Source organism: Paenibacillus sp. MT124 (assembly GCF_058792755.1).
On sequence record NZ_CM179500.1, the window covers coordinates 342,501 to 456,744 of the forward strand.

The window sequence follows — 114,244 nt, forward strand, 5'->3', positions numbered from 1 at the left end:
GCCTCTAGCCAGATGAAGGTGCCCGTACCGCAAACCGACACAGGTAGGCGAGAAGAGAATTCTAAGGCGCGCGGAAGAACTCTCGTTAAGGAACTCGGCAAAATGACCCCGTAACTTCGGGAGAAGGGGTGCCCCGGTAGTGTGAATAGCACGAGGGGGCCGCAGTGAAAAGGCCCAAGCGACTGTTTAGCAAAAACACAGGTCTGTGCGAAGCCGTAAGGCGAAGTATACGGGCTGACGCCTGCCCGGTGCTGGAAGGTTAAGGGGAGCGGTTAGGGAGTAATCCCGAAGCTGTGAACCGAAGCCCCAGTAAACGGCGGCCGTAACTATAACGGTCCTAAGGTAGCGAAATTCCTTGTCAGGTAAATTCTGACCCGCACGAATGGCGTAACGACTTGGGCGCTGTCTCAACGAGAGATCCGGTGAAATTTTAATACCTGTGAAGATGCAGGTTACCCGCGACAAGACGGAAAGACCCCATGGAGCTTTACTGCAGCTTGATATTGAATTTGGGTACGATCTGTACAGGATAGGTGGGAGCCTTTGAAGCATGAGCGCCAGCTTGTGTGGAGGCACCGTTGGGATACCACCCTGATCGTATCTAGGTTCTAACCTGGTGCCCTTAGCGGGTACGGGGACAGTGTCAGGTGGGCAGTTTGACTGGGGCGGTCGCCTCCTAAAGAGTAACGGAGGCGCCCAAAGGTTCCCTCAGAATGGTTGGAAATCATTCGAAGAGTGCAAAGGCATAAGGGAGCTTGACTGCGAGACCTACAAGTCGAGCAGGGACGAAAGTCGGGCTTAGTGATCCGGTGGTACCGCATGGAAGGGCCATCGCTCAACGGATAAAAGCTACCCTGGGGATAACAGGCTTATCTCCCCCAAGAGTCCACATCGACGGGGAGGTTTGGCACCTCGATGTCGGCTCATCGCATCCTGGGGCTGAAGTAGGTCCCAAGGGTTGGGCTGTTCGCCCATTAAAGCGGTACGCGAGCTGGGTTCAGAACGTCGTGAGACAGTTCGGTCCCTATCTGTCGTGGGCGTAGGAAATTTGAGAGGAGCTGTCCTTAGTACGAGAGGACCGGGATGGACGTACCGCTGGTGTACCAGTTGTTCCGCCAGGAGCACCGCTGGGTAGCTATGTACGGACGGGATAAGCGCTGAAAGCATCTAAGCGTGAAGCCCCCCTCAAGATGAGATTTCCCAGTATGTAAGACCCCTTGAAGACGACGAGGTAGATAGGCTGGGGGTGGAAGTGCAGTAATGCATGGAGCTGACCAGTACTAATCGGTCGAGGGCTTATCCAAATTGCAGGTTCTGATCGCAAGTTTCGTTTCGGATCTAGTTTTCAGAGAATGATCTCTGAGTATAGCAGCATCGTTTGGTGGCGATGGCGGAGGGGTTCCACACGTACCCATCCCGAACACGACCGTTAAGCCCTCTAGCGCCGATGGTACTTGGACCGAAGGGTCCTGGGAGAGTAGGACGCTGCCAAGCGATTCCCTTTGGGGTATTTTTTTTGCCCCCCTCGTAGAGAAAAAGGGATTTATATACGGGCCCTTAGCTCAGTTGGTTAGAGCGCACCTCTGATAAGGGTGAGGTCGGTGGTTCGAGTCCACCAGGGCCCACCATATTGATTCACCAGATAAACATGGGGCCATAGCTCAGCTGGGAGAGCGCCTGCCTTGCAAGCAGGAGGTCAGCGGTTCGATCCCGCTTGGCTCCACCATTCCCTGATAGCTCAGTTGGTAGAGCACTCGACTGTTAATCGAGTTGTCACAGGTTCGAGTCCTGTTCGGGGAGCCATATGGAGAGGTGTCCGAGTTGGCCGAAGGAGCACGATTGGAAATCGTGTAGGCGCCACAAGCGTCTCGAGGGTTCGAATCCCTCTCTCTCCGCCAGAAGATTTTTTAGTGAGGCCCGTTGGTCAAGGGGTTAAGACACCTCCCTTTCACGGAGGTAACAGGGGTTCGAATCCCCTACGGGTCATAGCTTTACCTTTTAAAGCATCAAGGGGATGAGAATCCCAAAGGTTCGTCGGAGGATAACCATCGTTAGCAGCTGCTACGCAGTCTCAAGCGAAGTGAGAGTATCCCCTACGGGTCATAGATATGGAGGCTTAGCTCAGCTGGGAGAGCATCTGCCTTACAAGCAGAGGGTCGGGGGTTCGAGCCCCTCAGCCTCCACCATATAACTTTTATAACGACGCGGGGTGGAGCAGCCCGGTAGCTCGTCGGGCTCATAACCCGAAGGCCGCAGGTTCAAATCCTGCCCCCGCAATTATACTTTCCTAACAGAAAGTGATCTGGAACCGTGGTGTAGTTGGCCTAACATGCCTGCCTGTCACGCAGGAGATCGCGGGTTCGAATCCCGTCGGTTCCGCCATTTTAATACATTCCACACTTTACACCGTGCCGGTGTAGCTCAACTGGTAGAGCAACTGACTTGTAATCAGTAGGTTGGGGGTTCAAGTCCTCTCGCCGGCACCATTTATTACTTTCACATCTTAATCTATAGTAGAATGTATATTATAGACAAGGATGGGAATACTGAGATACTCTCAGGTTGAATTATGGCGATCGTGGCGAAGTGGTTAACGCACCGGTTTGTGGATCCGGCATTCGGGGGTTCAATTCCCCTCGATCGCCCCATGATTTTATTGGGGATTAGCCAAGCGGTAAGGCAACGGACTTTGACTCCGTCATGCATAGGTTCAAATCCTATATCCCCAGCCATTTTATTAAGAGTCATTAGCTCAGTTGGTAGAGCACCTGACTTTTAATCAGGGTGTCGAAGGTTCGAGCCCTTCATGACTCACCATTATATTTTGCGGTCGTGGCGGAATTGGCAGACGCGCACGGTTCAGGTCCGTGTGGGCTAACCCCCCGTGGAGGTTCGAGTCCTCTCGACCGCACCATATATTCTGCGGACGTGGCTCAGCGGTAGAGCATCGCCTTGCCAAGGCGAGGGTCGCGGGTTCGATTCCCGTCGTCCGCTCCAATCATATATGCGCCCTTAGCTCAGCTGGATAGAGCGTTTGACTACGAATCAAAAGGCCGGGAGTTCGAATCTCTCAGGGCGCGCCATTATTTCCATTAATATCGGGATGTAGCTCAGCTTGGTAGAGCACCTGGTTTGGGACCAGGGGGTCGCATGTTCAAATCGTGTCATCCCGATTTTTATGATTATGCGGGTGTAGTTCAATGGTAGAACTTTAGCCTTCCAAGCTAATAGCGTGGGTTCGATTCCCATCACCCGCTTACAGGAAGCCTCTTGCCTTGTGCAGGAGGTTTTTTTATTTATTAATAATCTCATGTGTACTTCATCATATATGAATTCTGACTTTAGTAACTTGCTCTTGCCGAATGATTTTGTTTAAATAGGCAGATAGAGGTATACCCTGGGTAAAAATGGTTAGGAACTAAAGAGGAGGAATCTTGTGAAAAGAGCTCTTGTTATTGGAGGACATGGAACGTTAGGAAAGGCGATTGTTGCCAAGTTGAATGAGCTGTCTGTAGAAGTGGTTACAGCAGGTAGAAGCTCAGGTGATTATCAGGTCGATATGACTTCAACGGACAGCATTAAGGCTCTTTTTGAAACTGTGCAAAACGTTGATTACGTCATTGTCGCAGCTGGGCAGACACATTATGCCAAACTGGAGGAGCTGACCCCTGAGAACAACATGATCAGTATACAGAGCAAATTGCTGGGTCAGGTCAACATCGTGTTGATTGGACAACACTATGTCAATGACAATGGGAGTTTCACACTGGTTAGTGGCATTATCAAGGATCATCCTATTGCACAAGGTGCTTCAAGTGCTATGGCCAACGGGGCAATCGATGCGTTTGCCAAAGCGGCAGCCTACGAAATGCCAAGAGGTATTCGTTTGAATTCGGTCAGCCCTAATTTGTTTGAAGAGTCGGCTGAGAAATATAGAGACTTTTTCATTGGTTTTAACCCGGTACCTGTGGAACGAGTGGCTAATACGTTTATTCAAAGTGCGCTGGGCATCGAAACGGCACAAACCTTTAAAGTATATTAAATATTCAGTGTAGGCTGATCAAATAATCGTTGAATCGTCAGAAAGTTACTGCGGGCAGCATGTAGTTGATCTCCATAAAACTAAGCTTGCTAAAATAGGATGATATAACTTAGGATACGCCCAAAGTAAAAATCACAAAGGACATTAACAGGATAAACCTGCTAATGTCCTTTTGGTTATATCTATGCTTTGTCATTTCAGACGATTAGTATCTTTCCAAAATCGTTTGAGTCTTTAAGCCATCGGCAGGTATAAGCCAGTTGTTGCTTTCCAACACTTGCAGCAGCTCGGTACGCAGGCCGGATACGGCTGCAGCATCTTCGGTTTTGAAAGAAACCTCTACAAGATTCTCGAAACCTGTACCATCTGCGTTACGAATAGGCCATACTTCAAACGACAGCTCTTGTCCATTCCATGTTCCTTCATAGCGTTGGAACGTTACAGGGCCATGAGCACGGGATTGTGAGAGCGTTTGTTTACCCCAGTTGGAAGAAGACCAGTTTTTCAGTTTGCCTGGCAGCTTGTCCAGCAGCATATCGAGCGCATCCTTCTCGGAAGGGAGCTGCACGCCTGTAGCTTTCGTATCCACCTTTTTGGTATTGGAGAAGCTCAGCGTTTGTTTGCCATAACCCCAATCGATCTCAGCCTCATAGTTATCATCTGATGCATCAAATCCCTCTTGGTTAGCCAAGGTCAGTGCAGCGTTAATGTCACCGTTAATTACGGGATAGCGCTTTTTGTAGGTCAATTCATAGTTGTTTTTGTCATCCTTCTTCCGGAAACGGACATCCCATCCCGCTTGGTTCAGATTCAGCGCATTGGTGTCAAAGTACTCAGCGCTGATGTTTCTCGGTGTAGAATCCAGGGACAACGACTGAATAACTTCACTGCGAGGTGTTCCATCCGAGTTCAATACCAGTTCCGGTTTAGCCAGAAACTTCACTTCGTAGGCAGGTACGGCATTGGCCGCCGCTGATGTCTGAGGTGCCTGGAACGCCAGACTACTCCCTAATGTGACGATACTCAGCATCAATGAGGTTGTTACCTTTTTCCACGTTTTCAAAACCAATCACTCCCTAGGCTGGATTAATGTACAGACCCACTTTAGCGCCTGAGTATATGAAAGTGATTAACGTTGGACAAGCATTGCGTTAACCCTGCATAGATTTGATGAATGGCGAATGAGAGTTTTTATGGGATCAAGCCAAGAAATGAAGGGGGGCCCGCGACTCCTTCCTGAAGAACTTCCTTGAACCGATTCATTTGAACCGAAGGGTGTCGATCCTTATTATGTACCGTGTATATATGCCTAGGAGCTTGTTCCCCGGGAATGGGTAGGACTTGAATCAAGCCATGCTGCTCCTCCCATTGTACGGCCATGCGCGACATGAATGAAATATGACCTCCGAGCAGAACCAACTGCTTGATTGCCTCGAGTGAGTCCATCTCTACCGTACTTCGGAGCCGCACGGCATGCTGTTCCAGCCAATGATTGGTCAAACGGCGAGTGCTTGATTCGTTCCCATGCAGGGCGAAGGGAATCTGAGAAATGTGGTCAGGCTCCAGCACTTCTCTACTAGCCAGAGCATGCTGAGGAGCACAAATTAAAACCAGATCATCTGCGCATAGCGGATCGGCTTGAAGGATTGGACCGACAAACGGTTCAGAAGAGATGACTCCCAGATCGATCTGGTGCCGCATTAACATCTCGCGAATGACAGGCGATGGTTTGACCGATAACACAATACGAATACCGGGAAACTCCTGTGAGAATGTATTTAACATCGGAGGCAGCAGATAGGTTGCAGGTACATAACTCGCCCCAATGTGAAGCGTGCCCCGGTAGAGACTGTCGTATTCTTTGACTACCCGGCGGGCCTCTTGGGTCAGGGCATTGATCTTAACGGAATAATGAAGCAGGGCCTGTCCAGCCTCCGTTAGGAACGTCTTTCCGCTGCGCGATTCGAATAATCGCACTCCCATCTCTTCCTCCAGTGATTTCATATGAAACGTAACCGTGGGCTGCTTGATTCCCAGAATCTCTGCGACACTGGTCATGTGATGATGCTTGTCAATCAGCTCTACAATTTGCAGTTTAATGAGGTTCAACGAACTCACACTCCTCTCCCTTATACAGGGTCTCCATAATGGAAGATGATTTAATGCTTGTTTTCATAAAGACGGAGAGTACAGGACCAATCTGAAAAAGCGAAGCTAAAAGTTTTCTGAAACAAAGCTACTTCGGAAGCATACGCTTCGCCTTGATCCCCTGATGTCTCCCTTTGAAAAGGGTCAAGGAAATTCGGGGATAAAACGAACAGCGATCGGAAGATGGTGCTGTTATCGAAATAACCAAATGAAAAATGGATTTGAATCACCTTATATAGATTTAATCTATGAACATCAATAGAATTCATCTAAAAAGTTAATTTCATTTTTACATTCCTAACATACAACTCGCGAGAGCGGGAGTTAGACTGAGTACAGTACAAGAAGACAGGCAGGGATGCTTATGAAAATGGAGATTTCAGGAGTTCAAAAATCATTCAATCGCACGCCTGCACTATTGCCCACGGATCTAACGCTTCAGCATGGTCAGTTTACAACGCTGCTTGGTCCATCAGGCTGCGGCAAAACCACTTTGCTGCGGATGCTTGCCGGACTGGAACAGCCGGATGCGGGAGAGATTGTGGCGGGTGATCAGTGCATCTTCTCAGCTGCCAAGCGGATTGATGTACCCACCCATAAGCGTAATCTGGGCATGGTGTTTCAGGATTTTGCATTATGGCCGCATATGACGGTATATGAAAATGTGGCATTTGGCTTGAGGGCCGGAAAGCAGAAAACAAATTTACGGCAGAAGGTAACCGAAGCACTTGGCATGGTTCGCCTGCAAGGCATGGAAGATCGTTATCCTCATCAGCTGTCAGGTGGACAGCAGCAGCGGGTTGCTTTTGCCAGAGCGGTAGCCGTAAGACCTGGTGTAATTCTGTTCGATGAACCGCTTAGTGCACTCGATGCAGTACTGCGGGAAGAAATGCGGATTGAGATGATGTCCCTCGTTCGGGATATGGGGCTAACCGCACTATATGTCACTCACGATCAGGTTGAGGCGATGTCGATGTCGGATGAGATTGTGGTCATGGAGAAGGGGCGGATATTGCAAAAAGGTAGTCCCGAGACGATCTACTCATCGCCAAGCGATCCGTTTGTTGCTTCATTTATCGGCAAATCCAACTGGTTGACACCGAATCAGTCCATGGTACGGCCGGAGCATGTGACCTGGAACAGGACAAGTCATGACGATCTGCGTTATCAGGCCACGGTACTGAGTGTCAGCTATGTAGGGGAGCGTTATGAAATCCGGGTTCAAATGGAAGGGCTAGGCATATGGACGACTTACCTGGATCGAAGGGTCCGCGTAGGTGAGCATGTACAGCTGTATATCTCGCCGGAGCGTATCTGCCGTATGAACGGGCAGGATAGCATGGATGCAAAGCGGGAAGTTATAGCTGCAGCGAACTAGATGCTTGAATGAGGAAATGAGAAGAAGTTTAAGTTTACTCGAAAAAACATATAACCAAGGGAGATGGAATGTGATGTTGGGAATGAAAACACGGAAAAAAAGTGCATTGCTGCTGTTAACAGCGGTGATGAGCATTAGCTTATTCGGATGCAGTACGAACTCAACCGCTGGAAACGCAGGACAATCTGCGGGAGAAGGAAGCGCTGCAGCAGCACAACCAACCGAAACAGCAGGCGGCAAACTGGTACTCTATAGTGCAGGGCCGCAAAAGCTGGCAGATAATATTGTGAGCGGGTTTACAGCCAAAACAGGGATTGAAGTAGAGATGTTTCAGGGAACAACCGGTAAAATCCTCGCCCGTATGGAGGCAGAGAAATCCAATCCTGTAGCCGATGTAGTGATACTTGCCTCTTTGCCTTCAGCACAGGCGCTCAAAGCTGACGGTTTGACACTCCCTTACCCTGAAGCAGCCAATGCCGACAAGCTGAACAAGGACTGGTCAGATGCAGAAGGTAACTATTTCAGTTCAAGTGCTTCAGCACTTGGAATTGTGTACAACACCAAGCTGGTGTCTACGCCACCGACAAGCTGGGCTGAACTCGCTACACCAGCATGGAAAGATGCTGTAAATATCCCCGATCCAACATTGTCTGGCTCTGCACTGGACTTCATTACAGGGTACCTGAGTGTGAACGGTGACCAAGGGTGGGATCTGCTGGACAGCTACAAAGCGAACGGTGTGGCCATGGCGGGTGCGAACCAGGAAGCTCTTGATCCGGTAATTACGGGAGCCAAAAGCATCGTAGCGGCAGGTGTTGATTACATGGCCTATTCCTCCAAGGATAAAGGCGAACCACTGGATATCGTATATCCAGCAGAAGGGACTGTAATCAGCCCACGACCGGCTGCCATCCTGAAATCAAGCCCGAATGTAGAAAACGCCAAGGCGTTTATCGACTATCTGTTGTCCGATGAAGCGCAGAAGCTGGTTGCCGATGCGTACCTGATTCCGGGCCGTGAAGATATTGAAGCGACCAACCGGGCCAATCTGAAAGATATCCCGCAGCTGAAAGTGGACTGGAACTGGATGAGTGAACACGGTGATGAAACAGCGGCTCGTTTCTCCGAGATTTTCAAATAAGACGGCTGAAACAAACTGAAGAACATTCGGCAACACGTGTAACGAGTGTTTGGGTGGAAGCCATGTGAGGTGAAATCAGTGAAACCTGTTGTACTGGACAACAACCGTATTTTTCGGAGAGTGGGCGTGATTCTGGCCCTCTTTCTGCTGACTATAAGTATTGGCGTACCCTTGCTGCTGATTTTCTGGCAGAGCGTGTATCCGGATGGACAATGGGACTGGATGGCTCCGATCCGGACGATTACTGGTCATCATTTGTCGGGTGTGCTGCTCAATTCTGTCTGGCTCGGCATCTGTGTTGTTGCCGTCACCACCTTGCTGGCTCTGCCACTGGCCTGGATGATGGCCAAGACCCGGATGGGACAGCACCGCTGGGTGGATGTGATCCTGATGATTCCGTTCATGACACCTCCGTATATCGGCTCCATGGGCTGGATATTGTTTATGCAAAAAGGAGGATACCTGCAGCAGTGGGTGCCATCAGCTGAGAAATGGAGCGAGCTCTTCTTCAGTTTCTGGGGCATGGTGCTGATTATGAGCCTGCATCTATTCCCCTTTCTATACTTGCTGCTGCGGGATGCACTGATTCGCATCGGCGGCAATCTCGAAGAAGCAGGATCGGTGCACGGAGCACCAGCAGGCTATCGGTTCAGACGCATTATATTACCTTTGCTGTTATCTTCCTACGGAATGGGGATCATGCTGGTTTTCGTTAAAACGATTGCGGAATTCGGAACCCCGGCCACTTTCGGCCGCCGTATCGGCTACTATGTCATGACCTCGGAGATCCATAAATATATCTCCAGTTGGCCAATTGACTTCGGCAAGGCTACTTCACTGGCATCGGTCTTGTTATCTGTATGTCTCGTAATGTGGTACATGCAGTCCGCCATGAGTCGTAAATTCACGTACCGTCTAGTGGGAGGCAAAGGACAGCGGTCCAAACGGTATTCCCTTCGCGGGGGAGCTGGCTGGCTATGCGGTCTGTATCTTGCGGTACTTCTCATTCTCTCCGTGGGGATTCCGTACTTCTCCATTATTGCGGCGTCGACGATGAAGCTGCGCGGGGCTGGATTGTCTCTGGACAATGTAACACTGGATCACTATCGGGATCTGCTCTCCTGGGGCTCGGTTAGCATGAAAGCCATCGGAAATAGCCTGGGATTATCCCTCGCCGCTTCCACCGTTGCGGTTGTGATTGGTACAGGTTTTGCGCTGGCGATTGGCAAGTCATCCTCATTCATGCAGCGTGTCATTGATCTGTTCAGCCTGCTTCCCAACACCGTACCGGGCATTGTCATGGTTGTGGGTTTGATCCTGTTCTGGAATTCACCTTGGATGCCTGTCACCCTGTATAACACGTACGGGATGGTGGTTCTGACGTATGTCGTACTTTTCCTGCCTTATACGGTGCAGTACGTGAAATCGAGCTTTACCCAGATCGATGGTACTTTGTTTCAGGCAGGGCAGGTGTTTGGCGGAAAGCCGCTGTATATCCTTCGGCGCATACTTGTGCCACTCATCATTCCCGGCATGCTGGCCGGTTGGATGATGACATTCACCATTGCTACACGCGAGCTCGTAGGCTCATTGTTGATTCTCCCGCCTTCCATGCAGACATCGGCAACGTATATCTTTGCACAGTTTGAACAAGGCCAGGTGTCGCTCGGAATGGCCATGGCGGTTGTAACGGTCGGCATGACCGTACTGATGCTGCTCGGCATTGAACTACTGAATTCAAAGAGAAAGTGGAATGCATCATGATCAAACTGAACGTATGGGGTGGGGCAGGGGAGCATGGCCGCTCTGCCTATCTCTTGAGCGGAGACAGGACTCACATTTTAATGGATTGTGGCGTGAAAAAAGAAGGAGCGGGAGCGTACCCGCTTATCCAGCCTGAACTTGTATCAACGCTGGATGCTGTTCTGCTGTCCCACGCACATGAGGATCATTCCGTTGCTATTCCCTTATTATACAAGATGGGCTACCAGGGTGAAGTATGGACGACACGTGAGACGAGGGAGCAGCTGAACACCTATTTCCGGGCGTGGCGCAGCAATCTGGAGCGTGCAGGACATGATCTTCCGTATGAGGAAACAGACGTGGAGTCCATACGTTACAGGTATCTGGAGGATCAGGCGAAGCCGGGGATCTGGTTCGAAATGATTCCGGGTCTGCACGTGTTATGGGGACGCAGTGGGCACCTTGCAGGATCGGTATGGTTTGCCCTTGAGATGGAGGGTAAACGGATCTTCTATTCTGGAGACTATACGTCCGAGTCCATGCTTTTGCAGGAAGATTGTGCGGCAGAGGCGCTGAGATTGGCAAGCCTGTTCCGGGGCAGGGAGCATAAAAGCAGCCGTATAAATCATTTGCGATTGTCTCAGGGCATGGCTGTTAGTGATGGCATACCATTTGCTGGAGAACCGCTAGTGGAACTAGCGATAGCAACTGAGAATTCTGGAGTTTCCGAGATATCCTTGGCTCCTTCGTTAACAAAGAGCGGCTTGAATCAGCCGATGGATCTGGCGATTGTGGATGCTGCCTATGGAACGGACCGGGATACGCAGGCAGACAAGCTGGAACAATTGGACCTTGCCATACGCCAGACCATTGCTCGGGGTGGTAAGGTGCTGCTACCAATGCCTTCGGTAGGCCGTGGTCAAGAGATCATACTGTGGGCACATCAGCAGTTCCCTGGCGTTCCGATGATCGTTGAACAGGGGCTAGTAGATGGCATGAAGCAGCTGCTGCGTGTCCCATACTGGCTGAGAGAACAGGGAACACATCTCAAGGGTCCGATAACGGGCACCATTGAACGATTTTTAAAGGGCCAATCCTGGCATCTGCCCAAAAGTCAGGAGGATCGGAAGCGACTGCTGAATCAATATGGTGCTTCCCTGTGGTTTATTCCCGATGGCATGATGCAATCTTCGCTTGCCCGTTGGTACTATAGCCAGCTGGCGGAGAGTGGTGAGAACCTGATCCTGCTCACCGGGCATGCGGCTGTCGGCACTTTTGCACAGCAGCTAGCACAGAATCCGGCGGAGCATGGGATCTGTGAGGTGCAGAAGATTCGTTATAAAGTGCATCAAGGCTGGCTGGATGTCGAGAGAATGCTGCAGCGGCTGCCTGCTCGGCATACCTTGCTTGTGCATGCAGATAAGGCAGAGACGGACAGATTGAGAGAGGGCTTGCTCAAAAATAGCCCATCACCGGAAGCAGAGGTACATTCATTGTCTCCCGGGGATGAGCTCTATGTCTAAACATGAAATTAGAATGAGAACAATGCATTATAATGCCATAAAGCATCAGTTGAGAGCGTCCTTGGGGACGTTCTTTGCATTCTATTATTTAAGGACTAGGGTTCACGTTGAATGGGGTGCTCAAGCTCTGAATGACCCATCAGACTATCCAGTGCTTCACCATCTACAAGCACTTCCAATTGATTTATTTCATCAAACTGAAACATCGTTGTGGTTAAAGCTTCCAAGGCCAGCAATTCTCCACTGCTGCCAAGCTTGGCTTCATCGGGGATATGCACATCCAAAGTCAACGTATCCTCGGCAGATTGGACGGAGAGCAGTTCAACCTTTTCCCATAGAGAGACCAGTTCAGTATCTTCATTGTTTTGTAAGGCTTCAAATGTTTTTTTGTATTTTTCGTCGTTCTCTACAAACTCCAGCTCAACTTCTCTTTTTTTCAGTTCCAGCACCTGTGTATCCGCGAAGTATACTTCAACTGTCTGCTTCTCTTCCTTGTTCGGCTCAACCTGGGTCCCACCATTGTTGGAAGGCTGTACGCTTCCGGAATGGTTGGGTTCATTCGTTCCGGATTCACTCACTGGCTTCTGGGCACACCCTGCGGCCATGATAAGAATGAACAAGAATAGTAGTCCGTATCCCATCTTTCGTTTCAACAAATCACATCCTCCGTTTGGTATAACGTTATATTTTATATCCCTAGATATTCCTTGATTCCATCAACTATTGCTTGTGCAGCTTTTGTCTGAACTTCTTCGGATGACATGGCCTTCTCTTCAGCAGCATTGCTCAGGAAACCAATTTCCAGGAGCACAGCAGGCATGGTGGTTTCCCGTATCACCTGCAAGTTGCCATTCTTGACACGCCTATCCTTGAATCCCAGAGCCTTCACCAAGCGTTCATGAATGATATTGGCCAGGTCCTTGCTGCTGCTGCGCTGATAATAAAAGGTTTCTGTACCTGATGCCTGAGGTGAGGATGTTGCACTGTTGCCGTGTATAGAGACAAAGACATCCGCATTTAACTCATTCGCCAGTTGAACGCGCTCGGAACGTGTGGGATAGATATCGCTGTCACGTGTCATGACCAGCTCAATATCCGGCTCATTGAGCAGAAGAGCTTGTACTTTTAGACCCAATGCCAGAACGTAATCCTTCTCCGGTTTATTGGTGATACTTATGGTCCCTGGGTCACTGCCTCCGTGACCTGGATCAATCACGACGATTTTGCGTCCTGTATCGATGACGGGAGTCACTGGCACGGGCATTACGCTGTCTCCCGAAACGTTGAGATCGATAAGCAGCTTGTCAGCAATCACGTTTTGATCGAACTGCACGTCCTTTACATTGTTTAATTCAACCACAATCCGAACTTGACCGGGATCTCGTTTAAATAGGGAATATCTCACTTCCGATACATTGGGATATCCGGCTACATCTAGCTTTCCATTAAGCCCCTTATCAAGTGGCTGTGCCAGGTCACCAAAGACCGTTCCAGGCAAATCCACAACCAGTCGATCCGGGTTCTTCAAGGTGGATATGACAGGCTGCACTTGTTCCCCATCCATGGACACGACAAGCTGATTATCGGCAAAAACAATATCTGTTACATGGGTTAACGACGTGGTGTCGCTACCTGAATCATCTCCAGATGCTTCGGTGGGCTCATTATTGCTGCCAGTTAAGTATACGATCTTCTCCTGGTTGTTCCACTTTACGCTAAGCCCCATCTGTTCACTGACAAAACGAATGGGTACCACCAGCGTTTTGTTTAAAATTTGTGGAGCTGTATTCAGGGTAACCTGTTTGTCAGCAACCATGGCTTGCTTCTGATCAACGGTGAGAGATATCACTTTTTCATTTTGCTGTATCTTCACCTGACGGGCTTGTTGATTCCAGTCGACATCAAACTTCAAATTTTCCGCAACGACTCGGATCGGGATCATGACATTTTTATTGACGATGGTCACCTGAACGTCATTCGGAAGAGACAATTGCTCTCCATTCAAGAAGATTTTAGACGTGTTTGCAGCGGCATTTCCCTGAGTAGGAAACAGAAAAAGGAAGAACAGGCTCAGAAACATAAGTACAATGATTTTCTTCATGAATACACCTCAACATTTTTAGAGCTTGTAACTCACCGACATGGAAATTCAGAGTTCCCATCGGTAAAAAACAATTCATCTCCCATAATTTTACTACAATATATAAACAACAAAATTGTAAAAATGTTTTTTTATTTATTTATTTATTTTTTATTGCTCAATCTAAATATGATAGGTGATTTCATCTCCCAACCATCAACATGGATATATAAACGAAAGAGACGGCCCTAAGGAGGGCCGTCTCTTGTACTCTATATAGACTAATTATTGCAATTTTAATGCTTTGGCTGTGCGCGTTTCTACTTCATCCATCAGAGAGGTCATATCCATACCCGCATGATTACCAAGCAGAATAATCGTTACGTCGTCTGATAGATTACGAGAGAAGGCTGTGGCAAAACCGCCTCCGCTGCCATTGTGGAAGACGGTGCGATTATCGCCGTTCTCCTTGAGAATCCAAGCGTAGCCGTAATTTTTGTCCGAATAGGGCTTGTACATCTGTTCAATCGTCTCCTGACTGAGGATCTGATCGGTGTACAGTGCACGGTCCCATTTGAGCAAATCGTCTACCGTCGAATAGATCGTCCCTGATCCCGATTGTGACACGTAATAAGGAGCAGGCACCCACTTGTTATTTTCTGCGACGAAACCACTATTAGTTTTGACCTTGCGTGATGCCTCACCCGAGTTTTTCATGCCGAGCGGCTTCAGAATCGTTTGTTGAACATAGTCGGCATAACTCATGCCGGATACCTTTTCTATCACATAGGCTAGCAGCACATAGCCGCTATTGCTGTAGAGATAGGCAGTGCCCGGTTCGAACTTCAGCGTTTTGTGCCTGATCTCCTCTACCGTTTCTGCCAGTGAGGTTCCCTCACCCCGGCCAAATGCAGACGGAAGCCCGGAAGTTTGAGATAACAGCATATGCAGAGTTATCTCATCACCCTTTGGAATACCAGAGATGTATTTGGAGATGGGATCCTCTACACTCAGCTTGCCATCTTCCGCGAGGCTGAGAATGGAAGCTGCCGTGAAGGATTTGCTCAGTGAAGCAATTCTTGTCTTCTGGTCCGGGCGGTTCAGCGTTTTTTCATCGGCCAGTCCATATCCTTGGCGAAGCAATACTTCACCATTGCGGGCTATTAGGGCCATGCCAGGGAATTGGACTTCACGTAAATAAGCATCCACGCTGGTCACTTCCTTGTCCAGCAAACTGACTTTGTCTGTTTGGATGTTCACGCTCATCTGACCCGATGAGGTGCGGCCGACTTTAATATCGGCTTTCAGGGCATTCGCTATAGGACGGACAGGTACCATAAGCGTACCGTTAACTGTACGGGATTTCACGCCTGCATCGAGGCGAACATGGTTGACCTTGATCGAGTCGCTGCCGGCCTGGTAAACCAAAGTATCTCTTCCAACGGTGATGGTAGCCGTTTTGGTACGGTTATCCCATTTCAAGGAACCTTTCACCGACTGGACGACATCCCTAAGGGGTACGTATGTTGATCCGTTATAGATCTGAGGTGTATTATTCCAGGATTGTGGTTCGCCATTCACTTCAATAAGAACTGCTTGCTTGTTCTGTGCAGCCGATATGGATGTGCTGAATTGTCCCAGCATCGGCCCTGCAACCAGAATAAACGCGAGCAGAATACGAAATAGGGATAAATAGACCTTGGAAACCGATTGAGGCTCGTGAGGCGATCTGCGTGTGATTTGAATCCTCTCCTTCCAGACTTTTCATGAATAACCAGCTTAAAATATTGTAAACGATCTCGCGAAGAGGGTCAAAATGGATGGAGAACAAGAGATATAGAAGTGCCTAACAAAAATAATAGAATTTCGATGATATTTAGTATTCATACATAATGTTTTCATGATGTTCGTCCGATAAAAAGAAAGGTGAAGATGATGATGGGGGATAGTTAATATGAAGAAAAGGTTTCAACAATGGTTTGCGCCAACCGTAAAAAAACGTCTGGTCGCGGCGCTGCTTCTATTTTTGATTGTGCCAAGCATCACCGTTGGTTGGTTATCTTACGATAAAGCCGCAGAACGGGTCAGGGAGGAACTCCTGCATTCTGCACAGGCCAAAACAGAGATGCTCAGTTTACAGATTGATCAGATGCTCAACATGGAGAAGGATAACGCCGCACAGCTTGCTGCGGGTTTTACTTCCGAGGATGTTATTAATAAATCGCCTGCACTACAAAAACAAATGGACCATATGTCTGAAAATCATAAAGAACTTGGCGTTCTGACGATCGGTGCCGAGGATGGAAGCTGGATGAAATCTCCTGATCCTGGACAACAAATCTATGATCCGCGGGAACGAAGCTGGTATACGATGGGTATGGCGGCGGATGAACCTATTATTTCGGACACATTCCAGTCGGCAACCACAGGAGAGTGGGTTGTGACCGCTTCTGCCAAGCTGGCTGACGGTAAAGGTGTATTTGGAGCCAATGTAAGCCTTAACCATCTGAAAGAAAACGTGGATCAGATCCATATTGGTGAAAAAGGAAAGCTGTACATGCTGGACAATGGTGGGAAGTTCCTGTTCCATTACAATATCGAATCGGGTGTGCAGTCAGACCAAGACTATATTAACAAAATGTACACCAGCGACACAGGGACCGTGAAGTATACGTATGAAGGGCAAGAAGTGGAAGCCGTATACTTTACCAACCCGGCAACGGGATGGAAAATCGTTGGTGAGATGCTGCCATCCGAAGCGGATGAAGCAGTTAGACCGATTATGATTCGAACCTATACGCTTGTGGGAAGCTCACTCGTCATCGGAATGATCCTGCTTATATTCATCATTAGAGGAATTGTTCGTCCACTGCAGCAGCTCACTCAGGCCGCATCCAAGGTCAGCGCCGGGGATCTTACGGTTCGTGTTGGACTGAAGCGGCGGGATGAATTTGGACAGCTTGGAGACAGCTTCGACTCCATGACTTCATCGCTGCGCAATGTTCTTGGAGAGGTGCATGATACGTCGAGCCAGCTCGCAGCATCTTCCGAGGAATTGATGGCCAGTTCGGAACAGACGTCCAAAGCCACAGAACAGGTCGCCGAGCTGATGCAGAATGCAGCAGAAGGAACGACCAAACAAAATGACAGTCTTGCAGCAACGGGTCAGCTTGTCGGAGAGATGTCCATTGGGGTCAAAGAAATCTCTTCCAGCGCTGAAGAGACAGCCCGCATTGCAGGGGAAGCTTCGAATAAGTCCGAAGCCGGAATGGTAACCGTAGAAGAGGCAGTCGCTCATATTCAGCAGGTCAACGAAGAGAGTGAGGCCATGGCGGCAGTCATTGAGGATCTCCGGGCGAAAAATGAAGAAATTATTCAGATCGTTACCGAAATTACATCCATTGCGAAACAGACCAATATTCTCGCGTTGAATGCGAGCATTGAGGCTGCCAGAGCTGGAGAGCAAGGACGCGGCTTTGCTGTAGTAGCAAATGAGGTCAAGGCTCTGGCTCACAATTCAGGCAGCTCGGCTGAGCGGATTAATGAGTTGATGCGTGAAATGCAGGAGAAAACATACGCGGTGCAGTCCACCTTTGCACGTACAGGTGAAGGTATGGTGAAAGGTTCTGAGCTGATTACCGAAGCGGGCGATGCGTTCCGTACCATTCGAGATGCGGTGCAGCTCGTTGCTGCTCAAGCCGGAGAAGTGTCTGCCGCATCCCGTCAGATTGATGGAGGAATGAATCACGTCACCAAAGCGGTCAATGACACCATTGTCTTGTCTGATCAGATCGCATCCGGTACGGAAGATGGCTCTGCTGCAGCGCAGGAGCAGCTTGCCACGATGGAAGAAGTGGCAGCTTCCTCTGCCGCATTGTCTCGAATGGCTGAAGATCTGCAGAGCATGATTGAACGTTTCAAGCTATAACCGATTAAATTGAATAAAGCGGTGCCTCTGAGTTAGAAAGGGGATAAACCGTAGAGTACCAGCGTCAGCATGACGATGACAACGAGACTGCAGGGTCAATTCCCTGTAGTCTTTTTTTATTGGAATAAGTATGCCCTGGTAACCTCACTGGAGAGCTTAACTCATTGAGAAGAGAGCAGACAGAAGATGGTCATTGACTTTAAATAAACAAAATTATAATATATCTATAAATAAACAAACTTATATCGAATTATTGAGTGGTATTAATTGTCGATTGGGATATCTAAATAAAAGCATAAAAAGGAGTTTGTCCAATGAAATCATCGGAACCATTATTGCAGACGGCCACGCTCGAAGAGATCAAGCGGGGATATCTCGCGGAAGGGCCAACCTTTACATGTATCTGCTGTGGCTATAAAACGGAAGCGGGAATTGTCTATCCCGAGGAAGGTGTTCTCTATGAGGCAGAGAGATATATGCGTGTTCATATCGAGAAGGCCCATGGATCTGTTTTTGAATATTTGCTGGAGCTGGACAAAAGTGTAACAGGCCTATCCGACGTGCAGCGGGGGTTACTTGGGCAGTTTTATGAAGGGAAGAAGGATACCGAAGTGCAGAAGGCACTGGGGATCGGTAGTGCGTCCACCATTCGGAATCACCGGTTTGTGTTGAAGGAGAAAGAACGGCAGGCCAAAATCTTTTTGGCATTAATGGAACTGCTAAAAAGCAAAGATGACTATGCTCCTGCCGAGCTCGTACTGCCTGTCACAAGACATGTGCATACGATCATCTATAAACAGTTTGATATTTCGGAACAGGACCGCGAAAAAGTGCTGACCAAGTATTTTTCAGAAGGGACAGATGGTCCACTGTCAAGTTTTCACATGCAGCAGAAGCATAAATATATCGTTCTCACTGAAATTGCCAAACGGTTCGAGCCAAAACGCCATTATACCGAGAAACAGGTTAACGAGGTCTTAAAACAAATCTATGAGGACTACGTGGAACTGAGGAGATATCTGATCGACTACGGTTTCCTGAATCGTGAAGAGGACGGCAGTCAGTACTGGCTGAACCTTCCGGCAGAGCATGAAGAGAAGACTAGGAAGCAAACCGAAACGGGACGTGTGAAAGGAGAAAATGAAGAGATGAATCGGCGCAAAGAGCTTCAGGAGCAGGCCAAGGAAGTCAAGACAGAGGCGGGCATATACCAGATTCGCAATGAGCGTAACGGCAGAGTTTTTGTGGACAGCACGTTGAATCTGAAGACGATCAATGGACAGAAATTCATGCTGCAAATGGGCAGCCATCTGAACAAGCAGCTGCAGGCGGAATGGAATGAATACGGTGATGATGCGTTTACGATTGAAGTGCTGGAAGTATTGAAAAAAGAGGATAACCCCTATTTTGACACCAAGGATGCACTCGCCAAATGTTTGAGTCGTTGGATGGATCAGCTTGAGCCATACGGCGAACAAGGATATCACGGGGACAAAAAAGGTAGTAGTGAGTAATTCCGCAACACATTCAACTTCTGGCTTACCGAGTCCATGACCTTAACAGGTTATGGGCTTTTTGCATGAGAGATTTATTGCATCTGTTCTGTAAAGGAGAAATCTGTCTCTCCCTCATTAATTCAACTTGTGGTATATTTCTAGATTATTATAAAGGAAACGTATTTACATCTCTGAAGGGATGAGAAGGAGTTGCAGCAGAATTGGATAAATCAATGCCCATGGTCACAAAATCGGAAGACATCTTAGAGACTCGGGATCATGCCACGTTTATGCAGGGGGTAAAGGATTGCATTCCAACCCTGCTTGGCTATCTGAGTATTGGGTTTGCAGCAGGCGTCATTGAAATGACAGCAGGACTCAGTATGGCAGAAATCGCCCTGCTGAGTCTGATCTTATATGCAGGCTCGGCCCAGTTTATTGCCGCAGGCATGCTCGCATCAAACGGATCGGCAGCAGCAATCATATTCACGATCTTCTTTGTCAATCTGCGACATCTATTGCTCAGTGCAGCCGTATCGCCGTATTTCAGGCACCTGACCCCACTCAAAAACATGTGGATTGGCTCCCTGCTCACGGATGAATCGTTCGGAGTGGCGATGACTCGCGCAATTGGCCGCAAAACATTAAGTGAACGGTGGATGCATGGATTAAATATTACAGCTTATCTGAATTGGTTCGCAGCCAACATGGCAGGAGCCTATTTCGGGCGCTGGATTACGAATCCGGAGCAGTTTGGACTGGATTTTGCCCTGCCGGCCATGTTTATCGGTCTAATCGTGCTTCAGTTAATCCATCGGAAAAACAGAAAGCTGCACATCAATGTAGCCATTATCGCCGTGGTGTGTGTGGTACTCGCAAGTATGGCCTCTTTGGGCAGCATGAGCATTATAGTGGCTGCAGTTGTTGCAGCAACGATGGGAGTTGTCATGGAACGATGGAAGTAAGATGGGATGTATTTTGGATTATTATCGGGTCCGCCTTGTTGACCTTTATTCCCCGGGTGCTGCCCCTAATGCTGTTTAGCAAAATACAGATTCCGGTATGGCTGCTTCGCTGGCTGGAATATGTGCCTGTGGCCGTGATGGCATCACTAATTGGCCAGGAACTGTTGATGTCTGGCAACCAGCTGGTACCGCTCACCCAAAATGCTGCACTGTGGGCCGCCCTGCCTACCTTTGTGGTAGCGATCTGGACGCGAAGCCTTCTCGGTACGGTTCTTGTGGGCATTGTAGCCATGATGATTTTGCGTTATGTGCTCGGGTAGAGGACGCAAGAGGTACAGGTAATTCCTTCAGACTAACGGTTAATAATGTTCTATAGACCTATATAGTAGAACTGAGGTATCCGTAAAGAATGAAGGGAGCGAAGGTCAATGGGTAATACGAGGAAAAAAGTACTGATCACAGGTGCTGCTGGCGTAATCGGTCGCAGTCTGCTGGACGGTCTGAGGGAAATGGACAAGTATGATATTGTTGCGGCTGATCTTCAGGAGGATTCTGGAGCAGGTATTGTCCCCATGGATGTTACGGATGCGGAAAGGCTGCAAGAGCTGATGCGAGGAGTGCATACCGTGCTGCACATTGCCTGGGCCAAGGATGGAGAGGACTTCTTGGGCAAAGTTCTCCCGATCAACGTAACGGGTGCTTACCATGTATATGAAGCAGCACGAATGAATGGTGTTCAGCGTGTCATTTTTGCAAGTTCTAACCATGCAACCGGCTTTTACCGTACAGGTGAAGAGATTGAGGTCGACGACCCCTATCGCCCTGACAGCTTCTATGGCCTCAGCAAATGTTATATTGAACTGCTTGGCCGTTATTATGTCGACAAGTATGACCTGTCTTCGTTCAATATTCGGATCGGCAACTTCTCCGGGGATGATTATCCGCATTCCGAGCGCTCTGCTCATATCTGGATATCCCCGAGGGATATGGTGCAGCTCGCTGTGTGCTGTATCGAAGCTGATTCCGGGATGAAGTATCTTAATCTATACGGAACCTCCGCGAATAGCGACAATTATTATGATATTGGTTATTTGGCTGAAAAAATTGGATACCGTCCGGAAGACGATGCTGCCGAGCTGTGGGAAGAAGCGAAGCGCAGAGGTGCGCCGGATAAGCAGGATGAGACTAAGTATCAGGGCGGAGGATATGTGGCAAAAGACCAGAAGGGCGTTTAGTTGAACTTTTGAAAACGCTATTTTCTATTGAACCGGAAAGGGATAAAATGGAGACTGTAGAATCAAGGTTTCCATTTTGCATAAGAGGAAGGAACGGTTCAAATCATGAGTACAAGTCCATCCGTAATATTGTTTCAGGGAGACTCCATTACAGACGGAGGAAGATCGCGGAACGATGATCCGAATCACTTTCTGGGACATGGCTACGCTTATTTGATCTCAAGCAGATTGGGTGCGGAGCTGGCAGAGAAGCAGCCCACCTTCTACAACAGGGGGGTTAGTGGGGATCGCGCATCCGATCTGTATGCACGCTGGAATGAAGATACCTTTAGTTTGAAGCCGGAGCTGATCAGCATTCTGATCGGTGTGAATGACGCCTGGCGTATAATGAATAATGAACGGAGCGGGGTGACGGATCGTCTTGGACGGGCATATCGTCATCTGCTTGAAGAAACGCGGGAAGTGCTCCCGAATACAGGGCTCGTGTTGATGGAACCCTTCATTCTGAAAACCGGCGCTACGGTGGACAAATGGGATGCATGGCAGGAGAAAATAGGCCAATATCAACGCCTTGTCCGGGAGCTCGCGGATGAGTTCGATGCTGTGTTCGTTCCATTGCAGGATGTGCTCAATCAAGCAACTGAAAAGGCAGAGGCATCCTATTGGTTGTGGGATGGTGTGCATCCAACGGCGGCAGGTCATGAACTGATTGCACGTCAATGGTTATCTGTCGTACAGGACAGCAAACTTAAAATCCAATAGGAAAAAAGAGCAGAGGGTCCTGTGCAATCCTCTGCTCTTTTTTTACATAGACGAACACCCGAAAATAAATTATATAAAAGTTACATATTTAGAAATCACTTGTTTTATTTCCAGAGAGGAGGGTAATTAAGAAGCGTAGCACACTATACTCAATACCCGATAAGGAGTGAATTCAAAATGGCACAGAATAACCAAAACGGAAAAATGAGCCGTGAAGAAGCAGGACGTAAGGGTGGAGAAGCAACCTCCAAGAATCATGATCATGAGTTTTATCAAGAGATCGGCAGCAAGGGCGGAGAGGCAACCTCGAAGAACCATGACAAGGATTTCTATCAGGAGATCGGCAGCAAAGGCGGGGAAGCAACATCAAAATCCCACGACCGTGAGTTCTATCAAGAGATTGGACGTGAGGGTGGACAAGCCCGGGGCAATAGTGATGGAAACGACGATCAGGATGGCAAAATGAGTCGTGAAGAAGCAGGGCGCAAGGGCGGACAAGCCCGGTCGCGTAATCGGAAAAATTAATCATTGATATAGAAGCAAGCATGAATGTATAAATGTAGTCCAAGCAAACAAGGCCAGATCTCACCTGTGGAAAAGGGTGAGTCTGGCCTTGTTTGCTACAGCTGTGCTAGAACATTCAGGCAATATGTGGTTCAATCGCTTGACGATAGCTAAGCAGGGATTCATCAATGATGGTACGCAGAAACACGGGATCCATATCCGATAACAGGGATTCTGCATAACGCCAGGCATTTTCTTCAATGCGCAGCCGAATCTCCGCCTGCTCAAGAGCTGTAAGAGGACCATCAAGGCGGTTTGATAGTTCCACTAATTCTGCATCCTCGGCATGACCCAGTTCATGGGCCAAAATAACATAAATATAGGCTTCTAATGGAGCCAGCGATCCGAACAACATCCGGCATTGCTCCATAATTTCTTTTTGATATAGATACACGGTGTGAGTTCCCATGTGATATTTGCCGCCAACGAGGCGGTTATCCGGAAAATGAGTCTCCACCTGGACAAGTGCATGGCTATCCGAGCGATGCAGCAGTTCAATTACAGCCTGATTAAATAATTCAGTCTTCAGTATCGTTCACCTGTCCTCATAATGGAATTACGTACATATACAATGAGTACCGACAACTTTATTACGAGAAAAACGTCTGAAAAGTTTCAGTTATTTTCATATTATACGTTATTTTACATACATTTAGCGGAATTCCCTTCTTTTTCACTGCATGATGGGCTAAAATGAAATCGGTTACAATTGTGGGGAGGAATTCTGATGACAGTTCACCCTGGATTACGTTGGACGGCAGATCACATCGCTGAGGCTATGAAACATGGAATATCCGATGGTTTGGAGCTTATCCATCACTGGAAAGACAGGCTTACGGACACGTGGGATGACCCCATTTACGCCGGCTTTTGGTCGGATTTAGAAGGTTATGAACAGAAGGCACTCAAGGAGAACCTGCCTGAACTATCTTTTTCCCTATTTCGTCAATTCAGGGATACGGGTGAGCGTCAAGCGTATGAGCAGGCCTATTTTGAAAGGCGCGGAAGGCTTGTATCGCTAGGGTTGCTGATGGCAGTATCGCCGTCTTCCTCTCGTTTGCAACTGGTGGAGGATCTGATCTGGAGTGTTTGTACCGAACAAACCTGGTGTCTGTCTGCCCATATACCAGAAGGGGAAGAAGCTGGCGCAAGAACACATATTGATCTATTCGCTGCAGAGACCGCACAGATGCTGGCAGAGCTAGTCGTGATGCTGGATGACATGCTGGATGAACGTGTGATCCGGATGGTCAAGGCGGAGATAGAAGACAGGATATTTACTCCATTGTACCGAGAGCAGCGGACTTATGGTTGGGAAGAGGCAAATCACAACTGGTCAGCCGTTTGCAGTGGAGGATGCGGAATTGCTGCTCTCCTTTTATTGAAGGATGAGCGTCTTAGAACCATGGCTGTGCAGCACACCATTCGATCCATGAATGCCTTTTTGAGTGGTTACGGGACGGATGGGGGATGTGCTGAAGGTGTGGGCTACTGGGTGTACGGGTTCGGATTCTATACGTATTACGCAGAGATGCTGAGATTGTTCAGTGCAGGTGAACTGGATATGTTGTCAGAACCCAAGACGGGAGCAATTGCTGCTTTCCCGGGAAATATTCATTTATCGGGCGGGGTGTATATTAACTATTCGGACAGTCGTGAGCGGGAGACGATTCCGTCCGGTTTACTGTCCCTTTTATCCGATCGGCAGCAGATTCCAATCAACTCAGGGCTCCACATCCCGCTCCTCTCCCAGGATCCCTGCCACAGGTGGGCTCATGCTCTCCGCAATGTACTCTGGACTAATCCCGCTAAGTTCGAGAGAGAGACTGAATCGGGCGAGCCCGGGATTCCAATTTACTTGAAGGATTTGTCGTGGGTGATAGCACGAGGGACGCTGACAACGGGTGAACAGCAGGAAGTGAAGGTGGCCTTTTCGGTAAAAGGGGGTCATAACGCAGAGCCTCATAATCATAATGATCTGGGACACTTCATCCTTCATGGCGGCGGTGAAAACATTCTCTGTGATCCAGGCTCAGGCGAGTATACTCAAGCCTACTTCGCACCTGGTAGGGAAAGCATCCTACAAATTGGCTCTCAGGGGCATAGCGTTCCTGTCATTGAAGGGACCCATCAGCAATCCGGAAGACAAGCCGAAGCTAAAATGCAACATATTAAACACCTGCAATCACAGGGGATAGAGGCTGAATTGGATCTGACGTCAGCTTATTCGGAGGCTCCTACACTGGCAAGATATATCCGGCGGTTACGATGGCACGGTTCAGCTGGAAATTCCGAAGCAGAGCTTCTCCTTGAAGACCACTACCAATGGAGTCCACCTTCTTCCGGTATTCAGATAGGGGAGCGCCTGATTGGAGAACCGCGAGTCGCCCAGCATTTTATCAGTCGAATCGAACCTGTCTTGCAAGAAACAGGAGTACGATGGGAAGGTAGCAAGGCTGTGGTAATCATGGAGTACGATGCTGAATGCTGGAATGCACAGATCGAAGTGATCGAGACCATGGATCATGATCACCTGCCACAGAAGTTTTACCGCACCGCATTAATCATACGGCAAACCGCAGATGAAAGCGGAGATTCTCGGGATCATTCTGTACAGGAGACAAGGTGCAGATTGAAATTCACCATTTATCCGAGGTAATTCAATTCGAAGAATCAGAATTGAGGACAACCCGGATTGAACTGTTGCAAGGAAACCACTGAAGACAAGCGTGCTGATATAGTCCATCCAAGTTGCTTATGTATATGAGTAAATAAATTAGGATACGAAAAGAGGAGGCAAAGCTCGTGAGTACATCGACATCGGTAACATGGGTTGAAGAAGCATGGCGGCAGGGCGCGGACAAAACCATTCGCAACGCACAGCGAATCAAGGATACCTTTCCACACATCTCTCCGCAGGGAACGTATGACCAGAATGATCCGGAATGGTGGACAGCCGGATTCTGGCCAGGATTGTTATGGCTCGTGTATGGTGAGTCCCCGGAAAATGTGGATGCTGCTCCATTGTCCCGTTTTGCAGATAGCTGTGAACGGCAGCTGGAGGGGTGCCTCCGCAATCCGGATTCGGTGGATCACGATCTGGGTTTCATCTGGCTGCTTAGCGGCGTAGCATCCTACCGCCAGACTGGCAGCATGGACAGCCGGCGGCGGGGAATGCTTGCTGCCAATCTATTTGCTGCTCGTTTCAATGTACGTGGTCAGTTCATTCGTGCCTGGAACTTCAACTCGCCTACAATGGACACGCGCGGCGTAGTCATCATCGACAGCATGATGAACCTGCCACTGCTCTACTGGGCATCCGAGCAGAGCGGCGATCCCCGCTTCCGCTTGCTGGCGGAAGCCCACGCGGACACCGTAGCGCGCGAGTTCGTCCGCGCAGACGGGTCCATCTGCCACGTGGTGGAGTTTGACCCACACACGGGGCAGAAGCTGCGAGAGCATGGCGGACAGGGCCATGCTCCAGGTTCCGCTTGGGCGCGGGGCACCGCCTGGGCGCTGCATGGTTTTGCGCTGTCTTACCGGTATACGGGCGAAGCCCGCTATCTGGAGACAGCGGAACGCGCGGCCGATTTCTTCCTCGCCATGCTTGGCGAAGATATCGTGCCGTTCTGGGATTTTCGCGCACCGGCGGAGCATCAGGTGGCGTGGGATTCGTCCGCCGCTGCGATTGCGGCGAGCGGTCTGCTTGAGCTGGCGAAGCTGTCGCCACGCGGAGAAGAGTATGCCGCAGCGGGCGAGCGCGTCGTTCGCGGCCTGCATGAGCGCTACAGCTCAGGCGAGTCAGCTGCGGAAGAGGGGCTGATCATGCAGGGAACCGTGCATTACCCGGAAGGAAGGGGATTGAATGTGCCGATCATCTACGGCGATTATTTCTATATGGAAGCGCTGGCGAAGCTGCGCGGACGTCCGGGTCTATTTTAACCTCAACATGTCGGAGAATTAAATCAATGAAATACAAAACCACCTGAGGCAGCCTATCTTCCACTGGGCTGTTTTGGGTGGTTTTTCGTGATATGAGTTAGATGATTTATTTGTTTTTCTTCGATGGCACGCGCCTGAGGATCACAAAGTCCGCTGAAGATTGATCGGGATATCGCTGCGGGATGATCTCTTGAACCTTGAAGTCGGGATAGTCAAATAAATAATGGAACAGGTTGCGATCCTGAATCGTGTCCACGCCTGGGTTGCCGTTTTCCTTCAACCGGGTGTAAAGTACAACCCATTCCTTCGATGAATGCAAAATATCATATAAGGTATTGCGGAAATCGGTCTCATCCGTGATGTGGTACAGCACATCCAGACACACCGTAAGGTCTGCCGTCAGAAAACCCCGGTTGATCCACAAGCCAGGTGTATACAGCATGAAGCTTTTGGAGGAGTCCGTGGCAAATTTCGAGGCACACAGGCGCACCGAAGAGGCAGCGACATCGACACCGAGGTATTCTTTATAATTCATAAATTGCAGCTGGTTGCCATCCCCACATCCAAACTCAATTACGCTGGTAATGCCCTCCTGCTGGATCAATCCGTTCACAATCTCGGCCTTGAATTCAGCCAGAACCCCGTATGATCCACGTCCAGAAGTTTCTCCGGAACGGTATGTCTGCTCCCAATATCCAATGTAATCAAAGGGCTGCCGCATGTTTTTCCTCCTATCATGTACAATTCAGTTGCTGGGCGCTTGTAACATAGCAATATAGATAGGTTATGCGGAATGCTGGCGGGTATGATTCCATAAAGAGAGATGAGACTTCGGAATTGTTTTCCAATCATTTTTCTGAAAAATCGCTGAAAGCCTAAACATCTGGAAAGAACTTGCCGACATTAAAATTAAGGAAAAAAATGATGATAATCGGGGGGAAATGATGTTAAAGCCAAGATTGACCAAGTACATGGTGATGATGCTGGTATTCGTGCTGAGTATTTCCAACGTAGGCTTGGCCGCTGCGGCAGATAAGGAACTGTCCAAAATAGTGGTTTCCAAAAATGAGATGTCTCTCGAAGTAGGGGATTCCAGTTCTGTTACGGTAACAGGTGTATATTCGGATAATACGTCAACTAACGTAACCATTAATACATCCTGGAGCAGTAGTGATACTTCGATTGCAACTGTATATAATGGTGCAATTACGGCCAAAAAGGACGGTACAGCCACGATTACGGCAGAGTACCAGAATCAGAGCCAGGCTGTTCAAGTAAAGGTTACCAAAAAGGTAAAAGCCCTCTCCAAAAACGTGCAGACACTGGATCTGCGAACAGGGGATACCAAAGATATTATCCTTACCGCTACGTACAGTGACAATGAAACCAACGAGAATGCATCTCAAATGGCGGAGTGGTCTACAAGTGATGAGAAAGTGGCAACTGTAGTAAATGGTAAAGTAACCGGGCAGAGTGCGGGTACAGCTGTTATCACAGCAAAAGTAGGCAGTCAAAGTGTAACAGTAGATGTTAACGTCGAGGTTGTTAAACGTGTAGATGTAGACAAAAAGCAGGTTAATCTGCTGTTGAATAAGAGTGAAGATGTTAAATTAACGGCTACTTATCCAGATGGGACGACCAAAGATGTCACTGACCTGGCTGAGTGGACCTCGAGTAATGAGAAAGTCGCAGATGTGTTAAAAGGAGAGATTACGGGGTATTCCGCTGGTTCCGCCACAATCACTGCTAAATATGGAACCAAATCCGTATCTGTAGATGTAGACGTAGATCTGACAAGTAAACTGAGTGTGGAGAAACAAAGTATTTTCTTCCGCTTGAGCCAGTCCAATAAAATAGCCAACGTGGTTTTAATGGCTTCCTATCCAAACAGCAGTGATGTGAATGTGACGGATCAGGCTACTTGGACTTCCAGCAACGAGAAAGTGGCAACTGTGTTTAAAGGACAGATTACAGCCGTAAGCGCAGGATCAACAACAATCAAGGCTTCCTATAGCGGCAAAACGGTAGAGATTGCCGTTGATGTTGATACAGCTAGATACCTCGATATCAAGGATGTCGATGACAAGCTCGCAATGAGTGTTACTGGTGATAATAAGACCAAGCAATTGAAAGCAAGTGCAGAATACATTGATGCAAGCACAGAAGACGTAACTTCCAAAGCTACTTGGACATCCAGTAATGCGGACGTGGTGTATGTATCGAATGGCGAGTTGATTGCTTATAAAACAGGTACTGCAACCGTTACAGTTGCTTATGGTGGCAAAACGGTTAAGTTTACAGTGAATGTAGACGTTCCGGACAAGTATGAAATGGATAAGAAAAAAGCCTCAGTAGCTGTCGGCGGTACGTTCTCTGCCAAAGTACTGGCTGTTTATGGCGACACATCCAAGGATGTTTCGGAAGATGCAGAGTGGAGCAGCAGCAGTGAAAAGATTGCGGAAGTAGACAGTAATGGTTTAGTGACAGGTATTGCAACGGGTAAGGCTACCATTACGGCAAAAATTGAAGGCAAAACACTGACTCTGCCTGTTGAAGTGGGCATGGCTAGTGGCCTGGAAGCAGATGTAAACTTCGTAGTACTGTCTGCCAAGGAAACACAACAGATCGTCTTGACAGCGACCGATGAAGATGGATTGACTGAGGATGTTTCATCCGAAGCGACTTGGAAATCCAGCAATTCGCGCGTAGCGGACGTGAAGAAGGGTGTTATCACGGGAAATAGCAGTGGTAAAGCAAACATCACGGCTGAGTATGGTTCCAAAAAAGTGACGATTCAGGTTGAAGTTGACGTCATCTCCCGCATCGAAGCTTCTGAACCGGCACTTTCCCTGAAATCAGGTGAAACAGCACAGCTGACGGTTACTGCATATTTGAGCGACGGTAGCGAACGCGATGTAACCGACAAAGCTGAATGGAAAACCAACAGCTACAAAGTAGCTCAGGTAACCAAAGGTAAAGTAAAAGCGGTTGGTTCAGGTAAAGCGAAAGTAACAGCTAAGTACGGCAGCAAATCTGTAACCGTGGCTATCGATGTAGATACACTGAAATATCTGCAAACCGATAAAGTTACTCTGACCATGAAACCAGGGGATAAGGTTACTGTGGTAGCAACGGCAACATATGCCGATGGCAGTGAAGAAAATGTCTCCAAGCCGGCACTTTGGAAGTCCTCCCGTATTGCAACAGCAACGGTGAAGGATGGTATTATTCAGGCTAATGGTAAAGGTAAAGCGACAATCACGGTGAGTTATGCTGGCGTGAAAACAAAAGTGACCATCGTTGTTGAAGCAAAATAAAACTTGCGTTGCAGGTGAGATGTAAATGGGAAAACGGTGATGCCAGCTTGGATGCTGACACCACCGTTTTTTTTTTGGTATAACAATTATATTTTTTCGATCAACGGATTACATCGTATGAGACAGAACCAAGGCACCATAAGCAAAAGCGATAACAATTAAAATAGCCGGATGCAGTTTGGTCTTGGTCATGACCCATAAGGAGATCCCTGCTATGATCAGTGTCTGCCAGATCCCGATGGAATCGGTGGATACTTGGCCGAATTCCCACGTGAGCAGAATCATAAGCACCGCAATAACTGGCTGCACAAGCAGCGTCATTCCTTTGACTTTGGGCGATGTACGATGCTTGTTAAGTAAACGAAGCAGCAGGATCAGCGCGGCAGCAGAAGGTACAATTGTGGCAAAACTGGCGATAAACGCTCCGAACCAGCCGGCCACCTGATAACCGACAAATGCGGCAATCTTGGTAGCGATTGGACCAGGGAGCGCATTCCCGATGGCGAGCACATCGCCGAATTGCTCTGTGGTCATCCACTGATAATGGTTCACCACTTCTTCCTGCATGAGCGGGATGGAAGCAGGACCGCCACCGTATCCCAAAATATTGGCTACGAAAAATCCCCAAAACAATTCCCACCATGTCTGAAGCATCGTTTAGGACACCTCCTTGTCGGAGCTGCGTTTGGACTTGTAGCGCTGAACCAGATCCAGGTGGAATACGCCATAACCCAGGAAGACTGCAATAACAATGCCTGGATGAATATTCAGCAGCTGCAATAACACAAACGCAATGACACCAAACAGGACGGCAAAGGTTTTGCCGAGTCCGGACCATGCTTTTTTGGCAAATTCATAAGCCATCATGCCCAGCATCACAAAAATCACGGGGCGCACAGCCGCCACCATACCTGCGACGATCTTCGACTCACGCAGTGCGTACATGGAGCCAAGCAGGGCGATGATGGCAATGCTCGTGGGCAAAATGTGTGCCAGCACGGAAACGATGGCGCCGAGCACGCCTTTGGTTTTGTAACCGAGGTAAGCAGCCATCTTGGTTGCAATCGGACCAGGGAGGGCATTGGCTATGGCCAAAATTTCGCCGAATTCCTCATCACTAACCCATTGATAGCGAGTGACTGCTTCATAACGAATCAACGGAATAACCGAAGGACCACCGCCATAACCCAATATCCCGGTTCGTACCATACCCGTAACGAGACCGGTGTAATCTTTCCAACTCATGCTGTTTTCCTCCTACAGTCTCATGCCCATTCGACTTTTATATCGTTTCAATAACAACTGTGATTCGACCTTCACAATGCCAGGCATCTTATAGAGCTTCTCCAGCAGAAACTGCTCCATCTCTTCCATGTCCGCAAAAATGCCGTGCATGTGCAGTGTGCTTGGGCCCGTCATATGATAGAGGCTGGTGACCGCCGGTTCCTCGTCCAGTTTCTCGGCCACTTCATCAAGGAAGGGCGGCTCCACATCTACATTAAAAAAGGCAGAGACCTGAAGCCCAACCTTACCCGGGTTAATAACAACCGTGAAACGTTCAATGATGCCTTTTTCGGATAAAGCATTGATGCGAGCCTGAACTGCTACACGTGACAGTCCAATCTGTGCGCCCAGATCGGTATAGGATATACGGCTGTTCTGATGCAGAGCGGCTATGATTTTCCGATCGATCGCGTCCAGATTGTACATTTGCGGGATTTCTCCTCCTTTAGAGGAGCGTTTATCTGACATGATTGATCATCCTTTTCCTTCTCTATATGGAATATGAAATGTAAACCTTCAAAAATGCATTTTGCATGCAGCATTCATATTTTAATGACGAATCGTAATTGGAGTCAACCTATTTATCCATTATATTGAATTTATCCGATTTTAGGCTTTCATTTTGTCATTGGTACCAAAATTGGAACGCAAAGAGGCCGCTCTTGGAATAAAACCGTGAGCAGCTCTCTTTCTTTCTATTGTAGATGTGCGTATAGCCTATCCACATATTCGCTTCGTTCTATATACCTCTGGGAAGGTGAAACGTAATGCTTGTACCCTCACCAGGCTCAGACGATAACGTCAGCGTTCCTCCTGCTCCACGAGCACGTTCTTCCATACTGAACAGTCCCACGCCCTGACCTGCCGTTTGTACATTGAATCCGGCACCTTGGTCCGAAATAGTTACGACTGTGCCCTCCTCGGAATCTTCCACCGTTACCTGTGCTTCGGCTACATCGGCATACTTTGCGACATTGGTAAGTGCCTCCTGGATAATCCGGTACATGGCGATCTCCCGATTCATCTCCAGCCGTCTGCGCAGGTTGCATTCCAGATCGACTTCGATACCGTAGTGGCGGGTATAGTTCTCAATGTAAGTCCGGATGGCCGGAACGACACCGAGATCATCCAGCACGGAAGGTCTGAGTTCCCAGGCCATGCCACGGACTTCTTCCATAATACCCGTGACTTGCTTACGCAGCGCTTCCACACCGGAATGAGGCTTGTCAGCCAGCAGCTGATCGATCTGAATCACAAGCGAGAAGAGACTCTGTCCGATTCCGTCATGCAGCTCACGCGAAATCCGGCGGCGCTCCTCCTCCTGAATGTTCATGACCTGGGTCATCATGGTCTGCAATTCAGCTTCGACCCGTTTCAGCTTCGTTACTTCGCTGCGTACTGCCAGGTATTGATATGGTTCTCCGTCATTGTCGAGAAAAGGCACAATTGTTGTATTCACCCAGTAGTGGCTGCCATCCTTCGCACGGTTACGAATCTCTCCGTTCCATACTCGCCCTGAGGAGATGGTTTCCCAAAGGGTTTTCATGAATGTTTTACCGTGGTATCCCGAATTGATAATCCGGTGGTCCTGACCAATCAATTCTTCGCGGTCATATTGTGAAATTTCGCAGAATTTATCGTTCACATACTGGATCTTCCCTTTACGATCCGTGAGGGCAACGATGGAGGATTCATCCAATGCAAACTTCAGATCGCTTAGCTGATGCAGCGAACCTTTCAGCCTGCTGCGGAATTCATCATCGGTGATATGATTATCCAGTTCATCCAGCAGCTGCAGTACAGGCTGCTCCGCCAGTCCGCTAAGTCTGTTCTCACTTGCGCTACTCAAAGTTTAGCAACCCCTTTTTCATGGCAAACTTGACGAGTTCAGGTCTGGTCCGCAGGCCCAGCTTATCCATGAGATTGCTTTTATGGGATTCGACCGTTTTGACGCTGATGACCAGGTGCTCGGCAATTTCCTTGTTGGCATAACCCTTGGCAATCCAGGACAATATCTCTTTCTCCCGTTCGGAAAGTGTGTCATACGGCCCGGCGTTTTCCTGTTTGGATTTGTCCAGGTATTCACTCATCAGCCGTTTGGTGGCACTGGGATACAGATACGCACTGCCCTCTGCTACAGAGCGAATGGCTGCCAGCAGTTCCTCATGCGGCGCACTTTTGAGAATATACCCTGAAGCACCGGCATGGATTGCACGGAACAGATACTCTTCATCATCATGCATGGTCAAAATTAAAATGGCCACGTCAGGCATCAACTTTTTCAATTCTGCGGTGGCGGTTAGCCCGTCCTTGCCTGGCGGCATGCTGAAATCCATCAATACCACATCCGGTTTCAATTCCTGTGCCTTGGCAATGGCCTCGTCACCATCTGCTGCATCCCCCACGATCCGGATATCATGCTTGCCGTCGAGCAGGGCGATCAGCCCGGAACGCACAACAACATGATCATCCACAACCAATAGTTGAATCACTATATATTCCCCCTGTCCGCTTCTTGGTCCTGTCTTCATGATACCAAAAAAAGCCACCCAGAGCTTTAATCTCTGAATAGCTTTTCTTCATGGCTTACACGGGGCCTGCTTAACTGTGAATGGCTCGCTGCAGCTGCTCTGGCCGCCAGCTCTGCTTCCCTGACTGTGTTCGGTGAGAACGTACATGGCTGCCTGCTGCCAACAAGCAGCACGGCACCGGGGATGCTGCTCTCCAGGAACACAGGGACGGCGATGGCGCATAACAGCCGCTCTGCGATCATCAACGGACAACGGCCAGGTGTACTGGCATTTGTGGTACCTTCATCCGACAGGGACGTGCGGCCTGTCCGTAGAGCAGTGCCCACAAGATCTTGTCCGGGACGCATCTCCATCCGTGTAACGCGATCATTGGTTGCGCCGGAAGTGTACCTCCAGCGCAGCATGGACCCCGAGAGATAGGCCAGTCCGCAAAAATCGGTGGATGTGTTCAGGCGCAGATTATGGATCATCTCCTGAATGCCGGAAGGGAGTTCATCGTGCATGAGAGACACTTCCTTTTTGGAATTACACCATTAGATTAGACCTGGTGACATGGATATGTTTAACCTTTGACCAAGGTGTCCTGAAATATAAGTTTATACGTTAGTTCTATTGTAGTCCCATTCGTCTGAGTTGTAATTCAGGGAATCCCCCTATTTCGGTTCTGCAGAATACTGATCTTGATTAACGTAAGGCCTCAATCCGTACACAGCAAGAACTCTACCCTATCACAACATGCGTATGACTTCATAGGATGTGACTTTTCTCACAGAAAATTCAGGGAATTTCTCAGCCAGGTTCAGGTAATCCCCCGATAACGTTCACGCCGGTTTCGCGATAAGATAGATTCATAAGGAAACACGAGGGGGACGAAAGTGATGGGTACGATATTTACAGAAAGAACAACCCAAGCGACAGAACGTAAAACGGAGGGAAGCAAAATGACACGAGAGACAGGTGGAATACTTTCGTTCGTAACAGCTGAACAGTGGGCCTGGATTGAGGAAAAAATGCAGCCCAAACGGGTGAAGTCGGGGTATAGTCTCTTTCTGGAAGGCGATGAAGCCGGATATCTGTACTACATTCGTTCGGGACGCGTGAAAATGACCAAATCGACGGAAGATGGCAAGGAAATCATTTTGTCGATTCAGCAAAAAGGGGACCTGATCGGGGAATTTGGTGGCATTGGCGGCCAGAATCACAGCTACAGTGCAGAGATGACGGAGAAAGGCGAACTCGCGATCATCTCGCTCAGTGATCTGGAAAGCGTGCTTAGCAAACATGGGGACCTTGCCTTGAAATTCCTGCAATGGATGGCACTTTCACAGCGGATTACCCAATCGCGTTTCCGGGATCTGCTGCTCTATGGCAAGGCTGGGGCTTTGGCTTCGACACTGATCCGTGCCAGCAACTCGTATGGCAAAATCACTCCTGAGGGGATCGTACTTGAGATGAAGCTGAACCATACGGAGCTTGCGGAGATGATTGGAGCTACTCGGGAGAGTGTTACACGGATGCTGGGGGCCTGGAAAGAACAAGGGACACTGGACACACTGGATGGCAAACTGATGATTCGCGATCTAGCCGCATTGCGCTGCATGTGTGGGTGTCCTACGTTTCCGAGCTGTCCAGTAGAGTTATGCCGCCTTTAGTCACACCATAGTCATGGATCACAGATCAATCTTCACTGGCGATTGGGGTCGTTACGGAGATGAAAAAAGCTGATATTGGTATTAACCGATATCAGCTTTTTGGAGTTGAGCATATTCCCTGGCGAGGATCGAATAGACCAACGAATCGTGAAATGCTCCCTTGTAAAACCAATGCTCCCGCATCAGTCCTTCGTACTCCATGCCGATCTTCTGCATAACTCGCTCCGATGCCTTGTTATTCGGCCGGCATTTGGCGTAGATCCGATGTACACCGAGGGTGTTGAAGCCCAAACCCAGCAGCGCCTGGCTTGCCTCAGCGGCATAGCCTCTTCCCTGATACTGTGGATTCATCACATAACCCATCTCCGCATTGGTGCCCTCCGTGTATATGCCAACGCTGCCAACCAGTGTTCCATCTGTTTTCAGGCAGACAGCAAGATCGAATTGAGATCTAGGCTGTTCCTGTTGCGATTGCAGAACCTGTTCGATGTACGCAGTTGTATCCTGTTCTGTGTTGGGCCCCCAAGCTGTGTACTTAGTTACTTCAGGTGAGATGGTGTACGTATGTATGCTTTCCCAGTCGTCTAAGCCGATCTCTCGTAAAATCAGTCGTTCTGTCTCTGCGAGCATGCCATTCACTCCCTTGGGCGATAATTAAGTTCATTTTACCTGTATCGATTGGATTATTAAAACAAAAAAATAACTCATGAAGCAGATTCAGATCTGAATCCCTCATGAGTTATCGAAAAGGTGTTATTGTGGTTGTTTGCATGGAACCGATGGATAAGTATAAGCCAATTTGCGGACGATTTCCTTCTGCCACTTCGTATCACCCAAGGTGATGGCCAGGTTCAGAAGATCCAGATAATCGTCAAGCTGCAGTGAAGTCTTTTGCAGTGTTGTATTCATTTGATGTTCGTTCCCCTTTAGCTATATGATCGATAATTCATGTAAAGTTCAATTGTGAATAAGAGACAACCTCAAGAATGATAATCATTATCACGTATACATGTATTATGCTACGAACACAGCGAAAAAGCAATGTTGAGAAACAGATTAATTACTATTTTTTTTCGAAAAAAGACTTATCCATAACAAAAACGGAATGTATGCGCCTAAATAGGCCGATGGATAGAGGAACCAGCCATTCAGCAGAAAATGATGAATTTCGGTTGTAAATGTGGTCATATGTGCATTGGTGGCATACACATCTCCGGCAATGACCGTGGCAGCACTATAGAAACATATAAGAGCCAGGGCATGAAAACACTTTATGACCGTTCGGGAACGAAGAGCTAGAAAGACCATCACGAGCGGGACAATGATTAGAAGCAGCAAAAATAGAAATCTCATGGTACATGTTCTCCTTTATCATGCTTTTGGTAAACAGTATGGGCAGTTGCGCAACGGAGCAAACTTTTTTCAAAAATTTTACATAAACAAAGAGGAATTCATCATGTGAAGGATTAAATTAAAGTGGACAACCCATTAAAAGGTAAATCCGAGGAGGAGAAGGAGAACATGAAGAAGGCGTTATGGCAGCACTGGATCGGAGCATTCCTAATTTTCATTCTGACGGCAACAGCACTGCTCGGGCCAGGTTCACAGGGTTCGGCACAGGCTGCGGCAGCACCGCTTACTGTATCGCAGGCTATAGCTGCTCAGAGTGGTGGAGGAACGGCGACGGTAGAGGGTTATATTGTTGGACATGCTACCGGCTCACTCACAGCCAAGTTTACATCTCCTTACGCCAATGATTTTAACTTCCTGATTGCGGATTCTCCGTCAGAGAAGGCCAACGCAAAATTGCTGGACGTACAAGTTTCCTCTTCCTTCCGCTCACAGTATGGACTTGCTTCCAATCCGAGCCTTGTAGGCAAAAAGGTCATCGTAACCGGAACACTTGGTGCATATAACAGCTATGCAGGACTCAAAAACCCAACCTCAATTACACTCTCTACCGGAACAACCAATCCTGACCCAGAACCGGGCCCAGGGACGACACTGCTTGATGGTACAGGCAAGAAGGTTTTGTTCGATAATACCCATGCCCAAACCGCTGGGGCAGCGGACTGGATCATTGATGGGGCATTTTCAGACTTCGCGAACGGGCTTAGAAACGCAGGCTTTGCCGTGGATCAGCTTGAGCGCAGCATCCCGTATACTTTTGGTGAGCAGGCCATCACCTACAATGCATTAAAAGATTATGATGTCTTCGTCATTGGCGAAGCCAACGTGCCGTTTAAAGCAACGGAGCAGGCTGCCCTGCTGCAATACGTACAGAACGGTGGCAGCGTCTTTTTCATCTCCGATCACTATAATGCAGACCGAAACAAAAACCGCTGGGATTCCTCCGAGGTGTTTAATGGATACCGCCGTGGAGCGTTCCTGAACCCGGCCAAAGGCATGTCCTCGGCAGAAGCCGAGTCTCCAGCGATGCAGGGAGTTACGAGCTCTGACTGGCTGGCAAGCAACTTCGGCATCCGTTTCCGCTACAATGCACTGGGTGACGTCAATGCCACCGATATTGTGGCTCCATCACAGTCATTCGGAATTACAAGTGGTGTAAATGCGGTGGCGATGCATGCCGGATCTACCTTGGCCATTATTGATCCGAACAAAGCCAAGGGATTGGTTTATGTCCCAAGCGGTGTATCCAAATGGGGCAACGCCGTGGATCAGGGCGTGTACAATGGCGGCGGACGTGCTGAAGGCGCATATGCAGCCATTGCCAAGGTAGGCGCAGGCAAAGCCGCATTTATCGGAGATTCCTCACCTGTGGAAGATGCGACGCCGAAATATTTGCGAGAAGAAACGGGAGCCTCCAAGAAAACCTATGACGGATTCAAGGAAGTGAACGATGGCACGTTCCTGGTCAACACCGTAAAATGGCTTGCGGTAAAAGAAAGCTATACGAGTCTGTCGCAGGTATCTGGCCTGACATTGGACACACCGACGAGCCTGCTTTCCATTGAAACCCCGGCTAACTCCACAGAACCACAGCTTGAGCCATGGGCTGTTCCGGCTGCAGGATATAAATGGTACGATCCAACGACGTTCAAGAATGGTTCTTATGGCGCCGTTACACCTTAAGGTAGAATCTTAGCGAGCTGCTTAGCTGTACTGGAGCCTGTTTGTGACGCTAACGTTGCAAACAGGCTTTTTCTATTTGCTGAAACAAGGCAAGGGTCTGATCGGTATAAATGAATCGTACCGCGGGAAACGTATAGGTTAACTATGTTGGCATCAATCCAGAAGGAGAGGCGGTAAATAATGACCCGGCAAGCAGACTGTGACAGTTCGTCCATGAGACAGAGGCTGAAGGAAGATTTGCATCGTGTAGCGGATCGCATGAATCGGACATTAACCCGTTTTGACAATGACAGTGTCTGTCTGCTCGCACAATTCGCTGAGATTCGTACCGAGATCAAGCAGATTGAGGTGCTCGCCTCTTCCTTTTATCTGGATTGTTACCTGTCTCCCTTCACCGAAAAATTCGCTGAGCTGACGGCAAGCGTACAGCATCTGTCTGATCGCAGATATGGTGCTCTTATCGTTATTGAACGTGAAATTCCTCTGGAACCTATCATTCATTCGGGTGTTGCTGTGGATGCGCGAGTGACCCATGCGCTGCTTGAATCCTTGTTTATCCCCGGTGCACCACTGCATGACGGGGCAGTTCTGATCCGCGGCAACCAGATCGTCTCCGCAGGCAATGTGCTCCCACTGTCCCAGGCTGCAGCAGGGGAGCGTAAAATGGGAACACGCCACCGTGCCGCACTGGGGCTAAGTGAATTGACAGATGCTGTTGTACTGGTTGTTTCCGAAGAAACGGGACAAGCATCTTTTGCCGTAGACGGGGATTTGCATCCCATTAATGTCGTTGAGACCATTCATTAACGATAGGCGATAGGAGGCTTCCTAGCTTCGTGTTCATCTTACATCGTAATGTGATTTTGCACATTCTGAGATGATCTAGGTACAATAGAGGATGGCAAAGATACAGAAGCCTTGTGAATTACTCGTAAAAATGGTTGGAGGAGACGGTTAAACATGAGTTGGTTTGAAGTAATGGAGCAGCATGATTATGAGGAACTTGTCCTTTGTCAGGACAAAGCTTCCGGGTTAAAGGCGATCATCGCCATTCACGATACAACACTCGGCCCTGCACTCGGCGGTACTCGGATGTGGACGTATGCTTCTGAAGATGCTGCTATTGAGGACGCACTGCGCCTTTCACGGGGGATGACATATAAAAATGCCGTATCCGGCTTGAATCTTGGCGGCGGTAAAGCTGTGATTATCGGCGACCCGCGCCACGACAAGAACGAAGCGATGTTCCGTGCATTCGGCAGGTACATTCAAGGTCTAAATGGGCGTTATGTAACTGCAGAAGACGTGGGGACTTCGGAGGAAGACATGAACCTGATCTATCAGGAGACGGATTATGTAACAGGCATATCGCCAAGCTATGGGTCGTCCGGGAACCCATCTCCTGCTACGGCCTGGGGAGTGTACCGGGGGATGAAGGCAGCGGCAAAAGAGGCCTTTGGTACGGATCTGCTGGAAGGCAAAACCGTTGCCGTTCAAGGTGTCGGCAACGTAGCCATGAGTCTGTGCAAGTATTTGTACGAAGAAGGTGCCCGCCTGATTGTGACGGATATTCACAAGGATTCCGTGAAGCAAGCAGTGGATCGCTTCGGGGCAACGGCTGTTGATCCGGGGGAAATTACCGGGGTTGAATGTGACATCTATGCACCATGTGCACTGGGCGGAACGATTAATGACGATACACTCAAAACGCTCAAAGCCAAGGTGGTTGCAGGCTGCGCCAACAACCAGCTGCTGGAACCACGTCATGGTGACATTTTGCATGAGAGAGGTATCGTTTATGCTCCGGATTATGTTATTAATGCAGGCGGAGTCATCAACATCGCAGACGAATTGAATGGTTATAACTCGGAGCGTGCGTGGAGCAAGATCGGAGAAATTTACACCAGTTTGGAGAAAATTTTCGAAACCTCCCGTACCGAAGGCATTGCAACGTATATTGCCGCAGACCGTTTGGCTGAACGCCGAATTGAGCTGATGAAGAATACACGCAGCACCTTCCTGCAGCAAGGTCATCACGCACTGAGTGCCCGCCGACTACGTGGGTAAGTCCAGAAGGAACCTATGAGATTCATACATGTGGAATGAGTTAAAAAAGATCGCCAAGGAGGCAGGTATTCCCGAAAGGAATATCTGCCTCTTTTTTTGATATGTTACCCTGTTACAGCGTATTGGTTTACTCTTGCTGCTGCAATTGATCCTTGAAGCCGCCTTTGTAGGTGGTCGTTGGTGCTTTGACTTTGTCGATTAACAGAATGCCATCATATTGTTCAGTCGGAATGAAGTTCATCGTCATCGGATGAATGACTTCATCCACCATGCCATCCTCTGCTGCAAAGACCGAGCGGGACAACCAGGCTGCAGCACCTGTAGCGTCTTTGGCTTCGGAGAGATCAATGTATGTATTACGGTAGCCGGATTTCATTAAGGTATACTCCAGACTGCCGCGAGGCATCGGAGAGATATCAAACGTTTGGCCTGTGGAAATCTCGCTCGCTTGTCCTTCATTCATATAAAGCCCGATCACATACATGTCATCCTGCAGCTTCTCATGCATCATTTCGCCCATGCTTTTGAAGCTGGATTGCCACAATCCGGAGTTCCCGTTACTTTCTCCGATTGGGGGATTAAGAATGGTCGATGTGCTCTTGGCGAGATGGTCATTGTGAGCCCAAAGAATGAATTTTTTACCTGGATACATGACGTCCATCAGCCACTCCAGATTATCGGCCATGGCACGGTCGCGGAATTCGTAACTCTCCCGAGTGTCGTAGGCAGCCATCTCGATAAATTTGCTCCGGTCCTTCAGCACACGGATCATCATGTCAGCCAGTTTCGGGTTGTCCGGGAATGACTTCACGAGCTCCTGCTTATGCTCGGTGATCCATTGAACCAATTCCTCGTACTGCGGGGCATATGCATCCTTCACTTGATGGATGGCCGCCTTGAATTCGGGATTGTTGTCGCTGTCGATACCATATTTGTTGAGGACGGCATACAAATCCGTGATGCCCTGCATCTCAAACGCATAGAACTGCTTGCCTCTGGCAGGATCCAGACTGCCAATCCAGTCACTGATAAATTGGGTTAAGTACCCGGTTGTAAACTGCATATCATATCCTGCCAGAATCAGTGGATGATCCGTCGTGCTCTGCTCCTGAATGTATTCGTAGAGGCCAAGTGTCTCCTGCGAGTGCCAGATCGGAAAAATGGACAGCTCCATCATCTGGGCAGGCGTCAGATTTGCTCCTTGTTCATAGGCAACGGCTGCATCCCCCATGCCGGATTCGAAGGCTATGACATCATAGCCGAGTTCTTCATGCAAAAATTTGATCATGCGCGTTTTGATGGCACTGTATTCAGCAACCCGGTGAAAGTTCTCTCCCAGGCTAACTACTTTCTTGTCCTGCAGCAATGGCTTCAGAAAGGCAAGGTCACTGTAGTTGTCCGAGGTCAGGGATGTGATCTCATGGGCATGCTCCTGCACCCATTGCTCCTTAGCTATAGGTGAGGCTCCTGCCGAAGCGGAGCCAGCAATCATGGCAACAGCCATGCCGAGTACGGCTGTTTTTTGAATAAAACGATGTTTCAGGTTCATGATATATATCCTCCATATGAATGTTGTGTTGAATCCATAACGCAAGGATACTGGTTAATTCTAAAGAAAGTATAACGCGGATCTTAGAATGTAATGCATTTCTGATTCAGCAGCTTTATGAATTCATCCAATGCGGTACTGACATACCGTCCCTCCCCGCGTACAAAGGTAGTTGTGGTATGGGTAAACTGCTCAGCTAGATCATGTACAGTGTACGCATCCGGTTTCTTATGGATCACGCTGCAGGGCATAATCGTGTATGCAATGCCGGATTCTACACAGCTGAGCAAGTTCTCCATCGTACTGACTTCAATCATATTGCGGGCAGATAACCCTTCTTCCTCTAAGAACATTTCCGTAATTTCACGGTAGGGGCAGCCCTGAGGGAACACTACCCAAGAGACCTGGCACAGGCTCTCAATGGGTGTCTCCGTTCGTTTAGAAATAATGTGCACAGTGTCTTGCATTTCATATTCCACTCTTAACCCTTCTTTAACACAGGCACCACTGATAAACGCGCCATCAATTTCATTCGTCTGTATTTTGTGGCGAAGCACTTTTGGAGCGGTGGCGTTCACTAGCGAGATGGATACCTTTGGATGTGCAATTTGGTATTCGTTCAGAATTTCCATGAAGCGGCTTGAAGCAGCCGTCTCCACGATACCGATTTTTAATGTACCGGATGGTTCCCCAATATCCTTCATATCCTCTTCCAGGTCGTGCAGCAGATTGTGAATACGTTCAGCATATTTAATAAACTGTTCTCCTTTGGCTGTGGGCACCACACCCTTGTGGAATCGGTTGAATAGTTGTACCTCATACTCTTGCTCCAGCTTTTTGATGCGTGTAGTGACATTAGACTGGGCATAGTTCAGTTCTTTGGCGGCTTGCGAGATTTTACCTGACCGTCCGACGGCTAGAATGATATCGATATCGGATAATTCCATGGGTTTTCCTCCTGATTGTGGAATCTCTTCAAATATAAATAAATGGACATGAGATATCTCTCGTAGTGATACTTCTATATATTTTAATCATTTTACGATATGTCTGAGCCGGCCTACAATATCCTTAATCACGATGAGAGAAGGGATGGCATGAATAATCTTTTTAATTTACTCAATCCGGTTAAGATCAATCAGTGGGAGCTAAGAAATCGTATTGTGATGGCGCCGTTAACAAGAGGATTTGCGAATGATGCGGATGGTACGGTGACAGAGGAGATGGTGGCCTATTATGAGCAACGTGCACGAGATGGTGCAGGTCTGATTATTACGGAAGGGATTAACCCCAGTCTGGCTGGAAAAGGAACGTATGGCATACCCGGTTTGTATACGGAAGAGCAAGCGATCTCATGGCAAAAGGTAACTGAGGCCGTTCACAGACAGGGCGGGACGGTCATTGCCCAACTCTGGCATGTCGGTAGATTGTCCCACTCTGACCTCATTGGAAGAACACCGCAGGCGCCTTCAAGTATTCAGGCTGAGGGGAAGGTGCATAAGTTGCACAAGCCATATCAGATTCCTGAAACGATGCGCACACAGGATATTCAGAGTACAATTCATCATTTTCAGATCGCTGCCCGTCATGCAGTGTTGGCCGGATTCGATGGAATTGAGCTGCATGCAGCTCATGGGTATTTAATTGATCAGTTCATCAATGAGAAAACGAATCAAAGAACGGACGAATATGGAGGAGGGATTCAGGGGAGATTACGTTTTTTGAGAGAAATCATCCTGGCAGTAGAAAAAGAAATCAGCGTGGATCGCATATCAATCCGATTTTCCGAGAAGAAGGATGATGACCCTTCCTATGTATGGACAGATAAGGCTGGCATGATTAATGCTTATCTTAACCTGTTCCGTGAGACCGGTATTACGATTCTTCATCCTTCAACAGATCAATATACAAGAGTCTGGGCGGGAGAGAAGACCTTTCATGAGATGATCAGGGAACAGTGGGAGCACACCATTATTGGAGTGGGAGATCTCGATATTCACATGGCAGAAGAAGGTCTGAATGATGGAGTCATTAATCTTGCTGCCTTCGGTCGGCCTTATATTGCTAATCCCGATCTTGTGCACAGATTGCGCACAGGTGAGCCGTTAGTCGAGTACGATGTGACCAAGCATTTGCCTATTTTGGTCTGAAAAAAAAGGGGGCAGCTCTAATCCGGAGATTAGGCTGCCCTCTTTCCTGTTGTCACGGGATGCAGTTATGAGTTGCTGACAATGCCGGGTTTCTTTTCAGTGAAATAGTAACCGAGGGCCAGCAGCGGCATGATCAGGCCGATCAGTGTCGTCAGACTCCAGCCACCTGATGCGTAAGACCAGCTTCCAATAGAGGAACCAATGGCACCTCCAATAAAGAAGATCGACATGAAGATTCCGTTCACCCGCCCTCTCGCTTCACCAGCAAGGGAGTAGATGACGCGCTGTCCCAGAACGAGATTGCCCGAGACTGCCATGTCGAGCGTAATGGCAACAATGACCAGCAGAACCAGCTCAGCAGTCGAATGTCCCTGAAACACGTACGCAAGGCCGAAGGATAAAACAGCAATCACCATGGCGAGACCGGTCAATATCCGGGTCAAGCCTTTGTCTGCCCATCTGCCCGCGATAGGAGCCGCAATGGCCCCGCCCACCCCGGCTAGGGCAAACCAGGCAATGCCTTGCTGGGTCATGCCAAAATCATTCGCCAGCCGCAGGGGTACAGTGGTCCAGAAGAGACTGAAGGCACCAAACAAGCTGGCCTGATACAGCGCCCGGCGGCGCAGCATGGGCAGAGTTTTAAACAGGGTACCCAGTGAAACAATGAGCTGACCATATTTCATTGCAGGCTGAGGCTTGCGTACAGGAAGAGCGCGTGATAATAGCAGAGCGAGCAGTGTAATAACGATAGCGGAGAAGATAAAGACAGCCTGCCAACCAAAAGCATCCGTAATGAAGCTTGCCACCGGGCGAGCCAGCATGATGCCAAGAAGAAGGCCGCTCATGACATTGCCTACGACCTGCCCGCGCTGTTCTTCCGAAGTAAGGTAAGTCGCGTAGGGTACGAGAATCTGGGCAACCACAGAACCTACACCGATAACCAGAGAGGATGTTAGAAATAATACAGCATGAGTGGAGAGCGCTGCTGCAGCCAAGGCAACGACCAGTAATACCAGAAAGGAAGTTACGAGCCGCCGATTCTCCATAATGTCACTGAGCGGTACGATAAACAGCAGTCCGATGACATATCCAATTTGTGTTAACGTTACGATTAATCCTGCGGCAGCTGACGACAATCCTGTCGAATCACTGATCGGCCCGATTACGGTCTGTGCGTAGTACAGATTAGCCACAATGAGTCCGCATGCCGCAGCCAAAAGGAAAACCAGCCAACGGGGAACCTGTCTTGCTTGCACATCGTTTTTCATGTTCATGATTATCATCCTCCACATGGTATTAAATGACTACTCAGTATGAGCCAATACAGCTGGAATCATCATTTTCTAAACAGTTCGTTCACTAATTACAAACATATAATAAACTAAACGTTTAGTATTGTAAATAGGCATGAAGGAATTATTTGAGATAATCAGCATTGTCGAAGGGTCAAATTGTTTATATGGAGGGCAATTTAGTATAATGAACGTATCGTTTTTAAGAAAATAGAAATGAAATGTATGGTTAGAAACAAGGAGGGGTTGGTTTAAATGACAGCCAAAAGAGGGCGTCCCCGCAACATGGAAACCCAGAATGCCATTCTGGCAGCTGCCTATGAGTTATTGCTGGATCACGGCTTTGCCGCGATTACGGTTGAAAAGATAGCTGAGCGAGCGCAAGTGAGCAAAGCAACCATATATAAATGGTGGCCCAATAAAGGGGCTGTCATCATGGATGGATACATGTCGGCCATGACAGCAAGATTACCTGTCCCGGATACAGGGTCGGTATTTGAGGATGTACGTATTCATGCGAGTAATATGATTCAGTTTTTGACCAGCCAGGACGGAAAGGCCATTACAGAGATTATCGGAGAAGGGCAGTCAGATCCAGGTCTTGCGGTAGAATACCGGACCAGATATATTCAGCCTCGTCGGCGTGAAGCTTGGGGAATTATTGAAAAGGGAGTAACGCGGGGCGAATTAAAGAGTGACCTGGATATCGGTTTGTGTATCGACATGATCTATGGGCCGGTGTTCTATCGCATGTTAGTGACGGGGGAGCCAATGGATCCTGAGTTTGTACAGCGACTATTGAATTCACTATTTGCAGGGATGAAGTCCGATTAAGCGGAGAGAAAGAGCGGAACCGAAGGGGAGCAGGGCGATTCTCATGAATCACCCTGTATGAAGGCGTATCTGGCGAGGCTGCGTCATACCTGAAACAGGGGAGAGATGGCCGAGGGCCAAGAAGCAGAAGGGCCGGAGGCAGAGGAAGGAGATTGCTGACTTAAAACGGGGGGATCGTTCCATACCACACTCGGCAATTCTCGTCGCAATAGAGGTGCTACGTCTTGGGCAAAGCGCTCCACTTGCTCCAGCTGCTCACTATGACTGAGTCCATCCACACTAATGCTCAGTACCTGATGTCCAAACGCGGCATGGTAATTCATGATTTTTTCAATGACCTGTTCCGGACTACCAATAAGTACGGGGCCACGTGCAATGTTATCTTCCAGATCTGTGAAGGATGACTGGTTATGCTGTGCGGCGGCGGTAGCATGAAAAGCATTATAGTAAGGTGTGTAGCGACGAATCGCCTCCTCACGAGTATCTGCAAGATACAGGCTGCCTGCTCCCGATCCGATCACCGCGCGGCTTGCATCATGACCATAATAATCGAGGCGTTCAAGGTAATGGTCAATCAATGCTTTGTATTTAGCCTGGGGATGAAAAGAATTCGAAGTGAAGAGCGGCTCGCCATATTTCGCTGCCAGTTCAGTAGAGAGTGTACTCGACGCGCTGCCATGCCAGATTGGTATGGATTGCTGAAGTGGTCTCGGCCAAGTGGTAACCTCATGAAGGGGAGGCCGATACGTGCCCTGCCAGGATACGTTCTCCTCCGTCCACAGGCGCTTCAGCAATTCATAACGTTCAGCAAGGGAAACCCACTGTTCCTCTTCACGAATGCCAAACAGCGGATAGTGCCGGGGGTCATTGCCTTTCCCGATGATCATCTCTAGCCGTCCACCAGATAACTGATCCAGCGTTGCATAATCCTCTGCAACCCGCACCGGATCCAGTACGCTTAGAACAGTGACTGTGGTAAGCAACCGGATACGTGAGGTAGCTGCAGCTATAGCAGTCAATACAACTGGAGGTGAAGAGGACAGAAATGGTGCCCCGTGCCGCTCACCAATCCCGTACGCATCGAAACCCAAACGCTCGGCCAGTCTGGCTTGCTCCAGAATGTTGTGGAATTTCTGCTGTGTCGTGAGTGCTTCGCCAGTGACCGCATTAGTCAGGTTCATCATGAGGCTAAACAAGGCAAATTTCATCTGAACTTCTCCTTGAACTGGATTGGCCAGTCTGTGTTGTTTAATCCTATGGAAATAGTAGGATATTATGAATTGAACTTACTGTAACATGTCCGTTTCGATTCTTCTAATGGATTTTTTCTATAAGACGAAATATATTCAATATAAATGTCTAAATGTGCAGGAAATTGCCACGATTTTTATTGACCGCTGTAAAATTTAGGATTAAAATTGTACTTATCATAGAAATTCAAATTTCTGGATTTTCATTGTGGAGGTGGGAGACATGGAACCTACAACTACGATACGCTCAAATATTGAGGATTACATCAGGAAACAGGGGTATACCCTTCAATACTTTGCTGATATATCGGGGGTTAACGCCGGAACGTTAAGTGCAATTATCAAAGGTACACGGCCGATCGCCATGGCTCAATTGGACCTCATCACCCAGGGCATGAAGCTGGAAGAGGGACACTTCTACGAAATATATGGTGCTGAATGTTTTGTGGAGTCCGCACCGCACTGGAGAAGGCTGGAGCCGTTCCTGCAACGCTGCGCTGAGTTGGATAAGCTGGACTGCATACAGAGGGTAATTCAGCAAGTGACGGATGACCGCTCCTATGTGTCTGAATTGTTCGAACTTGCGGAATATATGCTCGAACGTGATCAGAAGAAGGCTGCGCGAATGCTGTACGAATGTGTCGCCGAGTGTGAGAAGTACCAGCACTCCGAACGTCTTGCACTATGCCATTATCGCATCTTCACCTTGTCTCTGGGCCAGGACCAGCATGAGAATCTCAGGGCCGCAGTTCACTTCGAGCCGTATATTAACCGGCTGGATGAAGAGCGACAGCTGGACGCAATCAGGGAATTGGCTAATACATATAGTGGATTGCGCCACTGGGATAAGGTATTTCAATTAGCTGTTGAACTAGAGCAGCGAGTTGGATTTTTGGAACAATATCAAACGAAGAAAAAAGGTTTAGATAACCATAGAGTTTCCAAGCACCCTCTATTCACCTATAGATCTTATGCGCACTTATTGATGTCTAATGTGTGGGGCGAGCGGGGAAATTACGAAAAGGCTTTGAATCTTACAACGCTGTACTCCAATGTTGTTGTTGATGACCCTACAGCAGAGGATCTAATATTTATTAAAAGATTTAAGGATTGGGCGGAAGTTAATTCCTACCTTTATAAACTGATGTTGGGTGATTACGAAGCCTTAAATTCCTATTTGGATTTTATCGATGAAGACGAAAATGAAACACTTCTTGGGTTGGTTAAGGTTATGGAAGCTGCAAATCTATACAATTTGAATGTAGACCACGCCCTCAGGAGGTTTGATCTATATATTCATCTTTTATATGAGGAAGGCAATCACGAAACGAGCTATGTTGTTCAAGTCAAAGATGATAGGTACACCAAGTTTTGGGCAGAATTAGCGTTTTATCAGCTATCTAAGGAAAGATATGAAGAAGGATTTAGGAGTCTAATGACTTGTTTGGCATCAGCTCACAAAATCAAAGATGACTCTACAATCATTTACTGTGTAGGTTTATTCGAAGAATACAGGCATCAAGCGACTGAATCTGTGAAGCTAAATTATTCAAATCTTATCAAGGAGGTTTATGGTCGATATGCTAAAAAAAGCCACGTTAGTATTAATGCTGTTTAGTTCAATCCTTTTGATTACGGGTATGATTAACCCTATGGATTCCATGAGAAGTTCTGTATCCAGTCACGGTACAGGTGGATATTAAAAAGCCTTTGGTTCGTGTATAGATGTTGTTAAAATGTGGACGAGCGTTCTTTCCGAATTTAGGAAATGGACGCTCTTTTGTGAATGTATTCTAATATGAATCAATATAGGAATTGAGAGATGTTAATAGTTATCTTCCGGTAAGAGCCCGTTAATAGAAATCCATAAGTGAAAATAATCGTTTAATTCTATACAAGATGTAGAATGTGAATGCGGTTAAACACCTGAAGTTGGTTAGTCTTTAGTCTATATCTTGAATTGTTGCAAAATGCTTGGTAATGAATGAATACCCTCTGCAAATAAACTTTTTGATTTGCAAAGGAATAAAATATGAATTTTTTGGCAAACTATCCTAAAATGGTCTATAAAGAAGGGGGTGCATGCTATGAAAGGACCAAGTCAGGTTGTAGACCAGATTGAACGGAACAGGCAAGAATTAAGTCGTTTGGCGGAGCATCATGGCATGCAAGACAACAAAGTCCTTCAACAATCCATGGTACTGGACGAACTGATCAATGAATATAACCGTTTCAAATATAGAAAACAACAATATATGAACAGACAGCCGATTGCATAATGCAGTCGGTTTTTTAGTCTGAAAAAAGACGAAGGGCTATACCATCCACTGGACATTTAATGGAAACTGACTGCCCGTCTTATTGAGTGGATTCATTCAAAGAAATAGTCGACTGTAGAGCAATACAGTCGGCTTTTTTTTGTTTTCTTTGTAGTGAGGATTTCATCTTGAAATTCCATACCAATCCCGATGTTGGCAGGATAGTCAGCCATCGTTGAAACTGGATATGATAAACGCCAATTATATCTGGCAATTTCGAAGATGATTCTCAAATGACAGGAGTGGGAGGGATCCGTGAATGGTCAAAGTACAAGGTTGTTTAAAAAGAAACTTGAACCTGCGCACCAAGCTGCTGGTATTGTTTTTGGTTCTCACTTTGCTTCCGCTGAGTTTGCAGGGGTTGGTCAACTATTACCATTTCTCACAGACAATTGACCGCAAAACGGAGCAGTTCACCATTGATATCATCCGCCAGATTAACACGAATCTGAATCGGCTGTTAAAGGACTTCGAGCGTATATCGCTCCTGCCGCTCTATGATCAGACCGTGCTGGGTATTCTGGGGAAATACAACGCGCCAATGGGAACAGCCACCTGGGCAAGATCCGACGATTACTTGAAGATGAAGCTCTATACTTCGGGTCAAGCCTATGATCGCCCGGAGATTCGCGGCATCCACCTGATCTCGAACAGTGGCATCCTGTTCTCCAATCTGGATTCCTTGGCAGTGAAGCCGGTATGGGACAGTAGGCAGGATGAATGGTTTGCAGAACTTGGAGGCTCAGAGGGGGAATGGCGACTGCTCCCTCCGCATCATCCAAGTTATTACACAGGCAAGAATGAAGAAGCCTATATCTCCGTTGCCCGAGAGATTCGTGATCCAGGCACCCTCAAACGGCTTGGATATATTCTGATTGATATCCGGCTGGATGCCTTCCGCCAGCTGTTATCCAATCTGAATTTTGAGGAAAATGCGAGTCTCATGATTGTCGACAGCAAGCAGCGTCTTGTGTTTGAGCGAACTTCACTTGGTGGACGATCCGCGTACAATCAACTGTTACAGCATGAGCAGCTTCAAGGTTATGCCGGAAATCAAAAGGTGGTACTGGACAGGAGCCCCTATCTGTATGTACGGCATCACTCGAATTATTCCGGGCTATCGGTCATTAGTCTTACACCCATTTCTGTCATTCAAAAGGAATCAGGTGAAATGCTTACGTTCACGTTTGGGTTTGCTGTTCTGTGCATGGCGGGTGTAGCCATTCTGGCGGCTCTTATATCCTATCGTGTAACAAGGCCTTTAATCAGCCTGAAGCAAAATATGATTCGCGTGGAGCAGGGTGACTTTACCCAGCGTGTGGCAAGCTTCGGCAGTGATGAATTCGGTCAGATCAGCCGGGGGTTTAACCGGATGATGGATGAGATTCACCGCTTGTTTAACGAAGTGTTCCTACTCGGTATTCGAGAGCGGGAAGCAGAGCTGTCAGCGCTGCAAAGTCAGATCCATCCTCATTTTATATACAATACGCTGGAGTCCATTAATATGATGGCCATCCGCAGGAAGCATACAGAAGTGTCCAACATGGTGACGGCGCTGGGCAAGCTGCTGCGATACACAATTGATAAGGTGGATCGGATCGTACTCCTTCAGGAGGAGTTGGCTTTTGTAGAATCTTATGTACGCATTCAACAGGTGCGTTATAACGGAAGACTGCAGGTGATTTTTGAAGTTGAAGAAGAGGTTCAGGACTGTTTGATTCCCAAGCTGATTTTGCAGCCGCTCGTGGAAAACGCAGTATACCATGGATTGGAAGGGCAGGAGGACGGGGGAATGATTTGGATATCGGCCTTGAAGTTCGATCAAGAGTTACTGCTTACCGTTCGCGATAATGGTAAAGGTCTACGCCAAGAAGAGATTGACGATTGGAACGAGTCATTCTCCCAGCTTCCCTCAAGTGAATTCCTGCGCTGTAACGCTGATGGTCAATTAGGGCTTACCAATATAGCACAGCGACTCCACCTTATTTATGGTCAAGGCGCCAGTCTGACCGTTGACGGAAGCCCCGGGCAGGGACTAGCCGCCACGATTACTATACCGCTGCAGGGGAAAGGGGATAACGTGCATGTATAAAGTTTTGCTTGTGGAAGATGAGAGGGTCATCCTCGAAGGGCTGCGGGAGTTAATTATTCGGACAGCTCCCGAGTTTCGCGTTATGGGTGAAGCTTCTGGAGGAAGAGAGGCTCTTGAATTTTTGAGAAGTGATGTGCCTGATGTGCTGATTACAGATATTCGCATGCGGGAAATGGATGGATTGACTCTGATATCCAAAGCAAGGGAAATGTATCCCGAACTGCTGATGATCATCATTAGCGGCTATGGCGAGTTTGAGTATGCACGCAGAGCAATGGAGTATGGTGTACAGAACTACCTGCTGAAGCCGGTGGAACTCCAAGAGTGGGTGACCGCCATTCAGAAAATTCAGCTGCTGCTGGACCGGAGATACGGCGTTTCGTCAAGCCAAACCCTGGATACAACGGGGGAACCCGAGTGCAGCAGTGGAGATACGCGAAAGATCATTCGGGATGTAAAGGAATATATTAGGCTTCACCCTGATGGAGATCTGCGTCTGCAGACCATAGCGGCACTTGTCCATCTGAACCCGACCTATCTAAGCCAGCTCTTCAAAAATGAAACGGGGACAACCTATTCGGAATACATCGCTGAGGCGCGCATGGAGCGGGCCAAATGGCTATTGGTTAACACCCAACTGAAAATCTATGATGTAGCGAGGTTGTCCGGTCATCAGAGTCCCAAACACTTCATGCTGGTATTCAAACAGCAGGTGGGCTGGACGGCAGGGGAATATCGGAACCGATTCGGTACGGATGAGCAGCTGTAGCACACTTGACCTTCATCTAAATCCTTGAAAAACCGTACCATTTCTATAGCTGGCGTGATTTATGAACCATTGATTCCTTCGCTATACTTTGGTTGCACGTGAACATCACTAAGCCACGAGGGGGATTTCCATGAAAAAAGCAGGACTGATGTTTATGCTCGTATTCATCATTGTTGCATTAATTGGCTGTGCAGGCTCCAATTCCGGAAGTGATCCTGAAAATGCATCCGCAGGAGATGAAGAGATTGAACTGAAGTTCATGATGTGGGGAAATCAGGCGCACATGGACGTGTATAACAAGTTGATTGATAGCTTCACACAGGAAAATCCGGGCATCAAGGTGACAATGGAGTCCGTACCCTTTGCAGAATATCAGCAAAAAATCTCTGTGCTTGCAGCCGGCGGCTCGCTACCGGATATCGCCTGGGTCTCCGAGCGGATGATTCCGCAATTCAAATCCAATCACATTCTGGCAGACGTATCCGAATTCAAGGATGATGCAGAGTTCAAATTGGATGACTATATTCCAAGTACGCTGGATCTGTTTCGGGATGGTGATCAACTGCTTGGCTTGCCGTTCTCAACCCCTCCAGTCGTCATGTTCTACAACAAATCGCTATTCGACAAGGCTGGACTTACAGACCCCAACACGCTCGCCGCTCAAGGGCAATGGACGTGGGAACGATTTGAAGAGACAGCGAAGACGATTGCCAGCAAGGATGCGACAAACCGAATCTACGGTGCCAACTTTTTTCGCGATTGGAAGACTTGGGCTGTTCTTTCCTCCTATTCCTGGTCCAATGGCAGCGGGCCATTCAACGAGGCCATGACAGAGTTCACCTGGAATGATCCTTATGGTGTGCAAACCTTGGAATTGCTTGAACGGATGATGTTTACCGATGAGTCCCACCCGAAGGCGGGTGAGCAGGTGAGCTTCGATGCCGGGAATGTGGGTATGTTCTTCGACAACTACAGCTATGTGTCCAAAGCAAGAGAGATTATGGACTTCGAATGGAGTATTGCCCCGATGCCTTCAGGATCTCAGGGCAGTGTGCCCATGCTGGGTCAGGCTGGATATGCCATGTTTAATGACAGCAAACATCCCGAAGAAGCAAAGAAACTGCTGAAGTTTTTTGCTAGTGAGCAGGGAATTCAGGCCACGGCAACTTATTTTGTCCCTCCGCGGACCTCTGTACTGAATTCGGATGTTTTCATTAATCAGCCGAATAATCCTAGCAAGGAACATATTGTTCAGTCAGTGATTGATGAAATGCCTAAAGCACGCTTGATACCGGGCCATATTCGCTGGCAGGATATCGACAATGCAGTGCTGCAGGGTTTTGATCGATTATTCGCCCGCTCAGCCACACCTCAGGATAATCTGAAGCAGATGCAGGAAGAGATTCAATGGCTGCTGCAATAATAAATAACAGCATATCGACAGGAGGCAGGGGTATGGGGAAATTGGAGGAAGCGCTGAATGGACAACACATGCTGCTTGTGGTCAGCCTGCCCGCTAATGATGCAGTACTGGCCCGGGCAGCAATTGAAGAAGGGGCTGACGCGCTAAAAGTACATTACAATGTCGGACACCGCGCCAGTGGAAATCATTTTGGTCCGCTGGATGAATACATTGAAAACTTCCGTGAAATCCGATCCCAATTTAACGGTCCGCTTGGAGTGGTCCCGTCGGGTACCCTTGATGGGACGCAACAGGAAGATGTGGCGAGGCTTTCCGGATTGGGTTTTGATTTCTATTCCATATATGCTCACCATTTACCATCCTTCATGCTGGGTGAGCTCGGTCTGGATAAAACATTCGCCATCAATGAACACGACGACCCTTCCCTGGTTAAGGAGGCAAAGCATTATGGTTTTACCGCGCTGGAGGCATCGATTGTCCCTGGAGAAGAGTATGGGACATCGCTAAGCTTCTCAGATGTCCTCCGGTATCGCCGGTTAGTTATGCAAGCAGAGCTTCCGGTGTTGGTCCCTTCCCAGAGGAGACTGGTGCAGGAAGATGTGCAAGTGCTGCACGATACCGGGGTTAAGGCGATTATGATCGGAGCAGTCGTAACAGGTAAAACGGAGGAACAGCTGCGAAAAGCCGTAACCGGGTTTCGCAATGCCATGGACAAACTGAAGTAGAAGGAAGACGGATGAGAAGAGGAGGGCCAGAGTTGACCCATTCACGCAAGCGTTCAGGAAGAGGACCGCTCGCAAGAGAGGCCCAGATTGCAGGATGGCTTTTCGTATCTCCGATGGTTCTTGGTTTTACTCTGCTGCTGCTCTTTCCAATGGGCCTCGCATTATACATGAGTTTGACCGATTGGCCATTGCTTGGAGATCATCACTTTATTGGGCTGGATAACTACCGCGAGATCATGATAGACAAGATGTTCTGGACAGTACTGGGAAACACGGTATATTTCACAGCCGGACTTGTTCCGCTGAATATTGTGCTGGCGCTGCTACTCGCTTTGCTGTTATCCAAAAGTTTGCGTGGGATCGGAATATTCCGTACAGCCATCTTTGTTCCGGTCATGACTTCACTTATTGTGTGGGCAATTGTATGGAAGCTTATGTATGCGACAGAGTCGGGATTGATTAATCAGCTTCTGTTGATGATGGGCATCAAAGGACCAGCCTGGCTCTACAATCAGGATTTGGCGATGCCTGCGGTAATTGTCACCAGTGTACTGAAAAATGTTGGCCTTAATATGGTACTATTCATAGCCGCAATTCAGCAGGTACCGAGATCACTGTACGAAGCAGCCAAACTGGACGGTGCAGGCAGGCAGAAGACTTTTTTTCACGTGACGCTTCCCATGATTACGCCTACTGTTTTTTTGACCGTGGTGATGACGGTCATCGGCTCGCTCAAAGTGTTCGGACAGATTTATGTCATGACACAGGGGGGGCCGAGCAATAGCACCAAGGTGCTGGTCTACTATATATGGGAAAAAGCGTTCAAGCTGTTTCAGTTTGGCTATGCGTCCGCACTGGCATACGTGCTCTTTGCTATCGTACTGATCCTGACGCTGCTGCAATGGCAGCTTCGAAAGAGGTGGGTATTCAATGAAGGCGATGCCTAAGCCGTCTGTTCGTACAGCAGGGGGTGCAATCGGTACGTATTTGTTGCTGACCCTGATTTCGCTGATTATGATTGTACCGTTTATCTGGATGATATCCACGTCTTTCAAGGAGCCCCAGAGCATATTCACGTATCCACCGCAGTGGTTACCGGAAACGTTCCGATTTCAGAATTATGTCGATGTTTTTCGATTGATTCCGTTTCATCGGTTCTATTTGAATAGTGTGTATATTGCTGTTGTGGTCGTACTGGGTACGGTGTTCTTTGCTTCCCTTGCCGGATATGCATTTGCAAAAATACCATTCAAGGGCCGCAATGTGGTATTTCTCACCCTCCTGAGTGCCATGATGATTCCCCACGAGGTGACGGCAATTCCGATGTTCCTGTTCATGCGGCAGCTGGGCTGGATTGATACACATCTTCCGCTGATTTTGCTTCCGATCTTTGGGGCAGGCGGTGTATTCGGCATCTTTGTCATGCGGCAGTTCTTCATCACGGTCCCTACCGAGCTGGAGGAAGCAGCGATGATTGATGGCTGCAACAGGTTCCGGATATATGCGCGGATTATGCTGCCCATTGCCAAACCCGGCATGGCGACGCTGACGATCTTCACCTTTGTGACCATCTGGAATGAGTTTTTTGATCCACTGATTTTCATTAACTCGCGCGAGCTGATGACATTACCGCTAGGGCTGTCCCTGTTCACGGATGAAGTGGGTACGGCCTGGCAATATCTGATGAGCGCCACAGTTATGGCAACCGTACCACTGCTGATTGTCTTTTTCATGGCTCAACGGCGATTCATTGAGGGTGTTGCGATGACAGGACTGAAAGAATAGTCGGCTAATCAATGAAAGGAGGAGTGAAAAATGAGTGAACGGATGAGCATGAAGACAGAACAAGCCGATGTTGTTATTGTAGGGGGTGGCCCTGCGGGCATAGCGGCGGCCATTGCTGCCGGACGACAGGGCGTTCGTACTTTGCTGGTTGAGCGATATGGGTTCGTTGGCGGCATGTCGACTGCCGCCATGGTTTATCCTTGGATGACTTTTCACACGGAGAGCGGTGAACAGGTGATCAGGGGCATTGCTCAGGAGATCGTTGACCGACTGAAAGCGCGAGGGGGCTCTCCAGGGCATCTCCGGGATACAGTTGGTTTCGTGCATACCGTTACACCATACCATCCGGCCATTTATCAAGTGATAGCGGCCGATATGCTGCAGGAGGCAGGTGTTCGGCTGCTGTTGCACAGCTTCGTAGATGAAGTGATTGTTCAGGATAATCGGGTAGAGGCGGTTCGATTGACAAACAAGTCGGGCCGATTGGAGCTTAAGGCCAAGATATTTGTCGATACCAGTGGGGATGCGGATGCAGCTTATCTTGCCGGTGCTGCTGTCGCGAAGGGACGGGATGGAGATCATCAGTCCCAGCCCATGACCATGAAATTTCGGATGCGCGGCGTAAACCTTGAGCGTGTTAAACAGTATATTCTGGAGCATCCGGAAGATTTCTATGCCAAGACACCTTTCACAGAGCTGGATCGTATTCCGCTCACCGGGGTGAGTGGTTTTTATTCGCAATGGCAGAAGTCGGGCATTCCGATTAACCGCGATCAGGTGTTGTTTTTTACCGGGCCGGCTGAAGATGAAGTGCTGATTAACTGTACCCGGGTCCAGGGACTGGATGCTACCAATGCAGAGGATCTCACCACTGCTGAGCAGGAAGGCAGAAGGCAGGTACTCATGATTGCCGAATTCCTGCAGCGCGATGTACCTGGATTCGAGCGGGCTTCGATTTCTGCAGTTGCTCCCCAGATTGGCATACGTGAATCCAGACGGATTATTGGACATTATTCTTTGACGAGGGAAGACGTAGTTACGGGGCGAAAGTTTGACGATGTCATTGCCCGAAGTGGTTATCCCATTGATATACATGATCCTTCAGGTCAAGGCGTAGTGGCGGCTTTTATTAAAGGAGATGGGGCATACGACATTCCATATCGCTGCCTGATCTCCAGCAATATCCGAAACCTGCTGGCAGCAGGACGCTGCATCTCCACCACACATGAGGCCCATGCTACAACCAGGTTGACTCCCAGCTGCATGGCTACGGGGGAGGCTGCCGGAACATCCGCTGCATTGGCAGTGCAGCTGCAGCTTGATCCGCTGTCACTCCCGGTTGCGTTGCTGCAGAAAGAATTACGGCAAAATGGAGTGGCAATATGAAATATGCAAATAATAAAGAGTCCAGTTAGACACAGATATGTGTTTAGCTGGACTCTTATGTGCATACACAATGCCTCTCGATAGTTCTAACCGAATCAATTCATTCTTGCCTCAAGGCGCCGGGCCACGATGGAAAGGGCGTAGTTGATGACAAAATACAGTACCGCTGCGAGCAGAAGCGCCGGGATAACGTAATCGAAGCTCTGACCGCCCAGGATCTGCACGTTGTGCATCAGCTCCGGCAAGGAGATGATAATGGCCAGGGACGTATCCTTCAGCAGGGAGATGAACTGACTGACCATCGGCGGCGACATGCGGCGCAGTGCCTGAGGCATAATGATGCTGCCCAGGGTCTGCATATAGCTGAGACCGGAGGAACGGGCAGCTTCCACCTGTCCGCGTTCAACCGATTTGAGACCGCTACGAACGATTTCGGCGATCATGGCGCCTTCGAATAGGCTAAGCCCAACGACGGTGGACCAGAAGACGGACATCTTAATCCCCAGCTGGGGCAGGACAATATGAATGAAGAAGATGATCAGCAGCAGCGGCAGGTTTCGAATCGTATCCACAATAACGGCGATAATCTGTGACAGGACCGGAATACGGGTATACCGGATGGTACCCAGCACGGTGCCGAGAACAAAGCTGAAGACGATTGACAGTCCTGCCACCTGCAGGGTAATCAAGAATCCATGCAGCAGGAAACGAAGGTTGGGCCAGGCATAAGCCCCGCTAAAGTCCATTGTAAATCGACCTCCTTCTGTGAGTGGAGCTTAGGCTGAGTAGTGGTATGGCTAAATCACATGGTAACCTGACCAGCCGGCTTGTTTTTCTTCGGCTTGCCCTTGCGGCCTCGTGCTTCGGCGTCGCTCTGTCCAAACCTGCGCTCCATATAATGAACCAGAAAACTGAGCGGCAGCGTTAGTACGAGGTAGAAGAGTGCAACAATGGTATACACGCTCAGCGGCTGGAACGTATCCGAATTGACCAGATCGGCAAAATACATCAGGTCCATGCCGGCAACAACGGCAAGAATGGAGGAGTTTTTGACCAGGTTGATAAATTGATTGCCGATGGATGGAAGCACGATCTTGATTGCCTGCGGCAAAATGATCAGGTTCATGGCCTGTACGTAGGACAAACCTGAAGATCTAGCGGCCTCCAGCTGTCCCCGGGGGACGGTCTGAATGCCTGCCCGGATGGCTTCTGCAATAAAAGCTGCCGTGTAGATGGTAAGACCTAGCGTACCGGAGACAAACCCGTCCAGTGAAATGCCAAGGGAGGGCAGTCCAAGGTAAAAGAAGAACACGACCAGCAGAAGCGGAATATTTCGAATGAATTCCACAAAAGCCGTACCGATCCAATTGAGCGGCTTGATGGGGGATATCCGGAAGATTGCCATGATTGCTCCAAGGATAAAACTGCCGATCAAAGCCATGATGCTTACTTGGATCGTATTGAGGAATCCCTCCAGGAAACGATCGGAATGCTTGAACAATACATCAAAATCCAATTTGCCCATGTAGGCGAAGCCTCCGTTCTCCAGATGTGAAGCGGCGACTCATGCTGTACGGGTGATTTAGTCCCTACAGATGAAAACCGCCGCTCGTTCATCGTTAATCGAGGTTACTCGGGCTTGGTGCCCAGCCATTTTTCATGTAACGTATCGTATTCACCACTGTCTTTCATGCTCTTGAGCAGGCTGTTTACTTCTTCTACAAAAGCAGTGTCGCCTTTGCGGATGGCCATTCCATATGGCTCGCTTGTGAAGTTGCCACCAACCAGCTTGTAGTTGTTGTCCGTTTGCTGCATGCCGATCAGGATGATATTATCCGTCGTCAGTGCCTCACCTTTGCCCGCTTTGAGGGCAGTGAAGGCATCCTGATAGTTGTCGAATTCCAGTACTTCGGCATCTGGAGCTTTTTCACGAATATTCTGCGCAGAGGTTGAACCTTTAACTGCGAGCACCTTCACGCCTCCAAGGCTCTCCAGTCCGGTGATGGAACTATCATTTTTTACAAGAAGAGACTGCCCTGCCTCGAAGTAAACGTCACTGAAATCCACCTGCTCCTTCCGCTCGTCCGTGATCGTCATGGTAGCGATGATGATATCGATGTCACCGTTCTGGAGCATGGGAATCCGGGTTTTGGATGTGACCTCTTTCAGCTCAACCTTGGTCTCGTCCCCAAGGATCTGTTTGGCAAGTGCCTTGGCGATATCGATATCGAATCCTTCGACCTCACCGCTTGCCGGGTCCTTCAAGCCAAAGAGCTTCGTATCATATTTGACCCCGGCAATCAGCTTGCCGCGCTCCTTAATCTGTTCAATGGTTCCTTTGGCTGCAGTATTCTCATCACCGCCACCACCACCGCTGCTGTTGGTAGCTTCTTCTCCCGTACTACAGCCGGCCAATGCCAGCGAGAGAACCAAAACAAGGACGAACGACGGCCACTTCAGCAAATTCTTCATGAGTAAAGACCCCTTTCAAAATGGAATATTCTATAATTCTCAATGATGAATTAGACGACTTAGGAACTGCTGTGCCCGCTCTTCCCGCGGGTTATCGAAAAATGCTGTGGCAGAAGCCTCTTCCACGATCCGGCCTTCGTCCATGAAGATGACACGGTCTGCCACTTCACGGGCAAAGCCCATTTCATGGGTAACGACAACCATGGTCATGCCGTTATGGGCGAGAGAGCGCATGACATCCAGTACTTCCCCGATCATTTCGGGGTCGAGCGCAGAGGTGGGCTCGTCAAAGAGCATGATTTTGGGCTCCATGGCGAGTCCCCGCGCAATAGCGACCCGCTGCTGCTGTCCACCCGACAACTGGGAGGGATAGCTGTCAGCCTTGTCGGCAATGCCAACACGGGTTAAATATTTCATTGCCGTAGCAGCTGCCTCAGCTTTGGGCTGTTTGCGTACCTTTACTGGGGCAAGTGTAATGTTATCGATGACTTTTTTGTGCGGATAGAGATTGAAGTGTTGAAATACCATGCCAATGTCGCGACGGAAGAGGTTGATGTCCACCTTTTTCTGATGTAAAGGGACACCGCTGACGACGAGTTCGCCTTCCGTAATGGTCTCCAGACGGTTGATGCAGCGGAGCAGTGTACTTTTGCCGGAGCCGGAAGGGCCAATAATGACAACGACCTCTCCTTCTTCAATGTGGAGATGAATATCTTTGAGGACATGAAAATGACCAAAGTGCTTCTGCACACCCCTAAATTCAATCAAGAGTAACCCATCCTTTCTGCAACGTTGGTTTGAAAAAGGAATAATAAGGAATAAATTGAAACTAGTTATTTAATCATACATAGTCATCCTTCTTCTGGCAATTGGTTTGTAATAAAACATGACATAAGTATGAGGTTTAATAGGGCTGTAGGCCAAAAACACGTTATATATCTGTTAAGTTGGTGAGTTGTTTGTGACGAATCCTGACAGAAAAATGAATCGAATCTCCTAGAGTTTTTACAACCTTTGGAATAGATGTATAGAGTATACTGGTGTTGATACCTATCCTATGTCCAGGGTAACGGAACAAATAACCTCAAATTCTAACGCTACATGGCAAAAAAACACAACCTTGGTCCAGATCCCGTTGATATGATGGGTGATAATACTCATTCCTGAAAGCTATGCTATATCGATCACAGTCCAATCCCAATACAGAGAAGAGAGGATGTTCTGAACGATGAATACATACTACTCCCCATTAAGTGCAAGAGAAGGTATCCAAGCGAATACGAAAGCCTATGAGGCTGCTCTACCTGACATTCCCGCTCGGGATTTCTGCATCACGGACTACGGAGCAAAAGGAGACGGCGTAACGGACAATACGGAGGTATTCAGGCTTGCTATAGCGGCGTGTGCTGAAGCAGGTGGCGGACGAATCGTTATTCCGGCAGGAGTCTGGCTGACAGGTCCGATTGTGCTTCGCAGTCGCATTGAGCTGCACACAGAGGCGGGAGCTTTGGTTACGTTCAGTCGCGAGTTTGATCATTATCCTCTGATTGCTTCGAGCTTCGAGGGGTGGCAGGTGGTGAGATGTCAATCTCCAATTGACGGAGAATCATTAGAGGATATCGCGATTACAGGTGAGGGAATATGGGATGGCAGCGGAGAAGCGTGGCGTCCAGTCAAACGGTCCAAGATGACCGCTTCACAATGGAGTCGATTGGTTGCTTCCGGTGGTGTTGTAGAGCATTCGGGTGAATATGAAGAAATCTGGTGGCCTTCGGCCTCGGCCCTCGAAGGTGGCGCCATCGCCAACCGGCTTCATATGGAGCAGGAGCGTGAATTGTCCGCTTATGAGGATGCCAGAGACTTTTTACGTCCGAACATGGTCAGTTTGCGTCGCTGCAAGCGGGTGCTGCTGGATGGTCCAACATTCCAGAACTCACCTGCATGGAACCTGCATCCTTGGGCATCGGAGCATGTTACCATACGTAACGTGAGTGTACGAAACCCGTGGTTTTCTCAGAATGGCGATGGGCTGGATATTGAATCATGCCGTCATGTTGTCGTGGAGCACAGTGTGTTCGATGTGGGGGATGATGCCATCTGCCTGAAATCCGGTAAGGACGCGGAAGGCCGAGAGCTCGGTTTGCCATCTGAATATATTACAATTCGGGACTGTACCGTATATCATGGTCATGGCGGATTCGTTATTGGCAGTGAGATGTCAGGTGGTGTACGGCATGTGCGGGTATCGGATTGTACGTTTATTGGGACGGATATTGGACTAAGGTTCAAAAGCGCCCGCGGGCGCGGTGGAGTCGTTGAAGATATTGAAATTCAGCGTATCTATATGAAAGATATCATCATGGAAGCCATCTCGTTTTCCTTTTTCTATGCGAATATGGAGGGATCAGCCCGCGGCAGCGATCTGTTTCAGGACATTAGTGAAGAGACCCCGGTGTTCCGCGATATTCGAATATCGGATGTTATCTGTGCAGGTGCAGAGATGGCTTTATTCGTAAGCGGGCTGCCCGAAATGCCTCTGGACGGTGTAGTGGTTGAAGGATATGACGTCACTGCTCGGAACGGTATACATTGTGCTCACGCGAAGCATTTGAGAATTGCCAATCTGAGAGCCCGGATTTCCGAAGGATCATTGATCCATTTACACCAGTGCAAGGGAGCTGAAATAGAGGGAATTCAGGGAAAAGGGCCTGACGGCCGGCTTCTGATTGTAACAGGACACGAGTCTGCCGGAATTGTGTGCCGGGAGGACGATGCAGATGAGGAAGGACGCCAGATTTCCATGGGTCCTGAGGTGAGAAGCGGTGTGCTCATCCGCAGATAAGAATCCTTGATACGAAAGAATAGCAAGTCGTTCGTTAATTCACCTTCAGCCGCAGTGGTGTAGCGTGTGTCTCCAGATATCATCCTGATTTTTGTGATATAGAGACACATTCATCCGGGGAGGGCTACCCACTCGGCTTCTACCTTCAACTTCCCAAGATTCCCCGTACTAGCGATGCTCTTTTCGATAGCGCAAAGGGGTGGTTCCGGTCACCTGTTTGAATGTTTTGTTGAAATGAGCCGTGTGCTCAAACCCGACCTTCTCCGCGATCAGCTGCACCCGCTCCTGGGTGGACAATAGGCGCCGCTGCGCTTCCCGCACCCGCACAACCCGTAAGTACTCACTGAAGCGAAAACCGGTAAACCGACTGAACATCCGGCTCAGATAGGATGGACTGATATAGAAACGGGCTGCCGCATCTTCCAGGGTAAGCGGTTCGTTGTAATGTCTGTTCACGTAAGCGGCAATCTCGCCGATTTTATCCTGCATTGGGTGAATTGGGCCGGGTGACATCAGGCGACTATTTTCTTCTACCCGATAGATATGGATCAGAAGCTGAGCGAGCAGGCTTCGGACAACCATCTCATAGTGAGGGCGGCGCTCCTTGCATTCGCGCAGCATCTGCCATAGCATGCGTTCCATCTCCTGCTGCTCTGATTCTGGGAGGTGAAGAAGCCTTGATCGTTCGAAAGGGAGCAGACCGCACACACCGAGTTCCATCCCGGTGGCAAACGAAGGAGAGAAACCGATAAGAATTCGTTCGAATCCGGGCCTGTTTCCTCTGGACGTTGTATGCACATCATGCGGATTAATGAGGATCAGATCACCTTTTCTCGCGGTCAGGAGCTGGCCGTTCATGGAATACACCCGTTCTCCTTCAAGCAGGTAATACAGCTCGTAAAATGAATGAGCGTGAGGCTGCGGCATGGCATTGCCTTCATGTCTGCGCATGTATTCAATGGTGAATGAATTTTCCCCAATGCGATATTTGGGTCCGATTCGATCCTCAATCATACTCATGATCAGGCTCCCTTCTACTTCGTCTGATTTACGTTTATATCCATATCATAACGGAAAATCCAGTTTGTTGTAAACGCTATCAAAGGTTTCGTTAAAATGGAATGGACCGGTTCTAAGGGTGACAAACGAACAGCGATGTTTTACAGTAGGGAGAGTGAGGCCAAACTCTGGAAGAGGGTCTCCAATATGATTTGGAAGGAAGGAAACAGGTTATGACGACACATGAATTATCGCCTCTGGTTGCTGCACTGGATATGCAGCCCCACGTTGAAGGTGGTTGGTATAAAGAAGTATGGAAGGCTTCTTATCAAATCCCGCAATCTGTTCTGCCGGAAGCTTATTCGGGCCCAAGATTCTCTGCAAGCTCGACGTACTTCCTGCTGCACCCGCATGAAATTTCCGAGTGGCACACCGTACTGTCCGATGAGCTGTGGTTGTGGCACAGCGGAAGTCCAATTGAATTGAAACTGGGCGGCAAAGGGGAAAACCCTGAGAATGAGGAAGTGCTTGTGCTTGGCATGGATCTCGCAGCAGGGCAATCGCCGCAGGTGCTTGTTCCAGCTGGGGTATGGCAAACGGCACGTCCGCTGGGAGATGAGCCTGTGCTCGTAACGTGTGTGGTTGCGCCAGGTTTCCACTATGATGATTTCAAGCTGGTTTCCAAAGGCTGAGCGGTTAAAACGTTTGAACGGCAAAATCCCGATTCGAATGCAGATGCATTCGAATCGGGATTTTTTTGGTTTTCCTATATTTCATGAAGTTTGTCTAACTGACTGAGCTTAAAAGTTAAAGTTATCCGGATCCGAACCGAAGCGTTTGTTTTCGTTCAGTCCATTAATCTGTTCAACCTCATCCGCAGTCAGTTCAAAATCATATAGGTCAGCATTCTCTCGAATACGCTGTGGCGTAACGGATTTGGGTATGGTCACGATGCCGTTTTGAAGATCCCAGCGCAAAATGACCTGTGCGGGGGATTTGCCGTACTTCGCTGCAATATCCTGAAGAAGCGAGTGCTCCAGCAGATTGCCTTGGCCGAGTGGAGACCAGGCCTCAATCTGGATCTGGTGTTTATTGCAGTAGTCCCGGAGCTCCGATTGAATCAGCAGCGGGTGAAGCTCGACCTGATTCACAGCAGGTTTGATGGTGGCATCCGTCATCAGATCCTCCAGATGGTGAATCTGGAAGTTGCTTACGCCTATAGCGCGGATGCGTCCTTCCCGGTGCAGTTTCTCCAGCGCTCTCCATGTATCCTTGTATTTGCCCTTGACTGGCCAGTGAATCAAATAGAGATCAAGATATTCAAGTTCGAGTCGTTCCATGCTGGCTTCGAAGGCGGCCAATGTCGATTCATAGCCTTGGTCGCTGTTCCATACTTTGGTGGTAATGAACAGATCCTCGCGGGCAACTCGGGATTCACGAATACCTTGGGCTACACCGGTCTCGTTATTGTAGGCTTTGGCTGTATCGATGCTGCGATAACCTGCCTGAATGGCCGTTTTGACGGCTTCAACCACTTCTTCTCCATCTTTCACTTTGAATACGCCAAAACCCAGCCAAGGCATTTTGACTCCGTTATAGAGTGTCGTTGTGTCCTGCACGTTTTTCATGATCCGAATTTCCTCCCCTGTTCCTTCAATTATCTCAATATGTAATTACCCTGCTGTAAGGCAGCCAATCGTATATGATAGGCCATCTTTCCTGATTATACTAAAAGCTCTTGGGGAATGGAAAAAGGTAGGCAGCAATTTTACGGAAAATCAATCTCTTTTCCTCTTTTTTGGCAGCTGGAGGTTTGGTTTTGGTGCTTGCGGGTGATAAGATGAAGTATACGCGATGTGGAAGCGAGAATAATGAAAAGTGCTGATTACGGCCTTGGAATACTCACATTCGAAAAGAACGGAATATGCACGGATGGGTCCAATCGGGATCAGACGTGCGATTAATGATAAAGGAGCAAGAATGATGGCAAAACCTAAACAAACTAAAAAGGCAGCAGCCTGGTCACTCGTCGTAATGGGGGCAGGCTTTGCCGCTTCATTGCCGTTTCAGGGCAGTGTTGTAGGCAAGCTGCTGGTGGGTTCATTTGAAGCGGGATTGGTAGGGGGGCTTGCCGACTGGTTCGCTGTAACGGCATTGTTCCGCCACCCGCTCGGCATTCCGATTCCGCATACGGCCTTGCTGCCAAAGAACCGGGATAAGATGACGGAGGGCCTTGTTTCTGCGGTGGAGAACAACCTGCTCAACAAAGACAGCATTACCGAGAAAATTGCCGGTTTTAAGGCAGCGGAAATGGTACTCGACATCATGTCACGTGAACTTCACAATGATGGCGTCAAAACGATGATCGACACGCTGTGCAAACGTATTCTGGCTGGCCTGCCGCTGGAGCAGATTGCGCCGCTGGTTGCAAGCGAGATCAAATCACAAGCCGGGGCTTTCGACCTTGGACCGATCCTGGAACGGGCTTCCATTCAATTGAGTGAGCGTGGATATGACACGAAGGCATTGGACTACGGGTTGAAGCAGGCAGAAGAGTGGTTGGTGAAGCCGGAGACCATCACGTTTCTGGGTGAGAGCGGCATGAAGGCGATTAGTGGCATTCAGATGAATGGCCTTATGCAATTTGCCATGAATGCCTTCCTTGGCTATATGAATGAGGAGAAGCTTGGCAGCATTCTGCAGGGATATTTGTTTGACCAGGTGGAGGATATGAAGCGTGAGGGAAGTGCCCTCCGGTATAAGGTGTTAGGTCTGGTTCGAACTCAAGCGGTACGACTTGCCTTGAACGAGAGTGTTCGCGGCGGATTGAACGGCTGGAAAGACAGCCTGCTGGACAGTTGGAACGCGGAAGAAACCGTGCTGAACAAGCTTACCGAACTGAGGGAAAGAGCACTCGCCGCGATGGAGGATGGAAAGTATGTGGAGACGTATGCGCTTCCTGCCATTGAGCGGGTATTGTCCGATTTGCGCTCAGACAGTGTATTACTGGATGGCATGAATGCCAAGATTGTCGAAGGCGTGACAACACTGCTGGAAAAGAACCATTCCAAGATCGGTAATCTGGTCCGTGAAAATGTTGATAAAATGGATAATGCCTCGTTGATCTCGTTGATCGAGGATAAGGTTGGACAGGATCTTCAATGGATTCGGATCAACGGTGCCGTGACCGGATTCGTTATTGGTATTGCGCTTACTGCCCTGCGGATGGTACTCGAATAAGATTATAGGCATAGTAAATTGGAGGGCTGCCCTAATATGGGGCGGCTCTTTTGCGTGTCTGCGCAAATGCTGCAAAATTGTTGCAAAAATCAGGAAATTGGGTAATGTAACCCGAATACTTTAATGGAACCATTTAGGAAGAAAGTTATATAAAAACGATGCCGTGAGCCGATGTGGGCATGTTGATTTTGTACTATGATGCAGTTAACAAATGAATAGGGCGGATTCTAAAAGGCTGCTTAAAATTATGATCGAGGGGGGATTGGTATTCAACGTACGGGTGGGCTTAAAGGCTTCATTGCACTCATCATCATGGTTACTTTAATTTTGGGAGGCTGCAGCAATATGAAAGAAAGCGAGAAGCAAGCATTGTTCCAGGAGGCGGAAGCCAGTGTGATTCAGCACTTCAAGCAAAAATTTGAACTGGATGTCGTAATTACTAGCAAGGAACTGTTACCTGAAATGGCGGTTTCCCAGATTGGTCTGAAAGGGCATGTGAAGGACCATGAAGATCAAAGTTTCGGCATATCATACGATTACAAAAAGAAAACAACCAAAAATCTGGTCATAAGCCCGGAAATTGAAGAAGCAATCAAAGCAAAGGGCAATGACCCATACGCCAAATAAATTCAGGAGGTGTAATTATTGACCAAACCGCCGAATATTGATGACGAGACATATAAAACATTATCCGACCTGGCCTACCAGGATCAAAAAACGGGTGATAAATTAACCGAACTTCCCGGATGGGAAGTGCTTGAAGGGACGGAAAGCAACAGTTTGTCCGGCTTTGATGCCGTCACATTCTACAACCCGGAGACCAAGCAAGCAGTCATTTCATACCGCGGTACGGAGGGGAGTGCCTCTCTGGACAGATCTGTTCCCGATTTTGTTATGGATGGACGCATTGGTGGCGGGGAATTAATCCGCAAAGGCCAGCAAGAGACCAGCAAATTTGTCGATAGTCTTACACCGGAATGGCTCGACAAAGGTGTTGAGAACGTCAAGGATTTCACCGGGGTATCCAAAGTGGAAGATTGGGCCGGGGACAGAGTACGCGATGTGGAGAACTGGGCTGGCGACCGGGTGAAAGATATTGAGAAAACCGTGTCCCCAACAGGTTGGGCTAACCAGATGTATCAGGCCGAGAATTACGCGAATCATATGCAGGATAAGCATAGGGATCTGAATTTCTCAATGACAGGACATTCCCTTGGTGGGGGAAATGCACAGTATGCATCCGCGTACACAGGCATACCAGCAGTGACATTTAGCGCCCCATCCGTTATGGGTAACTTGACCCCGGAGGTACGCCGTCAGGCGGAAGCGGGTAAATTCGATGGCCAGATTACGAACTATGCGCATCCTGGCGATCTCGTAGCGAGTGGTACGCTTGGGGGATATGATCGGCATGTCGGATCAACCTATTACATCAATTCTGATTACGCGACAGCGAACGACGGTGTCAGCATCATAGACAAAGCGAAGAACTCTTTTGGCGGCGAAAACTATCACAGCCTTGATCAATATAACTTCAAGAATGGCTATATTGCCAATGAACTGTACGATCCGATTACCGGAGAGCGAATTGGTTATTCACCTCGTCTGATGGACTACTTGACTGGCTACAGCAAAAACATGGGGCCACGCCTATCGAAAACAGGTGTAGGCGGGGGAGCTGCAGGAGCTGCTTCCGGTCTGATTCAGGTAACGCCGGAAGAACTGAAGAGCGTCGCTTCCCGCTGGAAGCAAAATGCACAGCAGTGCAACGCTGAGCTCAATCAGGTGCGCAGCCGTATGGCTCAATATCTGCATACCAGCCGCAGTCGCAGACTGGAGCCCATTGTAACCCAGCTTGATGCGTCGATTAACGAATTAAGTACATGGCATATGAAGCATACGAGTCAATTCCTCGACTTCATTGATCAGAAAGCAGATGCCTTCCGCCAGGCGGATGAGAGTCCGGTTCATTTTAATTAAACACCGGAGCTGCCAGGAGATCGATAATGATATGTACATAAGGGGAGGGGATAGGCATGAGTGGACAATTGCTGGTGGAACTGAATGACCTTCGAATTGCGGAGAAGGAGCTTACACGGCTGCTGGCCCGCCTGCAGGCAGATGAGCAGGAAGCCAGAGCCCTGTACGCACGGCTGAATGACTGGAAGGGTCAGTCGGCTGACTACACCAGGCAGCAGATTGAAGGATTCTTCGCCGGGCTGTCCAGTCGAATCCATTCAATTGAACAGCAGAAGCAGAGCTTGCTGCAATATATTGAAATCATGATTCAGACGGATCAGGAACGCTAATCGTAAATGCTGAAACTATGGATGGGAAATCTCATCTAACAAGAAAGAGCCTTGGCATCTGCCAAGGCTCTTTTGTTACGTTTAACCGTATTTTGAAGACTGCGTGTTATCTCTTTTTGCGGCGTGTTGCGAGTGCAATGCCCAGGAAGGACATAATCAATGCCAGAATCGATACGATCAGTGTTGCCTGCTGCAGCTTCAATGTACCCGGATCTGAATCCGTATTATTCGGCTCACCTGTAACCGTGTCGTTCAATGCATCGCCGAGCGTGGTATCATCGTCAGCCTTGGTATCGTCTGCAGCATTGTTATCTCCAGCAGCTGCTTCGTCATCGCTTGCATTGCCAGCTGTACCTGCGCTGTCATGGCCACCTGCTGCGGCTTGATTGCCTGCAGCTGCAGGATCTTCGCTAATAGCCGTAATACTGTGAGGTGTGCTGTCACTAGGTTGTCCTGTCCATTCTACGATACTGCCATCGCTATAGTATTGGAATGCGTCCCATGCTACTTCTGTTGCTGTATCCGGATTTTGTGCGACAAAGTTAAATTGCTGGAATTGTCCGGCGAGGATCCCCTCGTTATCTCCATCCACTTCCCAGGTAATCGATGTGACTTCGTTCGAGCTGTTTTTCTCCGTGGTGATTTTCCATCCAGCCAATGGCTGATATTGCTTGAATGCTACACCTTCCGGAACCTTCATCGTGATCTTGGTTGTTGGCAGATCCTTCTCGGAAGGGATTTTGATCGTGTACGTCTGCCATGCTCCGGTCTGTGCAGCCGCTGGGCTGACAGTAACGTGAGCACTCGCAAAGCCGGCGAACAGCATGAGCGCTGCGGCACCTGCCGCTATAGTGGATGTAAGTTTGGAAGTCCAGGATGTTCTTTTCAAAATAAATTACCCCTCTCTTTTTCTAGAAAAATTATGGATTCGCTGTGTCGATCTCGAACTCGGTATCCAGTGAATCGAGGGATCGAGTCAACAGGTGAACCTTGATGCTCCATCGTCCAGGCATGGAGATGTATTCTTCCGCTTGGTACACGCCTGTATCATTTTTTGGAATGGTGATTTCATAAATTCCCATATCCATATCTAGGTGGGTCAGCGTTAAAGTGATCTGCTCCAGATCATTTACTACGCTGCCGTCAGGTGCTTTTACACCAACCTCGAACTGATTCTCACCGGTGACATTGGGGCTGACCTGGAGCGTGATCGCTGAGCCATCCTCTGTCGTTTGTACTTCCTTGAATGGACCAGCGGCTTCAGGCTGTCCGGGGGACAGGTGGGTAAGTACAGCAGCCAGAGCCAGCACAACGGCACCTATAGCGAGCTCTGCTTTAAGACTTCCTGCGAGTCGGTTGTCTTTGCCCTTTCTGGCCGTTCGGGCATGACGCCATGCAAATGCGATCATTACCAGGAGCAAAACGATCTTTGCGAGCAGCACATAACCATAAGTGGTAATGAACAGGGACGTCAATACAGGTTCGGGTAAAATGATTAAACTGCTATAGATCCCTGTAGCAACCAGAGCGGCTACAGCACCAATGCCCCAAGCTGCAAAACGGCGGATAGCTCCCCAATATACCTCTCCTCGTACCTTCGGAGGAAGCTTGTCAGCTAGTGGAGGCAGACAAACCGCCATGGCCGTCAGGGCACCAATCCAGAATGCTGCTGCAATCAGGTGGACATAGTCCATGGTTATGGCAAGTCCACGCTGCTCGGCTGCGGCAGGATGACCTGTCATAGCATGCGTGAGCAGCCATCCCAGTACAAGTACCAGTGAACCGTAAGATGACCAGATGCGGATCTTCAATGAGCGATCCCGGTCATATCCCGACAGGATTGTGACTGCAAGCAGCATCAGAATGAGCATTTGTGCCATCCAAATGAGGCCAAACGACGTTAGCTTCAAGGCACTGCCCATCAGTGCCCAGCTGAATTCATGGATAGCTACCCCTGACTCGTAAATCGTATTCAGCGGCAAACTGATGATTGCGGCAACAGAAGCTGCGGCATAGCTGATCCATAACAGCTTATAGCTGCCTGGCACCTCCATGGGCTCTCTTGCCATGGATGCCGGAGCAATCCGGAAGAGAAGGAAGGCGAGCGTGCCCAGGATGACAGACAAGGCAAGATATTGAATCCAATCGGTCAGCGACAGTATCCATTTGATTGGGCCGCCTGTTTGACCCGTGCCGGAGGTCAGGTCCGCCAGACCCGCAGGGGCACCTGACGGTTCCCCAATATGGAATACATAGGCTCCCTGAATGGGATGGCCATCAGCCGACACGGCTTTCCAGCTGACGGCATATGTACCGTTGCCAAGTCCGCTGCGCAGCCCCGTTTCAAGCACGTGAGGACGCTCGGCATCTATCTGCACGTTGCCGTCATCCGCTTGTGTACCGTCAGGTGCGGTAATTTTAATATCATAGAAGGCCGTTTGCAGCGATTCATTAAATTCCAGTGTCAAGCGCTCTGGAGCAGTGGCTACCAGCTCGTCCTCCCCTGGCGAGGCCTGAACAATATAAGCATGGGCTGAAGCCCATTGCGGCATAACCAGACAGCACATGAGCAGCAGGGAAAGCATTACGGCCCAGTGCCGTTTATCCCATCTCATCGTAAAACGTCCTAAACTCAAAAAAACATCACCCTCAGGTTATAGAATTGTAGTTATTCTTCGGATGCCGATAACAATCTATACCATTATAACTTTGTCCAAAATAACGGTGTATGACTACATCGGGCTATAAAAAAACGATTATATTCCAAGAATTGTGACAAAAGCATGAATGCTTGCTACTTGCGCAGTTTTCGTCCGGCAAGGCCGCTTTCAAGTGCGTAGCGGGTCAGCTGAACACGGTTTTCGAGCTGCAGCTTCTGCAAAATATTTTTGAGATGATTTTTCACCGTTTGATCGGAAATGCCGAGCTGGTCTGCTATTTCGCGGTTCGTATACCCGGCGGATACCCACTGCAGAATCTCGAGCTCCCGTGTGGTAAGCGGGTTATCCGGCACATCTTCACTTCGGGGCGCAGGGAATTCCTGCAAAATCCGGTACGCCAGTTCCTTGCTGAGCGGTGCATCGTCTGATACGATCGCACGCAGATATTCCAGCCAGGTGGAGGGAGCCAGGTTTTTGAGCAAATAACCCTGGGCACCCTGTTTCAGTGCTTCGAACAGATACGTTACATCGTCGGAGACCGTCACCATAACGATGATCACATAAGGATAGCGGAGCTTGATCAGCCGAGTGGCTTCGAGACCATCCATATCCGGCATCTGTACGTCCATCAGAATAAGATCGGGCATCCACTGTTCGGTAAGTTCCAGTGCTTCCTGTCCATTTGATGCCGTACCAATGACTTCAAATAGGCTGTCTTCCGACAAAATGCTGCATATCGCTTCGCGCGCATGGGCATGGTCATCGACAACCAGTACACGTACATGTTCCATGTTAAGCATCCCCTTTACCTATCGTCATTCGTGTTAAGCCGGGTTCGGAATGCAGAGAAAAGGACCAGCCCATCTGAATGGCACGCTCCTTCGTAATCCGCAATCCATATCGGTCCTTGAGGTGAAATGGATCGCCACTAACGCCTATGCCGTTATCCTGGATGCGAACAAACCAGGAGAGAGAGTTTCCCTCCGCTTCCACTTGAACATGGGAGGCCTGAGCGTGTTTGCGTACGTTAATCAGAGCTTCCCGAATGCAGGCGAGGAGCTCAACTTGTTCTTTTGGCGTAAAGAAATGACTGTCCAGTTCCCAATGAACCTGAGCTCCCGGTATCGTTTCCTGTGTTAGCGATTCGACCTGTCCCTGAAGTGAAACTCCTGTAGGCATGGCGGTATGGCCGGGCACATATCGCAGCTGGGCAATGGCCTGCCGGACATAGGTATTTACTTCGTGTACGGTCTTGCGGATTTCCTGAATTTCATGTTCGTGCCCGGTGCCGGCCATACTCCGCTCGGCTTTGTCAGTTTTGACAGACAGGAGAAAGAGGGATTGCGCAATCCCATCATGAAGTTCGCGGGCCAGCTGGTCCCTTGCCTCAAGGGCTGCCTTGGAGGCACGTTCCTGTTCCAGCGCCGCTCTTGCGCCTTCCAGCATCTTGAACAGTCGGCTCAGCAGCGTTACGCTGACAAGGTATACGATAACGGGAGTGAGCCAATTCCCCGCATCCATGGAGAGATAGGGCATTAAAAATTGATGACGTATGTATTCCCAGAGACCAACGGTTAATGTGGGAATCAGCAGGATCATCCACTTGATTTGTTTGTAGGACATGCATCCAGAACTCCTTTAATATCGACTCTTCGTACGAATCTATGCCCCATTATAACCCAACCTGTCCCTGGCACCTAGTCTGTTGATCTCGGAGGATGTATAGGTGGATACGGGAGTATATAGAAGGATATCTAAGAACGACATGGCGTGACAGAATGTCATGGAGTGTGAGGCTGGATGTATACGGGAGAGGGGAGCTGTGCCTGTTTTCCCTGAGGCGGAAGGTTCTTTATACTTATATAGAACGTGAATTCATGACAAACCATGTTAAGGAGTGAACGCAACAACATGAATCAAGAGGTATTGGAACGTCGTAGTGAGTTGCTCAAGAAGAATATTCATCAGATGCTTCTTCAAGACAATCAGCACGGAATCAGTCGCCAGGATAACATGTTTTTGCAGCAGATGATCAAAGAGCTGCATCAAACTTCACATGAGCTGAACACCACCCGTTAATTGGAATTGGTTCGTTAAGAACTGTCCTGAATTCCAAGATTGACTCATTGATGAAAATGAAAATGGCGCTATCCCCAATGGACCGGGGGTAGCGCTTTGGCATTATATAGGGATTTTGTGGACAGCCGTACGATAGCGTACGTTAGGATAACAGCTGCTGTGCTGTCTTCTTCTGAATGTAACGGATGAAAAGCTCCGCCAGCTCAGGATCGAATTGGGAGCCTGCACATGCCCGTAGTTCGTTGATCGCTTCATCCACCGTTTTGGTTTTCTGATACGGTCGTTCGGTGGTCATCGCGTCGAATGAATCAATGACAGTCAGCATTCGGCACAAGCGGGGAATTTCACGGTCTCTTAAACCGTAGGGATATCCTTTGCCGTCAAACCGCTCATGATGCAATTCAATATACGGGATCAGATCGTTGAAACGTTCGTTGGTCATCACCATTTTTTTGCCCCAGGTAACATGTCCTTTAATCGTTTCCCATTCCTCTGCGGTAAGCTTTTCCTTTTTGTTCAGGATGGACCACGGAATCTCCAGCTTACCGATATCATGAATCAAAGCACCTAGTACAAACTGCCGTTTCTCCGCATTGTCGAGTTCCAGTAGCTCACTGAGATCCAGGGCGTATTTATATACTCTTTTGGAGTGTTTGAATGTGTCGATATCCTTGTACCTGAACAGGTTCAGCTGTTGCTCGATATCCCGCACATCCTGCACCAGGTCAATTTCATGTTCCATGCCGTCATTGCTGCCATAACGATGGACATTGTTTTTGCCTTGTTTTTTGGCATAATAGAGCGCCTTGTCAGCTTGGTCCACAAGCTGTGATTTATTGTACATATCGACCTGGTATCGTGCGACCCCGGCGGAGAAGGAGAGACAGCCATGCGGAAACACCTCGACCCCTTCAAACGGAGTATCGTTCAGCTGCTTGCGCAGTTTGTTCATAAAGGTATAGGCCTCGTCGAGCTCCATGCCTGGCATGAGCAGTGTGAATTCTTCCCCGCCATAACGAAAAGCAGTGACTCGGGTACCCTCCGTCTTGCGGTTTAGAAATTCTCCTAGCAGAGCAAGCAGACTGTCACCCTGCAGGTGACCGAAGCGGTCATTATACTTTTTGAAGTCATCAATATCGATTAGCCCCAAGGAGAGCGGGGTTCCTGCAGCACGGGCAGATGCGAGCTCGTTTTCCAGCATGTTTTCGAAGTGGCTGTGGTTAAAGAGACCGGTTCGTTGATCGGTATTAGCCTTTTCTTCAATGCTCTGGTACATCAGGAACAGCTGTTTGAACGCGTGAGATAACAGAATGCTGAGACTCAAGTAGAGCAGCAAGCCCAGAATGCCATTATGAATGACCAGTATGGTCAGCACCAGCGCCAGAATCAGTGTACATAGATAGACGAGCAGCGACTCGGTCACGAACGCACGTTTCATCTGCTGCAGAGCATCCTTGGTGGAGAAATGAAAGAATAAGCCCAGCGTGATCGTATTAATGATAAAGTATGCGGCAAGTGCTGCAAAATAAGGAAACAGGTTATACCCGTCCAGCGCTCCTGGAACACCGCCAGTCCATGTAAATATGGAAGCCGCTCCTGCAATCATAAGGCTGTAAATGCTGAAATTAACAATGTGTTTCCACCAGGCAAGCTGGCGATCCTTGATTAATAAAATGAGGGAAACGGGCAGGAGCACAGACAGGCTGAACGCACCGCCGAACATGAAGATACAGGCAAGATACACGGAAGAGTCCATGGATTGCTGATTACCCTTGGGTGGGATCTGAAAGGTGAAGTAATCCAGAATCAGCGCGGCACCCAGCATGGTATAGACCATAACCCATTCCCCAGTGGAGAGGTGCAGATAAGACAACTTGTTCATATACAGAAAAATACCGATGCCTGCACAGCTGAGCAAAACAACATACATGCTGCTTCGGTCTGCTTTATGGATAAGACTACGAATAAAGTTCATACAAATTCTCCTGCTTGGTTTAGTCGGCTCTTGATGTATAGATATCGGTTCGTACTATTTAGATGTATAACATAACAAGTTACCTGGTAAAAATCCAGAAAGAAAAAACAGGCCGCTGGCAGCCTGTTTGTCTTGGTTGGCAAGTATGTACTAGCCGCCCAGCTTGTATCCCGAAGTCAACGCGACAACGACAGAAGCTACGATGATTGCATTGATAACGATGCGGGAATATTTAATGCCTTCGAATTTTTTCATGGAAAAGACCTCCCTTCCTTGGAGTCTGTCCTAATCTCTTCAGGCCGGATGGGTGTCGCTGGCGTTGCAGCCTTGCCGGAACGATTCACCATCATGTACTGGATAAACAGGAATATACCAATGTTCATGACCACATCGCCGATGCTGATCACCTGGGTCCGCGGATAAGGACTGGAGAGCGGGATGATATCACCCAGGAAGGATAGGTGGGTAGATGCATCCATCATATAATGTTTCGATACCGCTCCACCTTCACGAAGCATATCCACATAGTAAGGTCCGAGTACAGCGGAAGCCTCCACCGAGACAGGCATGCGTCCACCATTCACCGCCATAACGATGAAATTAAGGAACACGCCAATCCAGATCAGCGTAAATCCCCGGTGATGCCGATTCAGCCACAGAAATGCAAGGCCTGTAACGTACACCGTCGCAAACAGATACCCGTTGATAGATGCAACCCAATCCAGTCTTCCCTGCAAGAAAAAGATAAGGAATTGGGCAAGCAGCAACAGTGGGAATATCCACCCGCCGCGAAGTTGAAGTGTTGCAAACTGGTGGAGACCATACCGGTACCCTCCCCGGAACAGTCCAACGATCAAACCGAGCAGAATGCCGTCATATACCATGATTAACTCCTGTCATTCAGATATGTGTCATTGCGTTTTTTTTTGTGTACATATGTTATTCGACCTTTTACTGGTAAATCCTTCAAAGGAGAAATGATTTTGAAGAAGAATTTTGCAAAATAATAAATGAAAAGCCGTCTTTGCGGAACCATGGATTCAATCCATCGCGCGGTTCGCGAAAAACGGCTGTTTGTGTGACAAATTACGAGATTAATTCTGAAAGGTAACGCTTATTGTTTACTCCGATTCCCCGTTCAGATAATTGAAGAAAGGCTGATCTACCCAGAAGTTGTAGCTGGTAATGTCCGCATCTGGAGCAAGCTTCCGGAAGCCTTCCTGAATGCCTTTGGCATTCTGCTTCAATGAGAAGGATTGAGCGTAATAGTTGCCGAGTGCAATTTTGTTGTTGCTAATGACCGGGTAGTCCTGAACAGCTGTAGGTGAATAATACAGTGGTTGCCACCAGGAAGCATAAATGAGGGCAGAGGCATCATCGCTGTTCTTTTTGGCATATTTCAGAATAATGTCATTGAAGCGGGCCTTGTCCGCCGTGTTGTTGAATTCGAATTGAATATCATATTCCTTGGCATATGCAATATAATTACCATTTTCAATTTGGGTCACCTTGTAATCCGGCGTTTCCTTGGGCTCACCCCATTCCTTCAAATAGATGAAGGCAGAGGTTTTCGGCTGGAATTGCACATCGGCATCAATGCCCTCGCTGCGAAGCAGGCCAATCAGCTGCACGGCGTGTTTGATATCGTCATGTCCATAAGTCAACGTCAGTTCATCGATAAAATTGGAATCGAAGCGGCTATCCTTCAGGTTGTAGCCTGTAACGAGGTCTTCCCGTAATGCCTGATCCACAATCTCTCTTAATTCGGGTGCTTCAATCAGATCCGCTGTGCGATACGCGGCATACAGTTTGGAGTAGATGTCGGCATCGCCAGAGCGTCCGATCTCATGCTTGTATTTTCCCTGACTGGTCAATACCCGGCCAAGCAAGATGTTGGCAAAATCAGTACTCGCCACTCCGCCCTTACGAAGAGCAGGATAGAGGCTTTCCGGAACCAGACCGGTATCGATAGCAGCGGCGAGCTCCTGAGCCGCCTGACCCTGAACGCGATTCGGGCTGATGCCAAGCTTGGTGAGCGCTTGCTTTGTTTTCTCTTCCGGATATGTATACGCAAGTTCCTTGAATCCAGCTGCCTTGACGGCAATGAATACCGCAGCATACGTGCTAAGGGTGTCATTGGCACGAACTTCTGTACCAGACAGGATACCATTATTATGTAGGGTGATGGCTGCATCATAAGATGAATCTACCGAGCTCAGATCGGTAAAAGCAGGAGCCTGGGTCTGACTACCGCTGGCTTCTTCCGTAGAGTCCGCTGCGGAATCTGCTCCAATAATAGCTGCTATGGCTTGAATGAACTCACCCTTGGTCAGCTGCAGTGGCAGCTGGATGCCGTATTTGGCCTGCAGGAACTGAGCATAATCGGCTGCACTCTCCGTATACACGGATGGAGTCTGGGATAGGGTTGCTTTTGCGGTTTGCGATGCAGATGGCACGACGGGCGAAGCGGATGCAGCGGAAACCAAAGCGGGCAAGCTCAGGCTGCCGATCGTGACTGGCGCGGCGAGCAGAGCCGCCAGTGTGAACTGGGTGATTTTTTTCATATGAATAGCCTCCTTAAGATATGGTTGGAAAATGAACAGTTTGCGCTATAATCCTGACAAAACCGATGTGAATTTAATAATTGGATTGACTTTAGCACGGCGAAGCCACCCATGTCAACGGAAAAAAGCCATTCTGGAGCGCTTCCCAAAGTATCTTCGTAGGTGATGAAATAATTATATTTAATTTGAATGTTTATGCACAAAGATTTATTGACAAGGATCGACAGTATCCGCTAGGATTATTAAAAAAAGATGTGGAAAAGGGGAATCTTCAAAATGAAAAGAGGCTTATCGTTCGTCTTATCGATCATCATGTTGGCAGTTTTGCTCGCGGCTTGTGGAACTTCGGCTTCCAAAGACGAACAATCGGCCCAAGGTGGCGACAGTGAGAAATCACTGCGCATGGCACTCGTACTTCCTGAAAAAATCGGGGTAAACCCGTTCTTTGTACAAATGGATGAAGGTTTCAAAAAAGCAGGCGAAGAGTTTAAAGTGGATACCAAAACGATCGAATCTACAGACCCGGCAGCATTCGAGCAAAATCTGCGTGCTGCGGTTGCGGAGAACTATGATCTGATTATTACAGCGACATTCCAGGCAGAAGATGCACTGAAAAAGGTGGCTGCCGAGAATCCGGACAAGTCGTTTGCCATTGTGGATACAACGGTTGATCTGCCTAACGTACGTAGCGTTGGTTTCCGTGAATACGAAGGAGCGTATCTGCTTGGTGCTGCTGCCGGACTATCTACCAAAACGGATAAAGTCGGCATGATCGCAGCGATGGACGTTCCATTGATCAAGAAATATACCGAAGGTTTCAAAGCGGGCCTGGAATCCGTTAACCCGGATGCAGAATTCCTCGTAAACTACGTTGGTGGCTTCAATGACCCGGCTAAGGCAAAAGAACTGGCATTGGTACAATTCGGCAAAGGGGCTGACTTCATTGCTGGTGCATCTGCAGTAGGTGACCTTGGCGTATTTGAAGCAGCGAAGGAAAAAGGCTTCTATACATCCGGTCAGGATACCGATCGCACGGTTGAAGATCCGGAGCACATCGTATTGTCCCAATTGAAATCCACAGATACGGTTGCTTATGAGACGGTGAAGGATTTCGTAGAAGGAAACTTCAAAGCAGGTGCTGTAAACTATGGCCTGAAAGAGGACGGTGTCGGTCTGACTTTCGTTACACGTGATAGCGAATCTGCACTGAGTGATTTTGTTGGACAAGAAGTTATCGACAAGGTAAAAGCAATTAATGAAGATATCGTATCCGGCAAAATCGTTGTGAAAGATCCATTGCAACAATAGTTTTGATTGTTTGATGGAATGGTATTGATCAGCCGGCTGCCCGATCAGGCAGCCGGTTTTGCTGCTATTAAATGCCCGAGACCGAAAGGAGCGAACGCGAGATATGCTGTTGGAGATGGATCAGATTACGAAGAAATACGGCGGTTTCACCGCCAATCGGGATATCCGTTTTAATTTGCGTGAGGGAGAGATCCATGCCCTTGTTGGTGAGAATGGAGCGGGCAAAACAACCCTGATGCGTATGCTGTACGGAATGGAGCAGCCCACGTCAGGTACGATCAAAGTCCGGGGGCGCGAGGTAAGCTTCGCCACTCCGTCTCAAGCCATGGCAAGCGGTATTGGCATGGTGCATCAGCATTTTATGCTGTTTCCTTCCTTTACGGTGGCCGAGAACATTGTCATTGGCCGCGAGCCTGCTGCAGCGGGCGTATTTGACCGTAAGCAGGCAGCTGCTCAAGTGAACGATCTGGGCCAAAAATACGGCATGCCCGTTGACCCATGGAAAAAAGTATCCGAATGTCCTCTCGGCATGCAGCAGCGTGTAGAGATTCTCAAAGTGCTGCATCAGGGGGCGGATATTATCATCCTGGACGAGCCTTCAGCGGTACTGACACCACTGGAAGTCAAGGAATTGCTGGCGAATATGAAATCTCTTGCGGCGCTGGGTAAGACCTTCGTATTGATTACCCACAAATTGCAGGAAGTCATGGACGTGGCTGACCGGATTACAGTTCTTCGCGATGGTCAGGTGACGGGCACATTGGAGGCGAAGGACACCAATGTAGAGGAATTATCCCGGTTAATGGTTGGGCGTGAATTGGTACGTCTCGACAAGCAGCCATCCGTGCCTGCAGAAGCCGTACTCCAGGTGGAGGGCGTGAGCTTGTCCGGAGCGAAGGATCGCTCGGCGCTGAAGGATATCCATATGGAAGTTCGAAAAGGAGAAGTCGTTGGCATCGCAGGCATCTCGGGTAACGGTCAGTCCGAACTAATCCAGGTTATTGCCGGACTGCGTGGTGCAGACAGCGGCCGTGTCCTGCTATCGGGGCAGGACACAACGAATTGGCCTGTTCGCCGCATTCGGGAGCATGGACTTGCTCACATTCCCGAGGATCGGTATATGTGGGGAGCAGCCAAGGATGCAAGTGTGCGTGAGAATGGACTCATGGGACATCATCACCGGCTTCAGACACGAGGCGTTATTAAGGCCAAAGCTGCACGAGCCATGGTAGAGGGCTGGATCAAACAGTTCAGCATCAAGACCGGTTCGGCAGAGACGAAGGCACAGTTTCTGTCAGGAGGTAATCTGCAGAAGCTGATTGCTGCACGTGAATTTGCGCAGGATGCTCCGTTCCTTATTGCAGCGGAACCGACACGTGGCGTCGATATCGGAGCCATGGAGACAATTCATGCCGAGCTGCTTCGCAAACGCAACGAAGGTGCTGGCGTGCTGCTCGTTTCTTCTGAGCTGTCCGAGATTTTGCAATTATCCGATCGAATTATTGTGATGTATGAAGGCGAGATTGCCGGGGAACTGAAGGCAGATGAAGCCACGGAAGAACAGATTAGCTTATTGATGGCAGGAGGGAAAGAGCGGGTATGAATCGGGTAAAAGAAACACTTCGCGGACTCGTACAGCCGCTGCTTGCCATAGTAATCGGTTTGCTTGCAGGAGCTGTGGCAATTATGGTTGTTGGCGGGAATGTCTTCGAAACATATGCAGAGATGTGGAAGGGGGCCTTCGGGAACTTCTACTTCTTCACGAACACACTGGCTCGTTCGACACCCATTATCCTTGCTGGACTGGGTGTAGCACTCGCGTTCCGTGCGGGATTCTTCAACATGGGAGCCGAAGGACAGATGATTCTCGGAGGGCTCAGTGCTGCGCTCACGGCGCTCTATCTGCCAGGCCCAGGCTGGCTTGTCTGTATTGCGGCCATTGTGGCAGGAATCCTGGCCGGAGGAATCTGGTCTGTATTTGCCGGCTGGCTGGATGCCCGGTTTGGCATGAACCTGTTGATTACAACACTGCTTCTCAATTATATTGCCATCTATTTTGGCGGGTACATGGTATCTTATCCGTTCAAGGATCGTACCGGATCCGCAGCGATGGCGCAGACACCGATGATTGATCAGGGAGTCTGGCTGCCGAAGCTGTTTCAGGGCATGGGACTGCATGCCGGTTTCATCATTGCCATTGTAGCTGCAATCCTGATCTACTGGTTTACACACAAAACGGTAACCGGTTATGAGATTCGCATGCTCGGAAGCAATCCGTCGTTTGCGACGTATGGCGGGGTACGCCGGATTCGAATGATGATGCTGTCCATGGTGATCAGCGGTGGATTGGCGGGTCTGGCGGGGGCAGGCGAAGTGCTGGGAACACAGTACCGTTTCCTGGATGGCTCGCTGTCATCTGCAAGTTACGCATGGAGTGGTATCATGGCGACACTACTCGCCCGCTCTCACCCACTCGGTACGGCTGTAGCGGCCATTTTGCTTGCTGCCCTGCAGACAGGTGCCATGGGTATGGAACGAAATACCGATGTGCCGCTTGAAGTCGGCAGTGTTATCCAGGCCGTGCTTACGTTATTTGTATCAGCCCAGATCGGGTATTCATTCCTGAAGCGGAGAAAGGAGAAAAAATCCAATGCAGCAACTGTTTGATGCAGCCATGTTCGGCTCGACCTTGCGGATTATGACTCCGATCCTGCTTGCAGCGCTCGGTGGGGCATTATGCTCCCGTGTTGGCCTTTTCAACGTGGGTCTCGAGGGACTCGTGCTGATCGGTGCTTTCTCCGCGATTGTCGGTAACTATTTGTTTGGCAATGTACTTCTGGCCGTTATCTTCTCTATTATTATTGTGATGTTGTTCTCGGCGCTGTTTGCCTTTATTAGTATTAATCTCAAGGCAAATGCCATCGTGGTCGGGATATCACTCAATTTCCTGGCGACAGGTCTGACGACCTTTGCACTACGCGCGATTTTTGATGTAAAAGGTGCATACTACGACAAGGACATGGTGGGACTTCCCAAATGGGATATTCCACTGATTAAGGACATTCCTTGGGTTGGCAGCGTATTTTCCGGGCACAGCCCGCTCGTGTACCTCGGAATCATACTCGTTATTGCATTGCAATTTTATTTGTTCAAAAGTGTATCAGGTTTCCGTCTGCGTTCCGTCGGCGAGAATCCCATTGCAGCGCAAAGCATCGGGATTAAGGTACGTGGCATTCAGTATGGCGCGGTTCTGATGTGTGGTATCCTGTGTGCTCTGGCTGGCGCTCAGTTGTCACTCGGTCAGGTGACGATGTTTACGGAGGGCATGACCGCAGGTCGCGGCTTCATCGCCTTGGTAGCAACCATGCTGGGCCAAGCGAATCCGCTGGGCGTCATGGGCTCAAGCGTGCTGTTCGGCTTCATGGAAGCACTCAGTATTCGTCTCCAGGGCTTCTCTCTGCCAACACACTTTACGTTGATGCTGCCGTATATTGTGACGCTGGTGGCGATGTTCTTTTTCAAAGACCGTACGTATGCACAAGATGCACTGAAAGCGGGCGGAAGCTCGCGTTAATGTAAAAAGAAGGAGGGTTACCATTGCATAACAAGGCTGAACGTCTGAAAAAAACCAAAACACCTCCGCCCAAAGCGGGCGTCGAGCATGGAGATCGGCTGCCGCCGGGACAGATGCTAACCGAGAAATTCCCGATTTTGCATGAAGGTGAAGTGCCTGAATACGACCTGTCCACCTGGGATCTGAAAGTGTTCGGAGAGGTAGAGGAAGAGAAAGTGTTCTCTTTTGCCGAGCTTCAGGCCATGCCGCAGGTAAATACCGTGAGCGATATTCACTGTGTTACCCGCTGGTCCAAGTTCGATACCCCATGGGAAGGCATTCGCTTCTCGGATTTCATTAAGCTTTTGGGCGTTAAACCTGAAGCCAAATATGTGATGATCCATGCTGATCATGATTATGAGACGAATGTACCGCTCGAGGAATTGATGCACGATGACGTATTGCTTGCTTTCAAGTATAACGGCGAGCCGCTTACACCGAAGCATGGCTATCCACTTCGCTTGGTGGTGCCGCAGCTGTACTTCTGGAAAAGTGCAAAGTGGATACGCGGTCTGGAGTTTATGACCGAAGATCGCAACGGTTTCTGGGAGAGCAACGGGTTTCATCACTTTGCCGATCCGTTTAAGGAGCAGCGCTTTTCGGGCGAAGATCTGCCGATTCCGGAAGACGAATGGACGAAAAAGGAGTTTGATTAACAATGTTAATGCCTATTTTGCAGATTCATTCAGAGGACATGCCTGCTTATGCCATAGTCTGTGGTGATCCCGCTCGTGCGGAGAAGATCTCCCAGAAGCTGGAGCAGGCGAGAGAACTGGCGTTCAGCCGGGAATATCGTACATTCGTTGGGCTGTATGAAGGGGTGCAGATGGCTGTTGTCAGCCATGGTGTAGGTTCTCCCGGAGCGGCCGTCTGCTTCGAGGAACTGATTCGGGCAGGTGTGACAACCCTGATTCGAGTCGGAACAGCTGGCTCCTATACGGCAGATTATCCTGCGGGCAGTATCATTGTCAGCACGGCAGCAGTCCGTTCGGACGGATTGACCCGTCAGCTCGTGCCGGATGGTTTCCCCGCAGTTGCGGACATTGGAGTCACCCAGGCACTCATTGAAGCTGCACAGGAGAAAGGGAACACTGCGGACCAGGCAATGAATGCAGGTAAAGTCGGTGTAGGCATTACCGTTACACTCGATGCATTCTTCACAGGGGTGGAAGAGATTCCTCACCGCAAATATAAACAGGCTGGCGCGCTTGCAGCCGAGATGGAAATTGCAGCACTATATATCGTCAGCACATTGCGAGGTGCGCGTGCCGGTGCGATTGTGGCCATTGATGGCTTCGCCGACAGCGATCTGGCTGCCGAATATGATCCGCATACAGATGCGGTAGCACATGCGGTTGAGCGCGAGATTAACGCGGCTCTGTGTGCACTTGCTGCGCTCGCTCGGCAGGATCAGGTGTAAGCAGCATATACTGGAGTGCAACAATAGGGCAATAACCTGAAATGATATAAAAAGGCGTTCACTTGGTCACGGTAAATGTGACTAGTGAACGTCTTTTTTTTCGTTTATTTCTGCTGCCCGAACAATTGCTGCGCCGTCTCGATGAACAAACGGGAGGCCGGGGAAGCTTCTGACAGGGAAGGGACCGCAATTTCAATATGGCGATAAGCCTTCGGTTCGGTAGGAAGTGCTTTTACACCAGGAGGGAGCCAAGATAGAGAAATGGCAGGCAGCAAGGCGGTTCCGAGTCCCTGTTCAATCATGTTAAGGCATGTATTAATGTTATGGACGATAAACCCAAAGTTGAGTTCCGCTTCCGCACGTTTAAACAGATCTACGATCGGCACTTCATATCCACCGTTGCACACAATCATGGGATGTTGATTCAGCATCTTCACAGGCAGGATCTCCTGATTGGCAAACGGCTCATTGTCCCGAAACACAGCCAGCATTTCTTCGTTGTAGAGCGGCAGTGTTTCATAAGCCTTCTCTACCGGCTCCTGATCCGTCACAATAATGAGAGCGACATCAATCGCGCGTGAGTTAAGCCATTCTTGAATCTCATGAATGTTTCCCTCATGTAATTCAAATTCAATGTTCGGGTAGCGGTCACGGATGGAGCGAATTATTTTAGGCAGCAGATGAGCTGATGACATGGGAAAAGAGCCGATGCGAATCGTACCGATTTCCAGTCCCTTCTCGGCTGCAACGACCTGCTGCACTTTATCATATTGCTGTAGAATCCGGCGGAAAATGACAAGTATTCGTTGTCCTACATCGGTAAGCACAATGCCGTTCCGCCGGTCCCGTATGATCAGGGTAACGTCCAATTCGTTTTCCAGCGATGAGATAGCCCGGCTAACCGCGGGCTGCGTCATGTTCAGTTCCTGTCCGGCACGAGTGAAGCTTCCGGTCTCGGCAATTTTGACGAATAACTGTAATTGTGAATTGTTCATAACAAATATGATATGCTCCTTATGATTAACATGCATTTCAATTATTACGTTTGTTATTGTATCATGGAGACACAGAACGATCAACGGAGGATACTGGCCTGCCGGATCTGAATGTAGCTGGTTGAGACACATGGCATGCTCAGGGACTTGGATGAATTAGCCCTGAAGCTGTGCCGGATAGGAGAGGTTAATTTATGGCTTTATCACGTGCAAAAGCAGGTTGGATCCTGGCTTTTCTAGTACTCATGTGGGGAGTAAATTGGCCCCTGACCAAATACGCATTGAACTATACACCACCGCTTTTATTTGCAGGCATGCGCCTGTTGATTGGCGGACTGGTGCTCGGTATCTATGCTTTTCCAAGGTACAAAACGCTGCGGCTTCGGGAAACCTGGCATATCTATGCGATCTCGGCGGTGCTGAATATCATTTTCTTCTATGGCTTTCAGACTGTAGGTCTGACGGAAGTACCCGCAGGGTTATTTTCCTCCATCGTATTCCTGCAGCCTGTACTGCTCGGTATTGGAGCTTGGCTGTGGCTGGGCGAGTCGATGTATGGGCTGAAAATTGCCGGACTGGTCCTCGGTTTTGCAGGAGTGGCAACGATCAGTATTGGCGGCATGACTGGCAAAGTATCACCTGAAGGGGTTATGCTCGGACTGTTTAGTGCCATCAGTTGGGCCATCGGAACTGTATATATGAAGAAAACATCGACAAAGGTGGATGGAATCTGGATGACGGCCATTCCGATACTGATTGGCGGGGTTGTCCTGACATTGACGGGTACAGCGACAGAGAACTGGGCTGAAGTGCAATGGGTACTTCCATTTATATTGGATATGCTGTTCATTTCGGTCTTTGTCATTGCGCTGGGATGGCTCGCTTTCTTCAAACTGGTCAGCTCAGGAGAAGCGAGTAAGGTAGGATCATTTACATTTCTGATTCCGCTGATTGCATTGTTCTGCAGTGTATTGTTCCTTGGGGAGTCCGTGACCGTTAATCTGATTGCCGGCTTGGTTATGATTATCGCTAGCATTCTGCTCGTAAATATGAAGATGAAGGGCAGCAAAGTGGCCAAAATATAAACATGTGGCGAACCTCTTCGCACCCGGCTATCTTAGCCGGACGAGAGGCTCGTCATTTTTTGTATATGTTAGAGCTGAATTCTTGCAAAAGAAAGGGAGTGGACAGGAGATAGCGAATAAATGGTTAGAGGTATTGAATTGATAGATCAACTAGGAGGTGTCTGGGTTCACCTATGTCGCTCACAACGCTCATCTGGTTATTTCTTATTGCTTTTCTGCTGCATGATCTCGAAGAGATTATTTGGGTAGGTCCCTGGATTCGGCAAAACAAAACGAAAGTTCTTCAGCGTGTCTCGCCGAAGGTCGCCAATCGTCTTCAATCGATGCTTCGAATCAACAGCAGCCAATTCGGTGTAGCCGTACTGCTGGAATTGGTTGTCTTCATACCCTTTGTATATATTGCGGCAGAATATGGTCATTATTTCATGTTTTTGGCGTTTAACACGCTCTTTTTGCTGCATGTATTCACACATGTCGGGCAGAGTTTATATCTGAGAATGTACACCCCGGGGGTAGTTAGTGCTGTCTGTATCACACTCCCGTACGGAATATATCTATTATACCGGCTTCTTGGTCAAGGAATTGTAACATGGGCCGAAGTGTTCTTGAGCATACCCGTGGGCCTTGTAGTTCTGCCCATTGTGATGTTGGGTCATGAACTTGGGCGAAGACTTGTACCAGATACATAGGTCAATAATAAATTTCAGATATCGGGAGGAGATTAGCATATGAGTTCAGGTTGGAGTGAATTTCGTGTCATCCCTTATGAGTACAATGATCAGGTACGGCAGATTGATGAACAGCTGCTTCGACTGGTGGCTGAGCGGAAGCATATAACAGGAGCGGTTCAATACCATCCACCTCAGGAGATCATCGATGAATGGGCAGCATCTCTGGAAATGAAGGAGGAAGAAATCCGTTATGTCCTGCGTAGTGTACAACCTATGCCTCCACAGCATTTTTTCCCGTCTGAAGAGCTTCAGTTGAGGGGTGTTGTTCCGATTATGAAGAGAACGATCCAGGATTCCTGCGAATATCTCATCACGCATTCGATGCAATATGAGACAGAGAGTATCGTTCATGTGGAGATACATTATAAAGGAAATGTAACGGATCGTGTACATGTAGTGCCCCATTTAGCTCTAGAAGTGATTAGTGAACAGAACCATATGTCGATGAGACATAGCAGTCGTGGAGGAGGCGGCGAAACACACATTAGTTTTCGGGTTGTGCCCGCGCTGCCTTCCTCACTCGAACAGGTTCAATTTTCACTGGTTCCTTCAATTCCGGAACTGGAACATAAGATGGAAGAAGTTATTTTGGATAAACAGGTGGATTTCGAATAGCCGCATGGCGAATGGGAATGAAAAAATTGGGTAAGTTATATAAAGGAACATCATTATGATGATGAAATATAAAGGAGGACTCTAGGATGACACAGAATAATCAACCTCAAGACGAGGCGGAAATTCGCAACAAGCTGGACGAAGACGGGGATTCCTTGATGGAGAAAAAGAAAATCATGAACGGTGTAGACATCGAACCGGAAGCGGACGATTGGGCAGCTAAGCCATCACCGGTTGCATTTAATGAAGGTAAATCCTCCAAAGAATAAGACGAAACGAATGAGTCGTTTCTGACGAAGCAGATACCGCTGAGGTATCTGCTTTTATTATATTTTGTTGTATAATAATGTAAATTAAAGCAAAGGAAGGTGTGATTCAAGTGGAACGAATCCAGATTAGAAAGGCAGCGGCCCCCGACTATCCTGGTGTTTCCCTCTTAATGGATGAGCTGCATCAAATGCACGCCCAGGCTCGGCCTGATGTGTATCGAGCATTGCAACCCAGAATGGAGAAGCAGGAGTTTGTATCATTACTGGAGACGGATAAGCGTTATCTGTATGTTGCTGAATCGGTAGGCACGGGGGATATTCTGGGGTACGGTAGTGCGCAGCTCAGTTTGATTCAGGGAGTTGAACTGCTGTTGGATCGCAAGATGCTGTATATTAATGAATTGATCGTCGGAAGTGATGGGCGGGGTCAAGGAACGGGTAAGAAATTGATGCATGCTCTAATTGAACTGGGCAGGGAGCTTCAGGCAGATAGCGTAGAATTAACAGTTTCCACATTTAACACGGGTGCGCAGGCCTTTTATGAACAGATGGGTCTGTCTGTCCGAAGCAGCAGGATGGAATACATACTGTAATGATGACTTGCACAATTTATAATATGCAGAATTTTAAAGAGATCTGTATGGCTATAAAGAAGACATTAATTTTATTCTTGAATACCCCCATGGGGTATGTTACACTGTGAAAAGAACGAAGAAAAGGGGTGTTCATGATGGATCATCAGAGCCATCCCAAGGAACCCTTGGAACCATCTGTAACGCTGTCCGATGATAATGCAACCGGTCAACAAGCAGCGGCATGCCATGCCGAAGGCAGTGACGGGAAGCATGTGCGCAAGAGCCATCACTCGCAGGAGATGAAGAGCAATCTGATCTCCCGTTTAAACCGGGTCGAAGGCCAGATTCGCGGGATCAAGGGATTGATCGAGAAGGACACGTATTGTGATGATGTGCTTACCCAGATTGCAGCTGCGCAGTCTGCACTAAATTCAGTGGGCAAGCTGCTGCTTGAAGGCCACATGAAGAGTTGTATTGTTGAACGGATTCAGGCAGGGGAACATGAGGTAGTGGATGAACTGCTCGTAACGGTAAGAAAGTTGATGAAGTAATTGTTAAAAGAATAAAGCAATCATTTATATATCCCAAGGAGGAATTGAATCATGTCTAACGTTACGCTTAATGTTACTGGAATGTCGTGCAACCACTGTGTAAAATCGGTTGAAGAAGCGGTGAAAAACGTCGGTGCCAAGGGTCAGGTTGATCTGGCAGCGGGAACCGTTGCGGTGGAATATGATGAGCAGCAGGTCAATGTAGAGCAGATCAAGGCTGCCATTGAAGATCAAGGGTACGATGTAGTCTAATCCATGTTGGCTTAAACGGATTTCTTATTGTCTATGCGCTGAACCAAGATGCCGATATACATCAGACAAGAGGAATCGTCGTTTAAGCCTGATTTTTTGCCTGGATTATACCCTATAGGGGTATGTGAATAGAAAGTTCATATGAAAGGAGACGCCATCATGGATAAAGCATCATCAAGGGATCATGTGCCTGCAGCCGGATCGCAACCGGATGGAACCCAGACCACGCTGCAGATAACGGGAATGACGTGCGCTGCCTGCTCCACACGAATCGAGAAGGGGCTATCCCGTATGGAGGGCGTTCAGCAGGCCAGCGTTAATCTGGCCATAGAACAAGCGAGTGTAACCTATGATCCGAAGACGGTAAGTGTCAATGCATTGCGGGATAAGGTGGAGGCACTCGGATACGGTACAGTAACCGAGTCGGTTGATCTGGATATTACAGGCATGACGTGTGCTGCGTGCTCTGCCCGAATTGAGAAGGGACTTTCCCGTCTTCCGGGTGTATCCCGAGCGAATGTGAATCTGGCGCTGGAGACAGGACACGTTGAATTTGCAGCAGGAGCACTGAAACCTTCCGATATCACGGCCAAAATCAAACAGCTGGGCTATGGTGCCGAAGTGCAGCAGACGCAGGAAGAAACCTCATCCGTACGCGAACGTGAGCTGCAGCGCAAAAAATGGAAATGGATGATCTCCGCCTTATTATCCATACCGCTGCTGTGGGCCATGGTCGGCCACTTCTCATTTACATCATGGATTTGGGTGCCGGATCTGTTCATGAATCCATGGTTCCAGCTGGTACTGGCAGCACCGGTGCAGTTCGTCATTGGGTGGCAATTTTATGTCGGGGCTTACAAGGCGCTGCGTAACGGAAGTGCCAATATGGACGTACTGGTCGCTCTGGGTACAAGCGCGGCATTCTTCTACAGCCTATATCTGACACTCACGAGTGGAATGGTACCTCCAACGGCTGCTATGGATCATGGCGGGATGGGCACGAGTGCGGGTGCCACTGCCACTATGCCCTCGGTTGAACTGTATTACGAGACTAGTGCGATTTTGATTACGTTGATTTTGCTTGGAAAATGGTTTGAAGCCGTAGCGAAAGGTCGCTCGTCCCAGGCCATCAAAAGCCTGATCGAACTGGCCCCTCGTGAAGCCCGGGTCATCCGGGATGGCCAGGAAGTGGTTGTGCCTGCAGCTTATGTAGCCGTAGGTGACATTGTGTTGGTGCGACCGGGGGACAGTATCCCAGTGGATGGAGTTGTGGAAGAAGGGCAGTCCTCGGTCGATGAATCCATGCTCAGCGGCGAAAGCTTGCCTGTCGATAAAAAACCGGGGGATGCCGTTACGGGTGCTACACTGAATAAAAACGGTGCACTAAGGCTGCGCGCAACACGAGTCGGCTCGGACACCGCATTATCTCAGATCATTAAAGTAGTTGAACAGGCACAGGGGTCCAAAGCACCCATTCAGCGGATTGCGGATGTTATTTCGGGGATCTTTGTCCCCATTGTGGTTGGCATTGCTGCACTGACATTCTTGATCTGGTATCTGTTTGCCAGTCCCGGTGACTTCGCAGGATCTCTGGAAAAAGCGATTGCCGTACTGGTCATTGCCTGTCCATGCGCCTTGGGTTTGGCAACACCAACATCTGTCATGGCTGGATCAGGACGGGCGGCTGAGTATGGCATCTTGTTCAAAGGCGGAGAACATCTGGAATCGGCACAGCAGATTCAGACGGTTGTTCTGGACAAAACAGGGACAGTCACTCAAGGTAAACCGGTGCTGACGGATGTGATCACAGCACAAGATTGGACAGAAGTAGAACTGTTGAAATGGGTTGGAGCTGCAGAACAAAGCTCGGAACATCCGCTAGCGGAAGCTATCGTAGCAGGAATCCGCGACAAAGGGATCGTATTGTCCCAATCAGAGCAGTTTGAGAACATACCAGGATATGGCGTTCGGGCCAGAGTACAAGGACAGGAAATTCTGGTTGGAACACGGCGGCTGCTTGCCGATGCTCATGTGGAGGTATCGGAGGCAACCGCTCGCCAGATGAATGAACTGGAGGAGCTCGGCCGCACAGCGATGCTGATAGCAGTCGATGGCCGCTGGGCAGGTATTGTTGCTGTGGCAGATACAATTAAGGATACATCACGCGAAGCCATTCAACGGCTGCAGGCGTTGAACATCGATGTCATCATGATTACGGGAGACAATGAGCGTACGGCACGTGCCGTGGCGGAGCAAGCAGGTATCCATCATGTCCTGGCGGAAGTCCTGCCTGAGGGTAAAGCAGCCGAAGTGAAGAAGCTGCAGGATAGCGGGCTGAAAGTAGCAATGGTTGGTGACGGCATCAATGACGCACCTGCCCTGGCTACAGCAGATATCGGTATGGCCATCGGGACTGGAACAGACGTAGCGATGGAAGCGGCAGATATCACGCTTATGCGTGGTGATCTGAACAGTATAGCGGATGCGATCGAAATGAGCCGGCGCACCATGGGGAATATCAAGCAAAACTTGTTCTGGGCGCTTGGCTATAATGTCATTGGTATTCCAATCGCTGCAGTAGGTTTCCTGGCTCCTTGGCTGGCTGGTGCGGCCATGGCATTCAGTTCCGTATCGGTGGTATTGAATTCGCTGCGTTTGCAGCGGTTGAAGCTGGAACGCAATCCAAAGTAAATTGCAGGATAGGCGTGCTATTACCTTCAGCCTAGCCTGAAATGGAGCGCGGTTCGCTGCGGTGAACCGTGCTTTTTCTTGTCTTTTTATGAAAAAAGGAAATGGACTTTATGAAACGAGAATGATGTTTCTGAACATTTCAGAAATAAGTTGACAATAATGACATATGCCATTAAAATTTAAACAATTGTTTGATTCAAACGATCGTTTAAATCAAATGTGAACTAATCTATATTGGAGGATCTTATTCTATGCTACAGGCATTACGCATTTTATTGAAAAAACCGCCAGTGATTGTGGGGATCGTAACAGCACTTATGTTCCAAGTGATCTTCAGTGTCATCTGGATGACTGCATACTCCAGCGTGAACGACCGTACGACTGAATTGACAGTAGCCATTGTGAACGAAGATGGCGAGATGTCCCAAGGTATTGCGGATAGTTTGACTAAGACGCTGCCTTTCCATACGGTATCGGATCTCAGTTCCGCTGAGGCATTGGATCAGCTGAATCACCACCAAGTTCATATGGTGCTGAATATTCCGGCTGGCTTTAACGAGCTTCTTCAGACTGCAGGTTCCACAGCTGAGATCAAGTACACCATTAACGAAGCTAACCCGGTGACGATCAAAAGCATGATGCAGGGCGTTTCTCAAAGTGTGACGAATACAATCAATAAGCAAGCGACTGCGCAAGGCGTGCAGACCGTACTGACAGCTGCAGGGGCACCTGCGGATCAGGCGGCCGATGCTGCTGCCAATCTGGCTACCCGGGTTGAAGGCACAACAACTTCGATTAATCCGGTGAACGGCATGAATAATCAGATGGTACCGATGATGATGGTACTGGCTTCTTATGTCGGCGCCATGATCATGGGTATGAATCTGCAAACGGCTATGGGAATGCTGTCAGCAACTCACTCCCGCTTGACCCTGTTTGGAGCGAGAATCGTGATTAACATCGCATCCGCTCTGGTTGTATCACTTCTGGGTTCATCGCTAATTGTTGCGCTCGGAGGACAGATTGCCCAAGGTTTCATCGCGTTCTGGTTGTTCCAGGCTCTGTTCCTCTGCACGTTCATGTTCTTCTCGCAGTTCTTCCTGATCTGCTTCGGACCTGCAGGAAGCCTGTTCAACATTATCTCACTGTCCCTGCAATTGGTATCTTCCGGTGCAATGGTACCCCGTGAGCTGCTTAATGGTTTCTACAGCGGCATCGGACAGTACTTGCCTGCAACGTACGCAGTTCAAGGTATTCTGAGCGTTCAACTTGGTGGACCTGGCGTTCAGTCGGCAGCCGGATCTGTTGCGATCGTTCTGGTCATCGCGGTTGCCCTCTCTCTGGTAGTGACCTTGCTCAAAAAACGGCGCATGCCAGCAGGGGCACCAAGCCCGGCTCAAGTGAACAGCTAATATTACAGACGTAAATGACTCTATAGTATTGGAGCAGGCACCCCGGTGGATCTCAACCGGGGTGCCTGCTGTATATCAGGACCAGTTAGAGCTCTGACATGATATGGTCATGCCTTGCGCTTTGAAAGTTAAACTTTCATAATAAATAGATGAAACAGCTGGCTGCAGCCCCGGAAGCTGGAGCAAGATAAGAACGGACAAGAGGAGCGAACGGAATGACGGAACCGGAATTGGATATCAAAACGAGGATTTTGCTCGCAGCCAAAAAACTTTTTGCGCAGCAGGGGTATGACGGGACAAGCGTTCGTCAAATCTGTGATGAGGCGGGTGCCAATGTGTCACTGGTCTCGTACCATTTTGGCGGCAAAGAAAAGGTGTTTGAAGCGATATTTGAGCACTTCTTTCCTGATCACATGCTGACTGATTTGGCTGCAGAGTCCATGTCCCCTGTGGAGGGTATCAGCAAAATTGTAGGTGAAGTCGTGAAGTTCACGATGACGGACTGGGAAATGAGCGACATTGTACAGCTTGAAATTACACTGAACACTCATCGCACGGCCACCGTATTTCGGTTCCTGGACCCTGTCTGGACTAAAGTGAATGATTTGCTGCAGGAAGGTAAAGACCAGGGTGTATTCCAGATTGATTCCGTATCTTATGCAATGCTTCAGGTCATGGGTGTGGCTCTGGCACACAAACGTGCCAAAAACTCACGGTTTACGTTTAACTATGAGGATATAGATACAGATAAGCTGGCTGAACAGACGATTGAGTTCGTACTACGAGGATTGGGAGTGAACCAGACATGAATGAAACCATTGAATTGATGATGAAACACCGCTCAGTGCGGAAATTCAAGCCGGATCCGGTAAGCGAGGAGCAGCTTGCGACAATCGTGGCTGCCGGGCAGATGGCTTCCTCTTCAAGCAGTGTACAGGCATATAGCGTCGTTGCCGTGACGGAACCAGAATTAAAATCGAAACTCGCTGCACTCGCAGGCAACCAGGCTTATGTGGAAGAATGCCCTGTTTTCCTCGTGTGGTGTGCAGACCTGTATCGTCTGAGTGATGCGGCGAAGCGCCACCACCCGGAGAAGGAGTCTTATGCCGATTCCACAGAGAATTTTATGGTAGCAACGATCGATGTGGCTCTTGCCTCCCAGAATGCCGCTCTGGCTGCTGAGTCGCTCGGTTTCGGGATTGTATATATAGGCGGTCTGCGTAACAAGATTGAAGAAGTGACTGAACTGCTGGGACTGCCGGAAGGCGTATACCCTGTCTTCGGCATGTGTGTCGGTATAGCCGACCAGGAAACCGGCATACGTCCGCGTCTGCCGCTGAATGCTGTTCTCCATCGTAATCGCTATGATGCCGAAGAGACGCTCCGAGGCGTGGAAAGTTATGACGAAACCACTACAACCTATATGAGAGCCCGCACGAATGGTGAACGTACGACGCCGTGGTCCGAATTGATGGCCAAACGTCTTACCGAGCCGGCACGTCTGCAGATGAAATCGTATCTCGAAGGCAGAGGGTTTATGAAACGTTAATTAAGCTCAATGAAGAGGGTCAGCCGGGAAATCCAGCTGACCCTTTTGTCGTCTATCTGTGCTGTACATTAAGGTAAACGGTAGAACCGCTTCGAGTTCTGGTAAAAGAGACGTGCTGCCCGCTCGGTTCCCATGCCCGTAATCTCGCTCCAGGCCTGAATCACCTGCCTCGTCATGGCGGGATGTGTCATCTGTCCGTGAAACGGCCCTTCGAAAGGCCAGGGCCCATCCGTCTCTGCCATGACCTGTTCAGATGGATATTGTCTTGCCAGCTCACGAATCTCCTCTTCATACTGAATGTCTGGCGTGAAGGAGATGAAGTACCCGTTATCCGCCATCCGCCGCACGGTTTGACGGGAACCCTTGAACCAGTGGAAATGGGCGCGTCTGACCTGATATTGTTCCAGCAAGTCGCATACGATGTCGGCATCCTCGTAAACGGCATGAAGCACGACGGGTTTGTTATGCCGCTTGGCGAGTTGAATAAAGCGTTCGAGCAGCTCAATATATCCACTCTGATCAAAAGCAAATCCTGCCTGTTCTGCTTCCTGGCGATTGTAGTAGGGCAGTCCAACTTCCCCGATGGCTACCGCTTGTTCGATATGCTTTTCAATCCAGTCGAAGAACAGGTTCTGATCCTGCACCGATGGCAGGGGCTGTTCAGGATGGAAGCCAAAAGCCGGATAGATGAATCGGGGATTCTGTCTCGCCAGCTCCAGATTATCCTGTGCCGAGGTGATATTCATGGAAACGGCGATGACAGCCTCAACCTGTTGATCCGGGAAAGATTGCAGCATATGCTGCTGTTCCTCCACAGTATATTTGTCAAAATGGATATGTGCATCAATCAGTGGTGCAAAAGCTTGGGAATGCATGAAGTAGCCCCTCCTAGTCATCTTTTGTCTTTTGAAGGTTGATACGTGAATATGATGAATGCGGATCACTGTTTTGGAAAAATATAACGAAAAACCCGTGCTATGGAGTTAGCCGGGCTTTTTTCTGTTCTTCTTTCATCCACTCCGAAATCTGCCGTTTGCGTTCGAGAAAAGCCTTCTCTTCCGTTATTTCTTCACGTCTTGGACGATCAAAAGGGACATGTACCTCATGCAGCACGGTCGCAGGTCGGTTGGATAACACATAGATTCGATCCGCAAGCAGCAGTGCCTCTTCGATATTGTGGGTGATAAACAGTACGGATCGGCGGTTTTGTTCCCATATATCGAGCAGCCATCGCTGCATGTCACTGCGTGTCAACGCATCGAGGGCGCTGAAGGGCTCATCCAGCAGCATCAGTTCCTGCGGACTGAGCAGGGCACGTAAAAAGGCTACCCGCTGCTGCATACCGCCCGATAACATGTGCGGATATGCCTGTTCAAACCCGCCCAAACCGACGCTGGAAAGCCACTTCCGTGCTTCCGCAAGCGCTTCTGCCTTGAGTGGCGTATGTGCTGACACTTCCCCGGCAAGCAGCACGTTGTCTTCAATGGTACGCCAAGGAAAGAGAGCGGGCTGCTGCGGCATATAGCTGATTTTGCCCCGCTGCCCGGTCACATTCTGTCCGTTCATGAGAACCTGGCCTGTTTGGGGTTTCAACAACCCGCCAATGATATGGAACAACGTACTCTTGCCGCATCCGGAAGGCCCAACGATCGCTACGAATTCGCCCTGCTCTACGGTCAGGGATAATCCGTTCAGGACTGACAGCTTGTTCCGTCGTTCCCGGAAGGAAGCATGGACGTCCTGTACTTCCAGTGCAGGCAGGCTCTGCTTACCCGAATCGGAGGTAGCGGTAGAAGCAGTGCGGAGTGATTCTTCTTGAGTTGAAATTCCGGCGCTTCCGCCTGGTGCAGGAGGTGCCTGTTCGTTATATTTGAGTGTCATCTCACATTCACTTCCTAACCTTGTATAGTGCTTTTGCTGCGAATCAGCGCTTCTGTGGACGCCAGCGAACGAGCAGCTTCTCCAGCAGGGCAATGAACAGGAAGAGCAGCAGGCTGAGTGCGACAATAATCATGATCGCAACGAATAGACGATCTGTCCGGTAAGCGGACTTCTGAAGCATCATGTAATATCCGATCCCTTTGTCGGCTCCGATCCATTCAGCAATAATGGCACCCATGACGCTGTAAGTCGCGGCAATCTTGATGCCGGAGAAGATGGAAGGCAGTGCGTGCGGGAGCTCCAGTTTCCAGAAAATTGGGCCGCGTCTTGCTCCTGCCATGCGCATGTAATTCATCATGGCAGCATCCGTACGTGTCAGACCGTCCATGGCAGCGACGGCAACGGGGAAGAAGCAGACCAGGATGATGGTAATCAGTTTGGGCAGCAGTCCGAATCCGAACCAGATCAGCAGGAGCGGAGCGAGCGCAATTGTCGGTATATTTTGACTAAGAATAAGTAAAGGATACAGGGCAGATTTCAGAAATGGAATCAAATGCAGCACCATCGCGATCAGCAGCCCAACCAGCGTGCCAGCGGCGAAGCCAACTAATGTAAGTTGAATGGTCGCCCAGGCATGCATGCCCAGGCGTTCTGCTTGGGAAGCGGCTTCGTGCGCGATGTCCGAAGGTGCAGGCAGCATCCATTTCTCAATATGAAACAGGGAAACTGCGCCCTGCCATATGGCTATAAAGAGAATAACCGCCACAATGGGCGGCCATACACTTTTGAAGTACGTATGCATTAGCGATATTTCTCCGTCAGGGTATCCATGCTGAAGCCGTTCGGGCTGTGGGCGATTTTGATCTGGGAGATGATGCTTGGACTGCCAGCCTCCACGAGCACCTCATGCATTTTACGGACAACTTCCAGCAGTTCCTCCAGTTCACCCTCCATTGTGGTGTCGAGCGGATTGACCTGATATTTCAAGCCGGATTGCTGAATCACTTCGATGGCCCGATCTACATAAGGATACGAATTTTCGCCATTCGGCGTTTTGGGAATCACTTGAATGCTAAGCAGTGTACTTGCCATGAGAGATCACGGCTCCTTTCGATTCAACTTTATTGGGGTAAAAAATCGTTCGTATAGGCTTGGGATACATCGATCTGCTCATCAAGCAGTTTTTTGCTAAACATCCATTCCGTGTAGTTCTGCCACACTTCCTGTTTTTGCTCACCCCAGCGCGGAGCGTCATCCTTGTATTTCGGGCTCAGCCATTTCTGACTTGCCACCACAAGGTCCTTATCGAGATCAGGTACAGCCTTGATTAAAATGTCTGCCGCTTCTTCGGGATGATCAATCGCATATTGATACCCTTCGGAAGTAGCCTTCATAAACGCCTTCACCAGCTCCGGGTCATTCTGAATGGTCTGCTCGTTCGTCACGAGTACAGGCGTGTAATAGTCAAGCGCATCGGAATAATCCTTCACATACAGCATGTCGAGGGGTTCACCGCGCAGCTCGGCTTCAATGCCGGTCCATGCATAGAAAATCCATGCAAAATCAATGTCCCGTTTCACTGCGGTAAAAAAGTCGGCGTCGCCCATATTGATATTCTTCACTTTGGACACATCGGCGCCTTCGCCTTCCATAATGGATTGCATAACCGCTTCTTCAACGGGTGATCCCCAGCCGCCATAGGATTTGCCTTCGAAATCCTTGGGTGATTTAATGTTTCGGTCCACCGGAGCGGCAAATCCTGACGTATTATGCTGAATGACCGCTGCGATGGAGACGAGCGGAACGTCCTGTGTACGGGCCTGTGTTACGCTCTCCTGATAACTTACCCCAAAAGGAACTTCGTTTGAGGCTACCATCGTATCCGCACCGCCGGCTCCCGGCTGCACAATCTCGACATTCAAGCCTTCTGCCTGGTAAAATCCTTGATCCACGGCGGCATACAGCCCGGTGTGATTCGTATTGGGTGTCCAGTCGAGCACGACTTTAACATCCTTCAATGCTGCGCTGTCACCTTCGCTGCTGTTTTCAGTGGTGCTGCTGCCGTTTTGTCCTGCAGGTGCTGCTTCCTTGCTGCCGCATGCAGCGACGGTGACCAGTGTCACACACAAGAGCAGGAGTCCGATCATTTTACGCCATCTCATCTTGTTTTTTCTCTCCTTCATATGGTCCGGCCAGTGGCGCGGGGTACTCCTTGGCTTCATATCCAAGCATGGTGCATAAATCCTTCGATTTATACCAGCTATGATCCGGATGACGTACTTTTTGTGTCAAAAAGATACCATCAAAAAAAGCGCCCCGTAATCCGGGACGCGTGCAGGCGTTAGAGAGGTGGCTGCAGCACATGGCTGGGCCAATTCGATATACTCCGATTCCTACGCTGGCATGATCCAGATCAGGTCTAAGGGTTAGTATCTTGATGGGATACACTCTCAGCCGGCCAATTCCGACTCCCCTGGGAAACTATGAAGTTACGGGCATTACTAGGTGTAATTATAGGCCAGGGGCCGGAATGTGTCCAGTCAGGAACTGGATGGAATAGTCAAGGGTGATTTGCCTGTGGGAATGTATTGAATAGGTGCAAGAACAAGGATGTAGTCCGTGACTTAACGCTGGAAGAACTCAATCCATTCTTTCTCCGGTCCATAGATGAAGAAGTAGCGATAGCCATTGGGCAGCGTAATGATCTCTCCGTCAATAAACTCGGCCTTCGTCTCCTGAATACGTTTATATTCCGCATCTAGGTCCTCCACGTGGATGGCAAAATGGTGCACCGTTCCTTCCGAAGGCAGTTTATCGCTGTATCCCTGAATCAATTCAATCTCCGTTTCATCGCTACCATGGAAGCCAAGGAAAGCGAGCTGAATAACTCCATTCGTGTGGGTTACGCGATCTTTCAATTCCAATCCTACGATCTCCGTATAGAAACGCAGTGTTGTCTCCAGATCACGTACAGCAATGCCGATGTGGTCAATACGTTTTTGAAAACCCATCATGAGACCTCCCAAATTCAGAAAATTGTTTCTTACATATTAAGGGATATGATAGAATCCTAATTCCGAGTTGTCAAATGTGATTTAATTTAAATTCACAGAATGTTCACTTATGTGGAGATATTCGCGATCTTTATAATTGGCAGAGTAAACAGAGAGGATGAGAGAGAGTTGCCAACCACGAAGAAAGAACATATTTATTTTGGCTTGATGATGTGTACAGGAATGGTCATCGTGATGATGTCCTTCAACCTGATTTACAACGGATTAATCGGTAGATTATCCCCACTTGAATTACTGTTTCAGTTTGTTTTGTGTTTTGCTATTGCTTTCCTGGTGGAATCCTTTGTTGTCGGTCCGGTAGCCCAGAAAGTTGCTTTTACACTGCCGTTTGACAAGTCCAACAAGCTTCTCGGTATAGTGGCCATGTCTTGCTGCATGGTTGTTGGCATGGTTTTGATCATGTCCTTTTATGGTATGGTCACGTCTTATTTTGCGAATCAGTTGGTGGGTAAACCGCTCCTCGAAACCTATCTTCACACCATCGCTCGTAACTTTAGCCTGGCCCTTCCGCTGCAGCTTCTCATTATTGGGCCCCTTGTTCGCTATGTATTCCGTACATTTATTAAAGGGAAAGAAGTGGTAGCTCCCTTGATCAACAATGAAGCTTAGTTAACCTGCTGAATGTAATTCATAAATTAATGCTAATTTTTTTTACTCCAGAAATGAAATAAACTGCCGCAAACTATTTCCTGGGCAATCATGATGTAGACCATTGAACAGCACGAGTTTCACTCTACAGTGCGATTGTTGAAGCAAAAAGGGCTCCGAAGCATGCGCTGCGGAACCTCTTTACATTATAGCTTAACTGGTGAATTTAATACGATTCGCAAGACGGTAATCAAACGGAACCTGCATGTTGTCTGCTCTGCCACTGATAAGCAACCAAGCTGATTACAAGCAGACCTGCAGAAAATAGCGCAAGCATCCATGTGGATTGATTGATGTCCAGATGATCCAGACTCCAACCGGTAAGGAGAGGCAGAATGGCGCCGCCGACTCCGCCAGACGCAATCAGGATACTGGGAGTAGACTCTTCTGTTCCTGGCAGCATTTTGCTGGCAAACACGAGAGCAATGGAGAAAACCCCTGAAAACGCCAGTCCAAGCAGGAGAATAATTAGAAAAGCAGACCAGATCTGGTTGGTAAACGGGAAAATGGCCATTAGCAGCACAGCTGCCAGACAGCTGTACAAAATGTACACGCGATACTGGAACTTTTCAGCGATATATCCGGCGAAGAGTCTCCCAATAGACATCGCGATCCAGAAACAGGTAACACTAAGAGCTGCTCCAGCTTCCTTCATGTTCATTTTTTCAATTAGAATGGCAGGCATGAAGTTGGCAAGACTCATCTCCGTGCCGACATAGAGAAAGAAAAATACTACGAATAAGATCATTAGGGCCAGATTACGACCTCGATAGATTGAACTGGTAGTGTCACGGTCTGAAGGAGACACACCATCAGAAGCTTCCACCGCATGGATGTGTCCAGCAGCGGCATCTGGCTGGCGCCTGCCGAGTGCATGATCCAGCTCCCCGAATGACATTCTGGCCCAGAAGAGGAATGTCAGTGCTGAACAGACGGCAACGACGAGGAAGGACATGCGCCAGTACCCTGCCGAGATCAGACCGCTGGCGATCAGCGGCATGACCATCGCTCCGATGCCGAATAATACTTCAAGCCTGCTCATCGCAACTGCGGTATTTTCTTTGATGGCCGCAATGATGATGGTTCCGATTACGGCTTCAATCATGCCGAATCCAAAACCGGCTGCGGGTGCAATGACAAACATGAGGCCCCAGGGAGGCAGCAGCATATAGGATAACTCTGCAATGCATAGCAGAGCTGCTGCGATAAGTAAGCCGCCGCGTTTGCCAAAGCGACGATTTAACGGAGGGGATAACAGTACACCGCCCAGGAATCCGGCAAATTGGGCAAAGATCAGTGTTCCTCCCTGACTGTAATCTTTGCCATAATGTTCTAGTGCGACAGGCAGAATGGAACCGAGGACCACGTGTGCAAGTCCGATAAGAAAATAGGACAGACAGCCGATCCATAACAATTTTTTCATGGAGAACTCCTTCTATACCTATGTACAATTTAAGGTCAGCTTAGTTTGGCTCATACGTCCGAGTACAAACAAGTCTATCATAACAGCATGTGTAAGGATTTGGTAGGACTTGCAAAGTGATTTATGGTTCGTATATACTGAGACACAACAATTACAGATCGGAACCATGCCGTTGAAGAGCATCCAACTCGGAGGCGTTATCGCCAGGGGAGCGAATCCATCCCCAAGTTAACCGGAACCGCCCGTTATCGCGGACCAAGAGGCTGGACAGGGTATCCTGATTCGGCAAGTTGGGTGGCACCGCGAGCAGAGCGCTCCTCGTCCCAAGGGATGAGGGCGCTCTTTGCATTTTTTTAGCCAAAGGAGACGGTGACCATGTTGGACATGAAGTGGATTCGGGCCCATGCAGATGAGGTGCAGGCGGCGGCAGACGGGAAGAAAATCAATATTAGCATTCGTGCATTGCTGGAGCGGGATGAGGAGCGCAGAACGCTTTTGCAGGAAACAGAAGAAGGACGCAGAATGCGGAACACCTTATCAGCGGATATCGGAAAATTGATGCAAGCCGGAGACCGTGAACAGGCCGAAGGATTAAGAACTCAGGTGAAACAGCTGAATCAGAAGCTGGAACAGGTCGAAGCGAAGCTTGCGGACGTGCAGGAGGAAGTGACCCGGCTGCAGTGGCTGGTGCCTAATGTCGTATCACCAGATACGCCGTTTGGAGCATCGGACGAGGATAATGTGGAGCTGCGACGTGTAGGAGAAGCGCCAACATTCGCTTACACAGCCAAGGACCATGTGGAACTCGGGGAGCTCCACGATCTGATTGATATTCCGCGCGGGGTGAAGATTGGCGGGACACGAAGCTATGTACTAAAAGGGGCAGGGCTGCTTCTGCACCGGGCTGTTCAGCAGCTCGCACTTGATCTGCTGCTGCGGCAAGGGTTCACTCCTATGGAAGTGCCTCTCATGGTCAGGGAGGATGCACTTGTGAACACGGGATTTTTCCCAACAGGACTTGATCAGGTCTATGAGCTGGCAGGGGAGGACAAGTGGCTGGTCGGAACCTCGGAGGTACCCCTCGTATCGTATTATGCCGATGAGATTGTGGATGTACAGAAGCCGATCAAGCTGGCTGGTATATCGACGTGTTTCCGCAGTGAGGTCGGGTCAGGCGGCCGTGATGTACGAGGATTGTACCGGGTGCATCAGTTTGCCAAAGTCGAACAGGTCATTCTCTGTGCACCGGATGCAGAGGAATCAGAGCGTATGCTGCAGGAAATTACCGGACATGCAGAGGAGTTGCTGCAGCTGCTGGAACTGCCTTATCGTGTGGTGGCGGTGTGTACTGGAGACATGTCGCAGAAAACGTATAAACAATACGATATTGAGACATGGATGCCGAGTCGGGGCGCTTATGGAGAAACCCATTCGTCGTCAAACCTGCAAGATTTTCAGGCTCGCCGTTCGAACATTCGCTGCCGCAATGCCGAAGGTCAGCTAGCGTACTGCCATACGCTCAACAATACGGCCGTGGCATCGCCGCGGATCCTCATTCCACTATTGGAGAATCATCAACAGGAGGATGGAAGCATTCGTATTCCGGCGGCCCTTCAGCCTTACATGGGCGGTGCTGAATATTTGACTTTGCCGCTTCCAGATGAAGAGTAACCGCCTGAACTATAAGTTAAGTTGGCATCAAGACAGAAACGGAGCCCTTTATGGGTTCTGTTTTTTATTTTCTTGAATGTAACGGCGTAGAGCTTTAATTCGTAGAAAGGTTGATTGGAAAATTGTCCAATCCCACTTCTTTAGACCATCCTAGCACTGCAAAATTCATTATTATGCATTCAATCTCCGATATAATATAATAGAAGTAAAATATTGGGTTATGGGAGATGGAAGATAGCAATGAAAAGAGTAAAACGAACACTTCGAGGAATGCTTGCATTGATCATGGTATGTGCCATCTTGGCTCCATCACACATTCTGGCGGCTACGGGTGACGTGACCTCCATTGAAATTACCAACAGCAGCCCGCAGAAGTTAAGTGTGTCACAGACGGCTGCGCTGAAGGTGATGGCAGAAGTTGAAGGGTTTGATAGCAAGCAGGATGTGACTGCAGGGGTTACGTGGTCTACGAGTAATGCAGCAGTTGCAACCATTGTGAAAGGTAAAGTAAAGGCAGTAGCAGTGGGTGAGGCAACGATTCATGCTGAGGTCGATGGGGCAAAGGCGCAGCTCGTTGTCCAGGTTTCCGAGAAAATCAAAAGCATCAAGGCTTCGCCTAAATCCTATAGTTTTGTCAAAGGCAGTGAAAGTGCGCTTCCCAAAGTCAGCATTGTGCGTGCGAGCGGCAAGGAAGAGGACGTAACGTCAGAGATCGTGTGGAGCGTTTCGAATGCAGCAGCTGTCGTGGAAAACGGCAAGATCAAGGGCAATACCCCTGGCCGGGTGCTGTTGCAAGGTAAATACGGCTCGGAAACAGTTAAAGTACCTGTCGCCATTACAGACATTATTACCAAGGTGGAAGTTACTCCTACTGCAATGCAGTTGAACATCAAGAAATCCAAAGCACTGAAGGTCATTGGTACATATGCCAACGGAAAAACAATTAATCTGTCGAAACAGGTGGCCTGGACTTCCTCGAACAATGCAGTGGCAACCGTTAAAAATGGGACGGTCAAAACGCTGACCGAAGGAAATGCAACCTTGACAGGAACCTACCAGGATCAGACAATAAAGACAGAAGTTACGGTTGTTCCATTGCTGAAAAAGTTGATTACAGGTCAGAAGAAGCTGGTGTTATCCCCGCAGGGAAGCACAACGCTAACCGTTATGGCGCAGTATGATACAGGCAAGACGACGGTAGTTACCAACAATGCAGTTTGGAGCAGTACGAAACCGGGCGTAGCTACCGTAACCAATGGCAAAGTGGTCGCTGTAGGTAAAGGCAAAACGAGCATAACCGCCAAGTGGAACAACAAGAAAGTGACGATACCGGTAACGGTAAAATAAAGCTTATTTCAATCCAGCGTGTGACCATAGCTTTTTACATCATAGAGACAGACAGCAGAGGGGCGTAGAATATACGTCCCTTTTTAGATACAAAAATACGAAGTCACCGCAATAAGAGGCTTACCTGCGCGGATCCAGAAACAAAAACGGAGAGGACGTGATCCGCATGAAAGCTACAATTATAAGTTCAAATGGGGATCTGAAAGATTCAACTTACTTTAGGCAGAGAATTGCTGTACAAAAAGGCAACTGTGGTTTAGGCCTGATGGATCGTAAGCATTGGAGAAGGTGATGTTGATCAGAGAAAGACGAATTTATTTTATTGCGGTAGTCATTACCATGGCAGCCGGGCTGGCATCCCGTCGTTACGGGAATATGCTGCCTGTTTTCTTACATGACCATGCTGGAGATGCCTTGTGGGCAGGCATGATCTATTTCGGATTTCGTATGGTTTGGATCAGGCGAAGTAAGGCTTGGGCTTTCCTTTTGAGCTTTGTGTTTAGCTGGGTAATAGAATTCTCGCAAATGATTCAGATGCCATGGCTCAATGAGGTGCGTTCAACCATGTTGGGTGCCCTGATTTTAGGACACGGTTTTCTTGTCATAGATCTCATCAGATATACGGCAGGGATTCTGTGCACGTTCGTGATAGATCATTATTTCCTAAGCAATAGGAGGAGTTTGTATGAACATTGAAAAGTTATTCGCGGAGTCGCCAGAATTTGAAACAGAACGGCTGCTGCTCAGACGTCTTACATTAGACGACACGGAGGATTACTATGCATTTGCCTCCGACCCAAGAGTGAGCGAGCAGAGTTTGTGGAACTGCCATGAGATGGTGGATGACTCCGTTCAATACATTCAACGGGCCTTGGAAAATTATGAGAATAAATTGGTGTATCTATGGGGATTTGTTCTCAAAGATACGGGGCGCCTGATTGGCCGCGGGGGGATCTTTCATTTCAATGAACTTATGCAGAGTGCTTCTTTGGGATATGCCATTGCAAGCAAGGAGTGGAATAAAGGGATTGCTGCTGAAGCGATGCAGCCCATCGTTCATTACTGCTTTCAGGAACTGGACTGCAACCGGCTGGAGGGCAGATGCAATGCTGGCAACATCGGTTCGGCACGGGTCATGGAGAAACTGGGCATGTCGTATGAAGGCCTGCTTCGCAAGCAATTGAAGATCAAAGGCGTGTTCACGGATCAAAAATTGTACTCCCGTATCCGGGATGATCTATAATACTTGCAATGATACACAGGATACATAGAAGAAATAATAAGGAGGCGGAGCAATGATCTACAGCATTATTTCTCAATCGGTATGGGAACAGGTATCCAAGGAGAGCGTGTATGCACCGGATAGTCTGGAAACGGATGGATTCATTCATTGTTCTACCAAAGAGCAGATTCCATGGGTAGCTGCACAATATTACGCAGGGCGTACGGATCTGCTGCTGCTGGGTATTGATGAAAAAACGTTGAAGCCAGAACTCGTATATGAAGACCTGTATGAGTTAAATGAACTGTTTCCTCACATTTATGGAGAGCTTAATCTGGATGCGGTGAAGAAAGTGATTCCTTTTCCGCTGAATGAAGAAGGCGTACTGGTATTTCCCGAATAAAGCAAGCCTTGCACTCACTATGGATATAGAAAGGTGTTGGCCTATTGGATATGAATATGAATCAGACATTTCTGGAGACAGCCGAGAAGCAATTTCTGTATTATAAGCAGCTTGGAGAGAAGGCCATGGAGCAGCTGGAGACCGAGCAATTATTTCAGGCATGGCATGAGGATACCAACAGCATTGCCGTCATTGTGAAGCATCTATGGGGCAATATGTTATCCCGCTGGACGGATGTGCTCACAAGCGATGGTGAAAAGCCTTGGAGGGTGCGGGATGCGGAATTCGTCAATGACATTTCCACACGAGATGAACTGCTGGGCAAGTGGGAAGAAGGCTGGAACTGCTTGCTGAGTGCCATTCGTTCCTTTGCACCGGAACAACTCTCACAGATCATATACATTCGCAATGAAGGTCATACCGTCATGGAGGCTATTACACGGCAATTGGCGCATTATCCGTATCATGTGGGACAAATTATTTACGCAGCCAAAATGCTGAAAGAAACACCATGGACCAGCCTTTCCATACCAAGAAATGGGTCAGCAGTATACAACGGCAGCAAATTTGCCAAACCAAAAGGACGCAGGCATTTTACCGCGGATGAGTTAGACACGGATTGAATGATCGAAGTCTTGATTAACGTTTACTATAGAAACAAAGTGAGGGACACTATGACACAGTTTGCATTAATACGTCACGGAAGTACAGCATGGAATAAGGAGAAGCGGTCTCAGGGACAGACGGACAATCCGCTGGATCAGGAAGGGAGAGAACAGGCGGTTTTGCTTGCGGAAAGGCTGAGTTCGGAATCGTGGGATGCCATCTATGCCAGCGATCTGGGGCGTGCACATGAGACGGCGAAGATTATCAGTGAACGGCTGGGTATTCGTGAGATTCATCTGGACCCAAGGCTGCGTGAGATGGGCGGCGGTCAGGTGGAAGGAACAACGGAGGCGGAACGTATAGCCAAATGGGGCCCGGACTGGAGCACTCTTGAGCTGGGACGGGAAGCTGCAGAAGCCGGGACAATGCGTGGCAGTGCTGCAATCGAGGATATATGCAAAGAGCACCCTGATGGAAAAGTGATTGTGGTCAGTCATGGGGCCATTCTGCGTAATACCCTCCGAGGATTGGTGCCTGCGCTTGATGTTAGTACGAAGTTGTCCAATACCTCGATTACCCGGCTTGAAAAGAAAGCTGGATCCTGGGCTTGCGAATTATACAATTGCAGTGTCCACTTAAATCCTGCAGAGGATTCCTTATAGATGAATACAACTGAACTTAAAGAGCAATTACAGCTTATACAATCGAAGAATTATGCGGCCGATGAGGTAGAGCACCCTTACGAACTGGCGCTGCATATGTTACAGCACATCGGAAGTACGGACCCTGTCCTTCGAGATGAACTTATATATGTTACATTTGCAACCTGGATCGGACAGGGGATATTTTCAGAAGAACAACTCCGTGTGCTGCTCCATAAAGCAATGGACGATCAGCATCTTTTCTATGGAATCGGAGAGAATGGGATGGACAGTGTATTCACCCGGGCCTTTTCCGTCCTGCTGCTGCCTCCCATCTTAAACATGGATCGTCAGCGGAACTTTCTAATCAAGGCAGATATTGAGGCTATTCATCACCGATTGACCACGTACCTGAAGGAAGAGAAGGATGTCCGCGGATACGTCAATGAAAAAGGTTGGGCTCATGCTCCTGCACATGCATCCGATGCGGTTGAAGACCTTGCTCAATCCCCATATATGGATGAAACGGCATTGAGAGAACTGTTGGACTCGCTCGCTGTGAAAATAACGGATTCCAGTGCAGTATACATCCATGATGAGGATCAGCGTATTGCTCATGCAGTAGTGACTATTGTTAGACGCAAGCTGCTTAATAGATCGGATCTTGCAGCTTGGATTGATGGACTTGAACAGGCATGCATAGATCAGACCGGCGAAAGAAGCTATGTGGAGATAAGCCGAATTAGCATGAACGTACGTGTCTTTTTGCAGACTCTGTATCTGGTGATACGAAAAGAAGAACAGGATCCATTTCCTATGGTTAGGGAGCTTGTTTTAAACGCTTTGGAAAAAGAGTGAATATGATCAATCCTAAACTTGCCGATAGGGGGAGATGGCGTGAGCAAAATCAAGTATGTATGGACAGAAGAGATGCTGTCTCCACTGGGTGAGGCTGGAGTGATGATTCGTTGCGGAGATGCAATATCGGATGAAGTTCACCGCAGAGTGATCTCGGTCTGTGCTTGGCTGGATGAAAATTCCTTTCCGGGCATGGTGGAGTTGGTTCCATCATTCGCGTCGATTGCTCTGTTTTATGATCCAATGGATGTTGCAGAATCTACTCGATCGGCTTCAGGGAAAGGAGCAAGTGAATCTTCTCCATATCAACAGGTGTGCAGAATGTTATTGTCCCGGTTAGAGATGCTTGAAGAATCCGTACATAATCAATTCAGAACCATTGTGATTCCAGTATGCTACGGAGGTCCATTCGGGCCTGACCTGGAGTATGTTGCGAGTGAAAACGAACTGACCCCAGATGAAGTTGTTGCGATTCATACATCCGGGGAATACCTGGTCCACATGATTGGATTTGCACCGGGATTCCCCTACCTTGGCGGATTACCCAAGCAGATTGCTACACCCCGAAGAGCAACTCCGAGAATGAGAGTGGAAGCCGGGACCGTCGGAATCGGCGGCGAGCAAACCGGAATATATCCGGTAGCCACTCCTGGTGGTTGGCAATGCATCGGACGAACACCTCTGAAGCTGTTTCGTCCTGAACATGATCTGCCGAGCCTGCTTCAGGCAGGGGATCGGGTCCGGTTTAAAGGAATAACCGAGCAGGAATACATGGAGTGGAAGGAGGGCGAAGGATGAGAATGGAGGTCATTCGCCCAGGCCTGCTGTCCACCGTACAGGATGAGGGAAGGTACGGATATCGACGGCATGGGGTACATCCGGGTGGAGTCATGGATACATTTGCAGCAGGAACAGCCAATATGCTGGTGAATAATCGCCGTAATGCAGCTGTAATGGAAATAACCATGACAGGTCCAGAACTTCGATTTCATGAAAATAGCCTCATCGCTCTATGTGGTGCAGATCTGTCGGCAACCGTGGATGATCAGCCGGTTCCCCTGTGGCGTCCGGTCGCGTTAATGGCGGGAAGTGTATTGAAATTTGGGCGATGTCGATCCGGAATGAGAGCATATCTGTCCATTGCTGGTGGGATAGAGGTAAATGAGGTCATGGGGAGCCGAAGTACGGATCTGAAAACTGGCATTGGTGGCTTGGAAGGCAGAGCTTTGCGAGCAGGAGATATTTTATCTGCTGCGGAGGCTTCTTGCGAAGCACGAGCCATGCTCCATCAATTGCTGGAACAAGCGAAGCTGGAGAAAACACAAATGAAGGGGCCGATATGGCACCTATCCAGCAGAGAATGGCCTTTCTATCAGAAGGATCCAGTGATCCGTGTGATGGCGGGTGCGGATACCTCAAAGTTTACTAGGGAAAGCCTGGAACGAATGTATAATGAACAATATGTGATTGCTCCTCAGTCGGATCGGATGGGATATCGATTGGAGGGTTCAAGGCTGGAGCTTGAACAACCCATGAGCCGGTTATCAGAAGCCGTAACCTATGGCACAGTTCAGGTCCCAGCAGATGGTCAGCCCATCATCCTGATGGCAGATCATCAGACCATTGGAGGCTATCCTGTGATTGCACAGGCAGCCAGGGTGGATTTACCAGTATTGGCTCAGGCAAGGCCCGGGACACGGGTTGCTTTTCAGCCAATTACACATGAAGAAGCGCAGCAGTTGTTCCTGGAGCAGGAACGGGGATTACAGCTGTGCGCTGCATTCATCCGCAGAAGATTGACCGAAACGGGGGATCGCCAATGAAGACGGTAGATATCAATTGTGATCTGGGCGAAAGTTATGGTGTATACCGAATGCCGTGGGATGAAGCGGTTTTGCCGCTGATCACTTCGGCCAACATTGCGTGCGGATTTCATGCAGGGGATCCGGCCACGATGCGATCCACGGTGGAAAAGGCAATGGAGCATCAGATTGCAATTGGAGCACACCCGGGATTGCCGGATATGCAGGGTTTTGGCAGGAGAAGCATGGATATAACTCCGCAGGAAGCCTACGACATGGTCATATACCAGATTGGGGCACTGGATGCCTTCGTAAGAGCATCCGGTGGATGCATGCATCATGTGAAACCGCACGGCGCGTTATACAATATGGCTGCGGAGAATATGATGCTTGCTGAAGCTATTGCTCAGGCGGTTTACAACGTAAGGCCAGAACTATACCTTTATGGACTTGCGGGTAGCGCGCTCATTGAGGCGGCGGATCGTACCGGTCTGTGCAGCGTAAGTGAAGTGTTTGCAGATCGGACTTACGGTGCGGATGGTAAATTGACGCCCCGCAGTCATGCAGGAGCAGTCATTGGGCAGCCAGAACAAGCACTGGCTCAAGTGCTGCGCATGGTGAATGAAGGTATCGTAGTGTCCACGGAAGGCATAGCGGTTCCCCTCAAAGCGGAGACCATATGCATACATGGTGATGGGGAGCATGCCCTCTCTTTTGTAAGAGAAATCCGCAGAGTACTTGAAGCTGAAGGGGTAATTCTATCGGCTGCAGGTCATGCTTGAGAATGGGTCGGTACCGGAACCTTCCGAGATAGATACATATGATGAATTGGAGTCGATGAACAAATGAAACCGATACGAAATTCCGCAAAGGCGATCATCGTACAGAATGGAAGGCTGCTCGTCATCCGTTTGGAGGATCAATATGGTGCAGCTTATGTTTTCCCGGGTGGAGGCCAGGAGAAGGGCGAAGAATTGAAGGATGCGGTTGCCCGCGAATGTCTGGAAGAGATTGGACAGGCCGTGAACGTAGGCGAATTGCTTCATATCCGGGAATACATCGGGAAGAATCATGAGTTTGCCGAATGGGATGCTGACATACACCAGGTTGAATTTTATTTCGTATGCAGCCTGAAGGATGCGGATGCCACAGTATTTGAAGGCTCGAACCCGGATGACCATCAGGTTGCGGTGGAATGGATTGCGCTTGAAGATCTGCCTTCCGTCCGTTTGTATCCCCAAACGATTGGTGAATTGCTGCTGAAACGTGAACCATCACGGATTTATCTTGGGGATATCAACTAATAACCTTTCCAATATTGTCACGTTTACGAACGGATTCATGGATTCACCATAGGTGGGGTGGGTACACTATAAGTACAGGCTTTTATGTCACAACAAACTTAATAGAAGTGGAACATAGAATTACACGATAACGGAACGGACAAAGAAACCTCAAGAAGCGAAGCGGTCGCCTTTATCACTGGATTTTTCCTTTGCGAAAAGGGAATAAAAAAATCTGGGGATAACAGCGATCGGAAGGTTGTTCTGTCAGTGGAGTGTTTACGTGTAATCACAGTAAGTTCTGCTTATATACCCCCAAACCGGAAGGAGCATGTCCCATGAATAAGACGGAACTAGAACAAAACATTGTAAAGGCATTGGAAAACAACCCTTTTTGCAGCTTCTCAACTGTGGAAAATGGTAAACCGAAATCCCGCTATATGGCGCTTTTCAATGATGGCATGAATATTCACTTGGCGACGAACCGCCGCACGCATAAGGTGGAGGAGCTTGAGAATAACCCTAATGTCAGTCTTTTGCTCGGCTATGAGGCGGGTGGCTCCAAAGAAGTGGTTGAGATCGAAGGAACCTGTGAAGTGACCAAAAATGAAAACCTGCGCGAAGAAGTGTGGAATGATGAACTGAAAGCATGGTTTGACGGACCGAACGATCCGAATTATGTCATTTTGGATATTACACCCGTACGCATTGAATA

At 48.8% G+C, this 114,244-nt stretch carries 111 protein-coding genes, 17 tRNA genes, 2 rRNA genes and 1 riboswitch (2 of these 131 only partly in view); of the genes, 87 read left to right on the top strand and 43 right to left on the bottom strand.

Translation table 11 applies throughout. The features are described 5' to 3' along the window. The 20 genes from AC3RCI_RS01630 to AC3RCI_RS01725 form a co-directional block, all read left to right on the top strand. A 23S ribosomal RNA gene (locus AC3RCI_RS01630) occupies positions 1-1,304 on the top strand (it extends 1,623 nt beyond the left edge of the window). Between the two features lie 73 nt (positions 1,305-1,377). Next, a 5S ribosomal RNA gene (rrf, locus tag AC3RCI_RS01635) occupies positions 1,378-1,494 on the top strand. Between the two features lie 57 nt (positions 1,495-1,551). Continuing rightward, positions 1,552-1,628, top strand: a tRNA-Ile gene (locus tag AC3RCI_RS01640). Positions 1,629-1,650: 22 nt separating this feature from the next. Next, positions 1,651-1,726 (top strand) — tRNA-Ala (locus tag AC3RCI_RS01645). A gap of 1 nt (position 1,727) precedes the next feature. Further along, positions 1,728-1,803, top strand: a tRNA-Asn gene (locus AC3RCI_RS01650). 3 nt (positions 1,804-1,806) lie between these two features. Beyond that, positions 1,807-1,898: transfer RNA gene (locus AC3RCI_RS01655), tRNA-Ser, on the top strand. Between the two features lie 16 nt (positions 1,899-1,914). Continuing rightward, positions 1,915-1,986, top strand: a tRNA-Glu gene (locus AC3RCI_RS01660). Between the two features lie 124 nt (positions 1,987-2,110). Beyond that, positions 2,111-2,186, top strand: a tRNA-Val gene (locus AC3RCI_RS01665). Positions 2,187-2,203: 17 nt separating this feature from the next. Next, positions 2,204-2,277: transfer RNA gene (locus AC3RCI_RS01670), tRNA-Met, on the top strand. A 27-nt stretch (positions 2,278-2,304) separates the two neighbouring features. Continuing rightward, positions 2,305-2,382 (top strand) — tRNA-Asp (locus AC3RCI_RS01675). Positions 2,383-2,410: 28 nt separating this feature from the next. After that, positions 2,411-2,486, top strand: a tRNA-Thr gene (locus AC3RCI_RS01680). An 86-nt stretch (positions 2,487-2,572) separates the two neighbouring features. Beyond that, positions 2,573-2,648, top strand: a tRNA-His gene (locus AC3RCI_RS01685). A 9-nt stretch (positions 2,649-2,657) separates the two neighbouring features. After that, positions 2,658-2,732 (top strand) — tRNA-Gln (locus tag AC3RCI_RS01690). A 9-nt stretch (positions 2,733-2,741) separates the two neighbouring features. After that, positions 2,742-2,817, top strand: a tRNA-Lys gene (locus tag AC3RCI_RS01695). A gap of 9 nt (positions 2,818-2,826) precedes the next feature. Beyond that, a tRNA-Leu gene (locus AC3RCI_RS01700) sits at positions 2,827-2,914 on the top strand. Positions 2,915-2,922: 8 nt separating this feature from the next. Then, positions 2,923-2,997: transfer RNA gene (locus tag AC3RCI_RS01705), tRNA-Gly, on the top strand. 9 nt (positions 2,998-3,006) lie between these two features. Continuing rightward, a tRNA-Arg gene (locus AC3RCI_RS01710) sits at positions 3,007-3,083 on the top strand. Positions 3,084-3,099: 16 nt separating this feature from the next. Further along, a tRNA-Pro gene (locus AC3RCI_RS01715) sits at positions 3,100-3,173 on the top strand. 13 nt (positions 3,174-3,186) lie between these two features. Further along, positions 3,187-3,257, top strand: a tRNA-Gly gene (locus AC3RCI_RS01720). Between the two features lie 179 nt (positions 3,258-3,436). Beyond that, positions 3,437-4,042 carry a short chain dehydrogenase gene (locus tag AC3RCI_RS01725; RefSeq protein WP_492527375.1) on the top strand — a complete coding sequence of 202 codons (606 nt, stop codon included), beginning with the start codon at positions 3,437-3,439 and terminating at the stop codon, positions 4,040-4,042. Positions 4,043-4,247: 205 nt separating this feature from the next. Here AC3RCI_RS01725 and AC3RCI_RS01730 read toward each other — a convergent pair whose 3' ends face one another. Both AC3RCI_RS01730 and AC3RCI_RS01735 read right to left on the bottom strand, forming a co-directional pair. Further along, entirely contained in the window at positions 4,248-5,105 is an 858-nt protein-coding gene (locus AC3RCI_RS01730) for a hypothetical protein (protein WP_492527376.1), read from the bottom strand. 128 nt (positions 5,106-5,233) lie between these two features. Next, positions 5,234-6,151 (bottom strand): LysR family transcriptional regulator, encoded by a 918-nt coding sequence (locus AC3RCI_RS01735; RefSeq protein ID WP_492527377.1) that lies wholly within the window; start codon positions 6,149-6,151, stop codon positions 5,234-5,236. A gap of 403 nt (positions 6,152-6,554) precedes the next feature. On the opposite strand from AC3RCI_RS01735, the gene AC3RCI_RS01740 reads away from it, so the two are divergent. The 4 genes from AC3RCI_RS01740 (at position 6,555) to AC3RCI_RS01755 (ending at position 11,975) form a co-directional block, all read left to right on the top strand. Continuing rightward, complete coding sequence (locus tag AC3RCI_RS01740) at positions 6,555-7,568, top strand: ABC transporter ATP-binding protein (RefSeq protein ID WP_492527378.1); 1,014 nt, start codon at positions 6,555-6,557, stop codon at positions 7,566-7,568. A gap of 73 nt (positions 7,569-7,641) precedes the next feature. Further along, entirely contained in the window at positions 7,642-8,709 is a 1,068-nt protein-coding gene (locus tag AC3RCI_RS01745; protein WP_127539062.1) for an ABC transporter substrate-binding protein, read from the top strand. A 78-nt stretch (positions 8,710-8,787) separates the two neighbouring features. After that, on the top strand, positions 8,788-10,473 hold the full coding sequence (locus AC3RCI_RS01750; protein ID WP_095291672.1) for an ABC transporter permease: 1,686 nt from the start codon (positions 8,788-8,790) through the stop codon (positions 10,471-10,473). Further along, positions 10,470-11,975 (top strand): MBL fold metallo-hydrolase, encoded by a 1,506-nt coding sequence (locus AC3RCI_RS01755; protein ID WP_492527379.1) that lies wholly within the window; start codon positions 10,470-10,472, stop codon positions 11,973-11,975. Before AC3RCI_RS01750 ends, AC3RCI_RS01755 begins: the two co-directional genes overlap by 4 nt. 95 nt (positions 11,976-12,070) lie before the next feature. Here the strand turns inward: AC3RCI_RS01755 and AC3RCI_RS01760 are convergent, their stop codons facing one another. From AC3RCI_RS01760 to AC3RCI_RS01770, 3 genes are all read right to left on the bottom strand, one after another. Further along, positions 12,071-12,631, bottom strand: coding sequence for a GerMN domain-containing protein (locus AC3RCI_RS01760; RefSeq protein ID WP_492527380.1), 561 nt, complete (start codon positions 12,629-12,631; stop codon positions 12,071-12,073). 32 nt (positions 12,632-12,663) lie between these two features. Next, positions 12,664-14,076: an N-acetylmuramoyl-L-alanine amidase family protein gene (locus AC3RCI_RS01765; RefSeq protein ID WP_492527381.1), complete on the bottom strand. Its 1,413-nt coding sequence runs from the start codon at positions 14,074-14,076 to the stop codon at positions 12,664-12,666. A 264-nt stretch (positions 14,077-14,340) separates the two neighbouring features. After that, positions 14,341-15,699 carry a serine hydrolase domain-containing protein gene (locus tag AC3RCI_RS01770; protein WP_492527382.1) on the bottom strand — a complete coding sequence of 453 codons (1,359 nt, stop codon included), beginning with the start codon at positions 15,697-15,699 and terminating at the stop codon, positions 14,341-14,343. 310 nt (positions 15,700-16,009) lie between these two features. On the opposite strand from AC3RCI_RS01770, the gene AC3RCI_RS01775 reads away from it, so the two are divergent. From AC3RCI_RS01775 to AC3RCI_RS01805, 7 genes are all read left to right on the top strand, one after another. Further along, entirely contained in the window at positions 16,010-17,983 is a 1,974-nt protein-coding gene (locus tag AC3RCI_RS01775) for a methyl-accepting chemotaxis protein (protein WP_492472253.1), read from the top strand. 314 nt (positions 17,984-18,297) lie between these two features. After that, positions 18,298-19,497 (top strand): DUF2087 domain-containing protein, encoded by a 1,200-nt coding sequence (locus AC3RCI_RS01780; RefSeq protein WP_492527383.1) that lies wholly within the window; start codon positions 18,298-18,300, stop codon positions 19,495-19,497. Between the two features lie 221 nt (positions 19,498-19,718). Further along, positions 19,719-20,444: an AzlC family ABC transporter permease gene (locus AC3RCI_RS01785; RefSeq protein WP_246058504.1), complete on the top strand. Its 726-nt coding sequence runs from the start codon at positions 19,719-19,721 to the stop codon at positions 20,442-20,444. Beyond that, positions 20,435-20,764 (top strand): AzlD domain-containing protein, encoded by a 330-nt coding sequence (locus AC3RCI_RS01790; protein WP_154896480.1) that lies wholly within the window; start codon positions 20,435-20,437, stop codon positions 20,762-20,764. Before AC3RCI_RS01785 ends, AC3RCI_RS01790 begins: the two co-directional genes overlap by 10 nt. A 108-nt stretch (positions 20,765-20,872) precedes the next feature. Beyond that, entirely contained in the window at positions 20,873-21,679 is an 807-nt protein-coding gene (locus AC3RCI_RS01795) for an NAD-dependent epimerase/dehydratase family protein (RefSeq protein WP_336783859.1), read from the top strand. A gap of 105 nt (positions 21,680-21,784) precedes the next feature. Continuing rightward, a complete protein-coding gene (locus AC3RCI_RS01800; RefSeq protein WP_341173663.1) occupies positions 21,785-22,441 on the top strand; it encodes an SGNH/GDSL hydrolase family protein in 657 nt (218 codons plus the stop codon). Between the two features lie 177 nt (positions 22,442-22,618). Beyond that, a complete protein-coding gene (locus AC3RCI_RS01805; RefSeq protein ID WP_154896483.1) occupies positions 22,619-22,966 on the top strand; it encodes a KGG domain-containing protein in 348 nt (115 codons plus the stop codon). A 115-nt stretch (positions 22,967-23,081) separates the two neighbouring features. Here AC3RCI_RS01805 and AC3RCI_RS01810 read toward each other — a convergent pair whose 3' ends face one another. After that, positions 23,082-23,414 (bottom strand): hypothetical protein, encoded by a 333-nt coding sequence (locus AC3RCI_RS01810; RefSeq protein WP_336783857.1) that lies wholly within the window; start codon positions 23,412-23,414, stop codon positions 23,082-23,084. A 318-nt stretch (positions 23,415-23,732) separates the two neighbouring features. Here AC3RCI_RS01810 and AC3RCI_RS01815 point away from each other — a divergent pair, with 318 nt between their 5' ends. Next, positions 23,733-25,664, top strand: coding sequence for a heparinase II/III family protein (locus AC3RCI_RS01815; protein WP_336783856.1), 1,932 nt, complete (start codon positions 23,733-23,735; stop codon positions 25,662-25,664). Positions 25,665-25,810: 146 nt separating this feature from the next. Next, a complete protein-coding gene (locus AC3RCI_RS01820; RefSeq protein ID WP_492527384.1) occupies positions 25,811-26,947 on the top strand; it encodes a glycoside hydrolase family 88 protein in 1,137 nt (378 codons plus the stop codon). Positions 26,948-27,053: 106 nt separating this feature from the next. On the opposite strand, the gene AC3RCI_RS01825 is transcribed toward AC3RCI_RS01820, so the two are convergent. Next, the gene (locus tag AC3RCI_RS01825; protein WP_127539086.1) at positions 27,054-27,668 is read right to left on the bottom strand and encodes a class I SAM-dependent methyltransferase; all 615 of its coding nucleotides are present in this window, start codon (positions 27,666-27,668) and stop codon (positions 27,054-27,056) included. A 223-nt stretch (positions 27,669-27,891) separates the two neighbouring features. Between AC3RCI_RS01825 and AC3RCI_RS01830 the strand changes: the two genes are divergently transcribed. Next, the gene (locus AC3RCI_RS01830; protein WP_492527385.1) at positions 27,892-30,264 is read left to right on the top strand and encodes an Ig-like domain-containing protein; all 2,373 of its coding nucleotides are present in this window, start codon (positions 27,892-27,894) and stop codon (positions 30,262-30,264) included. Positions 30,265-30,372: 108 nt separating this feature from the next. Here AC3RCI_RS01830 and chrA read toward each other — a convergent pair whose 3' ends face one another. The 6 genes from chrA to AC3RCI_RS01860 all read right to left on the bottom strand — a co-directional run bounded on the left by chrA (position 30,373) and on the right by AC3RCI_RS01860 (position 34,582). Further along, positions 30,373-30,918 (bottom strand): chromate efflux transporter ChrA, encoded by a 546-nt coding sequence (gene chrA / locus AC3RCI_RS01835; protein WP_095291571.1) that lies wholly within the window; start codon positions 30,916-30,918, stop codon positions 30,373-30,375. Positions 30,919-30,921: 3 nt separating this feature from the next. Beyond that, on the bottom strand, positions 30,922-31,509 hold the full coding sequence (gene chrB / locus AC3RCI_RS01840; RefSeq protein WP_154896487.1) for a chromate efflux transporter ChrB: 588 nt from the start codon (positions 31,507-31,509) through the stop codon (positions 30,922-30,924). 12 nt (positions 31,510-31,521) lie between these two features. After that, entirely contained in the window at positions 31,522-32,016 is a 495-nt protein-coding gene (gene chrS / locus AC3RCI_RS01845) for a chromate efflux transcriptional regulator ChrS (protein WP_095361639.1), read from the bottom strand. Positions 32,017-32,287: 271 nt separating this feature from the next. Beyond that, positions 32,288-33,397 carry a PAS domain-containing sensor histidine kinase gene (locus AC3RCI_RS01850; RefSeq protein ID WP_492527386.1) on the bottom strand — a complete coding sequence of 370 codons (1,110 nt, stop codon included), beginning with the start codon at positions 33,395-33,397 and terminating at the stop codon, positions 32,288-32,290. Continuing rightward, complete coding sequence (locus AC3RCI_RS01855; protein ID WP_336783845.1) at positions 33,390-34,040, bottom strand: response regulator; 651 nt, start codon at positions 34,038-34,040, stop codon at positions 33,390-33,392. Before AC3RCI_RS01855 ends, AC3RCI_RS01850 begins: the two co-directional genes overlap by 8 nt. A 65-nt stretch (positions 34,041-34,105) precedes the next feature. Continuing rightward, a complete protein-coding gene (locus tag AC3RCI_RS01860; protein WP_336783843.1) occupies positions 34,106-34,582 on the bottom strand; it encodes a GAF domain-containing protein in 477 nt (158 codons plus the stop codon). A gap of 375 nt (positions 34,583-34,957) precedes the next feature. Here AC3RCI_RS01860 and AC3RCI_RS01865 point away from each other — a divergent pair, with 375 nt between their 5' ends. Continuing rightward, positions 34,958-35,731: a Crp/Fnr family transcriptional regulator gene (locus AC3RCI_RS01865; protein ID WP_261780133.1), complete on the top strand. Its 774-nt coding sequence runs from the start codon at positions 34,958-34,960 to the stop codon at positions 35,729-35,731. 81 nt (positions 35,732-35,812) lie between these two features. On the opposite strand, the gene AC3RCI_RS01870 is transcribed toward AC3RCI_RS01865, so the two are convergent. The 3 genes from AC3RCI_RS01870 to AC3RCI_RS01880 all read right to left on the bottom strand — a co-directional run bounded on the left by AC3RCI_RS01870 (position 35,813) and on the right by AC3RCI_RS01880 (position 37,084). Further along, positions 35,813-36,361, bottom strand: a complete 549-nt coding sequence (locus tag AC3RCI_RS01870; protein WP_492527387.1) for a GNAT family N-acetyltransferase — start codon at positions 36,359-36,361, stop codon at positions 35,813-35,815. Between the two features lie 123 nt (positions 36,362-36,484). Continuing rightward, positions 36,485-36,640, bottom strand: a complete 156-nt coding sequence (locus AC3RCI_RS01875) for a hypothetical protein (protein WP_164764295.1) — start codon at positions 36,638-36,640, stop codon at positions 36,485-36,487. Positions 36,641-36,787: 147 nt separating this feature from the next. After that, entirely contained in the window at positions 36,788-37,084 is a 297-nt protein-coding gene (locus AC3RCI_RS01880; RefSeq protein WP_492527388.1) for a hypothetical protein, read from the bottom strand. 168 nt (positions 37,085-37,252) lie between these two features. Here AC3RCI_RS01880 and AC3RCI_RS01885 point away from each other — a divergent pair, with 168 nt between their 5' ends. From AC3RCI_RS01885 to AC3RCI_RS01895, 3 genes are all read left to right on the top strand, one after another. After that, the gene (locus AC3RCI_RS01885; protein ID WP_492527389.1) at positions 37,253-38,824 is read left to right on the top strand and encodes a DUF6359 domain-containing protein; all 1,572 of its coding nucleotides are present in this window, start codon (positions 37,253-37,255) and stop codon (positions 38,822-38,824) included. Between the two features lie 180 nt (positions 38,825-39,004). Next, positions 39,005-39,631: a sporulation-specific diadenylate cyclase CdaS gene (cdaS, locus tag AC3RCI_RS01890; RefSeq protein WP_336783835.1), complete on the top strand. Its 627-nt coding sequence runs from the start codon at positions 39,005-39,007 to the stop codon at positions 39,629-39,631. Between the two features lie 153 nt (positions 39,632-39,784). Continuing rightward, positions 39,785-40,891 carry a Glu/Leu/Phe/Val family dehydrogenase gene (locus AC3RCI_RS01895; RefSeq protein WP_492527390.1) on the top strand — a complete coding sequence of 369 codons (1,107 nt, stop codon included), beginning with the start codon at positions 39,785-39,787 and terminating at the stop codon, positions 40,889-40,891. 127 nt (positions 40,892-41,018) lie between these two features. On the opposite strand, the gene AC3RCI_RS01900 is transcribed toward AC3RCI_RS01895, so the two are convergent. Together AC3RCI_RS01900 and AC3RCI_RS01905 are read right to left on the bottom strand one after the other, a co-directional pair. Then, positions 41,019-42,440: an erythromycin esterase family protein gene (locus tag AC3RCI_RS01900; protein ID WP_492527391.1), complete on the bottom strand. Its 1,422-nt coding sequence runs from the start codon at positions 42,438-42,440 to the stop codon at positions 41,019-41,021. Positions 42,441-42,523: 83 nt separating this feature from the next. Next, on the bottom strand, positions 42,524-43,387 hold the full coding sequence (locus AC3RCI_RS01905) for a LysR family transcriptional regulator (RefSeq protein ID WP_336783829.1): 864 nt from the start codon (positions 43,385-43,387) through the stop codon (positions 42,524-42,526). Positions 43,388-43,537: 150 nt separating this feature from the next. Here AC3RCI_RS01905 and AC3RCI_RS01910 point away from each other — a divergent pair, with 150 nt between their 5' ends. Then, positions 43,538-44,590 carry an oxidoreductase gene (locus tag AC3RCI_RS01910; RefSeq protein ID WP_336783827.1) on the top strand — a complete coding sequence of 351 codons (1,053 nt, stop codon included), beginning with the start codon at positions 43,538-43,540 and terminating at the stop codon, positions 44,588-44,590. A 65-nt stretch (positions 44,591-44,655) separates the two neighbouring features. On the opposite strand, the gene AC3RCI_RS01915 is transcribed toward AC3RCI_RS01910, so the two are convergent. After that, positions 44,656-45,864 (bottom strand): MFS transporter, encoded by a 1,209-nt coding sequence (locus AC3RCI_RS01915; protein ID WP_430199212.1) that lies wholly within the window; start codon positions 45,862-45,864, stop codon positions 44,656-44,658. A gap of 273 nt (positions 45,865-46,137) precedes the next feature. Here AC3RCI_RS01915 and AC3RCI_RS01920 point away from each other — a divergent pair, with 273 nt between their 5' ends. Next, complete coding sequence (locus tag AC3RCI_RS01920; protein WP_492527392.1) at positions 46,138-46,716, top strand: TetR/AcrR family transcriptional regulator; 579 nt, start codon at positions 46,138-46,140, stop codon at positions 46,714-46,716. An 83-nt stretch (positions 46,717-46,799) separates the two neighbouring features. On the opposite strand, the gene AC3RCI_RS01925 is transcribed toward AC3RCI_RS01920, so the two are convergent. Beyond that, on the bottom strand, positions 46,800-47,924 hold the full coding sequence (locus AC3RCI_RS01925) for an LLM class flavin-dependent oxidoreductase (protein ID WP_492527393.1): 1,125 nt from the start codon (positions 47,922-47,924) through the stop codon (positions 46,800-46,802). A 265-nt stretch (positions 47,925-48,189) separates the two neighbouring features. Between AC3RCI_RS01925 and AC3RCI_RS01930 the strand changes: the two genes are divergently transcribed. The 9 genes from AC3RCI_RS01930 (at position 48,190) to AC3RCI_RS01970 (ending at position 58,464) form a co-directional block, all read left to right on the top strand. Beyond that, positions 48,190-49,584, top strand: coding sequence for a hypothetical protein (locus AC3RCI_RS01930; protein ID WP_492527394.1), 1,395 nt, complete (start codon positions 48,190-48,192; stop codon positions 49,582-49,584). Positions 49,585-50,053: 469 nt separating this feature from the next. Beyond that, positions 50,054-50,245: an aspartyl-phosphate phosphatase Spo0E family protein gene (locus tag AC3RCI_RS01935; RefSeq protein ID WP_127539102.1), complete on the top strand. Its 192-nt coding sequence runs from the start codon at positions 50,054-50,056 to the stop codon at positions 50,243-50,245. A gap of 298 nt (positions 50,246-50,543) precedes the next feature. Continuing rightward, positions 50,544-52,376: a cache domain-containing sensor histidine kinase gene (locus tag AC3RCI_RS01940; protein ID WP_492527395.1), complete on the top strand. Its 1,833-nt coding sequence runs from the start codon at positions 50,544-50,546 to the stop codon at positions 52,374-52,376. Further along, positions 52,369-53,145, top strand: a complete 777-nt coding sequence (locus AC3RCI_RS01945; RefSeq protein WP_127539104.1) for a response regulator transcription factor — start codon at positions 52,369-52,371, stop codon at positions 53,143-53,145. The genes AC3RCI_RS01940 and AC3RCI_RS01945 overlap by 8 nt, the downstream gene beginning before the upstream one ends. A gap of 130 nt (positions 53,146-53,275) precedes the next feature. Further along, positions 53,276-54,568, top strand: a complete 1,293-nt coding sequence (locus AC3RCI_RS01950; protein WP_492527396.1) for an ABC transporter substrate-binding protein — start codon at positions 53,276-53,278, stop codon at positions 54,566-54,568. Between the two features lie 32 nt (positions 54,569-54,600). Next, positions 54,601-55,293, top strand: coding sequence for a beta/alpha barrel domain-containing protein (locus AC3RCI_RS01955; RefSeq protein WP_336783821.1), 693 nt, complete (start codon positions 54,601-54,603; stop codon positions 55,291-55,293). Between the two features lie 11 nt (positions 55,294-55,304). Then, the gene (locus AC3RCI_RS01960; RefSeq protein WP_492527397.1) at positions 55,305-56,240 is read left to right on the top strand and encodes a carbohydrate ABC transporter permease; all 936 of its coding nucleotides are present in this window, start codon (positions 55,305-55,307) and stop codon (positions 56,238-56,240) included. Continuing rightward, positions 56,224-57,078 carry a carbohydrate ABC transporter permease gene (locus tag AC3RCI_RS01965; RefSeq protein WP_492527398.1) on the top strand — a complete coding sequence of 285 codons (855 nt, stop codon included), beginning with the start codon at positions 56,224-56,226 and terminating at the stop codon, positions 57,076-57,078. The genes AC3RCI_RS01960 and AC3RCI_RS01965 overlap by 17 nt, the downstream gene beginning before the upstream one ends. 30 nt (positions 57,079-57,108) lie before the next feature. Then, entirely contained in the window at positions 57,109-58,464 is a 1,356-nt protein-coding gene (locus AC3RCI_RS01970) for an FAD-dependent oxidoreductase (protein WP_492527399.1), read from the top strand. A 95-nt stretch (positions 58,465-58,559) separates the two neighbouring features. On the opposite strand, the gene AC3RCI_RS01975 is transcribed toward AC3RCI_RS01970, so the two are convergent. The 4 genes from AC3RCI_RS01975 to AC3RCI_RS01990 form a co-directional block, all read right to left on the bottom strand. Beyond that, positions 58,560-59,210 carry an amino acid ABC transporter permease gene (locus tag AC3RCI_RS01975; protein WP_095291616.1) on the bottom strand — a complete coding sequence of 217 codons (651 nt, stop codon included), beginning with the start codon at positions 59,208-59,210 and terminating at the stop codon, positions 58,560-58,562. Between the two features lie 56 nt (positions 59,211-59,266). Next, on the bottom strand, positions 59,267-59,989 hold the full coding sequence (locus AC3RCI_RS01980; protein ID WP_183525781.1) for an amino acid ABC transporter permease: 723 nt from the start codon (positions 59,987-59,989) through the stop codon (positions 59,267-59,269). Positions 59,990-60,093: 104 nt separating this feature from the next. Next, a complete protein-coding gene (locus AC3RCI_RS01985) occupies positions 60,094-60,936 on the bottom strand; it encodes a transporter substrate-binding domain-containing protein (RefSeq protein ID WP_336783818.1) in 843 nt (280 codons plus the stop codon). Between the two features lie 39 nt (positions 60,937-60,975). Beyond that, entirely contained in the window at positions 60,976-61,704 is a 729-nt protein-coding gene (locus AC3RCI_RS01990) for an amino acid ABC transporter ATP-binding protein (RefSeq protein WP_336783817.1), read from the bottom strand. A 460-nt stretch (positions 61,705-62,164) separates the two neighbouring features. Between AC3RCI_RS01990 and AC3RCI_RS01995 the strand changes: the two genes are divergently transcribed. Next, positions 62,165-63,778 carry a glycoside hydrolase family 28 protein gene (locus AC3RCI_RS01995; protein ID WP_492527400.1) on the top strand — a complete coding sequence of 538 codons (1,614 nt, stop codon included), beginning with the start codon at positions 62,165-62,167 and terminating at the stop codon, positions 63,776-63,778. Positions 63,779-63,946: 168 nt separating this feature from the next. Here the strand turns inward: AC3RCI_RS01995 and AC3RCI_RS02000 are convergent, their stop codons facing one another. Beyond that, the gene (locus tag AC3RCI_RS02000; RefSeq protein WP_127539113.1) at positions 63,947-64,798 is read right to left on the bottom strand and encodes a helix-turn-helix transcriptional regulator; all 852 of its coding nucleotides are present in this window, start codon (positions 64,796-64,798) and stop codon (positions 63,947-63,949) included. Positions 64,799-65,010: 212 nt separating this feature from the next. Here AC3RCI_RS02000 and AC3RCI_RS02005 point away from each other — a divergent pair, with 212 nt between their 5' ends. Next, positions 65,011-65,469: a cupin domain-containing protein gene (locus AC3RCI_RS02005; protein ID WP_095361613.1), complete on the top strand. Its 459-nt coding sequence runs from the start codon at positions 65,011-65,013 to the stop codon at positions 65,467-65,469. Between the two features lie 108 nt (positions 65,470-65,577). On the opposite strand, the gene AC3RCI_RS02010 is transcribed toward AC3RCI_RS02005, so the two are convergent. Beyond that, positions 65,578-66,405 carry an aldo/keto reductase gene (locus AC3RCI_RS02010; RefSeq protein ID WP_492527401.1) on the bottom strand — a complete coding sequence of 276 codons (828 nt, stop codon included), beginning with the start codon at positions 66,403-66,405 and terminating at the stop codon, positions 65,578-65,580. Positions 66,406-66,760: 355 nt separating this feature from the next. Here AC3RCI_RS02010 and AC3RCI_RS02015 point away from each other — a divergent pair, with 355 nt between their 5' ends. The 4 genes from AC3RCI_RS02015 to AC3RCI_RS02030 all read left to right on the top strand — a co-directional run bounded on the left by AC3RCI_RS02015 (position 66,761) and on the right by AC3RCI_RS02030 (position 70,326). Then, complete coding sequence (locus tag AC3RCI_RS02015) at positions 66,761-68,017, top strand: DUF445 domain-containing protein (protein WP_336783892.1); 1,257 nt, start codon at positions 66,761-66,763, stop codon at positions 68,015-68,017. A gap of 345 nt (positions 68,018-68,362) precedes the next feature. Next, the gene (locus AC3RCI_RS02020; protein WP_154896511.1) at positions 68,363-68,644 is read left to right on the top strand and encodes a hypothetical protein; all 282 of its coding nucleotides are present in this window, start codon (positions 68,363-68,365) and stop codon (positions 68,642-68,644) included. A gap of 18 nt (positions 68,645-68,662) precedes the next feature. Beyond that, positions 68,663-69,997, top strand: a complete 1,335-nt coding sequence (locus AC3RCI_RS02025; RefSeq protein WP_492527402.1) for a Tle-like phospholipase domain-containing protein — start codon at positions 68,663-68,665, stop codon at positions 69,995-69,997. A gap of 56 nt (positions 69,998-70,053) precedes the next feature. Next, positions 70,054-70,326, top strand: a complete 273-nt coding sequence (locus tag AC3RCI_RS02030; RefSeq protein ID WP_153976645.1) for a hypothetical protein — start codon at positions 70,054-70,056, stop codon at positions 70,324-70,326. Positions 70,327-70,432: 106 nt separating this feature from the next. Here the strand turns inward: AC3RCI_RS02030 and AC3RCI_RS02035 are convergent, their stop codons facing one another. The 4 genes from AC3RCI_RS02035 to AC3RCI_RS02050 form a co-directional block, all read right to left on the bottom strand. Further along, positions 70,433-71,215, bottom strand: coding sequence for a YcnI family copper-binding membrane protein (locus tag AC3RCI_RS02035; RefSeq protein WP_430199221.1), 783 nt, complete (start codon positions 71,213-71,215; stop codon positions 70,433-70,435). A 31-nt stretch (positions 71,216-71,246) separates the two neighbouring features. After that, positions 71,247-72,941 carry a copper resistance CopC/CopD family protein gene (locus AC3RCI_RS02040; protein ID WP_492527403.1) on the bottom strand — a complete coding sequence of 565 codons (1,695 nt, stop codon included), beginning with the start codon at positions 72,939-72,941 and terminating at the stop codon, positions 71,247-71,249. A 179-nt stretch (positions 72,942-73,120) separates the two neighbouring features. Next, on the bottom strand, positions 73,121-73,777 hold the full coding sequence (locus AC3RCI_RS02045; RefSeq protein ID WP_354479865.1) for a response regulator: 657 nt from the start codon (positions 73,775-73,777) through the stop codon (positions 73,121-73,123). Between the two features lies 1 nt (position 73,778). After that, the gene (locus AC3RCI_RS02050) at positions 73,779-74,609 is read right to left on the bottom strand and encodes a sensor histidine kinase (RefSeq protein WP_492527404.1); all 831 of its coding nucleotides are present in this window, start codon (positions 74,607-74,609) and stop codon (positions 73,779-73,781) included. A gap of 288 nt (positions 74,610-74,897) precedes the next feature. Between AC3RCI_RS02050 and AC3RCI_RS02055 the strand changes: the two genes are divergently transcribed. Beyond that, complete coding sequence (locus AC3RCI_RS02055; protein WP_167301679.1) at positions 74,898-75,065, top strand: hypothetical protein; 168 nt, start codon at positions 74,898-74,900, stop codon at positions 75,063-75,065. Between the two features lie 142 nt (positions 75,066-75,207). Here AC3RCI_RS02055 and AC3RCI_RS02060 read toward each other — a convergent pair whose 3' ends face one another. The 3 genes from AC3RCI_RS02060 to AC3RCI_RS02070 form a co-directional block, all read right to left on the bottom strand. Next, a complete protein-coding gene (locus AC3RCI_RS02060; RefSeq protein WP_492527405.1) occupies positions 75,208-77,040 on the bottom strand; it encodes a bifunctional diguanylate cyclase/phosphohydrolase in 1,833 nt (610 codons plus the stop codon). A gap of 251 nt (positions 77,041-77,291) precedes the next feature. Further along, positions 77,292-77,924 carry a DUF5317 domain-containing protein gene (locus AC3RCI_RS02065; RefSeq protein WP_492527406.1) on the bottom strand — a complete coding sequence of 211 codons (633 nt, stop codon included), beginning with the start codon at positions 77,922-77,924 and terminating at the stop codon, positions 77,292-77,294. 237 nt (positions 77,925-78,161) lie between these two features. Continuing rightward, entirely contained in the window at positions 78,162-79,604 is a 1,443-nt protein-coding gene (locus AC3RCI_RS02070) for a hypothetical protein (protein ID WP_492527407.1), read from the bottom strand. A gap of 276 nt (positions 79,605-79,880) precedes the next feature. Between AC3RCI_RS02070 and AC3RCI_RS02075 the strand changes: the two genes are divergently transcribed. From AC3RCI_RS02075 to AC3RCI_RS02100, 6 genes are all read left to right on the top strand, one after another. Further along, positions 79,881-80,912 carry a BMP family lipoprotein gene (locus AC3RCI_RS02075; RefSeq protein WP_239305261.1) on the top strand — a complete coding sequence of 344 codons (1,032 nt, stop codon included), beginning with the start codon at positions 79,881-79,883 and terminating at the stop codon, positions 80,910-80,912. A 103-nt stretch (positions 80,913-81,015) separates the two neighbouring features. Further along, entirely contained in the window at positions 81,016-82,515 is a 1,500-nt protein-coding gene (locus tag AC3RCI_RS02080; protein WP_492527408.1) for an ABC transporter ATP-binding protein, read from the top strand. Beyond that, positions 82,512-83,579: an ABC transporter permease gene (locus AC3RCI_RS02085; protein ID WP_492527409.1), complete on the top strand. Its 1,068-nt coding sequence runs from the start codon at positions 82,512-82,514 to the stop codon at positions 83,577-83,579. The genes AC3RCI_RS02080 and AC3RCI_RS02085 overlap by 4 nt, the downstream gene beginning before the upstream one ends. Continuing rightward, the gene (locus tag AC3RCI_RS02090; protein WP_095291641.1) at positions 83,563-84,486 is read left to right on the top strand and encodes an ABC transporter permease; all 924 of its coding nucleotides are present in this window, start codon (positions 83,563-83,565) and stop codon (positions 84,484-84,486) included. The genes AC3RCI_RS02085 and AC3RCI_RS02090 overlap by 17 nt, the downstream gene beginning before the upstream one ends. 23 nt (positions 84,487-84,509) lie before the next feature. Then, the gene (locus tag AC3RCI_RS02095; RefSeq protein ID WP_336783804.1) at positions 84,510-85,181 is read left to right on the top strand and encodes a sulfite oxidase-like oxidoreductase; all 672 of its coding nucleotides are present in this window, start codon (positions 84,510-84,512) and stop codon (positions 85,179-85,181) included. Between the two features lie 2 nt (positions 85,182-85,183). Then, positions 85,184-85,945: a nucleoside phosphorylase gene (locus AC3RCI_RS02100; protein ID WP_492472275.1), complete on the top strand. Its 762-nt coding sequence runs from the start codon at positions 85,184-85,186 to the stop codon at positions 85,943-85,945. A gap of 104 nt (positions 85,946-86,049) precedes the next feature. Here the strand turns inward: AC3RCI_RS02100 and AC3RCI_RS02105 are convergent, their stop codons facing one another. Beyond that, on the bottom strand, positions 86,050-86,940 hold the full coding sequence (locus AC3RCI_RS02105) for a LysR family transcriptional regulator (RefSeq protein ID WP_492527410.1): 891 nt from the start codon (positions 86,938-86,940) through the stop codon (positions 86,050-86,052). 194 nt (positions 86,941-87,134) lie between these two features. Here AC3RCI_RS02105 and AC3RCI_RS02110 point away from each other — a divergent pair, with 194 nt between their 5' ends. The 11 genes from AC3RCI_RS02110 (at position 87,135) to nfsA (ending at position 96,670) form a co-directional block, all read left to right on the top strand. Continuing rightward, entirely contained in the window at positions 87,135-88,025 is an 891-nt protein-coding gene (locus tag AC3RCI_RS02110; protein ID WP_336783801.1) for a DMT family transporter, read from the top strand. Positions 88,026-88,198: 173 nt separating this feature from the next. After that, complete coding sequence (locus AC3RCI_RS02115) at positions 88,199-88,714, top strand: HXXEE domain-containing protein (protein WP_492527411.1); 516 nt, start codon at positions 88,199-88,201, stop codon at positions 88,712-88,714. 39 nt (positions 88,715-88,753) lie between these two features. Beyond that, entirely contained in the window at positions 88,754-89,371 is a 618-nt protein-coding gene (locus AC3RCI_RS02120; protein ID WP_492527412.1) for a hypothetical protein, read from the top strand. 86 nt (positions 89,372-89,457) lie between these two features. After that, on the top strand, positions 89,458-89,640 hold the full coding sequence (locus AC3RCI_RS02125) for a hypothetical protein (RefSeq protein ID WP_095291650.1): 183 nt from the start codon (positions 89,458-89,460) through the stop codon (positions 89,638-89,640). A gap of 110 nt (positions 89,641-89,750) precedes the next feature. Continuing rightward, positions 89,751-90,233: a GNAT family N-acetyltransferase gene (locus AC3RCI_RS02130; protein WP_492527413.1), complete on the top strand. Its 483-nt coding sequence runs from the start codon at positions 89,751-89,753 to the stop codon at positions 90,231-90,233. Between the two features lie 137 nt (positions 90,234-90,370). Continuing rightward, positions 90,371-90,766 (top strand): metal-sensitive transcriptional regulator, encoded by a 396-nt coding sequence (locus AC3RCI_RS02135; protein WP_492529767.1) that lies wholly within the window; start codon positions 90,371-90,373, stop codon positions 90,764-90,766. Between the two features lie 51 nt (positions 90,767-90,817). Then, positions 90,818-91,018 (top strand): copper ion binding protein, encoded by a 201-nt coding sequence (locus tag AC3RCI_RS02140; RefSeq protein ID WP_095361595.1) that lies wholly within the window; start codon positions 90,818-90,820, stop codon positions 91,016-91,018. A gap of 159 nt (positions 91,019-91,177) precedes the next feature. Next, a complete protein-coding gene (locus tag AC3RCI_RS02145; RefSeq protein ID WP_492527414.1) occupies positions 91,178-93,709 on the top strand; it encodes a heavy metal translocating P-type ATPase in 2,532 nt (843 codons plus the stop codon). A 251-nt stretch (positions 93,710-93,960) separates the two neighbouring features. Continuing rightward, entirely contained in the window at positions 93,961-95,121 is a 1,161-nt protein-coding gene (locus AC3RCI_RS02150) for a YhgE/Pip domain-containing protein (protein ID WP_492527415.1), read from the top strand. 215 nt (positions 95,122-95,336) lie between these two features. Next, a complete protein-coding gene (locus AC3RCI_RS02155; protein WP_492472281.1) occupies positions 95,337-95,930 on the top strand; it encodes a TetR family transcriptional regulator in 594 nt (197 codons plus the stop codon). After that, positions 95,927-96,670: an oxygen-insensitive NADPH nitroreductase gene (gene nfsA / locus AC3RCI_RS02160; RefSeq protein ID WP_492527416.1), complete on the top strand. Its 744-nt coding sequence runs from the start codon at positions 95,927-95,929 to the stop codon at positions 96,668-96,670. The genes AC3RCI_RS02155 and nfsA overlap by 4 nt, the downstream gene beginning before the upstream one ends. A 68-nt stretch (positions 96,671-96,738) precedes the next feature. Here nfsA and AC3RCI_RS02165 read toward each other — a convergent pair whose 3' ends face one another. From AC3RCI_RS02165 to AC3RCI_RS02195, 7 genes are all read right to left on the bottom strand, one after another. Further along, positions 96,739-97,545, bottom strand: a complete 807-nt coding sequence (locus AC3RCI_RS02165) for a TatD family hydrolase (protein WP_492527417.1) — start codon at positions 97,543-97,545, stop codon at positions 96,739-96,741. Between the two features lie 100 nt (positions 97,546-97,645). Then, complete coding sequence (locus AC3RCI_RS02170) at positions 97,646-98,551, bottom strand: ABC transporter ATP-binding protein (RefSeq protein ID WP_492527418.1); 906 nt, start codon at positions 98,549-98,551, stop codon at positions 97,646-97,648. Between the two features lie 43 nt (positions 98,552-98,594). Next, the gene (locus tag AC3RCI_RS02175; protein ID WP_183525705.1) at positions 98,595-99,353 is read right to left on the bottom strand and encodes an ABC transporter permease; all 759 of its coding nucleotides are present in this window, start codon (positions 99,351-99,353) and stop codon (positions 98,595-98,597) included. After that, entirely contained in the window at positions 99,353-99,643 is a 291-nt protein-coding gene (locus tag AC3RCI_RS02180) for an MTH1187 family thiamine-binding protein (RefSeq protein WP_095291668.1), read from the bottom strand. The genes AC3RCI_RS02175 and AC3RCI_RS02180 overlap by 1 nt, the downstream gene beginning before the upstream one ends. 29 nt (positions 99,644-99,672) lie before the next feature. Beyond that, positions 99,673-100,713 carry an ABC transporter substrate-binding protein gene (locus tag AC3RCI_RS02185; protein ID WP_492527419.1) on the bottom strand — a complete coding sequence of 347 codons (1,041 nt, stop codon included), beginning with the start codon at positions 100,711-100,713 and terminating at the stop codon, positions 99,673-99,675. Further along, positions 100,700-100,843, bottom strand: a complete 144-nt coding sequence (locus tag AC3RCI_RS02190; protein ID WP_286459624.1) for a hypothetical protein — start codon at positions 100,841-100,843, stop codon at positions 100,700-100,702. The genes AC3RCI_RS02185 and AC3RCI_RS02190 overlap by 14 nt, the downstream gene beginning before the upstream one ends. Before the next feature lie 80 nt (positions 100,844-100,923). Next, positions 100,924-101,036: riboswitch (TPP riboswitch) on the bottom strand. Positions 101,037-101,175: 139 nt separating this feature from the next. After that, complete coding sequence (locus AC3RCI_RS02195; RefSeq protein ID WP_336783890.1) at positions 101,176-101,562, bottom strand: VOC family protein; 387 nt, start codon at positions 101,560-101,562, stop codon at positions 101,176-101,178. A 171-nt stretch (positions 101,563-101,733) separates the two neighbouring features. Here AC3RCI_RS02195 and AC3RCI_RS02200 point away from each other — a divergent pair, with 171 nt between their 5' ends. Continuing rightward, positions 101,734-102,234, top strand: a complete 501-nt coding sequence (locus AC3RCI_RS02200) for a DUF2798 domain-containing protein (RefSeq protein WP_492527420.1) — start codon at positions 101,734-101,736, stop codon at positions 102,232-102,234. Between the two features lie 229 nt (positions 102,235-102,463). Here the strand turns inward: AC3RCI_RS02200 and AC3RCI_RS02205 are convergent, their stop codons facing one another. Together AC3RCI_RS02205 and AC3RCI_RS02210 are read right to left on the bottom strand one after the other, a co-directional pair. Then, positions 102,464-103,696 carry an MFS transporter gene (locus AC3RCI_RS02205; protein ID WP_492527421.1) on the bottom strand — a complete coding sequence of 411 codons (1,233 nt, stop codon included), beginning with the start codon at positions 103,694-103,696 and terminating at the stop codon, positions 102,464-102,466. Between the two features lie 151 nt (positions 103,697-103,847). Beyond that, positions 103,848-103,997, bottom strand: coding sequence for a hypothetical protein (locus tag AC3RCI_RS02210; RefSeq protein WP_492527422.1), 150 nt, complete (start codon positions 103,995-103,997; stop codon positions 103,848-103,850). Positions 103,998-104,071: 74 nt separating this feature from the next. On the opposite strand from AC3RCI_RS02210, the gene serS reads away from it, so the two are divergent. The 13 genes from serS to AC3RCI_RS02275 form a co-directional block, all read left to right on the top strand. After that, a complete protein-coding gene (serS, locus tag AC3RCI_RS02215; RefSeq protein WP_492527423.1) occupies positions 104,072-105,367 on the top strand; it encodes a serine--tRNA ligase in 1,296 nt (431 codons plus the stop codon). A gap of 240 nt (positions 105,368-105,607) precedes the next feature. Next, entirely contained in the window at positions 105,608-106,714 is a 1,107-nt protein-coding gene (locus tag AC3RCI_RS02220) for an Ig-like domain-containing protein (RefSeq protein WP_492527424.1), read from the top strand. Positions 106,715-107,005: 291 nt separating this feature from the next. After that, positions 107,006-107,410, top strand: a complete 405-nt coding sequence (locus tag AC3RCI_RS02225) for a ribosomal maturation YjgA family protein (RefSeq protein ID WP_492527425.1) — start codon at positions 107,006-107,008, stop codon at positions 107,408-107,410. Beyond that, positions 107,400-107,957 (top strand): GNAT family N-acetyltransferase, encoded by a 558-nt coding sequence (locus tag AC3RCI_RS02230; protein WP_492527426.1) that lies wholly within the window; start codon positions 107,400-107,402, stop codon positions 107,955-107,957. The genes AC3RCI_RS02225 and AC3RCI_RS02230 overlap by 11 nt, the downstream gene beginning before the upstream one ends. A gap of 52 nt (positions 107,958-108,009) precedes the next feature. Continuing rightward, positions 108,010-108,339 (top strand): DUF952 domain-containing protein, encoded by a 330-nt coding sequence (locus tag AC3RCI_RS02235; RefSeq protein ID WP_154896539.1) that lies wholly within the window; start codon positions 108,010-108,012, stop codon positions 108,337-108,339. A 50-nt stretch (positions 108,340-108,389) separates the two neighbouring features. Further along, positions 108,390-108,962 carry a DUF1572 family protein gene (locus AC3RCI_RS02240; RefSeq protein ID WP_492529769.1) on the top strand — a complete coding sequence of 191 codons (573 nt, stop codon included), beginning with the start codon at positions 108,390-108,392 and terminating at the stop codon, positions 108,960-108,962. 51 nt (positions 108,963-109,013) lie between these two features. Continuing rightward, on the top strand, positions 109,014-109,607 hold the full coding sequence (locus AC3RCI_RS02245) for a histidine phosphatase family protein (protein ID WP_492527427.1): 594 nt from the start codon (positions 109,014-109,016) through the stop codon (positions 109,605-109,607). Next, positions 109,608-110,444 (top strand): DUF2785 domain-containing protein, encoded by an 837-nt coding sequence (locus AC3RCI_RS02250; RefSeq protein WP_492527428.1) that lies wholly within the window; start codon positions 109,608-109,610, stop codon positions 110,442-110,444. Positions 110,445-110,516: 72 nt separating this feature from the next. Further along, a complete protein-coding gene (pxpB, locus tag AC3RCI_RS02255) occupies positions 110,517-111,242 on the top strand; it encodes a 5-oxoprolinase subunit PxpB (protein ID WP_492529771.1) in 726 nt (241 codons plus the stop codon). Beyond that, positions 111,239-112,267: a 5-oxoprolinase subunit C family protein gene (locus AC3RCI_RS02260; protein ID WP_492527429.1), complete on the top strand. Its 1,029-nt coding sequence runs from the start codon at positions 111,239-111,241 to the stop codon at positions 112,265-112,267. Before pxpB ends, AC3RCI_RS02260 begins: the two co-directional genes overlap by 4 nt. Beyond that, positions 112,264-113,028 carry a 5-oxoprolinase subunit PxpA gene (locus AC3RCI_RS02265; protein WP_492527430.1) on the top strand — a complete coding sequence of 255 codons (765 nt, stop codon included), beginning with the start codon at positions 112,264-112,266 and terminating at the stop codon, positions 113,026-113,028. The genes AC3RCI_RS02260 and AC3RCI_RS02265 overlap by 4 nt, the downstream gene beginning before the upstream one ends. A 63-nt stretch (positions 113,029-113,091) precedes the next feature. Further along, the gene (locus AC3RCI_RS02270; RefSeq protein ID WP_492527431.1) at positions 113,092-113,550 is read left to right on the top strand and encodes an NUDIX domain-containing protein; all 459 of its coding nucleotides are present in this window, start codon (positions 113,092-113,094) and stop codon (positions 113,548-113,550) included. A 317-nt stretch (positions 113,551-113,867) separates the two neighbouring features. Next, positions 113,868-114,244, top strand: the 5' portion of a protein-coding gene (locus AC3RCI_RS02275; protein WP_095291705.1) for a pyridoxamine 5'-phosphate oxidase family protein. The gene runs 40 nt beyond the window's last position; the window shows 377 of its 417 coding nt (coding positions 1-377); its start codon is at positions 113,868-113,870; its stop codon lies beyond the right edge, outside the window.

Coding starts and splice junctions, on each gene's coding strand:
- AC3RCI_RS01740 (WP_492527378.1), top strand. CDS start 6,555: ATGAAAATGGAGATTTCAGGAGTTCAAAAATCATTCAATCGCACGCCT.
- AC3RCI_RS01745 (WP_127539062.1), top strand. CDS start 7,642: ATGTTGGGAATGAAAACACGGAAAAAAAGTGCATTGCTGCTGTTAACA.
- AC3RCI_RS01755 (WP_492527379.1), top strand. CDS start 10,470: ATGATCAAACTGAACGTATGGGGTGGGGCAGGGGAGCATGGCCGCTCT.
- AC3RCI_RS01765 (WP_492527381.1), bottom strand. CDS start 14,076: ATGAAGAAAATCATTGTACTTATGTTTCTGAGCCTGTTCTTCCTTTTT.
- AC3RCI_RS01770 (WP_492527382.1), bottom strand. CDS start 15,699: ATGCTGGGACAATTCAGCACATCCATATCGGCTGCACAGAACAAGCAA.
- AC3RCI_RS01775 (WP_492472253.1), top strand. CDS start 16,010: ATGAAGAAAAGGTTTCAACAATGGTTTGCGCCAACCGTAAAAAAACGT.
- AC3RCI_RS01780 (WP_492527383.1), top strand. CDS start 18,298: ATGAAATCATCGGAACCATTATTGCAGACGGCCACGCTCGAAGAGATC.
- AC3RCI_RS01785 (WP_246058504.1), top strand. CDS start 19,719: ATGGTCACAAAATCGGAAGACATCTTAGAGACTCGGGATCATGCCACG.
- AC3RCI_RS01790 (WP_154896480.1), top strand. CDS start 20,435: ATGGAAGTAAGATGGGATGTATTTTGGATTATTATCGGGTCCGCCTTG.
- AC3RCI_RS01795 (WP_336783859.1), top strand. CDS start 20,873: ATGGGTAATACGAGGAAAAAAGTACTGATCACAGGTGCTGCTGGCGTA.
- AC3RCI_RS01800 (WP_341173663.1), top strand. CDS start 21,785: ATGAGTACAAGTCCATCCGTAATATTGTTTCAGGGAGACTCCATTACA.
- AC3RCI_RS01805 (WP_154896483.1), top strand. CDS start 22,619: ATGGCACAGAATAACCAAAACGGAAAAATGAGCCGTGAAGAAGCAGGA.
- AC3RCI_RS01810 (WP_336783857.1), bottom strand. CDS start 23,414: ATGGGAACTCACACCGTGTATCTATATCAAAAAGAAATTATGGAGCAA.
- AC3RCI_RS01815 (WP_336783856.1), top strand. CDS start 23,733: ATGACAGTTCACCCTGGATTACGTTGGACGGCAGATCACATCGCTGAG.
- AC3RCI_RS01825 (WP_127539086.1), bottom strand. CDS start 27,668: ATGCGGCAGCCCTTTGATTACATTGGATATTGGGAGCAGACATACCGT.
- AC3RCI_RS01830 (WP_492527385.1), top strand. CDS start 27,892: ATGTTAAAGCCAAGATTGACCAAGTACATGGTGATGATGCTGGTATTC.
- chrA (WP_095291571.1), bottom strand. CDS start 30,918: ATGCTTCAGACATGGTGGGAATTGTTTTGGGGATTTTTCGTAGCCAAT.
- chrB (WP_154896487.1), bottom strand. CDS start 31,509: ATGAGTTGGAAAGATTACACCGGTCTCGTTACGGGTATGGTACGAACC.
- chrS (WP_095361639.1), bottom strand. CDS start 32,016: ATGTCAGATAAACGCTCCTCTAAAGGAGGAGAAATCCCGCAAATGTAC.
- AC3RCI_RS01860 (WP_336783843.1), bottom strand. CDS start 34,582: ATGCACGATGAACTCCCTTCCGGCATTCAGGAGATGATCCATAATCTG.
- AC3RCI_RS01865 (WP_261780133.1), top strand. CDS start 34,958: ATGGGTACGATATTTACAGAAAGAACAACCCAAGCGACAGAACGTAAA.
- AC3RCI_RS01870 (WP_492527387.1), bottom strand. CDS start 36,361: ATGCTCGCAGAGACAGAACGACTGATTTTACGAGAGATCGGCTTAGAC.
- AC3RCI_RS01875 (WP_164764295.1), bottom strand. CDS start 36,640: ATGAATACAACACTGCAAAAGACTTCACTGCAGCTTGACGATTATCTG.
- AC3RCI_RS01880 (WP_492527388.1), bottom strand. CDS start 37,084: ATGAGATTTCTATTTTTGCTGCTTCTAATCATTGTCCCGCTCGTGATG.
- AC3RCI_RS01885 (WP_492527389.1), top strand. CDS start 37,253: ATGAAGAAGGCGTTATGGCAGCACTGGATCGGAGCATTCCTAATTTTC.
- cdaS (WP_336783835.1), top strand. CDS start 39,005: ATGACCCGGCAAGCAGACTGTGACAGTTCGTCCATGAGACAGAGGCTG.
- AC3RCI_RS01895 (WP_492527390.1), top strand. CDS start 39,785: ATGAGTTGGTTTGAAGTAATGGAGCAGCATGATTATGAGGAACTTGTC.
- AC3RCI_RS01900 (WP_492527391.1), bottom strand. CDS start 42,440: ATGAACCTGAAACATCGTTTTATTCAAAAAACAGCCGTACTCGGCATG.
- AC3RCI_RS01905 (WP_336783829.1), bottom strand. CDS start 43,387: ATGGAATTATCCGATATCGATATCATTCTAGCCGTCGGACGGTCAGGT.
- AC3RCI_RS01910 (WP_336783827.1), top strand. CDS start 43,538: ATGAATAATCTTTTTAATTTACTCAATCCGGTTAAGATCAATCAGTGG.
- AC3RCI_RS01915 (WP_430199212.1), bottom strand. CDS start 45,864: ATGAACATGAAAAACGATGTGCAAGCAAGACAGGTTCCCCGTTGGCTG.
- AC3RCI_RS01920 (WP_492527392.1), top strand. CDS start 46,138: ATGACAGCCAAAAGAGGGCGTCCCCGCAACATGGAAACCCAGAATGCC.
- AC3RCI_RS01925 (WP_492527393.1), bottom strand. CDS start 47,924: ATGAAATTTGCCTTGTTTAGCCTCATGATGAACCTGACTAATGCGGTC.
- AC3RCI_RS01930 (WP_492527394.1), top strand. CDS start 48,190: ATGGAACCTACAACTACGATACGCTCAAATATTGAGGATTACATCAGG.
- AC3RCI_RS01935 (WP_127539102.1), top strand. CDS start 50,054: ATGAAAGGACCAAGTCAGGTTGTAGACCAGATTGAACGGAACAGGCAA.
- AC3RCI_RS01940 (WP_492527395.1), top strand. CDS start 50,544: ATGGTCAAAGTACAAGGTTGTTTAAAAAGAAACTTGAACCTGCGCACC.
- AC3RCI_RS01945 (WP_127539104.1), top strand. CDS start 52,369: ATGTATAAAGTTTTGCTTGTGGAAGATGAGAGGGTCATCCTCGAAGGG.
- AC3RCI_RS01950 (WP_492527396.1), top strand. CDS start 53,276: ATGAAAAAAGCAGGACTGATGTTTATGCTCGTATTCATCATTGTTGCA.
- AC3RCI_RS01955 (WP_336783821.1), top strand. CDS start 54,601: ATGGGGAAATTGGAGGAAGCGCTGAATGGACAACACATGCTGCTTGTG.
- AC3RCI_RS01960 (WP_492527397.1), top strand. CDS start 55,305: ATGAGAAGAGGAGGGCCAGAGTTGACCCATTCACGCAAGCGTTCAGGA.
- AC3RCI_RS01965 (WP_492527398.1), top strand. CDS start 56,224: ATGAAGGCGATGCCTAAGCCGTCTGTTCGTACAGCAGGGGGTGCAATC.
- AC3RCI_RS01970 (WP_492527399.1), top strand. CDS start 57,109: ATGAGTGAACGGATGAGCATGAAGACAGAACAAGCCGATGTTGTTATT.
- AC3RCI_RS01975 (WP_095291616.1), bottom strand. CDS start 59,210: ATGGACTTTAGCGGGGCTTATGCCTGGCCCAACCTTCGTTTCCTGCTG.
- AC3RCI_RS01980 (WP_183525781.1), bottom strand. CDS start 59,989: ATGGGCAAATTGGATTTTGATGTATTGTTCAAGCATTCCGATCGTTTC.
- AC3RCI_RS01985 (WP_336783818.1), bottom strand. CDS start 60,936: ATGAAGAATTTGCTGAAGTGGCCGTCGTTCGTCCTTGTTTTGGTTCTC.
- AC3RCI_RS01995 (WP_492527400.1), top strand. CDS start 62,165: ATGAATACATACTACTCCCCATTAAGTGCAAGAGAAGGTATCCAAGCG.
- AC3RCI_RS02000 (WP_127539113.1), bottom strand. CDS start 64,798: ATGAGTATGATTGAGGATCGAATCGGACCCAAATATCGCATTGGGGAA.
- AC3RCI_RS02005 (WP_095361613.1), top strand. CDS start 65,011: ATGACGACACATGAATTATCGCCTCTGGTTGCTGCACTGGATATGCAG.
- AC3RCI_RS02010 (WP_492527401.1), bottom strand. CDS start 66,405: ATGAAAAACGTGCAGGACACAACGACACTCTATAACGGAGTCAAAATG.
- AC3RCI_RS02015 (WP_336783892.1), top strand. CDS start 66,761: ATGGCAAAACCTAAACAAACTAAAAAGGCAGCAGCCTGGTCACTCGTC.
- AC3RCI_RS02020 (WP_154896511.1), top strand. CDS start 68,363: ATGAAAGAAAGCGAGAAGCAAGCATTGTTCCAGGAGGCGGAAGCCAGT.
- AC3RCI_RS02030 (WP_153976645.1), top strand. CDS start 70,054: ATGAGTGGACAATTGCTGGTGGAACTGAATGACCTTCGAATTGCGGAG.
- AC3RCI_RS02040 (WP_492527403.1), bottom strand. CDS start 72,941: ATGAGATGGGATAAACGGCACTGGGCCGTAATGCTTTCCCTGCTGCTC.
- AC3RCI_RS02045 (WP_354479865.1), bottom strand. CDS start 73,777: ATGGAACATGTACGTGTACTGGTTGTCGATGACCATGCCCATGCGCGC.
- AC3RCI_RS02050 (WP_492527404.1), bottom strand. CDS start 74,609: ATGTCCTACAAACAAATCAAGTGGATGATCCTGCTGATTCCCACATTA.
- AC3RCI_RS02055 (WP_167301679.1), top strand. CDS start 74,898: ATGAATCAAGAGGTATTGGAACGTCGTAGTGAGTTGCTCAAGAAGAAT.
- AC3RCI_RS02060 (WP_492527405.1), bottom strand. CDS start 77,040: ATGAACTTTATTCGTAGTCTTATCCATAAAGCAGACCGAAGCAGCATG.
- AC3RCI_RS02065 (WP_492527406.1), bottom strand. CDS start 77,924: ATGGTATATGACGGCATTCTGCTCGGTTTGATCGTTGGACTGTTCCGG.
- AC3RCI_RS02070 (WP_492527407.1), bottom strand. CDS start 79,604: ATGAAAAAAATCACCCAGTTCACACTGGCGGCTCTGCTCGCCGCGCCA.
- AC3RCI_RS02075 (WP_239305261.1), top strand. CDS start 79,881: ATGAAAAGAGGCTTATCGTTCGTCTTATCGATCATCATGTTGGCAGTT.
- AC3RCI_RS02080 (WP_492527408.1), top strand. CDS start 81,016: ATGCTGTTGGAGATGGATCAGATTACGAAGAAATACGGCGGTTTCACC.
- AC3RCI_RS02085 (WP_492527409.1), top strand. CDS start 82,512: ATGAATCGGGTAAAAGAAACACTTCGCGGACTCGTACAGCCGCTGCTT.
- AC3RCI_RS02090 (WP_095291641.1), top strand. CDS start 83,563: ATGCAGCAACTGTTTGATGCAGCCATGTTCGGCTCGACCTTGCGGATT.
- AC3RCI_RS02100 (WP_492472275.1), top strand. CDS start 85,184: ATGTTAATGCCTATTTTGCAGATTCATTCAGAGGACATGCCTGCTTAT.
- AC3RCI_RS02105 (WP_492527410.1), bottom strand. CDS start 86,940: ATGAACAATTCACAATTACAGTTATTCGTCAAAATTGCCGAGACCGGA.
- AC3RCI_RS02110 (WP_336783801.1), top strand. CDS start 87,135: ATGGCTTTATCACGTGCAAAAGCAGGTTGGATCCTGGCTTTTCTAGTA.
- AC3RCI_RS02115 (WP_492527411.1), top strand. CDS start 88,199: ATGTCGCTCACAACGCTCATCTGGTTATTTCTTATTGCTTTTCTGCTG.
- AC3RCI_RS02120 (WP_492527412.1), top strand. CDS start 88,754: ATGAGTTCAGGTTGGAGTGAATTTCGTGTCATCCCTTATGAGTACAAT.
- AC3RCI_RS02125 (WP_095291650.1), top strand. CDS start 89,458: ATGACACAGAATAATCAACCTCAAGACGAGGCGGAAATTCGCAACAAG.
- AC3RCI_RS02135 (WP_492529767.1), top strand. CDS start 90,371: ATGGATCATCAGAGCCATCCCAAGGAACCCTTGGAACCATCTGTAACG.
- AC3RCI_RS02140 (WP_095361595.1), top strand. CDS start 90,818: ATGTCTAACGTTACGCTTAATGTTACTGGAATGTCGTGCAACCACTGT.
- AC3RCI_RS02145 (WP_492527414.1), top strand. CDS start 91,178: ATGGATAAAGCATCATCAAGGGATCATGTGCCTGCAGCCGGATCGCAA.
- AC3RCI_RS02150 (WP_492527415.1), top strand. CDS start 93,961: ATGCTACAGGCATTACGCATTTTATTGAAAAAACCGCCAGTGATTGTG.
- AC3RCI_RS02155 (WP_492472281.1), top strand. CDS start 95,337: ATGACGGAACCGGAATTGGATATCAAAACGAGGATTTTGCTCGCAGCC.
- nfsA (WP_492527416.1), top strand. CDS start 95,927: ATGAATGAAACCATTGAATTGATGATGAAACACCGCTCAGTGCGGAAA.
- AC3RCI_RS02165 (WP_492527417.1), bottom strand. CDS start 97,545: ATGCATTCCCAAGCTTTTGCACCACTGATTGATGCACATATCCATTTT.
- AC3RCI_RS02170 (WP_492527418.1), bottom strand. CDS start 98,551: ATGACACTCAAATATAACGAACAGGCACCTCCTGCACCAGGCGGAAGC.
- AC3RCI_RS02175 (WP_183525705.1), bottom strand. CDS start 99,353: ATGCATACGTACTTCAAAAGTGTATGGCCGCCCATTGTGGCGGTTATT.
- AC3RCI_RS02180 (WP_095291668.1), bottom strand. CDS start 99,643: ATGGCAAGTACACTGCTTAGCATTCAAGTGATTCCCAAAACGCCGAAT.
- AC3RCI_RS02185 (WP_492527419.1), bottom strand. CDS start 100,713: ATGAGATGGCGTAAAATGATCGGACTCCTGCTCTTGTGTGTGACACTG.
- AC3RCI_RS02195 (WP_336783890.1), bottom strand. CDS start 101,562: ATGGGTTTTCAAAAACGTATTGACCACATCGGCATTGCTGTACGTGAT.
- AC3RCI_RS02205 (WP_492527421.1), bottom strand. CDS start 103,696: ATGAAAAAATTGTTATGGATCGGCTGTCTGTCCTATTTTCTTATCGGA.
- serS (WP_492527423.1), top strand. CDS start 104,072: ATGTTGGACATGAAGTGGATTCGGGCCCATGCAGATGAGGTGCAGGCG.
- AC3RCI_RS02220 (WP_492527424.1), top strand. CDS start 105,608: ATGAAAAGAGTAAAACGAACACTTCGAGGAATGCTTGCATTGATCATG.
- AC3RCI_RS02225 (WP_492527425.1), top strand. CDS start 107,006: ATGTTGATCAGAGAAAGACGAATTTATTTTATTGCGGTAGTCATTACC.
- AC3RCI_RS02230 (WP_492527426.1), top strand. CDS start 107,400: ATGAACATTGAAAAGTTATTCGCGGAGTCGCCAGAATTTGAAACAGAA.
- AC3RCI_RS02235 (WP_154896539.1), top strand. CDS start 108,010: ATGATCTACAGCATTATTTCTCAATCGGTATGGGAACAGGTATCCAAG.
- AC3RCI_RS02240 (WP_492529769.1), top strand. CDS start 108,390: ATGAATATGAATCAGACATTTCTGGAGACAGCCGAGAAGCAATTTCTG.
- AC3RCI_RS02245 (WP_492527427.1), top strand. CDS start 109,014: ATGACACAGTTTGCATTAATACGTCACGGAAGTACAGCATGGAATAAG.
- AC3RCI_RS02250 (WP_492527428.1), top strand. CDS start 109,608: ATGAATACAACTGAACTTAAAGAGCAATTACAGCTTATACAATCGAAG.
- pxpB (WP_492529771.1), top strand. CDS start 110,517: ATGCTGTCTCCACTGGGTGAGGCTGGAGTGATGATTCGTTGCGGAGAT.
- AC3RCI_RS02260 (WP_492527429.1), top strand. CDS start 111,239: ATGAGAATGGAGGTCATTCGCCCAGGCCTGCTGTCCACCGTACAGGAT.
- AC3RCI_RS02265 (WP_492527430.1), top strand. CDS start 112,264: ATGAAGACGGTAGATATCAATTGTGATCTGGGCGAAAGTTATGGTGTA.
- AC3RCI_RS02270 (WP_492527431.1), top strand. CDS start 113,092: ATGAAACCGATACGAAATTCCGCAAAGGCGATCATCGTACAGAATGGA.